General features: G+C 37.5%; 90 protein-coding genes, 4 pseudogenes and 1 riboswitch. Of the genes and pseudogenes, 71 read left to right on the forward strand and 23 right to left on the reverse strand.

Annotated elements, in window-relative coordinates; translation table 11 throughout:
- Window positions 1–22: 22 nt before the first annotated feature.
- Window positions 23–757 (reverse strand): polyphosphate kinase 2 family protein, encoded by a 735-nt coding sequence (locus JCM9140_RS06185; RefSeq protein WP_034743830.1) that lies wholly within the window; start codon window positions 755–757, stop codon window positions 23–25.
- Between the two features lie 257 nt (window positions 758–1,014).
- Between JCM9140_RS06185 and asnB the strand changes: the two genes are divergently transcribed.
- The 8 genes from asnB (at window position 1,015) to JCM9140_RS06225 (ending at window position 11,391) form a co-directional block, all read left to right on the forward strand.
- Window positions 1,015–2,862, forward strand: a complete 1,848-nt coding sequence (asnB, locus tag JCM9140_RS06190) for an asparagine synthase (glutamine-hydrolyzing) (RefSeq protein WP_034743833.1) — start codon at window positions 1,015–1,017, stop codon at window positions 2,860–2,862.
- Window positions 2,863–3,053: 191 nt separating this feature from the next.
- On the forward strand, window positions 3,054–4,055 hold the full coding sequence (locus tag JCM9140_RS06195; RefSeq protein WP_034743837.1) for a DUF3231 family protein: 1,002 nt from the start codon (window positions 3,054–3,056) through the stop codon (window positions 4,053–4,055).
- 250 nt (window positions 4,056–4,305) lie between these two features.
- Complete coding sequence (locus JCM9140_RS22370) at window positions 4,306–5,913, forward strand: GGDEF domain-containing response regulator (RefSeq protein WP_052002097.1); 1,608 nt, start codon at window positions 4,306–4,308, stop codon at window positions 5,911–5,913.
- A 12-nt stretch (window positions 5,914–5,925) separates the two neighbouring features.
- Window positions 5,926–6,963 (forward strand): HEAT repeat domain-containing protein, encoded by a 1,038-nt coding sequence (locus JCM9140_RS06205; RefSeq protein WP_034743840.1) that lies wholly within the window; start codon window positions 5,926–5,928, stop codon window positions 6,961–6,963.
- The gene (locus tag JCM9140_RS06210; RefSeq protein WP_034743843.1) at window positions 6,960–8,357 is read left to right on the forward strand and encodes a glycosyltransferase family 2 protein; all 1,398 of its coding nucleotides are present in this window, start codon (window positions 6,960–6,962) and stop codon (window positions 8,355–8,357) included. The genes JCM9140_RS06205 and JCM9140_RS06210 overlap by 4 nt, the downstream gene beginning before the upstream one ends.
- A gap of 15 nt (window positions 8,358–8,372) precedes the next feature.
- The gene (locus tag JCM9140_RS06215; RefSeq protein WP_034743846.1) at window positions 8,373–8,741 is read left to right on the forward strand and encodes a response regulator transcription factor; all 369 of its coding nucleotides are present in this window, start codon (window positions 8,373–8,375) and stop codon (window positions 8,739–8,741) included.
- Between the two features lie 185 nt (window positions 8,742–8,926).
- A complete protein-coding gene (locus JCM9140_RS06220; RefSeq protein WP_034743849.1) occupies window positions 8,927–10,411 on the forward strand; it encodes a methyl-accepting chemotaxis protein in 1,485 nt (494 codons plus the stop codon).
- A gap of 239 nt (window positions 10,412–10,650) precedes the next feature.
- Complete coding sequence (locus JCM9140_RS06225; RefSeq protein WP_034743854.1) at window positions 10,651–11,391, forward strand: SDR family NAD(P)-dependent oxidoreductase; 741 nt, start codon at window positions 10,651–10,653, stop codon at window positions 11,389–11,391.
- A 61-nt stretch (window positions 11,392–11,452) separates the two neighbouring features.
- Here JCM9140_RS06225 and JCM9140_RS06230 read toward each other — a convergent pair whose 3' ends face one another.
- The 3 genes from JCM9140_RS06230 to sda all read right to left on the reverse strand — a co-directional run bounded on the left by JCM9140_RS06230 (window position 11,453) and on the right by sda (window position 14,281).
- The gene (locus tag JCM9140_RS06230) at window positions 11,453–12,973 is read right to left on the reverse strand and encodes a SulP family inorganic anion transporter (RefSeq protein WP_034743858.1); all 1,521 of its coding nucleotides are present in this window, start codon (window positions 12,971–12,973) and stop codon (window positions 11,453–11,455) included.
- 20 nt (window positions 12,974–12,993) lie between these two features.
- Complete coding sequence (locus JCM9140_RS06235) at window positions 12,994–13,590, reverse strand: xanthine phosphoribosyltransferase (RefSeq protein WP_034743861.1); 597 nt, start codon at window positions 13,588–13,590, stop codon at window positions 12,994–12,996.
- Window positions 13,591–13,671: 81 nt separating this feature from the next.
- A riboswitch (purine riboswitch) is annotated at window positions 13,672–13,773 on the reverse strand.
- Window positions 13,774–14,131: 358 nt separating this feature from the next.
- The gene (gene sda, locus JCM9140_RS25150) at window positions 14,132–14,281 is read right to left on the reverse strand and encodes a sporulation histidine kinase inhibitor Sda (RefSeq protein WP_081727589.1); all 150 of its coding nucleotides are present in this window, start codon (window positions 14,279–14,281) and stop codon (window positions 14,132–14,134) included.
- 510 nt (window positions 14,282–14,791) lie between these two features.
- Between sda and JCM9140_RS06240 the strand changes: the two genes are divergently transcribed.
- The 5 genes from JCM9140_RS06240 (at window position 14,792) to JCM9140_RS06260 (ending at window position 19,569) form a co-directional block, all read left to right on the forward strand.
- Window positions 14,792–15,301, forward strand: a complete 510-nt coding sequence (locus tag JCM9140_RS06240; RefSeq protein ID WP_034743864.1) for a PTS sugar transporter subunit IIA — start codon at window positions 14,792–14,794, stop codon at window positions 15,299–15,301.
- 15 nt (window positions 15,302–15,316) lie between these two features.
- Window positions 15,317–16,162 (forward strand): PRD domain-containing protein, encoded by an 846-nt coding sequence (locus JCM9140_RS06245; protein ID WP_034743867.1) that lies wholly within the window; start codon window positions 15,317–15,319, stop codon window positions 16,160–16,162.
- 4 nt (window positions 16,163–16,166) lie between these two features.
- A complete protein-coding gene (locus JCM9140_RS06250) occupies window positions 16,167–17,108 on the forward strand; it encodes a carbohydrate kinase family protein (protein ID WP_156314812.1) in 942 nt (313 codons plus the stop codon).
- A gap of 319 nt (window positions 17,109–17,427) precedes the next feature.
- Window positions 17,428–17,949, forward strand: coding sequence for a DUF8052 family protein (locus JCM9140_RS06255; RefSeq protein ID WP_034743873.1), 522 nt, complete (start codon window positions 17,428–17,430; stop codon window positions 17,947–17,949).
- 3 nt (window positions 17,950–17,952) lie between these two features.
- The gene (locus JCM9140_RS06260) at window positions 17,953–19,569 is read left to right on the forward strand and encodes a carbon starvation CstA family protein (protein WP_034743876.1); all 1,617 of its coding nucleotides are present in this window, start codon (window positions 17,953–17,955) and stop codon (window positions 19,567–19,569) included.
- A gap of 47 nt (window positions 19,570–19,616) precedes the next feature.
- On the opposite strand, the gene JCM9140_RS06265 is transcribed toward JCM9140_RS06260, so the two are convergent.
- Together JCM9140_RS06265 and JCM9140_RS06270 are read right to left on the reverse strand one after the other, a co-directional pair.
- On the reverse strand, window positions 19,617–20,567 hold the full coding sequence (locus tag JCM9140_RS06265; protein ID WP_034743879.1) for a TIGR03943 family putative permease subunit: 951 nt from the start codon (window positions 20,565–20,567) through the stop codon (window positions 19,617–19,619).
- 18 nt (window positions 20,568–20,585) lie between these two features.
- On the reverse strand, window positions 20,586–21,626 hold the full coding sequence (locus tag JCM9140_RS06270; protein WP_034743882.1) for a permease: 1,041 nt from the start codon (window positions 21,624–21,626) through the stop codon (window positions 20,586–20,588).
- Between the two features lie 202 nt (window positions 21,627–21,828).
- Between JCM9140_RS06270 and JCM9140_RS06275 the strand changes: the two genes are divergently transcribed.
- The 4 genes from JCM9140_RS06275 (at window position 21,829) to JCM9140_RS06290 (ending at window position 25,762) form a co-directional block, all read left to right on the forward strand.
- A complete protein-coding gene (locus tag JCM9140_RS06275; RefSeq protein WP_034743885.1) occupies window positions 21,829–22,395 on the forward strand; it encodes a DUF2179 domain-containing protein in 567 nt (188 codons plus the stop codon).
- Window positions 22,396–22,683: 288 nt separating this feature from the next.
- The gene (locus JCM9140_RS06280) at window positions 22,684–23,634 is read left to right on the forward strand and encodes a CobW family GTP-binding protein (protein ID WP_034743888.1); all 951 of its coding nucleotides are present in this window, start codon (window positions 22,684–22,686) and stop codon (window positions 23,632–23,634) included.
- 280 nt (window positions 23,635–23,914) lie between these two features.
- Window positions 23,915–24,784, forward strand: coding sequence for a DUF1028 domain-containing protein (locus tag JCM9140_RS06285; protein WP_034743891.1), 870 nt, complete (start codon window positions 23,915–23,917; stop codon window positions 24,782–24,784).
- Window positions 24,785–24,826: 42 nt separating this feature from the next.
- On the forward strand, window positions 24,827–25,762 hold the full coding sequence (locus tag JCM9140_RS06290; protein ID WP_034743894.1) for an AEC family transporter: 936 nt from the start codon (window positions 24,827–24,829) through the stop codon (window positions 25,760–25,762).
- Window positions 25,763–25,802: 40 nt separating this feature from the next.
- Here JCM9140_RS06290 and uppP read toward each other — a convergent pair whose 3' ends face one another.
- On the reverse strand, window positions 25,803–26,636 hold the full coding sequence (gene uppP, locus JCM9140_RS06295) for an undecaprenyl-diphosphatase UppP (RefSeq protein WP_034743897.1): 834 nt from the start codon (window positions 26,634–26,636) through the stop codon (window positions 25,803–25,805).
- Between the two features lie 182 nt (window positions 26,637–26,818).
- On the opposite strand from uppP, the gene JCM9140_RS06300 reads away from it, so the two are divergent.
- Together JCM9140_RS06300 and JCM9140_RS06305 are read left to right on the forward strand one after the other, a co-directional pair.
- Complete coding sequence (locus JCM9140_RS06300; protein ID WP_034743900.1) at window positions 26,819–27,334, forward strand: TlpA disulfide reductase family protein; 516 nt, start codon at window positions 26,819–26,821, stop codon at window positions 27,332–27,334.
- Between the two features lie 110 nt (window positions 27,335–27,444).
- Window positions 27,445–28,527 (forward strand): DUF3866 family protein, encoded by a 1,083-nt coding sequence (locus tag JCM9140_RS06305; RefSeq protein WP_034743903.1) that lies wholly within the window; start codon window positions 27,445–27,447, stop codon window positions 28,525–28,527.
- Here the strand turns inward: JCM9140_RS06305 and mciZ are convergent.
- The gene (mciZ, locus tag JCM9140_RS24835; RefSeq protein ID WP_081727590.1) at window positions 28,437–28,646 is read right to left on the reverse strand and encodes a Z-ring formation inhibitor MciZ; all 210 of its coding nucleotides are present in this window, start codon (window positions 28,644–28,646) and stop codon (window positions 28,437–28,439) included. The two genes, JCM9140_RS06305 and mciZ, sit on opposite strands and share 91 nt — an antisense overlap.
- Window positions 28,647–28,758: 112 nt before the next feature.
- Between mciZ and JCM9140_RS06310 the strand changes: the two genes are divergently transcribed.
- The 9 genes and pseudogenes from JCM9140_RS06310 (at window position 28,759) to JCM9140_RS06350 (ending at window position 36,573) form a co-directional block, all read left to right on the forward strand.
- Complete coding sequence (locus tag JCM9140_RS06310) at window positions 28,759–29,304, forward strand: NUDIX hydrolase (protein WP_034743906.1); 546 nt, start codon at window positions 28,759–28,761, stop codon at window positions 29,302–29,304.
- Complete coding sequence (locus tag JCM9140_RS06315) at window positions 29,301–30,476, forward strand: endonuclease Q family protein (protein WP_034743908.1); 1,176 nt, start codon at window positions 29,301–29,303, stop codon at window positions 30,474–30,476. The genes JCM9140_RS06310 and JCM9140_RS06315 overlap by 4 nt, the downstream gene beginning before the upstream one ends.
- A 101-nt stretch (window positions 30,477–30,577) precedes the next feature.
- Window positions 30,578–31,219 (forward strand): stage II sporulation protein M, encoded by a 642-nt coding sequence (spoIIM, locus tag JCM9140_RS06320; protein WP_034743911.1) that lies wholly within the window; start codon window positions 30,578–30,580, stop codon window positions 31,217–31,219.
- A gap of 115 nt (window positions 31,220–31,334) precedes the next feature.
- The gene (gene fur, locus JCM9140_RS06325; RefSeq protein WP_034743914.1) at window positions 31,335–31,799 is read left to right on the forward strand and encodes a ferric iron uptake transcriptional regulator; all 465 of its coding nucleotides are present in this window, start codon (window positions 31,335–31,337) and stop codon (window positions 31,797–31,799) included.
- Between the two features lie 158 nt (window positions 31,800–31,957).
- The gene (locus JCM9140_RS06330) at window positions 31,958–32,191 is read left to right on the forward strand and encodes a YqzK family protein (RefSeq protein WP_034743917.1); all 234 of its coding nucleotides are present in this window, start codon (window positions 31,958–31,960) and stop codon (window positions 32,189–32,191) included.
- Between the two features lie 26 nt (window positions 32,192–32,217).
- A complete protein-coding gene (gene xerD, locus JCM9140_RS06335) occupies window positions 32,218–33,108 on the forward strand; it encodes a site-specific tyrosine recombinase XerD (RefSeq protein ID WP_034743920.1) in 891 nt (296 codons plus the stop codon).
- Between the two features lie 98 nt (window positions 33,109–33,206).
- Window positions 33,207–34,391 (forward strand): phosphopentomutase, encoded by a 1,185-nt coding sequence (gene deoB, locus JCM9140_RS06340; protein WP_034743923.1) that lies wholly within the window; start codon window positions 33,207–33,209, stop codon window positions 34,389–34,391.
- Between the two features lie 14 nt (window positions 34,392–34,405).
- Window positions 34,406–35,214, forward strand: a pseudogene (locus JCM9140_RS06345) (purine-nucleoside phosphorylase).
- 57 nt (window positions 35,215–35,271) lie between these two features.
- Window positions 35,272–36,573: a pyrimidine-nucleoside phosphorylase gene (locus tag JCM9140_RS06350; RefSeq protein WP_034743925.1), complete on the forward strand. Its 1,302-nt coding sequence runs from the start codon at window positions 35,272–35,274 to the stop codon at window positions 36,571–36,573.
- Between the two features lie 59 nt (window positions 36,574–36,632).
- Here JCM9140_RS06350 and deoD read toward each other — a convergent pair whose 3' ends face one another.
- The 4 genes and pseudogenes from deoD to JCM9140_RS06370 form a co-directional block, all read right to left on the reverse strand.
- Window positions 36,633–37,337: a purine-nucleoside phosphorylase gene (deoD, locus tag JCM9140_RS06355; RefSeq protein WP_034743927.1), complete on the reverse strand. Its 705-nt coding sequence runs from the start codon at window positions 37,335–37,337 to the stop codon at window positions 36,633–36,635.
- Window positions 37,338–37,469: 132 nt separating this feature from the next.
- Window positions 37,470–37,988, reverse strand: a complete 519-nt coding sequence (locus JCM9140_RS06360; RefSeq protein WP_034743931.1) for a carbonic anhydrase — start codon at window positions 37,986–37,988, stop codon at window positions 37,470–37,472.
- Window positions 37,989–38,001: 13 nt separating this feature from the next.
- Window positions 38,002–39,017 (reverse strand): annotated as a pseudogene (locus JCM9140_RS06365) (sodium-dependent bicarbonate transport family permease).
- A gap of 152 nt (window positions 39,018–39,169) precedes the next feature.
- Complete coding sequence (locus JCM9140_RS06370; protein WP_034743933.1) at window positions 39,170–39,535, reverse strand: Na-translocating system protein MpsC family protein; 366 nt, start codon at window positions 39,533–39,535, stop codon at window positions 39,170–39,172.
- A 417-nt stretch (window positions 39,536–39,952) separates the two neighbouring features.
- Between JCM9140_RS06370 and JCM9140_RS24840 the strand changes: the two genes are divergently transcribed.
- The 8 genes from JCM9140_RS24840 (at window position 39,953) to JCM9140_RS06405 (ending at window position 48,164) form a co-directional block, all read left to right on the forward strand.
- On the forward strand, window positions 39,953–40,510 hold the full coding sequence (locus tag JCM9140_RS24840) for an iron-containing alcohol dehydrogenase (protein WP_052002098.1): 558 nt from the start codon (window positions 39,953–39,955) through the stop codon (window positions 40,508–40,510).
- 5 nt (window positions 40,511–40,515) lie between these two features.
- A complete protein-coding gene (locus tag JCM9140_RS24845) occupies window positions 40,516–41,034 on the forward strand; it encodes a dehydroquinate synthase/iron-containing alcohol dehydrogenase family protein (protein ID WP_052002099.1) in 519 nt (172 codons plus the stop codon).
- Window positions 41,035–41,064: 30 nt separating this feature from the next.
- Window positions 41,065–41,880: a MetQ/NlpA family ABC transporter substrate-binding protein gene (locus JCM9140_RS06380; RefSeq protein WP_034743936.1), complete on the forward strand. Its 816-nt coding sequence runs from the start codon at window positions 41,065–41,067 to the stop codon at window positions 41,878–41,880.
- A gap of 61 nt (window positions 41,881–41,941) precedes the next feature.
- Window positions 41,942–42,955 (forward strand): methionine ABC transporter ATP-binding protein, encoded by a 1,014-nt coding sequence (locus JCM9140_RS06385; RefSeq protein WP_034743939.1) that lies wholly within the window; start codon window positions 41,942–41,944, stop codon window positions 42,953–42,955.
- A 1-nt stretch (window position 42,956) separates the two neighbouring features.
- Window positions 42,957–43,628 (forward strand): methionine ABC transporter permease, encoded by a 672-nt coding sequence (locus tag JCM9140_RS06390; RefSeq protein ID WP_034743942.1) that lies wholly within the window; start codon window positions 42,957–42,959, stop codon window positions 43,626–43,628.
- Between the two features lie 16 nt (window positions 43,629–43,644).
- Window positions 43,645–44,748, forward strand: coding sequence for an alpha-hydroxy-acid oxidizing protein (locus JCM9140_RS06395; RefSeq protein WP_034743945.1), 1,104 nt, complete (start codon window positions 43,645–43,647; stop codon window positions 44,746–44,748).
- A 187-nt stretch (window positions 44,749–44,935) separates the two neighbouring features.
- A complete protein-coding gene (locus tag JCM9140_RS06400; protein WP_034743948.1) occupies window positions 44,936–45,298 on the forward strand; it encodes a response regulator transcription factor in 363 nt (120 codons plus the stop codon).
- On the forward strand, window positions 45,291–48,164 hold the full coding sequence (locus JCM9140_RS06405) for an ATP-binding protein (protein ID WP_034743951.1): 2,874 nt from the start codon (window positions 45,291–45,293) through the stop codon (window positions 48,162–48,164). The genes JCM9140_RS06400 and JCM9140_RS06405 overlap by 8 nt, the downstream gene beginning before the upstream one ends.
- Window positions 48,165–48,204: 40 nt before the next feature.
- Here JCM9140_RS06405 and JCM9140_RS06410 read toward each other — a convergent pair whose 3' ends face one another.
- On the reverse strand, window positions 48,205–51,465 hold the full coding sequence (locus JCM9140_RS06410; RefSeq protein ID WP_369384401.1) for a hypothetical protein: 3,261 nt from the start codon (window positions 51,463–51,465) through the stop codon (window positions 48,205–48,207).
- 171 nt (window positions 51,466–51,636) lie between these two features.
- Complete coding sequence (locus JCM9140_RS06415) at window positions 51,637–52,788, reverse strand: acyl-CoA dehydrogenase family protein (RefSeq protein WP_034743957.1); 1,152 nt, start codon at window positions 52,786–52,788, stop codon at window positions 51,637–51,639.
- 146 nt (window positions 52,789–52,934) lie between these two features.
- Between JCM9140_RS06415 and JCM9140_RS23035 the strand changes: the two genes are divergently transcribed.
- The gene (locus JCM9140_RS23035) at window positions 52,935–53,081 is read left to right on the forward strand and encodes a YycC family protein (protein ID WP_081727591.1); all 147 of its coding nucleotides are present in this window, start codon (window positions 52,935–52,937) and stop codon (window positions 53,079–53,081) included.
- 210 nt (window positions 53,082–53,291) lie between these two features.
- On the opposite strand, the gene JCM9140_RS06420 is transcribed toward JCM9140_RS23035, so the two are convergent.
- Window positions 53,292–54,254 carry a D-2-hydroxyacid dehydrogenase gene (locus tag JCM9140_RS06420; RefSeq protein WP_034743960.1) on the reverse strand — a complete coding sequence of 321 codons (963 nt, stop codon included), beginning with the start codon at window positions 54,252–54,254 and terminating at the stop codon, window positions 53,292–53,294.
- 315 nt (window positions 54,255–54,569) lie between these two features.
- On the opposite strand from JCM9140_RS06420, the gene JCM9140_RS24850 reads away from it, so the two are divergent.
- From JCM9140_RS24850 to JCM9140_RS06430, 4 genes are all read left to right on the forward strand, one after another.
- Window positions 54,570–54,866: an efflux RND transporter permease subunit gene (locus JCM9140_RS24850; RefSeq protein ID WP_052002101.1), complete on the forward strand. Its 297-nt coding sequence runs from the start codon at window positions 54,570–54,572 to the stop codon at window positions 54,864–54,866.
- Window positions 54,832–56,202 carry an efflux RND transporter permease subunit gene (locus JCM9140_RS22390; protein WP_081727592.1) on the forward strand — a complete coding sequence of 457 codons (1,371 nt, stop codon included), beginning with the start codon at window positions 54,832–54,834 and terminating at the stop codon, window positions 56,200–56,202. The genes JCM9140_RS24850 and JCM9140_RS22390 overlap by 35 nt, the downstream gene beginning before the upstream one ends.
- Complete coding sequence (locus JCM9140_RS22395) at window positions 56,190–56,531, forward strand: hypothetical protein (protein WP_052002103.1); 342 nt, start codon at window positions 56,190–56,192, stop codon at window positions 56,529–56,531. Before JCM9140_RS22390 ends, JCM9140_RS22395 begins: the two co-directional genes overlap by 13 nt.
- 141 nt (window positions 56,532–56,672) lie before the next feature.
- Entirely contained in the window at window positions 56,673–56,921 is a 249-nt protein-coding gene (locus JCM9140_RS06430) for an efflux RND transporter permease subunit (protein ID WP_235715296.1), read from the forward strand.
- A 66-nt stretch (window positions 56,922–56,987) separates the two neighbouring features.
- On the opposite strand, the gene JCM9140_RS06435 is transcribed toward JCM9140_RS06430, so the two are convergent.
- Entirely contained in the window at window positions 56,988–57,848 is an 861-nt protein-coding gene (locus JCM9140_RS06435; RefSeq protein ID WP_034743966.1) for an MBL fold metallo-hydrolase, read from the reverse strand.
- Window positions 57,849–57,940: 92 nt separating this feature from the next.
- Between JCM9140_RS06435 and gloA2 the strand changes: the two genes are divergently transcribed.
- Both gloA2 and JCM9140_RS06445 read left to right on the forward strand, forming a co-directional pair.
- Window positions 57,941–58,396 carry an SMU1112c/YaeR family gloxylase I-like metalloprotein gene (gene gloA2 / locus JCM9140_RS06440; RefSeq protein ID WP_052002104.1) on the forward strand — a complete coding sequence of 152 codons (456 nt, stop codon included), beginning with the start codon at window positions 57,941–57,943 and terminating at the stop codon, window positions 58,394–58,396.
- Between the two features lie 57 nt (window positions 58,397–58,453).
- Window positions 58,454–58,657 (forward strand): alpha/beta-type small acid-soluble spore protein, encoded by a 204-nt coding sequence (locus JCM9140_RS06445; RefSeq protein WP_034743969.1) that lies wholly within the window; start codon window positions 58,454–58,456, stop codon window positions 58,655–58,657.
- A 69-nt stretch (window positions 58,658–58,726) separates the two neighbouring features.
- Here JCM9140_RS06445 and JCM9140_RS06450 read toward each other — a convergent pair whose 3' ends face one another.
- The 3 genes from JCM9140_RS06450 to JCM9140_RS06460 all read right to left on the reverse strand — a co-directional run bounded on the left by JCM9140_RS06450 (window position 58,727) and on the right by JCM9140_RS06460 (window position 60,902).
- Complete coding sequence (locus JCM9140_RS06450) at window positions 58,727–59,503, reverse strand: alpha/beta hydrolase family protein (protein ID WP_052002105.1); 777 nt, start codon at window positions 59,501–59,503, stop codon at window positions 58,727–58,729.
- Between the two features lie 150 nt (window positions 59,504–59,653).
- Window positions 59,654–60,340: a hypothetical protein gene (locus JCM9140_RS06455; RefSeq protein ID WP_034743972.1), complete on the reverse strand. Its 687-nt coding sequence runs from the start codon at window positions 60,338–60,340 to the stop codon at window positions 59,654–59,656.
- A 319-nt stretch (window positions 60,341–60,659) separates the two neighbouring features.
- A complete protein-coding gene (locus tag JCM9140_RS06460) occupies window positions 60,660–60,902 on the reverse strand; it encodes a hypothetical protein (protein WP_034743974.1) in 243 nt (80 codons plus the stop codon).
- Between the two features lie 212 nt (window positions 60,903–61,114).
- Here JCM9140_RS06460 and JCM9140_RS06465 point away from each other — a divergent pair, with 212 nt between their 5' ends.
- From JCM9140_RS06465 to JCM9140_RS06530, 14 genes are all read left to right on the forward strand, one after another.
- Complete coding sequence (locus JCM9140_RS06465; protein WP_034743976.1) at window positions 61,115–62,278, forward strand: D-alanyl-D-alanine carboxypeptidase family protein; 1,164 nt, start codon at window positions 61,115–61,117, stop codon at window positions 62,276–62,278.
- A 164-nt stretch (window positions 62,279–62,442) separates the two neighbouring features.
- Complete coding sequence (gene spoIIAA, locus JCM9140_RS06470; RefSeq protein ID WP_034743978.1) at window positions 62,443–62,793, forward strand: anti-sigma F factor antagonist; 351 nt, start codon at window positions 62,443–62,445, stop codon at window positions 62,791–62,793.
- A gap of 3 nt (window positions 62,794–62,796) precedes the next feature.
- Window positions 62,797–63,237, forward strand: coding sequence for an anti-sigma F factor (spoIIAB, locus tag JCM9140_RS06475; protein WP_034743980.1), 441 nt, complete (start codon window positions 62,797–62,799; stop codon window positions 63,235–63,237).
- Between the two features lie 12 nt (window positions 63,238–63,249).
- Window positions 63,250–64,014, forward strand: coding sequence for an RNA polymerase sporulation sigma factor SigF (gene sigF, locus JCM9140_RS06480; RefSeq protein ID WP_034743981.1), 765 nt, complete (start codon window positions 63,250–63,252; stop codon window positions 64,012–64,014).
- Between the two features lie 324 nt (window positions 64,015–64,338).
- The gene (gene spoVAC / locus JCM9140_RS06485) at window positions 64,339–64,761 is read left to right on the forward strand and encodes a stage V sporulation protein AC (RefSeq protein WP_156314814.1); all 423 of its coding nucleotides are present in this window, start codon (window positions 64,339–64,341) and stop codon (window positions 64,759–64,761) included.
- Between the two features lie 15 nt (window positions 64,762–64,776).
- Window positions 64,777–65,781 (forward strand): stage V sporulation protein AD, encoded by a 1,005-nt coding sequence (gene spoVAD / locus JCM9140_RS06490; RefSeq protein ID WP_034743983.1) that lies wholly within the window; start codon window positions 64,777–64,779, stop codon window positions 65,779–65,781.
- A gap of 3 nt (window positions 65,782–65,784) precedes the next feature.
- Entirely contained in the window at window positions 65,785–66,138 is a 354-nt protein-coding gene (gene spoVAE, locus JCM9140_RS06495; protein ID WP_034743985.1) for a stage V sporulation protein AE, read from the forward strand.
- Between the two features lie 5 nt (window positions 66,139–66,143).
- A complete protein-coding gene (gene spoVAEA, locus JCM9140_RS06500; RefSeq protein WP_034743987.1) occupies window positions 66,144–66,719 on the forward strand; it encodes a stage V sporulation protein SpoVABEA in 576 nt (191 codons plus the stop codon).
- A complete protein-coding gene (locus JCM9140_RS06505; protein WP_034743989.1) occupies window positions 66,703–68,190 on the forward strand; it encodes a spore germination protein in 1,488 nt (495 codons plus the stop codon). The genes spoVAEA and JCM9140_RS06505 overlap by 17 nt, the downstream gene beginning before the upstream one ends.
- Window positions 68,191–68,459: 269 nt before the next feature.
- The gene (gene lysA / locus JCM9140_RS06510) at window positions 68,460–69,779 is read left to right on the forward strand and encodes a diaminopimelate decarboxylase (protein ID WP_034743991.1); all 1,320 of its coding nucleotides are present in this window, start codon (window positions 68,460–68,462) and stop codon (window positions 69,777–69,779) included.
- Between the two features lie 121 nt (window positions 69,780–69,900).
- A complete protein-coding gene (locus JCM9140_RS06515) occupies window positions 69,901–70,338 on the forward strand; it encodes a peptidylprolyl isomerase (RefSeq protein WP_034743994.1) in 438 nt (145 codons plus the stop codon).
- Window positions 70,339–70,411: 73 nt separating this feature from the next.
- A complete protein-coding gene (locus JCM9140_RS06520; RefSeq protein WP_034744044.1) occupies window positions 70,412–71,332 on the forward strand; it encodes an NAD(P)/FAD-dependent oxidoreductase in 921 nt (306 codons plus the stop codon).
- A 342-nt stretch (window positions 71,333–71,674) separates the two neighbouring features.
- Complete coding sequence (locus tag JCM9140_RS06525) at window positions 71,675–72,322, forward strand: hypothetical protein (RefSeq protein ID WP_034743996.1); 648 nt, start codon at window positions 71,675–71,677, stop codon at window positions 72,320–72,322.
- 102 nt (window positions 72,323–72,424) lie between these two features.
- On the forward strand, window positions 72,425–72,850 hold the full coding sequence (locus JCM9140_RS06530) for a hypothetical protein (RefSeq protein ID WP_034743999.1): 426 nt from the start codon (window positions 72,425–72,427) through the stop codon (window positions 72,848–72,850).
- 92 nt (window positions 72,851–72,942) lie between these two features.
- Here the strand turns inward: JCM9140_RS06530 and JCM9140_RS06535 are convergent, their stop codons facing one another.
- A complete protein-coding gene (locus JCM9140_RS06535; RefSeq protein ID WP_034744001.1) occupies window positions 72,943–73,560 on the reverse strand; it encodes a GDSL-type esterase/lipase family protein in 618 nt (205 codons plus the stop codon).
- 258 nt (window positions 73,561–73,818) lie between these two features.
- Between JCM9140_RS06535 and JCM9140_RS23040 the strand changes: the two genes are divergently transcribed.
- The 6 genes from JCM9140_RS23040 (at window position 73,819) to JCM9140_RS06560 (ending at window position 80,129) form a co-directional block, all read left to right on the forward strand.
- Window positions 73,819–73,911, forward strand: coding sequence for a YjcZ family sporulation protein (locus tag JCM9140_RS23040; RefSeq protein ID WP_156314816.1), 93 nt, complete (start codon window positions 73,819–73,821; stop codon window positions 73,909–73,911).
- Between the two features lie 94 nt (window positions 73,912–74,005).
- Window positions 74,006–74,266 carry a stage VI sporulation protein F gene (locus tag JCM9140_RS06540; RefSeq protein WP_268870553.1) on the forward strand — a complete coding sequence of 87 codons (261 nt, stop codon included), beginning with the start codon at window positions 74,006–74,008 and terminating at the stop codon, window positions 74,264–74,266.
- Between the two features lie 272 nt (window positions 74,267–74,538).
- Window positions 74,539–75,771 (forward strand): Zn-dependent hydrolase, encoded by a 1,233-nt coding sequence (locus JCM9140_RS06545; protein WP_034744007.1) that lies wholly within the window; start codon window positions 74,539–74,541, stop codon window positions 75,769–75,771.
- Window positions 75,772–76,042: 271 nt separating this feature from the next.
- Window positions 76,043–77,776 (forward strand): sensor histidine kinase, encoded by a 1,734-nt coding sequence (locus JCM9140_RS06550; RefSeq protein ID WP_034744010.1) that lies wholly within the window; start codon window positions 76,043–76,045, stop codon window positions 77,774–77,776.
- Between the two features lie 17 nt (window positions 77,777–77,793).
- Window positions 77,794–78,525 carry a LytR/AlgR family response regulator transcription factor gene (locus JCM9140_RS06555; RefSeq protein WP_034744011.1) on the forward strand — a complete coding sequence of 244 codons (732 nt, stop codon included), beginning with the start codon at window positions 77,794–77,796 and terminating at the stop codon, window positions 78,523–78,525.
- 161 nt (window positions 78,526–78,686) lie between these two features.
- Window positions 78,687–80,129 (forward strand): carbon starvation CstA family protein, encoded by a 1,443-nt coding sequence (locus tag JCM9140_RS06560; protein WP_034744014.1) that lies wholly within the window; start codon window positions 78,687–78,689, stop codon window positions 80,127–80,129.
- Between the two features lie 180 nt (window positions 80,130–80,309).
- Here the strand turns inward: JCM9140_RS06560 and JCM9140_RS06565 are convergent, their stop codons facing one another.
- A complete protein-coding gene (locus tag JCM9140_RS06565; protein ID WP_156314817.1) occupies window positions 80,310–80,633 on the reverse strand; it encodes a hypothetical protein in 324 nt (107 codons plus the stop codon).
- Between the two features lie 203 nt (window positions 80,634–80,836).
- On the opposite strand from JCM9140_RS06565, the gene JCM9140_RS06570 reads away from it, so the two are divergent.
- Window positions 80,837–81,064 carry a hypothetical protein gene (locus JCM9140_RS06570; RefSeq protein WP_034744016.1) on the forward strand — a complete coding sequence of 76 codons (228 nt, stop codon included), beginning with the start codon at window positions 80,837–80,839 and terminating at the stop codon, window positions 81,062–81,064.
- A gap of 65 nt (window positions 81,065–81,129) precedes the next feature.
- Window positions 81,130–82,953 (forward strand): annotated as a pseudogene (locus tag JCM9140_RS23045) (aldehyde dehydrogenase family protein); the annotation flags it as partial.
- 50 nt (window positions 82,954–83,003) lie between these two features.
- Here JCM9140_RS23045 and JCM9140_RS06580 read toward each other — a convergent pair.
- Complete coding sequence (locus tag JCM9140_RS06580) at window positions 83,004–83,249, reverse strand: HPr family phosphocarrier protein (RefSeq protein ID WP_034744019.1); 246 nt, start codon at window positions 83,247–83,249, stop codon at window positions 83,004–83,006.
- Between the two features lie 195 nt (window positions 83,250–83,444).
- Here JCM9140_RS06580 and JCM9140_RS06585 point away from each other — a divergent pair, with 195 nt between their 5' ends.
- Window positions 83,445–84,179, forward strand: coding sequence for a Cof-type HAD-IIB family hydrolase (locus tag JCM9140_RS06585; RefSeq protein WP_034744021.1), 735 nt, complete (start codon window positions 83,445–83,447; stop codon window positions 84,177–84,179).
- Between the two features lie 193 nt (window positions 84,180–84,372).
- Here JCM9140_RS06585 and JCM9140_RS06590 read toward each other — a convergent pair.
- Window positions 84,373–85,118, reverse strand: a pseudogene (locus tag JCM9140_RS06590) (3D domain-containing protein).
- 228 nt (window positions 85,119–85,346) lie between these two features.
- On the opposite strand from JCM9140_RS06590, the gene JCM9140_RS06600 reads away from it, so the two are divergent.
- The 5 genes from JCM9140_RS06600 to JCM9140_RS06620 all read left to right on the forward strand — a co-directional run bounded on the left by JCM9140_RS06600 (window position 85,347) and on the right by JCM9140_RS06620 (window position 89,268).
- Complete coding sequence (locus JCM9140_RS06600; RefSeq protein WP_034744025.1) at window positions 85,347–86,039, forward strand: response regulator transcription factor; 693 nt, start codon at window positions 85,347–85,349, stop codon at window positions 86,037–86,039.
- Between the two features lies 1 nt (window position 86,040).
- Window positions 86,041–87,426, forward strand: a complete 1,386-nt coding sequence (locus JCM9140_RS06605; RefSeq protein ID WP_034744028.1) for a sensor histidine kinase — start codon at window positions 86,041–86,043, stop codon at window positions 87,424–87,426.
- Window positions 87,419–88,162 carry a PepSY domain-containing protein gene (locus JCM9140_RS06610; RefSeq protein ID WP_034744029.1) on the forward strand — a complete coding sequence of 248 codons (744 nt, stop codon included), beginning with the start codon at window positions 87,419–87,421 and terminating at the stop codon, window positions 88,160–88,162. Before JCM9140_RS06605 ends, JCM9140_RS06610 begins: the two co-directional genes overlap by 8 nt.
- A 131-nt stretch (window positions 88,163–88,293) precedes the next feature.
- Window positions 88,294–88,875, forward strand: coding sequence for a PepSY domain-containing protein (locus tag JCM9140_RS06615; protein ID WP_052002110.1), 582 nt, complete (start codon window positions 88,294–88,296; stop codon window positions 88,873–88,875).
- Between the two features lie 204 nt (window positions 88,876–89,079).
- Window positions 89,080–89,268, forward strand: a complete 189-nt coding sequence (locus tag JCM9140_RS06620) for a hypothetical protein (protein ID WP_034744032.1) — start codon at window positions 89,080–89,082, stop codon at window positions 89,266–89,268.
- The last annotated feature ends 368 nt before the right edge of the window (window positions 89,269–89,636 follow it).

The raw sequence follows: 89,636 nt of genomic DNA on the forward strand, positions 1-89,636 counted from the left end.
AAAGCTCCCTTTCAAGTCGACCTTATCGCCCTTTTGTTGGTTTATTTTCTTTTACATGCTGTTTCCATTCAGCTGCGATTGTTTCGATTACTGTAACTCTTGCAGACTTTTTATCGTTGCTATTAATGATATGCCATTTTGCATGATTTGTATTTGTTTTTTCCATCATCTCTTTAACGGCTTCCTCATATTCGTCCCATTTTTCTCGGTTTCGCCAATCTTCGTCTGTTAATTTCCACTTTTTAAAAGGATCTTCAGCTCTAGCTTGAAAGCGAGAAAGCTGTTCATCTTTTGATATGTCCAACCAAAACTTCATAATAATATGGCCATCATCAGCAAGCATTTTTTCGGTGTGATTAATCTCTTCATAGGCTCTTTTCCATTCAGCCTTAGTTGCAAAAGATTCAACACGTTCAACTAGTACCCGACCATACCATGAGCGATCAAAAATCGTCATGGCTCCTTTTTTCGGGAGGTTTTTCCAAAAGCGCCTCATATAATGATAGTGTAATTCATGTTCATCAGGAGCTGAAATTCCATGTACCGAATATCCGCGTGGGTCCAGGCGTTCGGTTACTCGTTTAATGGTGCCCCCTTTTCCTGCAGCATCCCATCCTTCAAAAATAAGAATAATAGGCAGTTGAAGTTCATAAAGTTCATGTTGTAACTGTAAAAGCTCTAACTGACTTTTCTTTAATGCCTTTTTGTACTGTTTTTTGGTTTCAAACCTTTGGGTGGAATGATTTGATTGTCGCAACTAAACGAAACCCCTTTCGAGTCTTAATGAGTATAGTCTGCTTATTGAGTGAGAATATATTTTTTTTTTCATTCGTATGAATGAAGGATACAAAAACATGACGCTATATAGAAAAAGAAAAATTAAGCACATCTGCCTAAGTTGTTGAATAAGATAGCTTATGGGTATAAGCCTGAAGTGGGCCACGAGAAGAGAAAAAGAACTCACCTGCAGAAAAAGAGTCTGTAGAAAACTTCCCAAAAGGGGCTGATGTATACATGTGTGGAATTACAGGGTGGATTGATTGGAGACAAGATTTACGAAAAGAATCAAAACAAATCCATACGATGGCCGAGACGTTAAATCGTCGCGGACCTGATGATTTAAATGTGTGGACTTCACCACATGCAGCTTTCGGGCATGCACGTTTAGTAGTCGTTGACCCAGAGAATGGCGTTCAACCGATGAGTCGTACTTATAAAAACAAAACGTACACGATGGTTTACAACGGTGAGTTATACAATACCGAGGACATACGCAAGGAACTACTTGCACGTGGGCATGATTTTAAAGGTCATTCTGATACAGAAGTACTGTTGAAATCCTATATAGAATGGGGACATCAATGCTTAGAGAAATTAAATGGGATCTTTGCATTTGCGATTTGGAATGACAAAGACGAAAGCCTTTTTATGGCAAGAGACCGTTTAGGGGTTAAACCATTATTTTATACGGTTCGAAATGGATGCTTGCTTTTTGGATCTGAGTTAAAAGCATTGCTTGCGCATCGAGATATTGAACCTGTTGTAAAGACAGAAGGGCTTGCTGAAATTATGGGTCTTGCCCCTTCAAGAACACCTGGGCATGGTGTGTATGATAACATAAATGAGCTTCGTCCTGCGCATATGCTTATTTATGATCGAAATGGAGCAAAGGTTAGTCGCTATTGGACATTGAAGAGCAAAAAGCATGAACATAATGTCGAAGAAACGGCTGAACATGTTCGATATTTATTGGAAGATACGGTTGAACGTCAACTATTTGCGGATGTTCCAGTAGGAATGTTTCTTTCAGGTGGAGTTGATTCAAGTGCATTAACAGCTCTTGCTGCTAAAGTATACGAGAAGCAAGGAAAAGGACCGATAAAGAGCTATTCCATTGATTATGATGAGAATGACAAATATTTCAAAGCCAATGATTTTCAACCTAACTCAGATGCTCCGTGGGTAAAAGTCGTTTCCGATGCCTTAGGGACGGAACATCACAACAAAGTGATTTCAATAGATGAGTTAGCCAACCGTTTGAAAGAAGCGGTCGATGTACGTGATTTACCTGGTATGGCGGATATTGATTCATCCTTGATTTGGTTCTGTCATGAAATCAAACAGGATGTGACGGTTGGTTTGTCAGGTGAGTGTGCCGATGAGATCTTCGGAGGATATCCATGGTTTCATAAACCGGAAGTGATGAATATCGATGGTTTCCCATGGATGCGTTCAATTGAAGAACGAGAAAATTTACTAAACGATAATTGGAAACAAAAGTTAGACTTGAAACAATATGTTTATAATCGCTATAAAGAAACGATTCAAGAAACACCTCGCTTTGATGGAGATACACCTGAGGAAGCCAGACGTCGGGAAATTTCCTATCTTAATATTATCTGGTTTATGACCAATCTCCTTGATCGTAAAGATCGAATGAGTATGGGAGCAAGTTTAGAAGTGCGAGTTCCTTTTTCAGATCACAGACTTATTGAATATGTCTGGAATATCCCTTGGGAGATGAAGCGACTAGATGGTCGGGAAAAAGGGATCCTTCGAAAAGCTTTAGAAGGGACACTTCCTCATGATGTCCTATATCGAAAGAAGAGTCCCTATCCCAAAACACACCATCCAAAATATACGGCAGCTGTACAGAAGGGGATGCAAGACATCTTAGCTCAAAAGGATGCACCTATCTTTGAGTTCATCAATAAGGATGCTTTAAAAGAAATTGCTGACTCTGGCGGTTTCCCAACAGGTCAGCCATATTTTGGTCAGTTAATGGCAGGACCTCAACTGCTTGCTCATTTTATTCAAATGGATTATTGGTTGAACAAATATAATGTAAAGATTAAAGAATAAAGAATAAAGAATAAAAAATAAAGAATAAAGAATAACGACTAGTAAAAGGGGCTTGGATTTTCCAAGCTCCTTTTTCTTGGGGGAAAATTAAATAGATAAACGAAACGAACTAATGAAAAAAGCTTAGTAAATGGGATGATTATCTTCTAGAAAGGGCAAAGTAACAACAGCAAATTTATGGAGGGTAGATAATGACATTAGAACCGAAAATAACATCATCTGAGTTAGGAACGCTCTGGATGACATATCAACAAAAAACGATGCTATATTCCATGCTGCAATATTTTATTGCAAAAGCAGAAAATCCAGAATCAAAAGAAATTATGTCGAACTTAGCAAATGGAATGGACACATACATCAAGAGGATGAAGGCGATCTTTCAGGAAGAAGGAGCTGTTGTTCCAGAAGGATATAGTGAAAAAGATGTTCACATTGATGCTCCAACACTATATGAGAATTATTTTGATATTCATTTCACAAGAGTCATGAAAGCTGTAAGCATGGGGATGCATACGCTACATCTTGGAATGGTATATAGGAAAGATCTTTTGACCTTAACTCAAGAATTAACCTCAATAACTCAGCAATATTTTATTAAGTGCACTAACTACTTGATAGAGAAAGGTGTATTAGTAAGGCCGCCACACGTAACCATGCCAACTGAAATTGAATTTGCAACGAAGCAAGATTATTTGAAAGGCATTAAATTTGGAGAAAAGCGTTCTCTTACAACAGTTGAAGTCGCTCATCTTTATCATGCGATCGAAAACAATGTAATTGGGCTGAACTTGATGAAAGGCTTTGCGCAAACCGCACAAAACGATGATATAAAAAAATATTTTACGAGAGGAATAAAGTTGTCAAAGCAGCTTATTGAGAATTTCAGCAAGGTGTTAACGAAAGGAGACATTCAAGTTCCATCGATTGAAGGTGGAACTGTGACGACTTCTGTTGTTCCACCCTTTTCCGATAAAATGATGATGTATTGTACAAGCTTATTATGCAGTTTTTCGTTAGGTAGTAATGCATTTGGGACGTCATTTAGTTTAAGAAACGATATTCCGCCTGTTGTCATGCTAGGTGCGAAGGATATATTTGATTTTGCGACAGATGGGGCTAAATTATTAGTTAAGCATGGTTGGATGGAAGAGGCGCCCAAAATGGAAGATAGAAAGAACTTGATAAACAAGTAACAAAACGAGGTGTCTCGAGTACATTTTTTAATGAATTGTTCGAGACATCTTATTTCTCTAATAAACGTAGCATTTCCTCAATAGGTGGTCCTTTTCTTCTCTATTCTCTTTAAATATGAATTTAATCAATTTGGAAAAAAATTGTCACCTGTTTTCTTATTTATTTTTATAAAATTCGTCGAAAAATCTGATTTATGAACTATAATGGTCATAACGTATATGTCAAAGCAATTGGTTAAAGGAGACTGTAATGGAACGGTATCAATCTAAATTTCTTGAACGAATGAATGAAACGATTACGAAGTGGAAAGAAGAAGGTGTTGTTTCACAAACGGCAGTAATACGCTTTTTTCATTCAGTAGTTGGAACAGGTGCTACAATTGGTTTGCAGGAATTTGCTGATTCTGCAAAAGAACATCTTCAATACGTAAAGAATCAAGAAAGAGATCATTGGACATTTAAAGAATTAGAACCTATGCTTGCTCAATTTCACAATGATGTGGATCACCAAGAGGCTAAAATGAATGAGGCGATTGATAGTGAAGAGGAAGAAAATGAATTTAAACCTCTTATCTTACTCATTGATGATGACCATGATTTTGTCGATTTTACAAAAAGAATGTTAGAAGAAGACGGATATGTCGTGCTAGCAGCCCTAACAGCTGAAAAAGGGATGCAATTATATATGAACCAACGCCCGGACTGTGTCATAGTTGATTATATTATTCCTGGTGTTGAATCTTTTCACTTATTAGACCAATTGCTTGGACGTGCAAGAAATAAATTTATACCAGTTGTGATGGTAAGTGCTGAAGCGGACCGAGCAATAGAAAAAGAAGCTTATCGAAAAGGGGTAACGGACTATTTTACGAAGCCACTTGAAAAAGAAGATTTTCTTATCCGCTTAAAAAATCGTCTGGACTATCGGAGTCTTATTCAAAGATCAGTTATGATTGATGAATTAACCGGTGCGTTTTCTAGGCGTTTTCTAGAAATTGAAGCAAAGCGTTTAATTGAGACGTTCAATCGTTATGATGAAATGTTCTCCGTTGCAATGGTAGATTTGGATCATTTTAAACAAGTAAACGATCGTTATGGACATCAAGTTGGAGACAAAGTGTTACAATCATTTGTTTCATTTTTAAACAAGTCGAAAAGAAAGTTAGATATGGTTTTTCGTTTAGGTGGAGAAGAATTTCTCATTTTGTTCCCACACACTTCAAAAGATCAAGCTCTTCTTACGATAAACCGGTTTTTAGAAGAGTTTCATAAGCTTGTCTTCAAAGAAGGAAATGATTCTTTTCAAATGTCCTTTTCTGCAGGATTAACGGAAATGAAAAGAACTGTCCAAACAATACAACCCTTAATGGAAGAGGCCGATCAAGCATTATATGAAGCCAAAGGAAATGGGCGTAATCAAGTGGCGATCTATGATTCACATTCTGTTAAGAAGTTTCATAGTCAAGTTCACGTTTATGTTGTGGATGATGATCCTATTATTCGTCAAGTGTTAACGGATAATATTCAGACGATAAAGGTTGATGGGATAAGAATCAATACGACGAGTTACCGCGAAGGGGAATCATTTCTACAATCTGATTGGTATAAACCTCGTGAAAGACATATCATTATACTTGATCGAATTATGCCAAGAATAGACGGGCTTGAATTGGTTGGTAAAATTCGTGAAAAATATCCAGAAGGTAAAGTCGTTATCTTAATGTTAACAGGGAGAAACAACGAGAAAGAAATCATTAGAGCACTTGATATGGGTGCAGATGATTACGTAACAAAACCGTTTAAGTTAGATGAATTGCTGGCAAGAATCAAAAGGTTGATTCATCGAACTTTCACTTAAGGAGTCAAAAAAATGGCGTATGTTTTTTTATTAATTGTCGGATTGTTAGTTATCAATCTCGTACTGCTCCTTTACTTGCTATTTCAGAAACAAATTGCTCAACAACATGCAAGAAAAAAAGAAGCCCTTACAGTAGAACTGATAAAGGTAGTTGAAGATGTTGCGAGGGGACGAATAGAGGATATTCCTCTAAAATACAAACGAACTTCCCTGTTTTATAGTGTTCTTGAAGAAACGATCAGTCACTATTTACAAATATTTAATGATGAACAAGCGAAAAAGCATCTTAAAGTGTTATGTCAGAGTGAATTTACTTCGATCTATAGAAAAAGACTAAAAAGTGGTGTATGGAGTGAAAGGATGAATGCTCTTTACTATACTGAAGAATTTGAGATGACGTCATTAAAGAACGAAATATGGAACTATTTTCAAACAAACCGTGCGTCAATCGAAGAGAAGTATCAAATGATTCGCACATTAGCAAAACTAAATGATAAAAGAATTGTTGAGCAAGTTAAGAAATCACCGAATTGGCCTACCTTTCTATTGAAGGAATGTTTTCGAAGATTTGAAATTTCGATGCTTATGTATTTGATGAAAAACCACTTGGAAGAATTAAATGAGAATGTTCAATTGGCTCTTCTTGATATTGCCATGGAGACAAAAGAACAGTCATTTTTGCCTTTCTTTGATCAGCTTCTTTTTTCTGAATTTCAGGAAGTGAGAGTTCGAGCATTAAAGGCAATTTCAGAGTACGAACATACATCAAAAGAGGAAGAACTAACCATCTTTCATCAGTCAGAATTTTGGGTTGAAAGAATGATGTTTGCTAGAGTGGCAGGGCAATTAAAAAGAAAACGATATAGTTCCGCTCTTGTCACCTTATTATCAGATGAAAGTTGGTGGGTACGCCAAGCAGCTGCAGAAGCGCTTGCTAATTATGAAGATGGGTTGCTCATTTTAGAGTATGTTTATGAGACGAGTGATGATCCATTTGCTCGGGATACTGCTTATCAATGGTTAGGAGAGGCGGTAGGAGAGATAAAATGAATGTAATTGATTTTTTTGGCTGGCTTATTTTTCTTTATATGATAGGTGCTTCGGTCTTTTACTTTGTCTTGTTTTTACTTTCGGCCATTACGTTACGAAGAGAGCGTGGACTAAATCAAAAAGTGCCGTATGATGATTTATTAGTAAGTAGAGATACGAAACCAATTTCCATTCTTGTTCCAGCTTTCAATGAAGAAGCCGGCGTTGTTAGTAGTGTTAGATCGTTACTGAGTATGAATTATCCTGAATACGAAATCATTGTAATTAATGATGGCTCAACGGATGAGACTCTTACAAAGATGATTAACGCTTATAAGATGGAACCAGTTACAATGACGGTGCGAAAACAAGTTCTTTCTAAAGAGATAATTGGGATTTATCGTTCGACTTTATTTGAGAACCTTGTCGTTGTCGATAAGCTTAATGGAGGAAAAGCAGACGCGTTAAATGCAGGAATTAACACATCTCGCTTCCCATATGTATGTTCACTTGATGGAGATTCAATGCTTGAACCAGATGCGTTGTTGAAAGCAATGAAACCTATCATTGACTCAAATGAACAAGTCATTGCTACTGGTGGAAGTGTAAGAATCGCAAACGGATGCAGAATTGAAAAAGGAGAAGTGATGAATGTAAACTTGCCTCGTAATCCAATTGTAACGCTACAAATTATTGAATACTTACGCGCGTTCTTAATTGGAAGAGTAAGTTTAAGCAAACATAATTTACTTTTAATCATATCCGGTGCCTTTGGTGTATTCAATAAGGGATGGGTCGTAAAGGCTGGAGGGTATAAGCAGGACACCGTCGGAGAAGACATGGAGTTAGTCGTGAGGCTCCACAAAGTCCTAGCTGAAGAAAAGTCTAATAAGCAAATACGTTATATTCCAGATCCGGTTTGTTGGACGGAAGCGCCTGATTCATTAGCGATTTTGAGAAGGCAACGTACTCGCTGGCAACGAGGCCTTTTTGAGACACTACGAACACATTACAAGATGCTTTTAAACCCAAAGTATAAAAAAGTTGGATTTATTTCCATGCCGTATTTTGTTCTTATAGAGTTACTAGGGGCTGTAATCGAAGGGTTGGCCTACCTTTATATTATTTTAGGGTTATTATTTTCTTTTATTCCTATTGAATTAAGTGTCATGCTACTTGTCGTGACATGGTTTTATGGAAGCTACATTTCAATGTGTGGTGTACTTTTAGAAGAGTGGAGCCTAAAAAGATATCCAAAAAAGAGACATCTGTTAACTCTCTTTTTTTATGCTAGTACAGAGATGTTTTGGTATCGCCCTCTCAACATTTGGTGGAGAATCCAAGGGTTATGGCAAGGAATTAGAAAACGTTCGGATTGGGGCGTTATGACAAGAAAAGGAATATCAAAGGAGTAGTTTGGGGGAGTATGTGTGAAAAGAATACTTGTTACGGACGATGAAGATGTTTTACGGATGTTAATTGTCGATACGTTAGAAGATGAGGGTTATGAAATTGATGAAGCTGGAGATGGGGAAGAGGCAATGGAAATGTATAATCAAAAGCAATACGATTTGCTTATTCTTGATTATATGATGCCAAATATGACAGGTTTAGAAGTTTTAAAAAAAATTAGAGAATCTGCTACTACAGCAACACACCAAAAAATTCTAATGCTAACAGCAAAAGGCCAGGCACAAGACAAGCAGGAGATGTTAGATAGTGGTGCAGATTCTATTTTAATTAAACCGTTTAGCCCAATTGAACTTATTGATCTTGTAAATGATCTAGTAAAAAAATAACAAAATTATGCCCCTTCTTTACTTAGATGTGAGGGCATTGAAAAAGGTGAAATTCGACCTTTTTCAGTACCCTCCTTAGATGTACTAGAAGGGGCATAATTTTACTAGTTTTCGAGAAGCTTCGGTTATGTTATAGTAAAGAGAAAAAATATGAGTGAATAATCATTCATAAAGGGGTTGAGGCGATGCCGAGCAATGCGGAAATTTTCGTTGAGCGAAATAAATTACTTTCGAAACTAATTTGGTTTATGTTTTTTCTTGGGCTTGTTAGTAATTTTATTAGTGGGGTGTCTTTAGCGGGAATTCTTGCTTATAGTTTTACAGGGGTAACATTAGCTTTCATCATCACAATTATAAGCTTCAAAAAATGGATTCCATTATTTGTACCATATATCGTAGCGATCTCTTTTGGAATATTGACTTTTGTCATGGGAATGACTTCTCCAAAGTTATCAAATTATTTGATGGTTTACATAAGTTTAGCCATTATAAGTTTATATCATCATTATTTAGTCATTGCGTTATCTGGAGCTATTGGCCTTTTCCTTACCAATTATTTCTTTATTTTTTTAAATGAAACCATGTTTTCAGGTTTAGGAAACGATGTACTTGTTTCCTTAAATTTATTTGTTCTTCTATTAAGCAGCATCTTAATTTCGCAAGCTCGTATTGGTGAAAAGATGAAACAGTCTATAGCTGAACAGGCTGAACGAGCTATGAGTGGGAAGCAGCAAATTGAGCAACTATTATTAAAGGTTAAAAATACATCATCAGTTATTCAAAATGTTAGCAAGCACGTTCAACAAGATGTCGAGTCGACAAGCTCTGTTTCAATGCAACTCGTCCAAACGTTTCAAGAGGTGTCAAAAGGAGTAGAGCATCAAGCTGCAAGTATAACGGATATGAATGGACAAATGACGGAACAAGATTTAGCTGTAAGAGACGTGTCTCAACATGCAACTAGTATGAATCTATTTGCTTCTGAAAGTTTACTGGAAACGACAGAAAGCTATAATGGAATAAAGCAAGTATCGATAGAAATCACCCATTTACAAAAAATGGTTGAGGGCACGCATCGAGCCATGCAGGATTTAAAGGACCGTACGAACCAAATTGGAACAATCTTAACTTCGGTTGACACTATTTCCGAGCAAACAAACTTATTAGCTTTGAATGCGGCTATTGAAGCAGCAAGAGCAGGGGAGCATGGAAAAGGCTTTGCTGTTGTGGCAAGTGAAGTTCGGAAATTAGCTGTTGATTCGCAACAATCAACGAAAGAAATTGCAATTATTTTAAATCAAATAACAAAACGTACGGAAAACGTTGCAAATGAAATCTCAAAGAGTGATCATTCAATTAAAATAAGTAAAGTTAAAACCGAACAAACAGAAACGCAATTAGCTAATGTTCTTACAAAAGTAAATAGTGTTGTCACGTCTTCAACAGCCCTTGAGAAATTGGTTAAAAAATTAGAATCGTCATCACATACGATTACTTCTGAATTATCTTCTGTAGCTCACGTTACTGAGGAGTCAAGCGCAATGGTTGAAGAGGTGTTCGCTTCAGTCGAAGAACAAAATGATTACATTGTTGCCATGAGTCAACGATTTGCAGAGTTGGATAAGCTTAACACTGAGTTGTCAAAAATGATTGAAACAATGGAAACGTAATTTGCTAGTTTAGTGGGAAGTGAACGAATCTTTATTTATAGCATAGTGTATAGAGAAAGGTTAGATGTGGCCGAATCTATCCTTTCCCCCTAGGGTGAGAAAAACGACTTATGAGAGGATTTTCCTTTTAAAGTCGTTTTTTTTGTAATGAACAGAATGGCATTTTGTATGAACTAAAGGAATTTTAAGGTAGACTGTAGACATCTTATTCAAATTTTATGAAGAAAGAGGCGTTAGGAATGGACAAGCGAGTTGTCATCGTTACAGGAGCTGGACAAGGGATTGGCGCTGCGATAGCAAGAGCGTATGGAGCAAATGGAGATGTCGTAATAGTAACAGATATTGACGAAATGAAAGCAAAGGATGTTGCATCATTCATTTCAAATGAGGGAGGGGAGGCGTACCCAATCTTATGTGATGTAAGGAAAGAAGAACATATTATGGAGACGGTAAAACAGGTAGAGAAGGAATATGCAAAAATTGATGTGTTAATAAATAACGCTGGGTTATCTAAGTTTACGTCACCATTTGAACTAACAGTAGATCAGTGGGATGATATACAGCAAACAAATGTAAGAAGTGTTTTCTTATTTTCAAGAGAAGTAGCAAAGGTCATGAAAAAACAAAAAAAAGGATCTATCATCAACTTGGCTTCAACAAGAGCGGTGATGTCTGAACCTAATTCAGAAGCATATGCCGCTTCAAAAGGAGCGGTTGTGTCGTTAACTCACGCACTGGCTGCTTCTTTTCAAGAATACGGAATCCAAGTGAATGCCATTAGCCCGGGGTGGATTCATACAGGAAGTCAAAACGAACTAAGGCCGATTGATCATGAACAGCACTTTTCAAAACGTGTTGGAAATCCAGACGATATAGCGCAGGCATGTCTTTTTTTATCAGCTGAATCCAATAGTTTTATTAATGGAGAAAACATAACCATTGATGGAGGGATGACACGAAAAATGATCTATGAACATTAAAAAAGATTCCCTAGAAGGTTTATTGAACCTTTTGGGGAATCTCTAAAATAATAGCCTTACTTTAAGCTGATTTTTTCATTGTTGTTTCCTGTTTTGTTTCTTGTAATCTCGATCGTTGTGTCATTGCAGCATAACCGAAGAATACAGCAACTAAAAGATATCCGATAGCGAAATCAGGAGCTGCATTAATCGCTAAAGCAGGAGCATGCATGAAACCAACAAACGATAAGAAAGCAGCAATGCAAGAGAAGACTATTGCTTGTTTAAAGTTATGATCAATAATGGCAACTGTTATTGCGCCTAATAAGATGGCAGTGAACATGGCCCCTTGGCCAAGTGGAACAATTCCAGTCGAAATATTCGCGACTACTTCTCCCGCTGCATTATTAAAACGTGTCATGACATAATTAGCTAAATAAGGTAACATTGCAATCGCAACAGCAGGATAATACTTTCTATCATTTGATAAGAACGCTGTGCCGACCATTGACATCCCAACGAAAACTAAAATCGGGGCCACGGCAGCTAGTGGAATAATAGCGGATAATGCTGCAATAACTCCAGTCATTGCAGCTATTCCAAATACAATAGCATTTAAAATGCTATAACCTCTACCAGCACCCATTTGTTTTGAACCAACTGTCGCAATATAAACGGTTGTCGGGAATAAACCTCCGAAAAAGGCACCGATCATCGTACCAACTCCATCAACTGCTTGACATTCGCGAATGTCGTATGAATCTCCAGCAGCCGCCATCGCGTCAACATTGTTCATGGTTTCAATTGCATTATATAAAGTGATCGGAATAAGAACAGCTAAAATACCAATTAATGCCCCAAATAAATAGGTCATTCCTTCAAAAGCAGCAAACGTTGGTAAGATTGGGTAAAACCCAATGTTGGCTAGGCCTTCTGCAATTTGAGTAGGGGATTGGTAACCTAATGCAAAAGCTAGTATAGTTCCAGCCAATACAGCAAATAAAGAAGCGGGAATGCGAAAAGGCATGGCAATTTTAGCGACAATCCCAACTAATATAATTGCAAGGGAAACAAGTCCAACAACAGGGATTGAAAATGTGTTAAATAACATTTCACCAGCAACGAAAGTTAACGCAACCCCTGCAATTGCTCCAAGCATGGCAGCACGAGGTAAGCGGTCACGGACCCACTTTCCACTAAAGCTGACAAGCACTTCTACAAGACCACTTAACAACGCAGCAGCGACACCAATTTTCCAAGCAAGTTCAGGATCTCCTGTTAACGCATTCGCAGGAGCAAGAACACCAAATAGGAAGACAAACATTACAGGTGTGCTAATTCCATAAGAAAGAGCTGTTACATCGGTTCGGCCTTCTTTTTCTGCTAAGCGTTTTGCCATATAAGCGTAATACAAATTTCCTACCATTACAGCGACAGCTGCTCCAGGAATGACTTTACCGAAAACGATACTTGCTGGAAAGCCCAATCCTAACATTGTGACAGCAATGATAACAAAATTGGCTAAATTATTTTGAAATAAAGCAAAGAATGCATCCGTATCTTCTTTTTTATATAGGGGATAGTGAATGGTTTTCGTCCTCATGATGTTCTCTCCTCAAATTGTTAGTTGTTGTTTGTTGTTACTAATTCATCGACAAATGTTACATGTCCGTTTTCTAAAGAATGAATTCTGGCTAAAGATTCAATTCGATAACCTTTTTCTTCTATTAGTTTTCGTCCGTCCTGGAAAGACTTTTCAATAACAATGCCAAGTCCAGCTACAGTTGCACCTGCTTGTTCAACGATATCGATGAGTCCTAGTGCGGCTTGACCATTTGCTAAAAAGTCATCAATAATTAACACACGGTCTTCAGAAGTAAGAAAATCTTTAGAGACGGTAATGTCATTCGTTTCTCTTTTTGTAAAGGAATAGACTTTACTAACAAATACATTGTCATTCATCGTGAGAGATTTCTTTTTTCTTGCAAAAATTAGTGGAGCAGCAAGACGTGCTGAGGCCATGAAGCTAGGTGCAATACCTGAAGATTCAATGGTAAGTATTTTTGTAATCTCACTATCCTTAAATAAACGAGCGAATTCCTCTCCAACTGCACCCATCAACTCTACGTCCACTTGATGGTTTAAGAACGTATCCACTTTCAACACTTCATTAGATAGAACGTTCCCTTTTGTTCGAATCGCCTGTTTTAATCGTTCCATTTCTTTCACTCCTAATTTGTTCAAATAAAAAACCGGATATCTAGGTACTTTTCTACGAGTGACCTAGATATCCGGCAACAAAGCGGTAATCCGTGCACTCGTAGTCAAGCCATTTACGGTAGCCTGGTAGAGACTTTTGGGCCATATTCCCAATTTTATACGAGTTTCATATTTGATTGTTTGTGTACACGGGTAAGTATAGTAGAAAAAGTGAAAGAAAGGAAGAGTTTTTTTAAAAAAAGCGAATAAATAAACCGCATAATAAAAAATTCGTTCGTTTTTAAAGGAGGGGGTAAAAAAATAAAAGAGGAAGAGAAGTGAGAGAAAAAGTACTATTTCAATTTGGTGAAAGCTCGTCGCTCAGCGTATTCAAGACACTTTTCACATACAGATATGATCTCCTGACGATCATTTTTATACTTTTGCATAAATGGTGTAGTTGACCGGCAAAAAGCGCAAGGGGTTCTTTTAATAAGACTCAATATTTTCCTAAACAAAATAAATCACCTGACCTTAAATGTCTATGAGCTGAAAGTCAAAGTTAAACAATAAAATCCGTTTGGGTCTCATCAAATATGCCTCTCCTTATCAATTCTGTTTTTAAGAGAGAAATGAATTCAGTATCTAAGTTTAGTTTTACCGATTGTTCATAAGCCTCAAGAATGAATAAATTGTCTAATTGACTGAGCATTTTGACCTTCCTTTACGACATATTTTTTACCAATTACTAAAAAAGATCATACCTTATAATCATTCTTTTGCATAGTCATTATGTCTGAATTTATAACAATCATAATCAGCTTTTGACAAATTTCAAACGGTTTCACCAATTTGATGTAGAACTTTGTACTTATTGAAAAACAAAGGGGAATGGGAAATTGCTTTCTTTATATTAAAATCCATTCCATCCTTTATTCTGCTAACTCCATTTTAGAGTATGAGTTAACAAGTAAGAAGGTGAAAATGGACTCTTTTAGAACCTCTAATGCAAACTTCTTACTATCATATATTGAGCTTTATTCTTTGTTTAGTCTAATACAATTGACAGCGTTTTATAGTCATATTAAAATTGAACTAAGTTAATAGGCAAGCTTGTTACTGTTCTATTCAGGCAAGACTTAAAATTGTAGAGGTGGAGAATCCCCCTCTGTGTTTTTAGGTCTTTTTTTTATGTATAAATGTAGTGAAAAAGGAGAATTTTATGTTAAAGAAATTGTTCGGTTTAGGAAAAAAAGAAGAAAAGAATGGACAAACACAAGAAGTGATTTTCGCTCCTATTTCAGGTGAACTGGTACCTCTTGAAAATGTTCCAGATCCAATGTTTGCACAAAAGATGATGGGAGATGGTTTTGCAATTGAACCATCCGAAGGGGTAGCATTAGCGCCTGTTAGTGGGCGTGTAATTCAAGTATTCCCAACAAAGCATGCGATTGGATTAAAAACGGATAGTGGAATTGAAATTTTGTTACATATTGGCCTTGATACAGTTAATATGAAAGGAGACGGATTTACTTCACATGTAAAGGAAGGCGATTACGTTCAAGTTGGTGATCTCTTAGTTGAGTTTGACCTTGAATTGGTTAAGGCTAATGCAACAAGCACCATTACCCCTATTGTTATTACAAATATGGATGCAGTAAAGGATCTACATAAAGAGACTGGACTAGAAACAGTTGCTGGACAGACTCTTCTCTTAACCTTAAAACTGTAACAGGGAGTTACAAACATGAAAATTAACAGGTTGTTAAATAACAATGTCGTTGTTGTGAAAGAAGGAGAAGAAGAAATTATTGTTATGGGTTCGGGTATTGCTTTTGGGAAACGGAAAAACGATATTATCTCTCCAGACAAAATTGAAAAAGTTTTTGTGATGAAAGATAAAGTGGAATATGAAAAATTCACACAAATTATTGATCAACTTCCAGAGGAACATATTGCACTGGCCGAAGAAATTATTACATATGCTGAAAAAGTATTGAAAACAAAATTGCATGAGCATGTCCATGTTGCGTTAACCGACCATGTATCATTCGCTATCGAACGGAAAAAGCAGGGTTTTCAATTAAAGAACAAATTGTTAAATGAGATTCGCGTTCTTTATTCTGCTGAATATGAAATCGGGTTATGGGCGCTCCAATTTATCAATGACAAGTTAGAGGTTCAATTACCAGAAGATGAAGCGGGACATATCGCTTTGCATCTTCATACGGCAAAATTGAATACGTACACAATGGATGAAACCGTTAGTACAACCGTATTGGTCAATGAATTAATTCAGAAAATCGAATCTAAGCTCGGTGTAAAAGTAGAAGAAGATTCAATCTCATATCAGCGTTTAATGACCCATTTAAACTTTGCTTTAAGACGAGTATCAGAAGGAAAACCTTTTGACGATGTTGATCATGATATGAATGAACTCGTTAAAGAAAAGCACAAGTCGGCTTACAATACGGCAGTAGAGTTAGGACATTACTTATTAGAATCATACGAGTATGTTCTTCCTCCATCTGAATTAGTTTATTTAACATTACACATACAACGCATTCAACGAAATAATGGAGAAGAGGTATAAGGATATGAATGGGATTATTTGTTTAGGTGAAGCGTTAATTGATTTTATTCCTCTTGATGCAGAGAACACGACATACCAAAAAAGCCCGGGAGGAGCACCTGCTAATGTAGCTGTAGCAGTTGCAAAACTAGGAGCCAAGTCAAGTTTCTTAGGGAAAGTCGGTAATGATGTATTAGGGAAGTTCATGAAAGAAACATTACAAAGTCATGAAGTTGATACAACTCAAATGACGTTAACTGACGAAGCGCGTACGGGAGTCGTTTTTGTTACGTTAGATAAAACAGGTGAGCGCAATTTTAGTTTTTATATCGATCCTAGTGCAGATCGCTTTTTAACGAGTGAGGATATTGATGAGCCTTGGCTTAAACAGTACAAAGTTCTACATTTTGGATCAATCTCGATGATTAGTGAACCAAGTAAATCAGCTACAGTACATGCTGTACAAAAAGCAAAAGAAAATGGGTTAATTATTTCCTATGATCCGAACTTACGTTTAAGCTTATGGCCTTCTGATGATCAAGCGAGAGAGACCATTTTTTCTATGATGAACAAGGCTGATGTTGTGAAAATTTCGGATGAGGAATTGGAATTCTTAACAGGTGAAACAGAATTAGAGGCTGGTATTTCTACGTTAGCTAAATACGACATTCCTGTACTTCTTATTACGTATGGTGCAAAAGGAAGTTATGTACATATAAATGGTGAAACGGCTTATGTACCTGCTATGAAAGTAGAAACAGTCGATACAACGGGAGCTGGAGATGCTTTTGTGTCCGGGATTCTTTATAATATCAATGAAGAAAAAACGATTGATTTGACAATGGCACGCTGGAAAGAGATTCTAACATTTGCATCGGTATCAGGAGCACTTGCTGCATCGAAAAGGGGAGCAATGACCGCTCTCCCGACGTTGAAAGATGTAAAAAACAAACTAGAACATTTGTAATTCGAGTGAAAAGCTACAGTTGGTGAATCCTCCTTCTGTAGCTTTTTGATGTATAACAAAAGAAATAGGACCTATTTAATGATTTTTTTGGAAAATCAAGCAAAAATAGTTGTATCTTGCTTGTATTTATGTATAATGAGATTAGTTTAAAGAATTATGTGAATATTTCTACTAAAGTGCTTGACAGTAGAGAGCATATAAGGAGGAATGCGAGTGGAAGGAAGAGATGATTTATTAACGCATCAGGATTTAGAGATTTTTTAAGTTTAGATATCAGAATTTTCAAACTCAAATAAGAACTTGACTAGGTGGGATCGCGATGACTGAAACACATGTAGAAACGTTCATTAATGAAATGGCAAATCAATATACGGTTCAATTTAATGTATATCGTGATGAACGTATTGACGACATTCCGTTGGATTTCTATGCGGAGTTTCAGCGACGTGATGAAAAGTATTTAATGTCTAAATCAGTTAAAGTTTGGAGCGTAGAAACACAACAATATGCTTTTATAAAGCGAGTAGACAATTTGACAAAAGAAACAATTCAACAATTTGCACAAGCAATAGATCGCAATATTCCAAACTTTGTACCTGGAAAACAAGAGCATATGTCTACCTATTTTATTGGAGTGCTTGTGACGACTAATTCTGTCAATGAAGAGCTTCAAAATTACGTGAAGAAAGCAAGAAAAATTCAGTTTTTGAAATATGGCTGGCATGGCTGGGCTGATCGTTATATAGCAATTGTAAGTCTTAATGATAAAAAAGCCTATGTAAACAAAAAAGGCAAAGAATTTGTGACAGCGTTTGAGGACGCTCTTAAGAAGGGGGAATAGATTATGAATTTTGTAACTTTAATGATGATTTGTGGTGTCGTTTTGTTATTAGCGTACCGATTTTATGGAAGGTTTCTTGAAAAGGAAATGAAGGTAGATCCTAATAGAGTAACACCCGCTGTCGAAGTAAATGATGGAGTAGAATACGTGCCAGCTAAGAAGCCTGTGCTACTAGGACATCATTTCGCAACCATTGCTGGTGGAGGTCCTATTACAGGTCCCATTGCCGCTGTTGTATTTGGGTGGCTACCTGCTGTCATTTGGATTATTATCGGTAGTATTTTTGTAGGGGGCGTACATGATTATACATCGTTACAAGCTTCCATTCGTCACAAAGCTCAATCAATTGGAACCGTTATCAAAGAGTATATGGGGGGACGTGGCCAAATTTTATTTCTCTCCTTTTCGATTGCTACTCTCATATTAGTTGTTGGGGTATTCATGATTTTAGTAGCAAACACATTTGTTTCTGTACCCGAAGCGGCAACAGCTTCAATCTTATTTTTAGGAATTGCAATTATTTTTGGATTTTTAGTGAATCAATTACGTATGAATCTAGTTGTAGCTAGTATACTAGGTGTTGCAGCAATGCTTCTCTCAATTTGGGTAGGAATTCAATTTCCAATTCATTTAAGCGCACCAACATGGTCATTAATTTTACTTGGTTACGCATATGCCGCTTCTGTTATGCCAGTATGGTTGCTCTTGCAGCCTCGAGATTATTTAAATTCATTTCTATTATATGGGTTAATCTTTGGAGCTGTAATCGGGATTTTGATTGCATCTCCTACGATGCAACTTCCAGCTTATACTGGGTTTAGACATGAATCAATGGGCTTCTTATTCCCGATTTTATTTATCACCATTGCTTGTGGAGCGATCTCTGGATTTCACTCGCTTGTATCATCAGGAACAACTGCTAAGCAGTTGGACAACGAGAAAAACGGAAAATTTATTGCCTATGGAGCTATGCTATTAGAGGCTTTTATGGCGATCATTACGATTGGATCGGTAGCTTATTTAACACAGGCAGACTTTGCAGCAAGGCTTGCTGAACTAGGTGGACCGATTGGAACATTTGCAGCAGGAATAGGGTACTTTATGTCATTCTGGGGTATCCCAGAGGCAACAGCTGTTACGTTCGCCGCATTAACAGCCTCTGCATTTTTATTGACAACACTGGATTCTGCTACTCGATTAATGCGCTATGCTGTTCAAGAAATTACAGAAAATCGTGCACCAAAAATGTTCCAAAACTCTCATGTAGCCACAGTAACAGGGTTAATAGGAGCTGCCGCTTTAGCCTTTACAGGTACGTGGGAACAAGTTTGGCCATTATTCGGTTCTGCAAACCAAATGCTTGGCGCTCTTGCATTATTAGCTGTATTTGTTTGGTTGAAAAAGTCAGGAGCAAGGACGTTTTATGTGGCTATTCCAATGGTATTTATGTTTATCGTAACTGTGTCAGCGCTTGGTGTCCTAATGTATAACAACTTTACTGCCGGTAATTACTTCTTATTTGGATCAGCCTTTGTCTTGTTTATCCTATGTGTGTTTTTAGCTATTGAAGGATGGAAGTCCATGGTAGATGATAAATCAGATCGAACGGTCAAAATGTAACGAAAAAGAACACAGGCCCATATGAAAGGGCTTGTGTTCTTTCTGCGTTAAAAGCTAAATCGTGGGAAAACATAAGGACTTTCCGGTTGGTCAATGACTTCAATTTCACGTAACTGGATCAGCGGAATTCTAAATTCGTTGTATTGTGTCTGGTCTAGAATGCCTGTAACTCTGACCCATGTATCATTTTCAAATTGGCTAGCCTCACTAGCTTCGACCATTGTTCCAAAGACGGAAGCATCTGCGACACAGCAAGTCATACCAAATCTTGCAACAACTAATTGGTCGTCTTCAAACTCAGGTTCACGGTAAACAAATCCAGTGATTTCAATTGGTTTTCCAATGAACTGTTCGAGTTGAAGATCAAGCATGGTCATCATGTCTAAATAATTTTCCTCTGTAACAACAATGTGGCCTTGTTCTAATATTTCTTCTGTTAACTCATCATAATACTGATTAAAGCCCTCTTGAGTAAAATACTCATCTACAGTAATGTGTTCCTCTACTGATTCGTCCCCACCAGATTCAAGTTGATCAAAATAGGCATCTGGATCATCTAGAAAAGCTTCAGCGCGTGATGTGGCTTCTTGTTCTGCAGATGCTTGATCAGCTAAAATACCAGAACCAAATTGGATCCCCCGATTGGCTGCGACTGAACTGTCTAGAAGTTTGTCAGGAAGAACAAATCCTAGAACAATTGGAGCGACAAAAATAGAGTAGATAAGCAGTTTCGTTACGGGTGAACCAGAGACATTATGATCCGTTCCACAATCACAAAGCTCTTCTTCTTCTTGTCCTTTATTGGTACTCCGAATGATTTGGATGACCCCGAGTAATAAGAATACACCAGTAGCAAAGTAAATAAACGGCATCATCGTTGGTGCGATGTAATAAATGATGTTTCCTGTAATAATGAAGGCTAGCATAAGTAATGCAAAACCAATAAGGATAATCCCGCGAATGTAGGCATGGAATCCTAAATCTGATTTCTTTTCCATAAAAGCAGCTCCTCTCCTTTAGAAAATAGCTAATAATTGCAGAGCAACAACTGCTATAAAAACAATAGCTGTAACAACTGCTATGAATACAAGAACAAATTTTGCTTTAAAGAAAGCAAATAACATGATCGTATTTTTTAAATCAAGCATAGGGCCATACACTAAGAAAGCAATAATTGAACCTGTGGTAAATGTACTTCCAAATGACGCAGCAACGAATGCATCTGCTTCAGAACATAAGGATAGTAAAAAGGCAAAGGCCATCATTACCGCTGTTGAGCTAAATTCATTACTGCCGATTGCTTGTAATAAACTCCGATCAAGAAAAGTTTGAAATAGTGCTGCGATGAATGCACCTAAAATCAGAAATTTACCCATTAAGAAAAATTCATCAGCTGCATGATAAAGTGTTTGTTTAAAACGATTCATCTTTCTTGGTGCTGTTGCACTTGTTTCTAAAACAACTTGTCGTCCAACGAACTCTTCTTTTGTCCATTTTAATTGATCACGGTTTTTAAAGACAAGGTACAATATTCCTCCAATAATAATTGAAAGAACAAATGCTAGTCCCATTCGAGCATAAAGAACGGTCAAGTCTGTTCGGAATGCAAAGAATGTAGATGCTGCAACGACCGGATTCAAAATAGGTGCAGCAACTAAAAAGACGACACCAACATGCAACGGCATTCCCTTTTTGATTAAACGACGCACAATCGGGACAATTGCACATTCACAAATAGGAAAGATCGCTCCAAGTATGGCAGCGGGCAATAAAGCAGCATAGGCATTTTTGGGCAAGTACTTGTGAATGATGTCTTCTTTTACATAGATTTGAATAAGAGCTGAGACAAAAACACCAAGCAATATAAAAGGAACGGCTTCAATGACAATACCTAGAAAAATGGTATTTACATTTAGCCACGCATCAGGAACGGTGAAGCCATAGCGTTCACTTTTAAACGATTCGATGTTAAAAAATAATATAAGAAACAATAAAAGCAATACAAAACCTAAGAAATCTTTTCCGAATGAAAGGAAAAATTGTTTAAATTTGTTCATTCAAATTCTCCTTATTATACTCTATGAAAGTTCTTTCGCTATTTTAACATAGATTTAGTGAAGGAAGTATGAATTATCCGTATGTAAAAGAAATGAAATCTTTGGAAGAAATACAAAAAATCTTTTATAAAATCATCTAGATAAAGAGGATAATTCCTGTTACACTACGGTAGTTATCTTAGATTAAAGGTAGGTGTTAACAATGCTTCAAGCGTTAATTATTTTTGTCGCTCAATTAATTTATGTCCCGGTATTAACATTACGTACCATTACGATGGTTAAAGGAATGAAAGGGAAAGCTTCTGCATTAGGAACTCTTGAAGGGGTTATATATGTTGTTGCAATTGCAATTGTCTTTAGTGATTTATCTAATTATTTAAATATGGCTGCTTATGCAATTGGATTTGGAGTAGGGTTATACATCGGTCAAATTATCGAACAGAAACTGGCGATTGGATATGTTTCAATAGAAGTAAATTTAATGAGTAAGAATGAAGCCTTAACGAACAGACTGCGCGAAGTTGGATTTAGTGTATCAACAGCTGAAGTAGAAGGAATGAATGAAGCAAAGCGTTTCCGCTTAGACTGTACAGCTAGAAGAGATCGTGAACAAGAGTTCATAAAAATTGTGAGTTCATATGAACCGAGTGCTTTTATAGTTTCTTATGAACCTCGTAACTTTAAAGGTGGTTACATCACAAAGGCAATGAAAAAACGCAAAGAAAAATTTATGAAAAGTAAACAAAAAGAAAAAAACGTTACAATGTAACTGGTGAGGTTGTCTCTAGTAGAGATTCTGACTCTAAAGAAGGAACGTTCGTTTTACGACCTATCTTCGGGGCAGAACACTTAGGAGGCAGCTTTTTTTATTTTAATTTAAAGAAGTTGTGGCAAAGAAAGATTGCTTTTTCTGGAAGTGCAATGGAGCATAGGGGCACGAAAACGGTTCTACTTAACCAAATAAACAAAGAAAACGAAATTAGTCTTTAAATAAGAATTCTTCCTATTTGTAACGTTGGATATAGTATGCTACTTTTATAGAAAGGAGTGAATTGTAATGAAAATTCCTGTATATATCGTAACAGGCTTTCTTGGTAGTGGGAAAACAACTGTCTTAAAGAAAATGCTACGGTCGTTAAAAGAACAAGGAAAACGACCTGCATTAATCATGAACGAGTTAGGATCTGAAAACGTTGAAAAAGAAATGTTTGAAGATGAGGCAATGATTGAACTTTTAAATGGTTGTATTTGCTGTACAATTCAAGAAGATATGAGAAATGAACTTCAACTTTTTCTATCCCAAACAACGAATGTTGATGTGATTATAATAGAAGGCACGGGGATCGCCAACCCGGCAGAAATTGTGGAAGCCTTGACACATCCTGAATTAATTGATCTGGTGAAAATCGTATCCATTATTGGAATGGTAGATGCTAGTCGTTATCTTGAATATCAGAGTCTTTTTCAAAGCTCTAAAGAGATAAGAACGATGTTAAAACAACAAATAGAGTCGAGTGCGCTGCTAATTATGAACAAAATGGATCTAATCGATCAAAAAAAGGAAAAGAAAGTACGTGCTAAAATAGAGGAAATTAAAAGGCGGGAAGTCCCAATTGTTTATTCAACATATGGAGATGTTTCTGAGGAGACGTTACTTGAAACTCGCTTTTTGACAGATGTCATTTCTACGGAAAAGTCGACGCACCATCATCATCATGATCATCACCATCATACTTTTCAAGCAATAAAAATAGAGGGGATTAACTCATTTACTCAAAAGGATTTTGAGAAATGGCTTAAAAGTCATGGCCCCACCTTATTAAGAGCAAAAGGGTATATTACTTTTTTAGGGGAAGATAAGGTGAATTCATTTCAATATGCTGCAAATCGTCTTGAAATCGAATCAATTGATATACCGAAACAAACGTGCATCATTTTAATTGGGACAAACCTTAACAAAGATGTGTTGGACCAATCGTTATCCGAATTCGTTCAGCAAAACATTTAACATTTTGGGGTGTGTTAAAGGTCGAAAACAGGCTTTTGACACACCCCTCTACTTTTCGGTCGTTGTGAGCTTGGGGTGAGACAGTTATACTAAGCTTTGTATTGCAACGGATTCGAACACTGCTTAAGGGTAATGAAAAAACGTTTTTCAATGCCTCAGCAGGAAGACTAAACGGCAATGGAAGTGTTGTGAGGAAAAAAATAAAAGAACAACGAACACGAAAATAACCTTTTTAAAATGATATAATTTCCATATACTTCAATTTGAAAGGAAGATCTTTATGAAAAACGATTTAATACATACATTTTCTATTGTTGGATTTGATCCAGAAACTGGTGAGCTAGGTGTAGCTGTGGCTTCAAAGTTTTTAGGGGTTGGAGCGATTGTTCCTTGGGCAAGAGCTGGGGCTGGTGCAGTGGCGACTCAATCATGGGCTAATAAGGAATACGGGCAAAAAGGATTGGAGCTATTAGAACAAGGAAAGTCAGCAGAGGAGGTCATTCAACACTTAACTCAAGCTGACGAAGGAATTGATTTACGACAAGTTGGAATCGTTAGTGCAAGAGGGGATAGTGCAACTTTTACTGGGAGAGAATGTTACCAATGGGCGGGAGGGCTATCTGGTCCTCACTTTGCTTGTCAAGGGAATATACTTGTAGATGAAAAAACGGTAAAGGTAATGGCTGATACTTTTACGACAATGGAGGGCTCGTTAGCAGAGAGGCTGTTAGAAGCTCTTTATCAAGGTCAAGAAGCAGGAGGAGACAGTCGTGGAAAGCAGTCAGCTTGTTTGCTTGTTGTCAAAGAAGGTGCCGGTTACGGCGGAACGGATGATCAATACATAGATTTGCGAGTTGATGATCACCAAGAGCCTATAGTGGAATTGAAACGTTTATTTGATTTACATCAACTATATTTCAATAAACCTAACCCAGAAGATATGATCAATATTGAAGGCGGTGTAAGAGATCGTCTTATTACGAATTTAACAATCCTAGAATATCTAGCTGAGGATCCAACTATGGAGGAGCTTACCGAGGCAATTCAATCGTTCCATTTAATTGAAAACTTTGATGAACGTGTTCTAGAGCCAGGATTAATTGATAAAAAAGTTATAGAATACATGGAAAAGTTGGCAGCTCAGAAATAAACAAGGAACAGGTTTGGTTTTCTTTGTTTAAGGGGGAATAACATGAATGCCGTTTTGGCACTAGCACAAGAGATGTTTGTCTTGTTAGCAATTGGTTTGATTGGGTTTGTTATGAGGAAAGCAAATATTTTACCGAAAGAATCAAATTATGTGTTAACACAAGTAGTTCTTTACATTACTCTCCCATGCTTAATCATCTACTCAATGGATATTACTATGTCATTGGAGATTATGGTAGAAATCACTTGGCTATTAAGCTTATCTTTGTTTGCTTTGTTTTGTGCAACGATTACTGGTTATGTTATGAGAAAAACAGCGAAGATGCCAGAAAATCAAGAAGGCGTGTATGAAGCTGCTATTATTTTTGGGAATCAAGGCTTTTTAGGATACGCAATTGCCTTTTTATTGTTTGGTGAAATAGGTGTATTGTACACAGCCTTCTTTATGATCTTTTTTCTCTTCTACGTATGGACGTATGTTATTTATGTTGTGGCAAGGGCGGGACAGACCATTTCTTGGCGCCAAATTTTACTCAATCCAGGAGTAATCGCAACTTCTATCGGATTTCTTGTCTTACTTGCACCGTTTCGTTTGCCACTATTAATAGGAGGAGTACTTGCTGATATTGGAACAATGACATTGCCTTTATCTATGATTTTAATTGGTAGTTTGCTAGCTGGACTTACTTTGGATTCTTTCAAACAGTTAATAAAAAATCGTTATATTTGGTATGCAACAGGAGCAAAACTTCTGTTGCTGCCCATGTATCTTATTCCTTTTTTGTGGTTACCCGTTTCAACAACGGTTATGGGAGTTGCCATCTTAGTGACCGCTACCCCCACAGCGCCAACAGTTCCGATGTTTGCTCAAAAGTATAATGGTGATGTCTCGTTTGCTACTGTTACGGTTGCAACTACAACCATTTTATGTGTAATTACGATTCCACTTTTATATGCATTTATTTTGTTTGTAAGATAAGAAAAAAACAGCCGTTATGGCTGTTTTTTATTGTTTTGAATTATAAATCAATAATCATGCTGTTATCTAAAAAGAAGAAAACAAAGATCGCAGCGATAAAGCAGTAGATGGCAAAATAAACAAGTTTGCTTTTCTTTAAGAATTCAATCAACCAGACAATCCCAAGCCATGAAAAGATAAAGGTTGCAATAAAGGAAACAACTAAAGCTGGTATACCAACTTGTGAAACGAGTGTACCGTCTGTGAAGTCTCCAATTGCTAATACACTTGAACCTAGAATAACTGGAATCGATAATAAAAAGGAGTAGCGAACAGCAGTGTCTCTACTTAGACCAGCAAATAATGCCGTAACAAGTGTTGCGCCAGATCTCGAAATTCCAGGGAAAACAGCTAATGTTTGTCCGAGACCAACAATGATGGAATCTTTAAAAGTCATTTCTTCTTCCGTACGGTTTCCGTATTGAACAAAGCGTTCTATTATAATAAGGAAGAGTCCTGTCACTGCTAAAGCAATGGCGATAAAAGGAGGTGTTTTCATTGAAGCTCCAATGAAATCTTCAAGTAATATCCCTAGAACTCCTGTAATCATAGTAGCAACAATAATGTAAACTCCAAAGAAAAATTGAGTGCGATTGTGTTTTGAACGGTTTGATAAATAACCGATAAACCCAAAAATAACAACGAGTAAATCTTTTCTAAAATAAATAACAACGGCCAAAATGGAAGCGAAATGTAGATATATTTCAAAGCCAAATCCAGGGAATTGATACCCTAATAAGATTTGTGTTATAACGATGTGGGCTGTACTAGAAATTGGCAAAAACTCTGTAATGCCTTGAACAATTCCAAATATTAAAGCTTCTATTATTGACATAAAAACAAACCCTTCCTTTCTATGTAGGGAAACACTGACTTTGTTATTCTATCAAAATTATGCATGCAGGGAAAGACAGTTTTTGGTATTAACCTAATTTGTTTTTCGCGAAACTTGCGTTACAAAGAATCCCCTCTCTATAATAAGTGAGAGACAGAACAATGTTGCAGGGGAGATAATAGATGAAACGCAAAATAACCATTTTAGTATTAAGTGTTGTGGCCATTGTTATCATTGGGCTTGTGTTTTTCCAAGACCGGCAAGAAATTGGCAACGAACGTGGAATGATTGCTGAAAACTTTACATTGCCTATGTATACACAAGAATCAGGAGAACTATGGGATTACCGAGGTGATGTCATCATTTTAAATATGTGGGCTTCTTGGTGTGAACCATGTCGAGATGAAATGCCTGATCTTATGGACCTTCAAGCTGACTACGGTGAGTCGGGGTTATCTGTTGTAACAGTTAATATGCAAAAAACAGAACGTACGTTACAAGATGCGCCTAATTTTATTGAAGAAATAGAAATCACCCTTCCTGTCTTTTTTGATGTCGATGGTGATGTGGCTGATCGGTATAAAATATTTGGTATGCCTATGACCTATATTATTAACAGAGATGGTGTAATTGAGCATGTCATTCGAGGGGAAGTAGATTATAAGGGCCTCGAGACTTTAATTAAACCAATTTTGTAATAAGTACTTGATTTCTCGATCTTTCTATATATGTCCTATTTTTTGGTCATACTAGTATAGCTAGAATTTAACGACTTCTATTTAATAAGCCCGTAGTTAGGCGTGAGAGAATGTATAAAGAAGTAAAAGCTAAAATCGTTGATATCAGTTTTGAAGATCAATCGATACAAAAGGTAGTTACAAACAATGGAAGTAAAAAGGCAATATTATATAAACGCTTTACTCCAAGAGTTGAAATTGGAGATTGGACACTCGTTAATACGACAGCTACTGAACTGCAATTAGGAACCGGTGGATGGGATATTGTTAAGTCGGTTTTAGGGAAGACAGACTGGCAATCAGAAGACTCAACTGGCCATATTATAAAAGCCCGTTATACACCGATTCAGCATAGTATTTTAGCAGTAGAAGCACAAGAAAGCCACTATCATCAATTCTTTAAAAAATCGTTTTCTTTATTAGGTACTCCTGTATGGCTGGCGGAGTTGCATAGCATGGTTCCACTGTTTTTCTATGTTTCTCAGCAAGTTTCTAGAGAAAGTACTTGCTGTGTGATATTTGACGATCAAGCATCGCTGCCACTCATGATGAGTGACCAGCTAAGAAGCTTGCAAACGAATAAGCAGTTTTTTTCAATTAGTGTTGGACAAGCGTTTGGTGCTCAGTATGAAGCGGTGACAGTTGCTTCTGCTCTTCAATTTGCCAAGGAGATGTTAAAGGCAGATATGATCTTGATTTCTGTTGGGCCCGGAGTGGTTGGAACAGGAACGAAGTACGGTTTTACCGGAATGGCCCTTTCTCATTGGTCGCATACAGTCAGTGCTCTTGGTGGAGTCCCGATTTGGATACCAAGGTTGTCATTTGTTGAAAAAAGAGCACGACATAATGGAATTAGTCACCATACACTGACGCCATTATGCGAATTTACGTTTAAACCAGCTATTCTGCCTTTTCCTTATTTAGATGAAGATGAAAGGAAAATTGTGAAGAAACAATTAGATCCCTATTATCCGTTTCATGCTGAACATGAAATCGTATTTGCCGAACAGGACTTAGTTTCTAAACAAGTCGAAAAAGCAATAAAGGAAGCCAAATTACCTATTCAAACAATGGGGCGCAAATACGAAGATGACCCTATTTTTTTCTGTGCTGTTGGCGAAGCCATTCGCGTTGGATTGGAATTGGTTCGATGAACTGAATCAACCCATTGTTCCATCGTGTCAAAGGAATGTTGCATTTTTTTTAACTTCGCTTGGATTTCCCATGCTTTTCCAGACATTATGATTCCATTTTCATGTACGTAAACTTTCATGAATTAGCTCGTCCCTTCATAATCGATTTATGTTACACATGTATGAAGGGGGGAGAAGGAAAAGAACAGAAATTTGCAGGTAAGCACACTACTAAATTAAAAGGAGGAGAACATGGAACATTTAATAGAAAGAACATTGAAAACAAACGAAATATTTAAGGGGAAAGTGATAGATTTAGAAGTTCAAGAGGTTGAACTTCCTAATGGAAAAACAAGTTCAAGGGAAATTGTGAAACACCCAGGAGCTGTTGCCATTTTACCAATTACAAATGAAGGAAAGATTATCCTTGTACGTCAGTACCGGAAAGCACTTGGGAAAACGATTGTGGAAATTCCTGCAGGGAAGCTTGAAAAAGGGGAGGATCCTCTTGATTCAGCTAGGAGGGAATTAGAGGAAGAAACAGGTTATAAAACGAGTAAGTTAGATTTCCTTTTATCGTTTTACACGTCACCAGGCTTTGCTGATGAACTTATTCATTTGTATATAACAGATAAGCTTGAAAAAGGAAAAACGAATATGGATGATGATGAATTTTTAGATATTTTAGAGGTTAGTTTAGAAGAAGCAGAGCAAATGGTAAAAGATCAAACGATTCATGATGCAAAGACAGCTTATGCCATTTTATACTTACGGATGAAAGCGAGTCAATCACTGTGATAAAATTACAACATTTTGTTACGGATTTACATGTACATATTGGAAGAACCAGGTTGGGGGCGGCAGTGAAAATTACTGCTGCTCCTTCTTTAACGTTACCTACTATTATAAAGTATGCAGCAGACATTAAAGGAATTAACATGATTGGCATTATTGACTGTCATGTACCGGAAGTATTGAATGAATTAGAGAGTATGATCGGAAATGGAGAAGCGTATCAACTAACAGAGGGTGGTGTGCGGTTTTCAGGGATAACATTGCTATTAGGAACAGAACTTGAAATTTATGATGAAAACTGTAATGGACCAATACACGTCCTATGTTATCTTCCTTCGATTGACTCTATGAGAGTATTTGGTGAATGGCTTGCTCATAGGATGAAAAATCGTCATTTAAGTTCGCAGCGCATCTATGAACATGCACAAGCCATCCAAGCTAAGGTTCGTCGCTTAAATGGCTTGTTTATTCCAGCTCATGTGTTTACTCCTTTTAAAAGCTTGTATGGAAAAGGTGTGAAAAAGAGCTTAACAGAAGTGTTCAACCCAGATTTAATTGACGGGATTGAACTTGGACTTAGTAGTGATACGGCAATGGCTGAGCAACTTGAAGAACTTGGGCGTTATCCTTTTTTATCAAATTCAGATGCTCATTCACTTGAGAAAATGGCTAGAGAATACCAAATCGTTCAAATGAAACAACCATCTTTTATGGAGTTTAAATGGGCATTACAAGAGCGTGAAGGAAGAAAAATCGTGGCTAATTACGGGTTAAATCCACTGCTAGGGAAGTATCACCAAACGATTTGTGCGATTTGTTCCAAAAAGGTAGATGGAGAATCATGTACGAACTGTCAAATTAATAAAGTAATTAAAGGAGTTTCCGAACGAATTAAAGAACTAGCGAGTAGGAAAACGAAGAAAATACAACGACCACCCTATATTCATCAAGTACCACTTGAATTTTTGCCAAAGGTAGGAAAACAAACGTTAAGGAAATTAAGAGATCACTTTGGAACGGATATGAATATTATCCATTCAGTCCCATATGAAGAGTTACAAAAAGTCGTCTCGATGCAAGTGGTGAATGGAATTAGAATGGCAAGAACAGGAACTCTGCCGATTGAAGCGGGCGGAGGAGGTAAATATGGAAAAATAGATATAAAAAATTACTAGAAAATGTATAAGAGAAAATCCAAAACTATCGAAACATTCCTTGTCATAGATTTGTACCTCAACTCATAGAGTTAAGTATGAGCATAAGAGGAGGTCTTGGCATGAGGCAGTTTGGTGTACGAGAAAGAATCACATACCATTTAGAAGAAAACCGAACGATCTATGTATTTACAACCGTTCTTTTTTTAATAGGAATCGTATTTGGGGCTATTGTTGTTAACAGCTTGAGCTTAACGCAAAAGCATGATCTATACACATATTTGAATCAATTTTTTGGACATGTTCAACAAGGAGAAATAGCTAATCCTTCAGCAATATTCAGTCAAAGTTTTGCTCATTATGCTAAGTATTTTGGACTTATGTGGATTTTAGGATTATCAATTATAGGGCTCCCTGTCATACTAGTACTTCTATTTTTAAAAGGGGTTGTTGTTGGATTTACAGTTGGGTTTCTTGTGAATCAAATGGGAATGTCAGGGTTTTTCTTAGCATTCGTATCCATTATGCCACAAAACTTTATTTTAGTTCCTGCTTTTATTATTATTGGCACAGCCAGTATTTCATTTTGTTTGAAAATGATAAGACAACAATTTATAAAGCGTACAAGCATCCCAATTTTCCCTCAGTTTTTAAAATATTCATTTCTTGTATTGTGTATTGGATCAGCTGTCGTAGTTGCATCAGCCTTTGAGGCCTATGTCTCTCCTGTCATGATGAAATGGGTCATCGAGTCAATGGTTTAATTTGTTATTACTTAATAATAATTATTGATTAAAACGTAATAATCACTACGATTGACACTCTTTTTTTGAATGATTATAATAAGAGGAGGGAAAATGCTTGAGGGGAGGCATATAAATGGAGAAAAGACTTGAACGTATAAAAAAGCACCTGCACTCGCAAAGCTACAAGCTTACGCCACAAAGAGAAGCGACTGTACGCGTTCTACTTGAACATGAAGAGGACCATTTAAGTGCAGAAGATGTTTACCTCCTCGTTAAAGAAAAATCACCTGAGATTGGACTAGCTACAGTATATCGAACGTTAGAGTTACTGGCTGAGTTAAAAATAGTCGATAAAATAAACTTTGGAGATGGTGTATCTCGATTTGATTTGCGCCAAGAGGGAGCAGCTCATTTTCATCACCATCTTGTTTGTATTGAATGTGGGGCAGTGGATGAGATACAAGAAGATTTATTAGGTGATGTAGAAGAGGTTGTGGAACGAGATTGGAATTTTAAAATTAAAGATCATCGCTTAACATTTCATGGGATATGTCATCGTTGCCATGATAAAGAGAAGTTGGAAGAAGAAGCTGATTAAGCCTTTCTGCATAAGTAGGAGGGCTTTTTTTATTTTTTTGCTTCCTTTCTGTTAACAATTTTTTGGACTACCTCCTTTTTATAGGTATATTACATAGGGTTTTTGGCATAGCTTGTAAAAAGGGATCGTGCAAGAAGTCATAAGCGGAGGTATGTCCCATGAAATCTTGGTTTCAAATCGTCATCCAAACAATCAAAGTGTTTCTCCTATTTATGGGATGCACACTTCTCTTTTATTATGGTATTCTATGGGTAAGTCAAGAATATGAGAGTTACCATCGGTATGATGAGCCTCAAGGGAAAGCAGTGAAAGTTTTTCATATGGAGCAAGAACAGGGTACGTCTGTGTCATGGATTGAACGTCTTTTTTTGTTCTATCGAGAAGGGGAATAAAATTTTAGTTCGTAAGGTGATATAAGATGGAACAAGAAAGAAATGAATTTTTGTACTACATATCAAATGAACGTAAGCTCGCCCAAAATACGATTCAATCTTATGAACGAGATTTAAAACAGTACGAGCTTTTTTTAAAAAATGTTGAAGAGATAAAAAAGATAGAAGAGATTGAAAGAGGAACTTTAGAGAGGTATGTATCCTATTTAAAAGAACAAGGACGGGCGGAGACGACAATAGCTAGAATGATTGCATCTTTAAGAGCCTATCATCAATTTCTTTTAAGGGAGAAATTAGCCGATCAAGATCCATCCGTTCTTATCGAAATTCCCAAAAAGAAGAATCGACCAGTTCATACGTTGACGTTGAAGGAAGTGGAAGCATTGCTTGAAGCCCCTTCAGGGAACGATTCGATCTCCATTCGAAATCGAGCGATGCTAGAAATGCTTTATGCCACAGGGATGCGTGTTACTGAATTGATTCATGTAACGGTTTCAAATACGCATCTTACAATGGGTTTCGTACGCTGTGTAGGGAAAGAACAGAAGGAAAGAATTATTCCTTTAGGAGGTGCAGCGTTAAAAGCTCTTCAACTTTATCTCGATCATAGTCGACGAACACTGATGAAAGGGCAGAATCATGATCTACTATTTGTAAACCGTTTAGGGAAACCTCTTTCTAGGCAAGGTTTTTGGAAAATCGTAAAGCAGCTTGCCCAAAAAGCTTCCATTAATAAACCTTTAACACCTCACACATTAAGACACTCATTTGCTACACATTTACTTGAAAATGGAGCAGATATTAGAGCTGTTCAAGAAATGTTAGGACATGTAAACATTTCCACTACTCAAATTTATACACAAGTTACTAAAGCAAGAATGAAAGATGTCTATGCTCAATCACACCCGCGAGCATAGTATTTTTGTGATACTAGAGGTCAGACTTCTGACAACGTTTGTCATTTCAAGTTACAATGAAAATCGGGCATAGTATCAAATAAAGGAGGAATACATCAGTGGAAAAACAGCATTTTAATCGCATATTTTTAATTGTTATGGATTCAGTTGGAATCGGGGAAGCACCTGATGCTGCGGAATTTGGAGATGAAGGATCAAATACGCTTGGACATATAGCGGAAAAAATGAATGGCTTGACGATGCCAACAATGGCGTCACTTGGGTTAAGTCATATTCGAGACATACAAGGAATTGAGAAAGTCGAAAACCCCCTTGCTCATTATGGGATTATGCAAGAAGCTTCAAAAGGAAAAGATACAATGACAGGTCATTGGGAGTTAATGGGCTTACGTGTTGAAGAACCATTTCGAGTATTTCCTGAAGGGTTTCCAAAAGAATTGGTTGAGAGATTAGAAAAAGCATGGGGACGTGAAATGATTGGGAATAAAGTCGCATCAGGAACAGAAATTCTAGATGAGCTCGGAACAGAACATGTTCAAACAGGGAAGCTCATTGTTTATACGTCAGCTGACTCTGTCTTGCAAATCGCTGCCCATGAAGACGTTGTCCCAATTGAAGAATTATATGAGATATGTGAAAAAGCGCGAAAGATAACCCTAGACCCGAAATACATGATCGGTCGAATTATTGCACGACCATTTATCGGAACAGATGGAGATTGGAAGAGAACGTCAAACCGTCATGATTATGCGCTTAAGCCATTTGATCGTACGGTTATGAATGAGCTTGCTGATAACGGGATAGACTCGATTGCACTTGGGAAAATCTCAGATATTTATGACGGAGAAGGGGTCACCGAAGCAATTAGAACAATCTCAAACGATGATGGAATGGCTAAATTGCTAGAGACGATTCGAAAGCCTTTTAACGGTCTTAGCTTTTTGAATTTGGTTGATTTTGACGCGGTTTATGGACACCGAAGAGATCCAATCGGATATGGAAAAGCTTTGGAACAATTTGATCGACAGTTAAAGCAGGTAATTGATGAACTAGAAGAGAATGATTTATTAATCGTTACCGCTGATCATGGAAATGATCCAACTCATAAAGGAACGGACCATACGAGAGAATACGTCCCATTAATTGTTTATAACAAAAAGCAAAAAGCTGCAAAGAATCTAGGGGTTCGTTCTACATTCGCAGATGTGGGAGCAACAATCGCAGACAACTTTGCTGTGCCTCTTCCGAAACATGGCACCAGTTTTTTGAAAGAGATTTACTAAAGGAGGATATTAGAATGAAGGGAATTAATGAAACAGCTACATATTTACAAGGGAAAATGAAGGAAACCCCGACAATTGGTTTGATTTTAGGGTCTGGGTTAGGTGTGTTGGCGGACGAAATTGAAGACCCGATTAAAGTACCTTATGGAGACATCCCGAATTTTCCTGAGTCAACCGTTGCAGGTCATGCAGGTCAGCTTGTATTTGGCGTACTAGAAGGGAAACAGGTCGTTGCTATGCAAGGCCGCTTTCACTTTTATGAAGGTTATTCAATGGATGTTGTCACATTTCCAGTTCGTGTCATGAAGCACTTGGTGTGGAGCAAATCATAGTAACCAATGCCGCTGGTGGTGTGAATGAATCTTTTGAACCAGGAAATTTAATGATTATTAAAGATCACATTAATAATATGGGACAAAATCCGTTAATTGGACCAAATGATGAGTCATTTGGCGTTCGTTTTCCAGATATGTCCACGGCCTATTCAGAACGACTACGTACGTTAACACGTGGGCAAGCCAAGCAGCTTGGTTTGACCATTCAAGAAGGAGTCTATGTTGGCAATACAGGTCCAACCTATGAAACACCTGCTGAGATTCGGATGTTACGTACGTTAGGGGCAGATGCAGTTGGGATGTCAACAGTTCCAGAAGTCATTGTTGCTCGGCATGCAGGCATTGAAGTACTAGGAATTTCTTGTATTTCCAATATGGCAGCAGGAATACTGCCACAACCTCTAACACATGATGAGGTAATGGAAACAACAGAAAAAGTAAAATCTGACTTCCTTGCACTCGTAAAGGCTGTTGTAAAAGAAATGTGATGGAGTTGAAATGGTCAGGTCAGTTCTTGTCATTGAATCTAAAAGGATGTGTAACGAATGCGAATGGTTGACGTTATTGAGAAAAAAAGAGATGGTCTTAAGTTAACGAAAGAGGAGATTCGCTTTGCAGTAGAAGGTTATACAAACGGAAAAGTTCCAGACTATCAAATGTCAGCACTAGCGATGGCTATTTTCTTCCAAGATATGACAACAGATGAGCGAGCGGAGTTAACGCTTGCTATGGTGGAATCTGGTGATCAAATTGATTTATCTGCTATTGAGGGGATAAAAGTAGATAAACACTCTACAGGAGGAGTGGGGGATAAAACAACTATTGCGTTAGCTCCGCTTGTTGCAGCAGTTGGTGTTCCTGTTGCTAAAATGTCCGGTCGAGGTTTGGGTCATACCGGAGGAACCATTGATAAACTAGAATCTATACCAGGATTTAGTGTTGAAATGGACACGGCTACATTCCAAGAATTGGTTAATCATAATAAATTGGCTGTTGTCGGGCAGACAGGAAACTTAACACCGGCTGATAAAAAGTTGTATTCGTTAAGAGATGTCACAGCAACAGTAAACTCTATTCCTCTTATTGCAAGCTCTATTATGAGCAAGAAAATTGCTTCTGGTGCTGATGCCATTGTCTTAGATGTAAAAACAGGCTCAGGAGCTTTTATGAAGGAATTAGACCAATCGAAGGAATTAGCTGAAGCTATGGTCGCGATCGGAAAGAGTTTAGGTCGGGATACAATGGCAATTATTTCGGATATGAACCAACCATTAGGGCTTACGATTGGAAATGCACTAGAGGTAAAAGAAGCTATTGAAGTGTTAAAGGGAGAAGGACCAGATGATGTCCGTGAACTTTGTTTAACATTAGGAAGTCAAATGGTCTATCTTGCAAAAAAAGCTGCCTCGATCGAAGAAGCTCGTCAGCAACTTGAAGAGGTTATCGCAAATGGAGAAGCTCTTAATGTATTAAAGACCTTTATTAAAGCTCAACATGGTGATCCATCCATTGTTGACTCTCCTGAAAAACTTCCAGAGGCAACGTATAAAATAGCCGTACATGCAAAACAAAGTGGAACAGTTTCTGAAATTGTTGCCAATAAAATTGGTACGGCAGCTATGGTACTAGGAGCGGGGAGAGCAACAAAGGATGCGCAAATTGACTTGGCAGTAGGAATTGTTTTACATAAGAAGATTGGTGATTATGTTGAAGCAGGAGAGCCGATTGCAACATTACATGCCAATAAAGAAAATGTTGAACATGTAAGTAAAATGGTACAAGAAGCGTATTCATTCACCGAGCAAAAAGTAGAGAAACTTCCTCTTATTTATGATGTTATACAATGAGTTTGTTTAATGGTGTACGTACGAAAAAAGACATGTAGGAGTTCCTACATGTCTTTTTATCATGATTTAGTTACAGCTTCAAGAGCTACTTCCATCATATCACTGAAGGTTGTTTGGCGTTCTTCGGAGGTTGTTTCTTCTCCTGTTAAGATATGGTCACTTACTGTAAGAACAGATAGTGCCTTTCTACCAAATTTAGCAGCTATGGTATAAAGGGCTGCTGTTTCCATTTCAACAGCTAAAATACCGTACTTTGCCCACTTTTCTAATTCAGCATTGTCGTTATAGAACATGTCCGCTGTAAAGACATTTCCTACTTTGAGATTTAATCCTTTTTCTAGGCCGGCATCATACGCTGACTTAAGTAAATCAAAGTCTGCAGTAGGAGCAAAATCAACGCCGCCGAATGTAAGGCGGTTCATTTGAGAATCCGTTGATGCACTCATGGCTAAGATTACATCGCGCACCTTCACATCCTTTTGAATGGCCCCACATGTTCCGACACGAATTAAGTTTTGAACATTATATTCTTGCATTAATTCATTAATATAAATGGAGATTGATGGAACTCCCATCCCAGTTCCTTGAACCGAAATCCGTTCACCTTTATATGTACCTGTAAATCCTAACATGCCTCGTACTTCGTTATAGCAGACTGCATTTTCTAGAAAAGTTTCAGCAATGTATTTTGCTCGTAGTGGGTCTCCTGGTAAAAGGATTGTTTCAGCAATCTCACCTTGTTTTGCACCAATATGTACGCTCATTTTTTTCCTCCATTCTTACTTATCATTCTCCTCACTACTATAACACAAACCATACGGATCTCAAATCAGTCGGCGAGCAAACGAAAAGGTGACCTCCCTTTAGCATGCTTACGGAGATCACCTTTCTTTGAATTACCCAATGTCCTCTTTTAAATCCAAACGAGAGACAGGAGATAAAGTACTGTTAGTAGTGTTTAATGTATATGCTGAAATCTGCACACGTTCCGGGATAAGAGGGTGTTTTTCTAAAAGTTCCTTACTCTCAAGCAATGTATGTTCGACTCCACCTTTTCCTTCACCTAGCCAAGACATTACACCTTTATTTGTAACTCGGACGTAATCCAGCGTATCAATTAATGAGGGATCAATGCCATCTTTTTTAAAACGATGTAACAGGGTGGTTTCATCGATGTCTACAGTTATTTGATCTTTAGGAGCAATTAGGTATATGTGTTCGACCCCTTGTTGGTAAATAGCTAATATAATGTTTCGAATTAAACAGCCATAAGGTTGTGTGATAGCTGCTCCTTGGCTAGAAAGAATGAAAACACCTGTCTCCCCTAAAATGGTTCCTAGCTTTTGCTGAAATTCATAAGTCACATCGGTGACAATGAGTACAGGTGATTTCCCTTCACGTCTATCATTTACCATAATAAATGCCTCCTTATAACAGGATAAACCATTGTGCCAATTGATAGTAAAGTGGTATTCCAATGATTAAATTAAATGGAAATGTAATTCCAAGCGCAAGTCCTAGGTAAACAGATGGATTTGCTTCAGGGACTGATGTCCGTAGGGCAGCAGGAGCAGCGATATAAGAAGCACTTCCTGCTAATACACCCATTAACGTCATGCCTCCGAGTGATAAACCTATCATTCCTGCAACAAGAACACCTATTGTACCTCCAACGATGGGCATCAAGATCCCGAATAGAAATAACTGTATCCCATGCTTTCTGACTTCTGGTAATCTTTCTCCAGCGGTTAAACCCATGCTAAGAAGAAATAGAATGAGGACACTGTTATACATATCCATAAATAGTGGCTGAACTGCTGGTAATGCGCTCTCACCAGCAACAAGGCCAATAATAAGAGCGCCAAGCAATAGAAGGATACTTTTTCCAAATAATGCTTCCTTTAATACATCCTTATCAATCCAAGCTGTAGCAGGTGATGAAAAAGCGATATTCTTTGATGAATAAGCAACAGAGTCAGATTGTTTTTGATCCATCACTTTTAAAAGAATTAAAGATATGATGATGGCTGGACTTTCCATAAGGACAACCATTGCATTCATGAAACCTTCATAAGACGTACCAATTTGTTCAAGAAATGAGATAGCTGCACCATACGTCACGATGCTAACAGATCCATACGTAGCTGCTAATGCAATTGCATTTTTTTATCTATCTTTATGATTTTTAGAAGGAGCAACGTAATAATGGGTAAGATGGACCCTAAAAACAATGTAGCAACAACCGGACTAATTACTTCTGCAAATGAGTATTTAGAGAGTTCAATGCCCCCTTTTAAACCAATCGCTATAAGTAAGAAAATACTCAATGTTTCACTTAAAGCACTTGGAAATTTTAAATCGGATTTCACTAGAGCTGCTAAGATTCCTAAAACAAAGAATAAGACAACAGGGGATAATAGGTTTTGTATCATAATGTCATACACACAAACAACCTCCTTAAAAAATAACATGTTTAAACAAAAGAAAAAGCCACCAACGAAAAGCTGTCTCATCTTATATAAAAGATGCTTCAGCTTGTTCAATTGGTGGCTTATCTTTAACGAGCTTTTAAAGCTATTTAAAGATCTTCCAATAACTACGTTAACGTTTTCTCTAAGTCTTCCGCTAATTTAAAGACCATTAATCGTTCACCTGTTTTCGTGCTAATATCGGTGTGAAGTGTTATCACTTCAATACCCACAATTTCTTGGATCAGTTCTCCTAACGTTTCTCTACCAGATTCTACAAGTTCACATCGTATTTTCTTAATAGATAAACGTCCTTCGTCTTTTTGACATACAGCATATTCAGCAGGTGTTAACACGCCTTTGAGGGTAACGATAATCATGTCTCGTAGGATGTCTGTTTTAACAGAAACAGATCCTCGTCCTAGGAAATCTTTTTCCCATTGCGTTAAGGACTTAGAGATCGTTGCTTCCAATGAGCCTTTAGTTTGTATCATTATGAGATACCTCCTATAATGATAGACGAGACAGTATAAAAAAAGGCATATTTCTTCATGGGTATGGAGAAATATGCCGATTTATCATAGTCTAAGTGAGAAGGTGGAAATCTTTTTCACCTTATCGATCATCATCAACAAAGTGCTAAAAATAACTTGACTTCTCTCTTTTCCATTTGATCTCTCGGAATCTAATTACTTAAATAATAGCGAAAGATGTAAAAATTGTCAATGGGTTCTTTCTGAATAGTTCAATAAGTGATCATCCATAAAATTCCTTTAATTTTCTAGTATATTTTTTGAAAAAAACAATTGTCTAAATAGTACTTATTCTTTATAATGATGAACAATGAGTTAAAACCAACTCAACTTCTTGGTTTTTCCTGCTAAAGAAAAAAGATTGGAGGGAAAAATACGATGAAGCCCATAAGAGTTCAAGCTTCGCCTAGTTACTATGCTTGTGAATTACATGCATATGACCGGTTAGAAGGGATTTTGCTTGAAGGGAAAGTCGAAAGAGCTTTATTGATTCATGGGACAAAGTCACTAGAAGCGGCTCAATCGTTTTTGTCTTCATTTACCCAAGTTAAAGTTCAGTTTGAGCTATATCACGGTGAATGTTCAGCAAATGAAATAGCGAGAATGAAACATATTGGAGATAGGGAAAAGGTAAATGTTGTGATAGGGCTTGGTGGTGGAAAAGTAATGGATTTAGCAAAATCTGTTGCAAATGAGCTAAATATTCCTGTAGTGTTGCTACCGACACTTGCATCTCAATGCGCAGCGTGGACACCACTTAGCGTTATTTATACGGACTCGGGTGACTATGTGAAGTACACTCCTTTTGTGAAAAACCCTTGGGTTGTGTTAGTAGAACCTACTATTATTGCTCGTTCCCCAATAGCTTATTTACGAGCCGGAATTGGTGACACGCTAGCAAAGTGGTATGAGGCAAAGGCGCTAACAAAAGGTTAAGTCATATGCGCGTACCTGTGCTGTTATCGATGCAAACAGCTAATCTCTGTAAACAGCTTCTTCTTCAAGAAAGTGAACAAGCATTAGCTGCTCTTTCTCAGAAAGATGTAACGGACTCACTGATCTCAATTATTGAGACGAATATAATGGCCGGTGGACTTGTTGGTGGACTTGGGGACGATTATGGAAGAATTGCTGCTGCTCATTCAATTCATAATGCCCTAACGCAGTTTGAGGAGACCCATCATTTTCTTCATGGGGAGAAAGTGGCATACGGAATTCTCGTTCAGCTTGCTCTTGAACAAGAGTGGGAAGAGTTGGAAAGGTTGTTACCTTTTTATAAACAAATAGGTTTACCTTTATCGCTTGAGCATCTCGGTCTTGAATCAAGCGAAGAAGTGCTTAAAGCAATTGCTGATAAAGCTTTACTACCAAGTGAGTCGATTCATTTCATGAATGAATCATTCACACCAAACGAGGTTGTTAACGGAATGAAATCCGTTGAAACATATATTAAAAAATAGAGAGAAAAAGAAAGAGTAGGAGAGAAGAAAATGAAAAAAGTTTTTGTTTCTGCATTAACAGCTTTATCTATGATTGGTCTTGCAGCTTGTGGTGGCGGTGGAGACACTGGTACGGGAGAACTATCTGAAGATCTACTAAAAGTAGGAGTAACAGCTGGTCCTCATGAACAAATCATGGAAAAAGTAATTGAACTAGCAGCTGAAGAAGGTCTTGAAATTGACATGACGGTTTTCACTGAATATGTAATGCCAAACGTGGCACTTGATGAAGGTGAATTAGATCTAAACAGCTTCCAACATAAGCCGTACTTAGATAACTTTAAAGAAGAGCGTAATCTTGATTTAGTAGATGTTGCCACAACGGTTAACTTCCCAATGGGAATTTACTCTGTTGAAGTAGCAGATGTAGCTGAATTGCAAGAAGGAGACAAAGTTGGATTACCAAACGACCCAACAAACGGTGCTCGTGCGTTAATTTTATTTGAACAAGCTGGGTTAATTACGCTTGATCCTGATGCTGGAGTGACAGCAACAGTAAATGATATTACAGATAACCCGCATAACTTAGACTTTATTGAATTAGAGGCATCGCAAATTCCTAGACAACTAGATGAGTTAGCGGCTGCTGCGATTAACACAAACTTTGCTATTGAGCATGGGTATGTACCGACAGAAGACTCTATTTTTATCGAGCCAAATGACTCACCTTGGGTGAACGTACTGGCTGTTCGTACTGAAAATGAAAATGATGCAGTCATTCAAAAGTTTATTGAAATTTACCAATCTGAAGAAGTAAAACAATTTATCGAGGAAGAATTTGCTGGTTCAGTAGTAGCTTCTTGGTAAGGTGTAACTATCGAGTGGGTGACAATTGTCACCCTTTTTTTCTATTAAGGAGTTGATGAATATGATCGAATTAAAGAATGTTTCAAAAACATTTGTGTCCAAAAAGTCTACGGTCACAGCGCTAGATGATGTTTCAATTCACGTACAAAAAGGTGAAATATATGGAGTCATTGGTTATAGTGGCGCTGGAAAAAGTACACTCATCCGTTGCGTTAATATGCTAGAGAAGCCAAGCGGTGGAGAAATCATCGTAAACGGAGTAACGATGACGGGGTTATCTAGTAATAAATTAAGAGAGGCTCGTCAAAATATCGGGATGATTTTTCAAGGGTTTAATTTATTAAAAACGGCAACCGTCTATGATAACATTGCAATCCCTCTTAAATTAACGGGAATCCCAAAAGCGGAAATTGATGAGCGAGTGAATAAATACTTAGCTGTTGTGGGATTGGAAGCCAAAGCAGACTCCTATCCAAGTCAGTTATCAGGGGGGCAAAAGCAACGGGTTGCGATTGCACGTGCCTTGTCTCACGAACCTGATGTTCTGCTAAGTGATGAAGCAACAAGTGCACTAGACCCAGAGACGACAGAGTCCATTCTTTCTTTGTTGCTCAAAATTAACAAGGAATTCGGAATTACAATCTTATTGATTACGCATGAAATGCATGTCGTTCAAAAAATTTGTGATCGTGTAGCCGTAATGGAGAATGGAAAAGTGATCGAAGAAGGAAAAGTGATTGATATTTTCTCTCAAGCAAAAACGGATACGACGAAGAAGTTTATTAACAGTCTATTCCCTGAAGATATTCCATCGGAAGTCATTAATTCATTAAAAGAACAAGGGCCGATTATTCGTTTATCTTTTGTTGGTCAATCGACTGGAAAACCAGCTCTCGCTGAAGTATCGAAAAAATTCAATGTGTACACAAATATATTATCTGGTAACATTGTTCAATTAAAAAATGAACCGTACGGACGGATGGTTATTCATTTAGAAGGAGCAAATGAAGAGACAGAAGCAGCCGTAAGGTATTTAGAAGAAGTTGGAGTACAAGTAGAAAGGGTGAACTTATAACATGTTTCAAATTACAGAATTTTTGGATCGTTGGGGAGATCCAATTTGGAAAGCGACGATTGAAACGTTTCAAATGGTGTCGATCGCATTAGCTATTTCGATTATTATTGCCCTTCCTTTAGGGACGCTACTTGTTTTAACTAGGCCGAATAAAAGTTTAGAAAATAAATATGTGTATCAGTTTTTAAATATCATTATTAACATTACTCGCTCTATTCCATTTATTATTCTATTATTCTTTATTTTGCCTTTTACAAAGTTTATTGTAGGTACATCAATGGGAGTTAAAGGGGTTATTGTGCCACTAGTTGTTTATACAGCTCCTTACATTGCCAGATTGATGGAATCAGCTTTATTGGAGGTTGATAAAGGAGTCCTTGAAGCCTATGAAGCAATGGGAATCAAAACACAGCATATTATTTGGCATGTAATGGTTCGAGAAGCACGACCTTCTTTAATCCTTGGTCTAACGATTGCGACAATTGGTTTAATTGGAGCAACGGCTATGGCTGGATTAGTAGGAGCTGGTGGTTTAGGAGACTTAGCTTATCGTTTTGGGCATTTACGTTATGAACCCGAAGTTATGTATGCAACGGTTATCATCCTGATTATCTTGGTACAAGGGATTCAATCAATTGGAAATCGTGTTGCAACCAAACTGAAGAAAGACTAGGATGGGGGAAGAAAGAATGTCTAGCAACGTTGGTTTTCGCTCACCGGAAGAGTGGGAGCGCCTTGCAAAAGAGCGGTTAGAACAAGGTCCATTTGAATACATCCAAAGTGGGTCGGGTGCTGAAGAAACATTAGAAGCTAATTTAGCAGGTTTGAGGAATTGGAAAATTGTCCCTCGTGTTCTGCGAGATGTGTCTACACTTGATGTACAGTCGACAATTATTGGAGTCCAATCTAATCTACCTGTTGCGCTTGCCCCTGTTGGTTTTCAGACAATTATTCATCCAGAAGGTGAACTAGCAGCTGCAAGAGCTGCTGCAGCGAAGGGGATCCCGTATACAGTCAGTACTGTTTCATCATACTCCATGGAGCAGATTGCAGAAGTCATGGGGAAGGGAGCGAGGTTTTTCCAGCTTTACTGGCCAAATGATGATGAAATAGCGTTGAGTTTTGTAAAAAGAGCTGAAAAGAGTGGATATTCAGCTATCTTGATTACAGTCGATACTCCATTGCTAGGATTACGAGAGCAAGATAAACAAAACCAATACTTTCCATTAAAAAATGGTCACGGTTTAGGCAATTATGAATCGGATCCAGTATTTAGAACGAAAGCAAATCTGGAAACGAAAGAGAAAAGTGAAGTTATTTCTGAAGTAGCTTCACGTCTATTTAATCCAACTCTAACGTGGGAAAAGGTAAGATGGCTTCGGACACAAACCAAACTTCCAATCGTGATTAAAGGCATTGTTCATCCAGATGATGCTAGATTAGCAGTAGAGAACGGGATAGATGGAGTAGTCGTCTCCAATCACGGTGGAAGACAATTAGATGGGTCTATTAGCAGCATGGATGCTCTAGAAGATATGGTTAAAGCTGTCAAAGGGGACATTCCAATTATATTCGACGGTGGTATTCGAAGAGGGGTTGACATAGTTAAAGCACTAGCTCTAGGTGCAGATAGTGTTTTAATTGGGCGTTTGTATGCTTACGCTCTTATCGATGGCCAAGTAGGTGTTGAAAAAGCTATTACGCAATTAAAAGATGAATTTCAGACAGCATTAGCTTTAACGGGAGAAACAAAGCTTATAGATTTAAAGAAAACCATGTTACTCAAAAGATAATGTTGAACAAGTGCTTACTTTCACATCATGTTAACGATGAATTCGGCAAACATGGTATGGGAGTAAGCACTTTTTTAGTTGGTGCATTTTGTTAGTATTCTCTGGTAGATCGTGGACTTCAATGAAGGTATAATGAAGATAATGTCGAATTTTGTATAATTCACAAACAAGATGAGGTGTTAATGGAATGAAACGAGTTCTTGTTGCAGACGATGAGGAAGTATTACGTATGCTGATAAGTGATACATTAGAAGATCTTGGACTTCACATTGAAGAGGCGGAAGATGGAGAAGAGGCTTTAAAGAAAATGAGTACGAATGACTATGATTTACTCATTTTAGATTACATGATGCCTAAACTAACAGGTCCAGAGGTACTAGATCAACTTTCTCCACAAATCAAAAGGGAGGTTCCCATTCTTATGCTAACAGCAAAAGCGCAAAAAAGCGAAGAAATGGAAGTATACGAAGCTGGTGCCACTTTTTTTATGGCAAAACCATTTAGTCCAAGTGATTTAGCAACTATAGTGGAGGATATTATGAATGGTTAATGTCAAATCGTTCTTTAATCAAAGTATTCGCAGGAAATACCTTGCGATTATTGCTATTACGCTTATTAGCGTCATAGTCATTTCGGTCGGTTTTATTTATTATATGTTAACAAGCCAAAGTCAGTTAGATACTGAACGTGAACTTTTACAGGAGAAAGTGGTTGTTATTGATAACTTAGCAGATGATTTGAATCAAATCATCTTAAATGCTAGGGCGTATTATTTGGTACATGAGTCCATATTTGAGGAAAACGTAAATAGGCACTTAGATAATCTAAAAGAAGCGATTGATTATTACGAAAGTTATCCAATGGATTCTGATGAATTTCAACTTAGGAGCCAACTTCACAATTTTTATATGGTCTATAAGTTTCATACGTATCCAACCATTAAGAAAATGGCATTAGCATCAGACTATGAAGCCATTCGAATCTTTAATGATCAACGTGGCACTGCGAATGAAATAAGTGCTTTCTTAGACACAATTGATTCCATTAAACATGAAAGATCGGAGGAATTAGAAGCTGTTATTGATAAATCTATAGCACAGCTGAAGTTCTTTACTATTGCTGGAATTATTTTTAGTACGCTTGTATTAATTCTATTTATCTTGCTAATCGGCCGAATTTTAAGAGATGTCATTGTTCCTATTGAAGAATTAGAAGAAGCAACAGGTGCCGTTGCAAAAGGGGAATCCTTTAAATTAACAAAGTTCAATCGAAATGATGAGATCGGTTCGTTATCCAATGCGTTTATTAAAATGGCCAAGACGATTCAAGAAAAAGAAGAGGAATTAACTGCACAAAATGAGGAACTTATTGCGCAACAAGATGAACTACACTATCAACAAGATCAACTTGAGTCTTCACTAACGGATTCGAAAAATACGAGAGAAAAACTAGAACGGTATTATAAACTTAGCCAATCGCTCACATTCACGTTAGACAAGCAAGAATTCGTGAATGACATTCTTTACCACTTAAACAAATTGTACTCGTTTGATGCAAGCATTATTGTGTTAACTTCAGAAGATGCATATGCTTCTAAAGGTTTACCGAAAGAGACAGTTGACCGCTTCAGAAATCAAGTCGCTAGCCAACAATATGTCAGACTTCAGCAGGAAGAGTATTATGTCGTGAAAAGAGAAGCAGAACAATCGGAACTTGGTATATCTACAGATACGATGTATTGTTACGATTTTTATACGGCGTTTTTGGATGGGAATCATGAACAAGTAGGTGTGCTAGCAGCAACAAGAATTGGTAGAACTTTTTCAGAGGAAGAAATGAATGAGATTCATGGTTTAATGAATCAAGTTTCCCTTTCGCTTGAGCGAATTAAAATGTATGAAGAAGCAGAATCTTCAAGAAAATTGAATCAAGACATAATTGATAACGTCAATGAAGGAATTCAATTCGTATCTGCTACAGGTAAGATGATTCAAAATAATGATATTTTATGTAAGTTTGCAACAGGTTCTAAATGGATGGAAATCAATCAAGAAAAAGATGATTGGATTCGTGAATTCATTGATCAAGTCAATGAGCCAAAGAAATTACAAGTGTTCTTTACGAATGCCATTGAGATGAGCTTTACTGATACGAGAAACATGACCTACTCGATTAATAGAGAAGGCACTCGCTTTATTGATGTGTATGCAACATCGGTTTTCCAGAGGGATGAAAAAATAGGAACGATTTTTGTCCATCGTGATATTACAAAAGAATATGAAGTTGATCAAATGAAGTCAGAATTAGTCAGTACTGTCAGTCATGAGCTGAGGACGCCACTTTCAAGTGTTCTTGGTTTTACAGAGTTGTTAATAACGAAGGATTTACAGAAAGAACGTCAACAAAAGTATTTAACAACCATTCATAAAGAAGCAAAAAGGTTGACGAACTTAATTAATGATTTTCTTGATTTACAACGAATGGAATCTGGTAATCAAAGCTATGAAATGGAATTGTGTAAAGTAGATGAAGTGGCAATGGATGTTGTTCGGCACTTTAAGCATGAAAAGAAACATGATGTTTTCTTAATTGATGAAGCGCAACATGTAACGGTGAGAGCCGATCGGGAAAGGCTAATTCAAGTGTTTACGAATGTAATGAGCAATGCGATTAAGTTTTCTCCAAATGGTGGCGATGTGAAAATCCGACTAAAGAATGAAAAAGATCAGCTACTAATCAGCATTCAGGATCAAGGACTTGGCATACCTGAGAATGAAGTGCCAATGTTATTTAAAAAATTCCACCGAATTGACAATAGTGAAAGAAGAAAAATTGGTGGAACCGGCCTTGGTTTAGCAATTTGTAAAGAAATAATTGAAAGTCACCAAGGGTCAATTTGGATTGAATCAACTGAGGGGAAAGGATCAACGATTTATATCACCTTACCTATCTACTCACAGAAGAACATAGAAACCATTAACGATGATTTCATTCATGATCATACTGGTAACAATGTGATGATCGTTGAGGATGATACGAGTTTAGCGTTGTTATTGTCAGAAGAGTTAAAAGGAAAAGGGTTCAAGGTCGTTCATCATAGTGAACCAACTAGAGCATTAAAAGATGCAAAGAAAATACCATTTGTTGGGATTGTTGTCGATCTTATGTTAGGAGAAGAAATGAGTGGATGGGATTTGATTCAACTGTTAAAAGAAGACGAGCGAACAAAGAACATTCCAATTGTGATTTCTTCGGCCTTAGATAAGTCAGAAGAACAAGTGGAAAAATACAAAATTGAAAAATATTTAACGAAACCTTTTCCTCCTAACGAGTTGTCAACTGCCGTATCAAAATTTCTCATTCAATCTGAAACTGGTGAAGTGCTTTTTCCAGATTGTGATGAAAAAAATAAGTAAACAAAATCCCCCAACCTCGTGGATGGGGGATTTTGTTTACTCACTCTATTGAGTCAAATAGTTGTTGAACAATAAAATAAGATTGTTTTAAACGTTCTTCGTATTTAGGCTCATTTCCCCAGGCTTCCCATTCAAATAGGTGCATGTTTTGTCCTGCTTCAGGGTAGGAGTAGAGCAATTCATCCTGATCATCTAATAACAAAAAGGCAATATTGATTCCATCGATTATCAGACTACTAGATTGAAAAAGGTCCTGTATATTTTGGTTTTGATTTTCTTGATAAACATCACCGATAATCTCTCGAATACTCGGGTCTTTTATATTAAGAAGAGCCCAAGGGATACGAAGTTCCAAAATACCAGTTTCATCGGAATAGTAAAAGTCTGCTAGTGAATCATATTCATTGGAAGTAGGATTGCCATTTCCAAAACGAAATTTACCAGCTTCGTACGAAACAAAAGGTAACAATTCACCTGTATCAGGTCTTTCCATTTCTAGACTAATTGCAAGTTCAATAGGATTGAAATTCCCACTGTTTTTCGTTGGTGGTGTATGGTCATCTAACATTTGATGATACACCCCATAATGGAAATAAAACGTATCATAATAAGCATCTACAAGTAAACGTGATTCATCTTTATTTTTAAGGTCTAAAACAAAATCAATATTAGAGAAAGGAGGTTTAACAGTAGGCAAAAAGTCAATCTCATCATTTCCTTGTTCTGGATGAGAATCTAATAAAATAATTGGACGATGATTAGACCAGCTCACATTTTCAGAAAAGTCAACTCTCATGTACATATATCGCTCATCTGAATCAACAAAAATTTTACTTATTGGTTCGCCTGTTTTTTCAAAAATGGGGTTAGTTCCTTCCCAATCGTCATCTTCTCCGTCGACTTTTATTTTCAATCGGTCAAAACTTAAAAAACCAAATTGTTGCTCATTGGTTTGTGCATTAGACCAATATTGGCGCCTGTTTGGATCATCATAGTACATGGTATTCCATGTTCGTTTAAACCATTCATCTTGCCATGTGAAAACAAGTCCTCCAAGCAACCCTTCTTGAATAATGTCTTCATATAAATGAGAAACAATCTCTCCTTGTTCCTTTTCGGTTAAGAAGCCTTGATTCCAACCAAATGGATTTTCATGAGTAAGTCCACGTGAGGATGGAACCCCGAATTCTGCCACTAATATAGGCAGGTCATGATGATCATGTAAATCTCGCAAATACCCTGCATAGTTATTTGGTTCGCCACGATGGTCAATAAATTCCGTATAATTTTCTTCTAGATTTAAGAAATCTGGGTAATACGGATAGATGTGATAAGAAGCGAACATGCCAACTTCTGCAGCTTCTCCTTTTAAAGCTAATAGGTTTGGATCTACAGTCGCTAGGTCTTCAAAATATTGAGGTTCGGCTGGATGTTCCAAAAGATCAGTTGTCACCCAATTGGTGAAACTAACTGGGCGCATCCACTGATAATTTTCTTGCTCATACGTCATTAGTTCATCAAGCTGCCATGCCAACCATTGCTCCATAGGCTCGCCATTTATTGTCTTAATATACTGACCGTCATAATCATCATGGTCGTGATAGTCGATGCTCATATTGCTTACCATTTCAGGATCCCACTCAATCCCGTTGATCCAACCAATCACATATGGTGAAATATCTGCATAATAAGCTCCATGTGCATGGCCACGGACATGTTGTATGTTGGCCTGCCCATGAATTGCATTAACAATGTTTTTCCACTCGGTTTCGAATTGTTCGAGTAGCTCTGAATTATAGGCATCTCCGCCATTTTCGTGAAGCAATTCTTCATCAAACCAAACACCATGAAATAAGTAAAGTGGATTATCATGTTCTTCATTGTACCGTTTAAGGGCACGATAAAAACCAGGTGGGTGTAAGGTATAGACACGAATCGTATTGGCATTCATTTCACCAATCATCTCAAACCACCGATAATATTCGGACTCTGAAATAGCTGCTTCTCCTGGGAAATGTCCAGGTTTCCCCATGCCCATGTTCACCCCTTTTATAGGTAAAGACTTCCACTCGTTATCTTTATATACTTCGAACATCGACTGTTCGATTCGAGCTGAATAAGAAGCGGCACCAGTTTTGGGGTAGCTTTGTTCAGGCATGGAGTTAGGGTCTAGTTTTTCGATTGCTAATATTTCTTTCATCATCGGAACGTAGGTTTTCCAGAAAAAGCTCGTATCTGGAAAAAGAGCTTCAAACGATGTCCATGATTTCCATTTTGCAAAGCCAGCATATCTTGTGAACAAAGGTTTTTCATCTACATCAACAAAATCACCAGCAAAGTAGAAAATATTAGAATCATTTTTCTCATGATGTAAAACAGCAGCAAATTCGGAAGGAATCTGCTTTTGCAGAAGCACGTCTATCCCTTCATTCGTTACATCCCAATTGTAATAAGCTAACACTTCTTGTTCATTAAAAGGCACAACAATGTCAAACCAATAACGATAAGAGGGGCTAGTTGAAAGATTCAATAATGATTGACCCGTTTCTGTAAACGAAAGATTGATCCCACCAGAACCAAGGTGACCTAATTGTTCGGATAATACAACAATGTCTTCGCTCCAATCATGGACTAAAACAAAGCCACTTCCTTCATGTTGCCAAGGTTCACCAGCAAGGTTTTCATGTCTTTCAATAATCCAAATAGGAATCTCTTCATTGTCTCGACTTAAATTTTCAAAATACCGTCCGGTCCATCCAGTCCAATCTAAATGGAAGAAATCTGTCACATCTTCTCTGACCATTTGTTCAGTTGGAGACGCAAACGTATTAAACTCAGCTATTAATGTTGTTGGATTTGATAAGGCATAATCCTTAATTGTTTGCCATTCTTCCATTTCAAGTCCACCATAGATAAGTGAAGAATGCTCCCCCCTTGTATCTTCTGTCCATGGCAGGTCATCATGATATACCCCGTATGTATCTGCGATATAAATGACATCTGTCCCTTCTAAGGAAGTAGGAAGAGGGGAGATCTCATAATCTTGCTCGTGTTCAATAGGTTTAAAACCATAATAATCTTCGCCAGCAACATAAAAGTCTCCGTTATCTTTATGGTAACGGTAGTGATTAAGTAACCAGACTAATCCAGAGTGTTCTCGCATTGATTCAGTTGGTACCGTTTTATCAAGAATAACCACATTCAGTTTTTCACTAGAGCTTATACTCCATATCAAAAAAGGCGTAAATAATAGCAAAAGAAAGATACCCATAACGATCAAAAGTTTTTTCAATATGTTCACCTCTCATCCATTTTAGATTTGTCGAGAATGATAGTAAATTGATATTTTCTGGAGGTTTGTGAAAAAGAAAGAAGGGAGATCAAGCCATTAAGATCTCCCTCATATGTGATAAATCAATATTGGATTGTGAATATGTGGGTAAGGCGTCGATGCGCTTTGTCTATCTCTTGCTTATTTAATACGGTCAAATGCTTCGGTTGCTAATAAGATTAAAGTTCGATCATCCATTGGTGGATTGTGAAGCCCTGCTCGGACATCACGGTAATAGCGTTGAATTGAATGATCTTTGAATAGACTCTGAGCACCTACGACTCTCATCGCTCGATCTACGATGTGAATAGCGCTATTGACAACTTGGTATTTTACTGACCCTAGCTCGTTTTGCATGTTTTGTCTTTCTTCTTTGGATGAGGAATCCCATTTTTGTGCGACTCCGTATAAAAAGTAACGAGCTTGAAGCAAGTCAGCTTCATTTTCGCCAATTTTTGTTTGAACATTTGGAAGATCTTTTATAGCCCCAGGTAAACTATTGGGGGAATAAGTTGAAGCAAACTCAATAGCAAAGTTTTGCGCTGCTTGCGCAATCCCCAAATAGCAAGCGGGGATATGCAACAACCAACCAGCAGGGTTTTTCTTTCCAGGCTGAACCAACTCTAGAAAATGATTAAACGGAATACGAACATTTTTTAAATGCAAATCATGACTCGCCGTTCCTCTCATCGCAATGGAATTCCATGTTTCTTCAATTTTTACCCCTTGAGCAGAGTGATTAATTAGAAAATTTCCGACCTGTCCATCCTCCATTGTAGCTGATACGATAAAATAATCGAGAGCAGGAGACATGGAAGTAAAGCTTTTCCTGCCATTAATGATCCAATTATTATGATCCCTTGTTGCTGTAGTAGTTGGTTTTCCTCCACGGGTGGGACTCCCGGTTTCAGGTTCACTCGCTGCAGCGTTGAGCAATTTTCCCTCGTGTAACACTTCATAAAGGACTTGCTCGTATATATCTTCAGGCCAAGCTTTGCTCTCAGATATATTCGTAATAAGTCCCATATGCCAACCAATCGATAAAGAAGTGGAACCATCATAGGTTGCAATAACTTCTTGGAGAGCAAGCCATTCTGCTAAAGGAAGTCCTTTTCCTCCAAACGTTTTTGGGACAGTGAGAGAGGTATAGCCAATCTCTTTTAATTCTTGTATATTTTCCATTGGGAACGTATTCTGTTCATCATGGATTTTTGCTCGTTCAGAAAAGGCTTGTGCAGTTTGGTGGACAATTTGTTTACGTTCTTCCAAATTCAAAGCGTTATGTAGCTTCATGAATCCTCCTCCAATTCTCTTTTTCAACAGTTTATCATAAAGAAGGTAAATGACAGAAAATATTGCCTGTTTCATACATCATTGTAACTGTCAGAAAAGATATGGTTTAATGAAGGAAAGAAAAAGCAAGAAAGGAGATGTTATGGATGAGACCATTACAAATTTCTGCTGAAACAGCTCAGAAACTTTCGAAGTCTTTAAATGTACCAATTGAGCAAATTATGCATATGCCACAGCATATTTTATTAGCTAAACTTGCTGAATTGCAAGAAAGTGAAAAGAAAGATCATTAGATTCAAGTAGAGTGCCAAAAACGTATCCTTTGGCACATCTTTTTTCTGAGAAAATAGAAATTACGGCTTTGCGCAATCTTCACATGTAAAAATAAATACATTTAAAGATAAAAAGTAACCAGTCGCAGGGGAGTGTCAATCCCCTGTGGCTGGTTACCCATTGACTAGTGTAAGAGAATTCCTGTTTTCGCAAGGCTAGATTCTAATTCTCTAATATCCTTTTTTAAAATCAACGACATTCAAAGGCAAAGGACTGTTGGTTAAATAACTTTTTAAATTAGGTATGAAAATGTCTTCAATGACACGTTTATCATAATGCTCCGTTGAACCAGCTGTATGAGGGGTAATAATGACATTGTCGAAATTCCATAATGGACTTTCTTCTGATAATGGTTCCTTCTCAAATACATCTAGACCAGCCCCAGCAATTTCTTGCTTTTGTAAAGCTGATATTAAGTCTGATTCAACGACAATTTCTCCTCGGCCAATATTAATCAAAATGGCAGAACGTTTCATTAATTGAAATTGCTTTTCACCAAACATTTGCTTTGTCTCGCTAGTTAGTGGCAGTGTAATGACAACATAATCACACTTAGGAAGAATGTCGTCTAATTGATTAGGTAAATACATTTCATCAACAAACGGATCGGGCTTTCCGGAGTGGCGAGTTCCGAGAACTTTCATGCCAAATGCTTTTGCAATCTTAGCAGTCTCCTGACCAATAGATCCGACCCCTATGATGCCAATTGTCTTCTCATGTATTTCAAGTTTCATATTTTCATGATTCCACATTTTTGTTTGTTGGTTTCTGACATATGCATGAATCTTTCTCGTTAAACCTAGCATAAGTGCGAAGATTGTTTCAGAAATAGGATACGTATGAACGCCATTTGCACTTGTTACGTGTACACCTTTTTCTTGTAGTGTATGTAAAGGCAGTTGATTCACACCAGCAGTCCACGTTTGAATCCATTTTAAGGCTCCCTTATTTTGTAAAAGAAGGTCGGTCATTTCTTTTTTCCATCCCGCAATTACCTCAGCATCTGAAATATGGTCATTCCAAATAGAACGGTCCCGTCCGAAAACGATTTCCCAATCAGGCAAGATGGAGTGTAACCTCTCTTTGAATGGGCTTTCAAGATTTTGTGTGATAACAAGTTTTCGTTGGTTCATCATTGTCGCCTCCCATATTTTTCTACTTCCTACTCCCTATATTATCAGAAAAGGAAAGAAAAAAAAGAGATTCTCCGCCTGAAGATGGAGATAAGTTCCATCCTGCAATTGAATATTTTTACCATTTTTTCTTGTGTATTCATATGTAGAAAGAATAAATTGAAAGTGGTTTTAGGAGGTAAAAATTTACTGATTGGTGGGAAAAGAATGGGATTACTTACGTTTTTATTGAAGCGAAAATGGATCGTAGGTTTGTTGGCCGTTTTCATTGTGATTATTGGATTATTTGCAACTACGAGATTAGATCAAGAATGAATGCCACCTATTACATTTGATGGAGCGGTTATTCAAGTGGATGCTGTTCAGATGACGACACTTGATGTTGAACAAAGAGTAACAGAACCAGTTGAACAAGTTTTACTTGGCATGGATGGAGTGGAATCCTTTCATTCAACATCAACGCTTGGCAACAGCTCCCTTACGATAGAAATTGAAGAAGGCCGCGGGAGGAAGTTTCAAAGGAAGTCGATCAGCTTTGCTTGCTTTAAAACCTCAGCTTGTTGGAGTTCAAGATATAATGGTTACTCCCTATTCAATGAACGGAACGTATGAATTTTATATGGATCTTTCAAATGGGAATAAAGAAACGATGTCGGCTTTTGCGAGGGATGTGCTAGAACCTAGGCTAAAAGCGTTGCCCGAAGTTCGAGATGTTGACTTAATTGGATTACTAGAAAAAGAAATTGTCATAGAGCTAAAAAAAGAAAAATTAGATGAATTAAATATTGATGCTGCTCAAGTTGTACAAACCATTCAACAGTCTAACGCAGAATCAACAATTGGTACGTTAACAGGAGAACAAAATGAGCCGAAGTTGAGGTGGAACACAACAGTTGAAACAATGGAAGACCTTGAAAACATTACAATCCAAACGATGGATGGACTTATACACCTAAAAGAGGTTGCAGAAGTGAATGAACAACCGAGTGAACAAACAGCAGGTGTTTGGAAAAATGGAACTGATGACTTTATAGTCGTGCAAATAGCCCGTACAGCAGATGTTACGCAGGTGGAAATGGCTTCAGCTGTTCGTGAGGAAGTTGAACAAATTCGTACAGATGGCCTTATCCAGGACTTTGAATTAGAAGAGATTGTTGCTCAAGTAGATTATGTTAGTGATTCAATAAATGGAGTTTCAGAAAATGTACTTATTGGTGGAGTGTTAGCACTTATCATCCTTTTGCTTTTTTTGAGGAATTTTCGTGCAACGATTATTATCGGATTATCCATTCCCATATCCATTCTATTAACGTTTTCTGCGATGTGGTATTTTGACTACAGTTTTAATATGTTAAGTTTAGTTGCTTTAGGACTTGGAATTGGGATGATGGTTGATGCATCTATTGTTATATTAGAGTCGATCTTCCGAAAGAAGGAGCAAAGTGTAGCCAATCAAGAGGCAGTTGTTCAAGGAATAAAAGAAGTGGCAACAGCTGTTATCGCTTCGATGTTAACGACCGTTGTTGTGTTTTTGCCAATCGGGCTTCTAGGAGGAGAAGCTGGAAAGTTTATGATCATTTTAGCTGTCGTGATCATTATTACACTAGTGAGCTCGGTACTTGTCTCGTTTACGCTCATTCCTACTCTAGCTGAAAACTTCTTACGAGTAAGTGAAAAGGCAAAGCAGAAAAAAGAAGGAGTGGTCGTTAGCAAATACGGACGTGTATTAAAGTGGATGACAAAAAAGAAACGCAACCGTTATAGTATGATCATTTTGTTTTTCCTCGTATTCGCCGGATCATTATCGTTAATCACAAAAGTTCCAATGACCATTATGCCGGATGTATTTAATCGATATGCAGAAATTGCTGTGCAACTTGAAAGTGGGGTCACTCCTTCTGAACGAGAAAGATTGCCATTGCGATTAGTGAGCAAATGGATGAGGTAGCGGATGTTACAAATACGATCATTATGGATAATGTCAATATGTTATATGCAATCATAAACATGACGAAAGCGGAGGAAGCCACAATTGATCAAAAGGTAGTCAATGAACAAATCCTAGCTTCATTACGGGAATTAGAAGATCAGTTTCCAATTGTCACTGTCGGTTCAGCTATGACAATGGAAGGAGGCTATCCGATCTCACTCATGATCCAAAGCGATCAGTTTGATGAGTTAGAATTGATATCAAGTAACTTGATGAATGAGTTGAAGGCATCGTCGGCTTGTCCTCTTCAAATGAGAAATTACTTGAAGAAAAGCAAATTTTGCTAAACGAGAGTACCATGGAATAGGATGACCTTTCTTCACATGAACTAGTTAGTTTGTTAAGAAGTTTGGACGAACCAACTAAAAGGATATGGGTGCTCCGTCTCACTGGCAGTTGAAGAAGCTGGAAAGTCTCGAATTCGTCCTATTTTTATGACAACATTAACGACTGTAGGAGGAATGCTCCCACTTGCTTTAGCAACTGGGGCAGCAAGCAACTACCAAGCCCCACTTGCAACGGTTGTCATATCAGGATTGTTGTTTTCGACATTGATTACACTAATATTAATTCCCGCTGTATATTTATTATTTAACGATATAACAAACGGATTGACTAAGGTCTTGAGAAAAGTACGTTTGAAAAAAGAGAATGATTCAGTATCTGAGAAAATGTAAATGAAGGTGATCACAATAGATGAAGGGCCTCACTATTTTATAAGGCCCTTCATGTGGTCACCTTTCTTAATGAGTGTTAGGGTCTACATAGCGCCCGTAATCTGGTATGGCCAATTTGTCAAAATCCCTAGCAAGTTTATCTAAGCTTTCTGTGAGTTCATCTCCGTACATGGGAACACCGTGACCTGTAATCGCAACAGTAGGTTCTAAGTGCTTTAAAATTCCTACAGATTCCCACGCGGCTTCCCAATCCGTTGTTAAATAACGAGGGGGTCCATTGATTTCTTTTTCTTGTGTTAACACTTTATAAAGGGAATCTTGCTTGACCGTAACAAAAGCATCACCGGCAATTAGTGCATTGTCATCAATGCGAATAAAGGAGCAATGCCCTGGTGTATGGCCTGGCGTATGAATCCAGCGCCAACCTGGTAATTCTGGAATGCGATGGTCTTTAGGTAACTCTTTTAAACGCTCTCCAAGCTGTGTTGGGCCATTTGGAAACAAGCCTGACATTTTTGCGATTAACCCACCTTCTACACTTGTATCAGGTTCTGGATAACTCTTTTCTCCCGTTAAGTAAGGAAATTCAGCTGAATGGGCATAGATTGGACAATCCCATTTTTCTGCTAACTCAACAATTGCCCCGACGTGGTCAAAATGTCCATGAGTTAATAAAATGGCTTTAGGCTGCTGTACGGAACCAAATTTCTCTGCTAAAGATTCTAGTATGTTATCAGCAGATTTTGGCATGCCTGTATCAACAAGAACCCAATCATTCTTTTTAGCTGGATTTCCTATAATACAAACATTCACGACTTGAATCGGCAAACAATAAATGTCACGTGCTACTTCTTGAATTTCCCCATTTGCTATAGAGGTAATGGGTATAAATTTATTATCCTCACTGTAATGCATTTCTTTATCCAAAAAAATCCCTCCTTTTATCAGTTGATCACATCTAGTTTTTGATGGATTGAAGGTTTTATGTAAGAAGACGAAAAGTAATCAGCAGGTGTATAATGTATGGTATCTATTTAGTAGGAGTGGTTGAATTGTTAAAGCAAATTCATCATGCAGCCATCATATGTTCAAATTATGAAAAATCAAAATCATTTTATGTGGATTTATTAGGTCTTAAGGTCATTCGAGAAACATTTCGTTCAGAGCGCCAGTCCTATAAATTAGATCTTCAGATTGGAACAAGCCAAATTGAGCTCTTTTCATTTTCAGAATCACCTAGCAGATTAAGTTACCCGGAAGCCAGGGGATTAAGACATTTAGCTTTTGAAGTGGATAATGTGGAATTAAGCAAGAAGTGGCTTGAGGATAAAGGAGTAACAGTTGAAGCTGTTCGAATGGATGAGCTAACAGGAAAGAAGTTCACCTTTTTTTGCGATCCAGATGGACTTCCTTTAGAGCTCTATGAAGCCAAAAATCCGGATAAAGAAAACTTTTCCAACAAAAAAGTTGAATAACTTGATTGTATTCTCACACAATAGTTACTGAAAACGAACAAAGCGAGGTGAACTAAAATGGCAAGCAACAACAGTAGTAACCAACTATTAGTACCAGGAGTTGAGCAAGCTCTTGACCAAATGAAGTATGAAATTGCTTCTGAATTTGGTGTACAACTTGGTGCAGATGCAACTGCACGTGCAAACGGTTCTGTTGGCGGCGAGATCACTAAGCGTCTAGTTCAACAAGCCGAGCAACAACTTGGTGGAACACAATTTTAATTAAATACCCTGGCCCACAAATGTTAATCATTTTGGAACCCCGTTCTGTGTAACGGGGTTCTTTTCTTTTTACATTACTTTTTGAATCCACTGGTAAGACCTTTTAAACAGTTCTTGCTCCCAAGATGTATTTGAGAATGTATGACCGGCCCCGTTGATTAAGCTATATTCTCTTTCTTGATCGTACCCGGATTCAGAAAGGGATTGTATGTAGGCTTTTGAGCTGTGAGAGGGAATATCCTGATCATTTGCCCCGTGAACAAGGTAGACGGTACCAGGAAATCGTTGAATTGATTTCAAAGGATGATGTTTTTTTAAATCCTCAAAAAAAGAATGACTTAATAAAAAGCCTCTATAATCATAATAACCATGTTTATGAGCTATCTGTTCGGCCTCCATTCCCGTGATGGAAGTAATATCTTGATAAGGATTAGCTACAGGAGCCCACAAAATAACATGTTTGATAAATGGAAACTGATAAGCCGTTAATGCAGTTAGTGCGCCGCCTAGGCTATGTCCAATGATTATAATATTGTTACGGTCTACTTCTTGTAATTGTGATACATACTCGATAGCTGATTTCAATTCATTGATTTGATTAGAAATCGTTACGTCTTTGTAATCCCCTTCACTTTCCCCACAACCACTAAAGTCAAAGCGAAAACATACAAATCCTTTATTTGAAAAATAATTGGCTGCTTTCACAAACATACGATGTTCCCCAACTTTGCTTCCAACAAATCCATGCACAAAAATAATAGTTGGAGAAGGCTGTTGATGATCTTCTGGTTTATGCAGAACAGCTGCTAATGTATTGGAATGAAAACGAATCTCTTGAGTCGGCATCTTTTGCACCTCGTAACTGTTTTTATATTAAGTAGTATAAAGGAAGAGATGGTGGATCTCAATTAAAATATACTAAAAAGATCGGATTAATGTGTATTTACCTTTTAAAAAAAGTTTGCCTCAGAAGTGTTGAGGCAAACTTTTATCATTTTAGTCTTCCATTTGAACGTTCCCATCAATTGTGTACGTGATTTCTTTATACCTTGCTTCTAATGTGTTAGGAGTATATTCTATTTCATCTTTTAGCAAAAAGTAATTCGACGACTGCCCGACTAGTAGCAATACATCTTTAAAGATAAAATGGGCTTGTAACTTATACGGTGCCGCATAAACCGTTTCTTCTAACAAAATGGAATAATGGTTGCCATCTTGACACATCGTTACTTCATTTTCTTCGACACACTCTCCGTCTTCTAACATCGTGAAATGAGAGTGAAGCATATCAGCATCATATAATACGTGTAAAGCTTTCTCAAGATGCTCAGTGTGTTCGGTTTCAATTTGCTGCTGTAGTTTTGTAAATTCATCAAGTTCCTCAACACTTGGCAAAATGTCAGCACGAAACAGGCGATCAAAGTAACTTTCTTCAGTATAAAAAAGCAACATTTCAGTTTCGAGTGTTGAGTACGCATGGTCCCACGTTGAGTACCATGATAAATCATCTGTTTCTGTTTCTGGAATGTTAGCAGCTGCCTCTGTATATGCATCATAAGCGATTTTGATATCATCAAGAGAACGGACGATAGGGTCGGGCTCTAATGAAATCGTCATATAAATGAGAGCGAGACCAATGAAAAGACCGCTCACATATTTTAATCGTTTTTCCTTTTCGATCATGAAAAAGATACCTATGTAGGCGATAAAGGAAATAAGCAAACTAATTAGAAACAAAGAGTAAGTGAGATAGGATTCAAAAAACAAACCTAATCCGCCAAGGGTTATCATCGCCAAAAAGATAGCAAATTTCCATTGCCTTTTTGAAATTGTAACATACCAGAAATAAAGTAAGGCAATGATGATCAAACCAATTTGTAAATAATGTAAAATAATGAATCAGTCCTTTAGTGTAATGGTGGAGTTCTAATCGAAGAACCATCTTCTATTATAAAGGTATCACCTTCGTATTCCCACGATAAAAAATCCGAGCTATACCGTATTATGTCATAAGGTGCATAATACGTACTTTCTCCATCATGTATAAAAGATATAGAGATAATAAAGGAGAACTGCTAAGAGATTGACTATTGGCATACGCATCCTCATCTAATGCAACGTCGTATTGATTCTTTTCTTTACAGACAGTTACATCTTTTCTTTCATATGTTTTCTTTTCTCCAAATGGTGATGAGACCAATAACAAAAATAATGACAGGAATATAAAAATCAAACATTTTTCCAAATCACTCCCTTTTTCTAGAAGTTCCTCTTATCCTATCATACGTTTTTACAGCCTGCTAGCTTTTAGAAAAGGTGAAAAAAATCTCTAGAATATGTATAAAACCAATAAGATCGGGAAAAATGGGGGGTAGCCAACTTGGGTGGATTTTCCTCTTTAGGAAAGGACTATCCACCTAAGGACGACTACGAAAATGAGATGGAGGTCGGATGGAGATGAGGAAAGTTCTATCCAGTATGTTAATCGTTTGCCTTATTTTAAGTGTGATAACACCAATGGCAAGCGCGGAAGAAAAGAAAGCTAAATTAGCTGAGAAGGCATCTTCTGCAATCGTAATTGAGCGTGATACAGGAGAAGTGATTTTCGACAAGAACAGTCATGAAAAATTACCTCCAGCTAGCATGACAAAGATCATGACGATGCTTCTAATTATGGAAGCGATTGACAAAGAAGCCATTAAGTATGAGGATATGGTACGAACAAGTGAGTATGCAGCCTCTATGGGTGGATCGCAAATCTTCTTAGAACCAGGTGAAGAAATGAGTGTGGAAGATATGCTTAAAGCAATCGCAGTTGCGTCTGCTAACGATGCATCTGTTGCAATGGCTGAGCATATTGCAGGTACAGAGGAAGAGTTTGTTGTCATGATGAATGATAAGGCGAAGGAACTAGGCCTTGATAATACGAACTTCATTAATACGAATGGTCTACCAGCAGAAAATCATTATACAACAGCGTATGATTTAGCAATGATCTCAAAAGAATTGCTGAAATACGAAGACATTACAAAGTTTACTGGAATATATGAAGATTACTTACGTGCGGACTCAGAAGAAGATAAATTTTGGCTTGTAAATACAAACAAATTGGTCAAATTTTATCCGGGAGTAGATGGACTGAAAACAGGTTATACCCGTGAGGCCATGTACTGCTTAACAGCAACAGCACAGAAAAACGATATGCGAGTCATTACTGTCATTATGGGGGCTCCATCTCCAAAAGAGAGGAATGCTCAGATTACGTCCATGCTTGATTACGCGTTTAGTCAGTTCCAAGCTCACAAACTCTATGACCGCGACCAAGTATTAGCTGATGTGAATGTTAGTAAAGGCGACAAAGATCAAATTCCTGTTGTTACATCTGAATCTGTTTCAATCCTTACAAAAAAAGGAGTGAAAATTGATGATGTGACAGAACGTTTAGAGCTAGACAATAACTTACGTGCACCGATTAAAAAAGGTGACGTTGTCGGAACGTTGTTTATTGAAAAAGAAGATGAAATTTTAAGTGAGACGCCGCTTGTAGCTGGTGATGATGTTCAAGATGCTTCTTGGTGGAAATTATTTAAACGCACTTTAGCGAAATTTGGAGCTGCGTAACGCCTTTTGGCAACTTTCTTCGAATAAGGACTAGTTTTGTCACCTTGCAGGAAGCAGGAAGAGAAAAGGCGAAATTCTCTCTAGCAAAGATGCAGTAGTAAGGATCTTTAAAAAGATTCATTTATACTATAACTATGCAGACGAACTAGAGGGAGTGATTAGAAGTGAGTTTACGAATTGACTTAGAGCAAAAAGGAAGTGTGTTACTCGTTAGGTTGGAAGGTGAACTTGATCACCATACAGCTGAAGAATTAAGAGGTCAGGTGGAAAAAGTGCTAGCTGATGGCCAAGTAAAGCATATTGTCTTAAACTTAGAATTACTGTCATTTATGGATAGTTCTGGTTTAGGTGTTATATTAGGTAGATATAAACAAGTCAAGGCAAGTGGAGGAGAGATGGTGGTATGTGCCATTTCTCCATCAGTCAAACGTTTGTTTGAAATGTCTGGATTGTTTAAAATAATCCGCTTAGAAGACAGTGAACAATTTGCTTTACAAACTTTGGGGGTGGCTTAAGCGATGCAAAATGTAATGGATTTAAAATTTTCAGCCCAGAGCCAAAACGAATCGTTTGCACGAGTAACAGTTGGTGCATTTATTGCGCAGCTTGATCCAACGATGGACGAAATGACAGAAATAAAAACAGTTGTTTCTGAAGCGGTGACAAATGCAATTATTCATGGGTATCACAATAAGCCTGATGGAATGGTATATATTCACTGTACACTCGATAATGGAACAATTGAGTTAACCATTCGAGATGAGGGTATGGGAATTCAAGATATTGAAGAGGCCCGTCAGCCACTCTTTACAACAAAACCGGAACTAGAGCGCTCGGGTATGGGGTTTACCATTATGGAAAATTTCATGGACGAACTTCAAGTTGTTTCTGAACCAATGATTGGGACAACTGTCTATGTAAAAAAAACACTTACAAATAGCAAAGCTATGTGTAATTAAGGAGTTTTGCCTATGGATGTCGAGGTAAAACAACAGAAGAAGAAGCAGGCACATTTTTCAGATTCAGAAGTAAAAGAACTGATTGCACGAAGCCAAGAGGGTGACCAGGACGCAAGAGATTTAATTGTTAACCGGAATACAAGACTCGTTTGGTCCGTTGTTCAACGTTTTATGAATCGTGGGTATGAAGCGGATGACTTGTTTCAAATTGGTTGTATTGGGCTAATCAAGTCAGTTGATAAATTTGATTTATCATATGATGTGAAATTTTCAACGTATGCAGTACCAATGATTATAGGGGAGATTCAACGATTTCTTCGTGACGATGGTACGGTTAAAGTAAGTCGATCCATTAAGGAACTTGGCAATAAAATTAGAAAAATGAAAGATGAAATGACCAAATCGCTAGGACGAACACCGACAGTGAACGAAATTGCAGAAGCTTTAGAAATCACGCCAGAAGAAGTTGTTTTTGCAGGCGAAGCAAGTCGGTCATTATCGTCTATTCATGAGACTGTTTATGAGAATGATGGAGATCCAATTACATTGCTTGATCAAATTGCAGACCAAACGGAAACAAAATGGTTTGATAAAATTGCGTTAAAAGAAGCAATCCGAGACCTTGATGAACGGGAGCGACTGATCGTTTATCTCCGGTATTACAAAGACCAAACGCAATCAGAGGTTGCATCAAGACTTGGAATATCCCAAGTTCAAGTTTCGAGGTTAGAAAAGAAAATTCTAGAACAAATGAAGCTTGAAATGGGAGATGTGTAAATAAGCAAACATCCCGCTCAAATGAGAGGGGTGTTTGCTTATTTTTTACTGGTTTGATTTGGTGAAAGAAAACTTTTCAAAGAAACACAAAGGGAAATAATAATGGATTAGAAAACGGACTGCCTATAAAAGATCATTATCGATCTTTTGGGGCGGGCCGTTTTTTAGGTTGTCTGAAAAGATAAACTCATGTGGATAGAAAATCAATCCTTCAGTCATACTAACATTACCATTCTGTTTCATTTATCCAAGTTAGAGGAAGTAAGGAAAGGTTGGGTAATATGGGAGTCGATGAAAATCAGAAAAAATTGATATCAAAAAAACATAAAATTATATCAACCGAAAAGCCACATATTGAAAAATGGATTGAAAGCTTTTTTAGTAGGTGGTTTCATTTGTGCGTTTGGACAAGGGATCAGTCGGTTGTACATGACATTCTTGCCTATTACGCAAGAAGAGGCGATGAGTCCGACCTTGGCAACATTAATTTTACTAGCTGCATTAGCGACTGGATTTGGTATATATGATAAACTCGGACAATTTGCTGGAGCTGGCTCATTGGTCCCAGTAACAGGTTTTTCAAATGCCATGACGAGTGCTGCGCTTGAACATAAAAGTGAAGGTCTTGTTTTTGGTATCGGCGCGAACATGTTTAAACTTACCGGTGCAGTTATTGCCTTTGGTGTATTGTCTGCTTACTTAGTTGGATTAACAAGAATGCTTGTTGAAATGTTGATTAATTCGTAAAAGGACGTGTTTAAGTTGCAGAGACGAGGGAAACAAACATGGCATTTTGATCAACCTGTCTATATACAAGGGACGGGGACGGCAGTTGGTCCGGAAGAATTAAAAGGTCCCCTCGGCAGTTATTTTGATGTTACTTATAACAATTTATATGCAGACCAAGATAACTGGGAGTTAGCAGAGCGAAAGTTAATGCAGGATGCAGTCGAAACGGCATTGAAGAACGCCGAGAAAAAAAGCGAGGAAATGGATTATTTTTTTGCTGGTGATTTGCTAAATCAAATCGTGACATCTAATTATTATGCTCGTGAGCTTGACGTACCTTACTTTGGTCTTTTTTCAGCCTGCGCCACTGTAATGGAGGGGCTAGCACTTTCATCTTTGTTTGTTGATTCAGGTGTCGCTAATTATACATTAACAGCAGTGAGTAGTCATAATGCGACAGCAGAGCGCCAATTTCGTTATCCTACTGAATTCGCGGGGCAACGTCCTGATTCTTCCACTTTTACGGTAACCGGTGCTGGAGCCGTTGTAGTTGGGAAAAAGCAATCATCTATAAAAGTAACAGATGCTACGATCGGAAAAGTTAAAGACTACGGAATTAAACAGCCTTTTGATATGGGTTCAGCGATGGCTCCTGCTGCGGCTGATACCATTGTGACTCATCTGAGGGAAACAGGACGTGATCAATCTTATTATGATGTCATCGTGACAGGAGATTTGTCTCGTGTAGGAAGTGGAATTTTGCGTAAGCTAGTACAAGATAGAGGAATCACACTAGAACGTTATGAAGATTGTGGAATCATGATCTACCATCAAGAACAGCCTGTTTTCTCAGGAGGAAGCGGAGCAGCCTGCCCGGCCGTTGTCACGTTTGGTCATTTATTTAAAGAAATGAAACGAGGAAACATTAACCGAATGCTTGTAGTCGCAACAGGAGCATTATTAAGTCCATTAATGATTCAACAAAAAGAGTCGATTCCTAGTATTGCTCATGCTGTTGCTTTTGAACGGGAGGAGTAAAACATGTTTGAATATGTTGCAGCTTTTGTTGTAGGGGGAATCATTTGTTTCTTTGGGCAAATGTTAATGGATATTGGCAAGTTGTCTCCTACTCATACACTTTGTACTCTTGTTGTAGCGGGTGCTCTCCTTGATGGGTTTCATTTGTATGATCGACTCATTGATTTTGCAGGGGCCGGTGCAACGGTTCCGATTACAAGCTTTGGTCATTCTCTTGTACACGGGGCTATGTCAGAAGGCGATCGATATGGATTTTTTGGTATTGGTATGGGGGTTTTTGAAGTAACGTCAGTCGGAATTTCTTCGACCATTTTATTTAGTTTTTTAGTAGCGATGTTTTTTAAACCAAAGGGGTGAACAAAATGGAGAGACGAAAAGTTATCCTCATAACAGATGGCGATGAACATGCAAAACAAGTTGTCGAATTTGTTGCGAAAGAAATAGGTGGAAGATGTATTAGTTACTCATATGGGAATCCAACTCCGATTAGTGGAGAGGAAATTGTCTCTCTCATTTTGACAACCCCATATGATCCGGTTTTAGTCATGTTTGATGATTGTGGACAGCGTGATGAAGGGATTGGCGAAAAGGCCATGCATTATGTTGCGACTCATCCGAAAATTGACGTATTAGGTGCGATTGCAGTCGCTTCCTCGACTCATTCTAGTGAATGGACGCATGTTGATGTAAGCGTCGATCGCTATGGACATTTAACAGAATATGGAGTAGATAAAGAAGGTATACCAGATTTGGAAATTGGCAGAATAAATGGCGATACAGTTTATATATTGGATGAGCTTAATATTCCTGTTGTAGTAGGTGTTGGTGACATAGGAAAAATGGCTGGATTTGATACGTTAAAAAAAGGAGCGCCAATAACGAAACAAGCAGTTGAAATTATTTTGGAACGGAGCGGATATCATGAGTCAAGTACATGAAAAAAAAGAGACCCCGATATCACGTAAGATTGTTGAAAATGAAGCAGAGATAAAGAAACGACTCGGTTTTGGTACGTCATTTGACGTTGGGATACGAACATTTACGATATTGGATAAGCATATCCAGATGTATTTTGTAAATGGTTTATGTGATATTCAATACATTATCGAATTGCTCAAAGAGTTAATGGAGTTAGATGCCAGAGATCGGAAAAATGAGACAACAAATGTGAAAATGGCTATTCGAAACCATTTGCCACATGTGCAAGTCGAGTATTCGGATACACTTGAAGATTCCATTACTAAAATGCTTTCGGGACTTGTTTTTATTCTAATTGAAGGGGAAGACCAAGCTCTTGTTATTGATGTTCGTAGCTATCCTGGACGTGGTCCTGAAGAACCCGATACAGAGAGGGTCGTTCGGGGTTCGCGCGATGGTTACACAGAAAATATAATCTTAAACACGGCTCTTACACGCAGACGGATTCGGGATGAAAATTTACGGAATGAAATTATGCAAGTAGGAGAACGTTCAAAAACGGATATTTGTATTTCCTATGTTGATGGGGTTGCAGATCCGAAGATGGTAGAGATTTTGAAGAAAGAGTTAGAAGCCATTAATATTGATGGTATTTCGATGGCTGATAAAATAGTTGAAGAGTACTTAGTAAAGCAAGGATTTAATCCTTTCCCTTTAGTAAGGTATACAGAACGACCTGACGTAGCGGCTAATCATTTACTTGAAGGACATGTATTAATCATGGTTGATACGTCACCAAGTGTTATTATTACACCAACGACGTTTTTTCATCATGTCCAACATGCGGAGGAATATAGACAGGCTCCTATGATTGGAACGTTCTTAAGATGGACACGATTTATTGGCATCATCTTTTCATTATTAGTTTTACCTTTTTGGTTATTGATGGTCATGCAACCATCGCTATTACCAGCTGGCCTGGATTTTATAGGTCTAAATGAACCGAATAACATACCTGTTTTCCTGCAAATTGTGTTTGCCGAACTAGGAATAGAGTTGCTCCGAATGGCAGCCATTCATACACCATCCCCACTTGCAACTGCATTAGGGTTAGTAGCTGCTCTCTTAATTGGGGAGATTGCGATACAAGTCGGATATTTTACTCCGGAAGTCATATTGTATGTGGCAATAGGAGCAATTGGAATGTTTGCAACACCAAGTTATGAACTAGGCGTTGCTTTAAGAGCAACAAGAATGTTTTTAATTATAATTGTAGCAATCTTTAAGGCGCCTGGTTTTATAGTAGGGACTACGTTGTTTATATTAGGATTGGCTGTAATTAAAACATTTGCCAAGCCTTATTTATGGCCATTTCTTCCATTCGATCCACCAGCAGCTTGGCATATTCTTATTCGATCTTCTGTACCATCAATGAGGTTCCGTCCAAGAATAGTTCATCCACAAGATCCAATTAAGCAAAAAACAGAATAGAGAAAGGGGGCCGAACCTACTTAGTTTATTAAAGTAGGTTTTGCCCGTACTCTTGATCAAACATTGCTATTATGATAAAGTATATTCATTCATTTTTATTTTTAAATTTAGCTGTCTAATTTCACTTAAATTAGATAATTGCTATGAAACTAACTTTTGTCATTGCATATCGTAATGGGGAAGCAGTACGCATGTTTAAGCAGCTGGTGTAGTACATTGGCTGCTTTTTTATAGGAAATGTTTTTGCTAAGAAGAAGGAGAGACCATAGATGTATACACATGGAACTAGTCAAATAAATGAACAAGGTCATCTAGAAATTGGTGGCGTTAATACAGTAGAGTTAGCGAATCAATTTGGTACACCTCTATTCGTGTATGATATTGCCTTAATCCGCGAGCGTGCTGAGCAATTTCAACAAGCGTTTAAAAAAGAGAATGTGCCATATCAAGTAGCGTATGCAAGTAAGGCTTTCAGCTGTGTAGCGATGTTTCAGCTTGCAGAGGAATTAGGTTTGAGTTTGGATGTTGTCTCTGGTGGGGAACTATATACAGCATTAAAAGCTGGATTTCCGATGGAGCGCGTTCATTTTCATGGAAATAACAAAAGCATGGCTGAACTGCAAATGGCGGTTGATGCTAAAATTGGTTGTGTTGTTGTTGATAATTTCTATGAGTTACAAGAGTTAAGTCGTATTTGTAAAGAAAACAAATTTACGATGAACATTCTGTTAAGAATTACTCCGGGGGTAGAAGCTCATACACATGATTATATCTCAACAGGACAAGAAGATTCGAAGTTTGGATTTGATCTTGTAAGTGGTCAAGTTCATGATGCTGTTAAGCTTGCAAAGGAAGATGAATGGGTAAATCTATTAGGCATTCATAGTCATATTGGCTCGCAAATCTTTGAAACTACTGGCTTTGTTATGGCTGTTGAGAAGATGTTTGAACTAATTGTCGAATGGAAAGATCGTTTTAATTTTATCCCTTCTGTGTTAAATCTTGGTGGTGGTTTTGGAATTCGTTATATTGAGGGAGATACACCACTTCCAGCTGGTGAGTATGTAACGAAAATGATTGAAGTTGTAAAGAAGAAGGCTTTAGAATCCGGTTTAACGATGCCTGAAATTTGGATTGAACCAGGTCGCTCACTTGTTGGGGATGCTGGAACAACTCTTTATTCAATCGGTTCCAAAAAACATATTCCGAACGTCCGCGACTATCTGGCCGTTGATGGTGGAATGAGTGACAACTTACGCCCGGCATTATACCAAGCTGAATATGAAGGAGTTCTCGCTAACCGTGCGAATGAGGAAGCAACAGAAACCTTCTCTATTGCGGGTAAATGTTGTGAAAGTGGAGATATGCTCATTTGGGATTTGCCTTTACCTAAAGCAAACCACGAAGATATATTAGCCGTTTTTTGCACAGGTGCTTATGGATATGCGATGGCAAATAACTATAATCGAATTCCACGTCCGGCTGTTGTGTTTGTTGAGGATGGAGAAGCATATGAAGTCATTAAGCGTGAACGTTATGAGGATTTAATTCGCTTAGATTTGCCAATGGTTAAAAAAATTACAAAATAACAACGAGAAGGGCTGGTTTCTAAAAATGAAATCAGTCTTTATTGTTTTGGTCATTCAATTTCACATTCCAATCTGAATCGTGTACAATAAGGTGAATCTAATCAAATTGGAGGCTATACATATGAAAAAAGGTTCTATTTCGTTTGAAAATGGAGAAAAGTTAGTAATTGAATTTTATCCAGAAGCAGCACCAGGACATGTTGAAAACTTTGAAAAACTAGCGAATGAAGGTTTTTATAATGGATTAACATTCCACCGTGTTATTCCAGGCTTTGTTGCGCAAGGTGGATGCCCAGTTGGCAATGGTACAGGTGGTCCGGGTTACACAATCAAATGTGAAACAGCAGGAAACCCGCATAAGCATGTAGCTGGATCTCTTTCAATGGCACATGCAGGAAAAGATACAGGTGGAAGTCAATTTTTCATCGTACATGAGCCACAACCACATTTAGATGGTGTTCATACGGTTTTTGGACAAGTTGTAGAAGGTCTTGATTCAGTGTATCGTATTAAACAAGGTGACACAATGAAAGAAGTAAAAGTTTGGGATGAAGAGTAATAAGGGAAAGAAGAGGGCAGACTAGGTCTGCCTTTTTTATTTGGAAATTTTAGCAGAGGAAGGAGCAGATACAATGGAACATCGAACAGTGGATGTCGCAATTGTCGGAGGAGGACCAGGCGGATTAAGTGCAGCTTTGGTCCTTGGCAGATCATGTAGAAGTGTTGTTTTAGTTGATTCTGGTCATCCCAGAAACGAAGTTACGTATGAATCACATGGTTTTTTGACACGAGATGGGATTAAGCCGTTTGAGCTTCGTGCTATTGCTCATGAGCAAATGCAAAAGTATGAAAACGTTACGATGATCAACGATCTCGTTCAAAGTGTCGAAAAGGATCAAAACCGGTTTAAAACAACTACTACAAGCGGTGTAGTTATTTCTAGCCGAAAGCTAATTTTTGCAACAGGACTAAAAGAACATTTGCCAACTATTCCAGGGCTTAAAGAAACGTATGGCAAATCCATTTTTTCATGTCCATATTGTGATGGCTGGGAACACCGAGATCAGCCTCTTGCGATTATCGGTAACCAGAAGGATCTCATTCACTCCATTCGTTTAATTTATAACTGGAGTAGAGATCTAGTTGTGATGACTCATGGACCAGCTGCTTTAACGGAAAAAGAGAAAAAAGAGGTAATGAATCGTGACGTTCGGATTATTGAGACTGAGATCAAAGAAATTTCTTCTGATGAAGGTTTATTAAAAGAAGTGGCTTTTGTTGACGGCGAAACCATACAAAGAAAGGCTGCTTTTCTTGTAAATACCGGTGCAGAACAAGCAACCTTCCTACCTGAAAAATTGGGTGTACCATTAACTAAAAATGGGTCATTCGAAACGAAAGAACATGGCAAAACCAAAATCGCTGGACTATATATTATCGGAGATGCAGCTAAACGCTTTACGGGTTTAATAGGTGCAGCAAGTGAAGGATATGAGACGGGTGTTCATATGAATCGGGAATTTGTAGAGGAAGATTGGATGAGAGATGCGTAAGATGATAAAAGACTTACTTTACTCAAAAAGAGGTTACTTGCCTAGTTGCAGCTCTTTTTGAGTATTTATTTTTATTAGAAGCAACAAAAAATTACTTGTTGTCGAATAAAAGATCTGTTTGCTATAATGAAAAAATATTATGAAAATTATTTGTTGCTACACTCCTCGTTTTCTACCTTTGTAAGGCCTCTATGTATCTATTTTTCCTAATTATGTTTAAAATTTTGAAAATTGGTTAATAAATAAAGATGGTCTATATACATGAACTTTGACATCATTGAGTAGTCCTAACAGCTAAGAAAGGACTGCCTTTTTGTCATATCATTAGGAAGTAGGTGCACAATGAGCAAATACAGATATGCTGAATATTGGAAGGCAAAAGCGAAAAGTGGAGAACAATGGCTTTCGCCAGCAACCCAAATTTACAAACAAAATGATTTAATATTTGTAGGACAAATTTTAAATATACACTCCGGCCAACAAGAATCCTTACGTTTACTTTTTCCAGATATAAAAGCAGTAGCTGGCTTTTTACAATATATTTTTCTCCCAACTGCATTTATTGGCTATTTTATGATTGATGAAATGGATCCGAAAACGATCATGTTAGGTGATGGTGCTTTTTCTAATCTACTTGATCAGCTGCCATTAAGAGAACAGTTTGATATGACAACAAAAGAGACGATGCAAGAGATATTAGACACAATAGAAGCCACTTGGATAATAGAAGAACAGGCTGCTTTTCTAGAAATAGAAAAAGCATTAAGATTACTAGAATCTATTAATGTTGAACATGTTATTACTTCATTTAATATTTTACGTTCACCAAGCGGTCTTGCGACTTGGCTTGTTAGTGAGTATGAAAATCAACCTATATTAGGCATAAATTCACTTGAAGAAGAAGTAAACATGAAAGTTCAAGATTTTATACAATTAAGTAAAGAGGCGGAATACCAACTTTTCAATCAAAGCGGTTTTTCCATACATTAGATAGCATTATGATTTTATAAAAAAATACTCATATACCCAATCATTCTCTGTCTTTTCTCCATAATGTAGTACCATAACGAAAAAACTTTGGAGGAGATTTGAATGACAGAAAAGAAAAAGTCGTTAAGCCAATTGCAACCGCTAGCTGATCGAACGGAGCCAATGCCTCTGCAAGAACTAAAAGATACGAAAGAGCCAAAGCCTACAAAACCGATTAAAGATGTGAAAAAGCCCGTTGATAAGAAACCAGAAGACAAAAAACCAGAAGACAAAAAACCAATTGAAGATAAAAAGCCAATTGAAGATAAAAAACCAGAGGATAAGAAAAAGCCTATCCCGGAGAAAAAGAAGCCAGTAGAGGAAGATAAAAAGCCTGAAAAACCAGTTGATGATAAAAAAGGGCCTGAAAAAAAGCCGGTTGTTGACCCTTGGACTCAATTATTATTTGGAATGCCAAGAAAGGCTGAACCTGTTGAGGATAAAAAAGATGAGCATCCACCAAGACCAAGAGGACTATTTTGGTTTTAATGGGAGGTGGAACCGGATTTAGCTATTTAAGCTAGTATCCAAATTTACACAAAAGATAGCTGAGGAACTTATCATCCTCAGCTATCTTTTTTTTATTTTTTAGGCTGCATAAAATCCCAAAAAGCCCGGTTGGCAATAATTTGATATCCTCTGTTATTTGGATGAAAGTCCCCTGCAAGTAACTTTGTACCATTCGATTGAAATGGATCATAAACATCTACATAGCTAACGGGTCCAGAAGAAAAGCGTCTTAAAACGTGATTAAATTTCTGAACAAAATAAGCACTATAAGGATGAAAGGGAATGGGATTATATAAACCAATTAATTGAACTTTGTATGGCCTTGGAGAAAAGGATTTGATCAACGCGATTTTTTGTAAAATTTGGCTGAGATTATAAACAAACAAATGAACACTTTGTTCGAGTGCATGTGGTTGGTTCTTGTTTCGATAGGCCTGAAGTAAATCATTTCCCCCAATTGTAATTGTGATTAGATCCGCTTGTGCAATGGCTTTTTTTATGTGGCTCGATGAAAGAGTTTGTAACAATTGACTCGAATTCATTCCTGGTTTTGCTTTAATACGTAAAGATACGGGAATTTGATATGTCGTCTCAATCATTTTTGCATAACGTTTCACAAAACCAGAAGACAATAAAGCACCGACTCCAACAGTCAAGGAATCTCCCAATGCTGTATAAGTGAAGTGCATTCAACTCCCTCCTAACAATATCTTGAAGCCACTGAAAAAAGTACAAACGAACCTTTTTCAGTGCCCTCCAATATCTTCTTATAGTAGTCTATGATGAAACCCATATAGTGAAAGGGCTAGTAACAGAGATGAGATAAAATTTTTAAATTCAATAAAAACAATACATTCACCCAAACACGTTAAAAATCATTTGCATATAGTAACCAAGAATAGCAGTTAAGAATTGCTATTTGAGTTGACGCGAAGGAGGTGTTAAGCATGGCAGGATTTGCACACGGAGGTGGCTTTGCGTTAATCGTTGTATTGTTCATCTTGTTAGTAATTATCGGAGCGTCATATGTAGGTTACTAATATGACGTTGTAGATGAAGGATGTGACCCCAATCGTTTCATACGATTGGGGCAGTTATTTATAAAAAAAATTTGGTGATGGGGAGGAAATGAATGTGCTAGGTAATCTTCTTTTTCAAAAAATTGAGAAGAAGACAGGAGTAAAAATGAGTGAAGTTCTAAGAATCGCTAATTCAGTTCAGAATGCTAATTTTCGTGATGAAACAACAGTACGGAATTTAATAAAAGATGTAGCAAAAGCGGCAAATAAAAACGTAAGCAAAGCACAAGAAGATCAAATTGTTGAGGCAATAACGAAGGACCCAAGTGCTCTAAATTACGATACGATTGGAAAAATGATGAATGAAAACAAATAAATATCCATATTTCGAAACCGATTGATGAGACGCTTCTCTTTAATCGGCTTTTTTCTGTTTGACAACCTTAATATTACATAAGAATAGGAATCTCTTAACCAGTCATGGATAAAAGAGCCATTATGGTTTTCTATGTTCAGTGGAAAAGAAAAAAGCGTGTAACAAATCTTTACGAAGTACATGTTTGTTTGAAAAGGAATCGATAGAATGAAAGGGAAGTTTAAAGTAGTTAGAAAAAGTGATATGGAAATTCTATAAGAAGGAGCGATTGAATGCAAACGCAAAAGCTATTAGTAAATGGAGGCAGGCTAAAAAAAGAATTAGAAACATTTGCTGATTTCGGCCGAACCCAAAACAATGGGGTAACACGTTTAGCTCTTTCTGAGGAAGACCGACTGGCACGAGATTACTTTTGTACTTGTTGTGAAGAGCTTGGCATGAACGTTAAGGTGGATGACATGGGATCCATCTATGCAACTCTTCCAGGAATAGAAGACAAACCACCAATTGTCATAGGCTCTCATTTAGATTCTGTAAAAAAAGGAGGACGTTTTGACGGAGTATTAGGTGTATTAGCAGGATTAGAAGTGGTTAGAACACTTGTTGATCATAACATTACTCCGAGAATCCCGATTACGATTATAAATGTGACAAATGAGGAAGGAGCAAGATTTGAACCATCTATGATGGCATCTGGTGTGCTTTCGGGGAAATTTGATAAACAAGAAATGCTGAAGAAAAAAGATTCTAATGGGATCACGTTTGAGGAAGCGTTGCAGGCGAGCGGGTATGCTGGTGATATTCGAAACCGGCTGGAAGAAGCAACGGCATTTTTAGAACTTCATATTGAACAAGGACCTGTTTTAGAAAGTGAAGGATTAGCGATTGGGGTCGTTGAAGCTGTAATGGGAATGGTTTGTTATGAGATTGAGATAACAGGGGAATCAGACCATGCTGGTACGACACCAATGCCGATGAGAAAAGATGCTCTATTTGCAATGAATGATTTTATTCAAAACATTCGTACTGAGTTAAATAAACTTGAGCAAGATCTTGTGTACACAGTTGGTCGAGTAAATGTGAAGCCAAATATTCATACAGTCATTCCAAATAAAGTTGTCTTTTCTTTAGAGGCACGTCATAAGGATGCTGAGGTGATAGACGACGTAGAAGAGCTTATAAGAAAACAAGCTGAAGCGATAATGAATGAAGGAGATTGCCAAGTGCAATTAACCAAAATGTGGTCACGTGACACGGTTTGGTTTGATGAAAAGTTAGTCACACTTCTTGAGAATTCTGCAAGTGCATTAGGGTATTCTTATAAAAGGATGATTAGCGGAGCAGGACATGACGCGCAGTTTATTAATAAAATTGCCCCATCTGTTATGCTGTTTGCTCCGAGCAAAAATGGAAAAAGTCATTGCGAAGAAGAGGAAACGTCATGGGAAGAATGCGAACAAGGAGCAAATGTATTATTAGAAACCGTTATGACGCTGTTGAAATAATATGTAAGAAAGAAGAGTTCCCCTTATCTATTACAAATAAGGGGAACTCTTCTACTTTAAGATTAACTAGTCAGAAGGACGACCGCCGTTTATTCTTAGAATGAAACACGTTTAAAGAGAGTTGTCCTAAGAGCAGTGATGTTCAATATTGTTATTGAATCCGTCTTTCCTGTAAACTAAATGTACAACTCTCATTTGCCTATTCCTATGGAACTGTTATGAGGGATTGTTTGCGATTTGTATATCCATTACCGATTTAGGAGAAAAGCCTATGTGGGAACTAATTTTAGTTATGCTGGAAAGACTAGGAATTATCGTAACTGTAGCCTTTGTGATGACACGTTTTAAATTTATTCGGCATTTAATTGAACGACGCCAAATGTCCACTAAGTCAAAGGTTAGTGTCATTATTATTTTTGGGCTATTTGGAATTATTGGTACATATACAGGTGTAAAAGTGAATCCTGAACAGGCCACCTATTTTCGGTGGATCATTGATTTAGGTGAAGGCGAAGCCATTGCCAATTCTCGAGTAATTGGAGTTGTAGTAGCCGGCTTGTTAGGAGGGTGGAAAGTAGGAGTAGGTGCAGGAATAATTGCAGGAACACATCGCTATTTATTAGGTGGTTTTACAGGTTTTGCCTGTGGACTATCGACAATTATTGCCGGGGCAATCGCTGGCTATTTTTATAAACAAAATAAAAACAACCGGATTATTTCTTTACAAACCGCTTTGATTGTTGGCATGCTTGCCGAAGCAGTCCAAATGGGGATTATTCTGCTGATCGCTCGTCCGTTTCATCAATCGATGCTTTTAGTTCAAGATATTGGTATCCCGATGATCATAGCAAATGGAATAGGTGCTGCTATCTTTATTTTGATTATTAGAAACGTTGTACAAGAAGAAGAAAAAATGGGGTCAATCCAAGCACAAAAGGCATTGAAATTAGCTGATTTAACATTGAAATATTTACGAAAAGGACTTTCGAAACAATCCGCTTTGCCTACATGCCAAATACTTTTAAATGAATTACGTGTTGATGCTGTTTCAATTACAGATAATGAAAAAATTCTTGCTTTTGTGGGCGTAGGCGAGGATCATCACGCACCTAATCAAAAAGTGCAGACAAGCGCAACATTAAGGGTCTTGTCAGAAGGGAAATTGGTGATTGCGAGCAAGGAAGAAATTGCCTGTCCGATGGAAAAATGCTCCCTGCAGGCTGCTATTATTGCACCGCTAAAAATCAAAGACCAAACAATAGGAACATTAAAATTTTACTATAGATCAGAAAAGGGTTTGTCGCCAACAACCATTGAATTAAGTAAAGGTCTGTCAACATTGCTCAGTCATCAGCTTGAACTGTCGGAAGTGGATCGACATTTAGAACTTGCAAAGCAGGCAGAAATAAAAGCACTGCAAGCTCAAGTCAGCCCTCATTTTTTATTTAATGCTTTAAATACAATTGTTGCTCTTGTTCGGACTGATCCAATGAAAGCTAGAAAGTTATTAATTTCACTCTCACATTATTTTAGACAAAATTTAGCAGGAACAACAGCTATCGAAACTACGTTAGACGAAGAACTCAAACATGTAAAAGCATATTTAGAAATTGAACAAACTCGTTTTTCTGATAAATTGTCTGTTCGTTACAAGATTGACCCAGAGGCTTTATCAGCTAAGATACCACCAATGACGTTACAACCAATTGTTGAAAATGCCATTAAACATGGCTTAAAGCAGTTACAACATGATAGTTATATCTTAATTGAAATAAGCAGAGCCGAGAAAGTCGTTACGTTACGAATTCATGATAATGGCAAAGGAATCAAACCTGAACGATTAAAAATAGTAGGCAAGGAGAATGTTCACTCAGAAAATGGAACAGGGATTGGTTTATACAATATTAATCGTCGGCTAGAAATGATGTATGGAACCGAGTCTTCCTTAGTGATAAAAAGTGAGGAAGAAAAAGGAACGACGATCTCGTTTGTAATACCAATTTAAGGATAGGAGAGAGTTTTATGAAAGCGAATATTAAAGTCATTATTATTGATGATGAACCGTACAGTCGCGATGAATTGCATTACTTGTTACAACTTTATAAAGATATTGATATTATTGGGGAAGCGGACTCAGGTGAAAAAGGATTAGAGATCATTATGAGAAAAGAGCCTGACGTTGTGTTTGTTGATATTGAGATGCCACAAATGTCAGGGCTCGAAATGGCCAAGGCATTACAAAACATGAAACGTCCCCCTCTTATTATTTTTGCTACGGCTTATTCAAATTATGCTGTAAATGCATTCCGTGTTCAAGCATTAGACTATTTAGTAAAGCCATTTGATGAACTTCAAATAGCGGAATTGATCGAACGTATTCGATCTCGTTTGGATGTTACCCGACAAAAAGAGGGGCCTATTGGAAAAGGAAAATTAGCTGTGGAAGAGAACGGTCGAATTGTATACCTCTCTCCGGAATCGATTACCTATATATTCAGGGAAGAACGAGAATCAGTGATTTGTACAGTAGACAAAAAATATAGTTTGAAATTGCCTATTAAAGATTTAGAAGAAAAGTTGAAGGGGTATCCATTCTTTCGTATCCATAAAAGTTATTTAGTGAATTTAGATATGGTTGAAGAACTGATTCCGTGGTTTAATGGGGCTTTTCAATTAAAAGTGTTTGGACAGAAAGATGAAATACCTGTAAGTCGTAATTATGTAAAAGCACTAAGGCAACGGCTTGAATTGTAAATGTGTCAGCTTAGTGAAATGAACAAAGGTCCCAATCATGCATTTGAGTCAAAAAAATGAACATGATAAGGAGATATTTATACACGTTGTCACAAAATAAACACAAAAAATAATAAATTAGCTATAATGAAAGCGTATTCAAAAAGGAAAGAGGTGTTTTTATGATTACATTTTTAGTATCCATTGCCCTTTTAATTATAGCTTATTTCACTTATGGGAAAGTCATTGAAAAGATGTTTGGTGTTAAAGAAGCGAGACCTACTCCAGCTTATAGCATGAAAGACGGGGTTGATTATATCCCAATGGGGACAAATCGAAACTCGTTAATTCAACTACTAAATATTGCGGGTGTAGGTCCGATCTTCGGTCCAATTATGGGAGCGCTTTACGGTCCAGTAGCGTTTATCTGGATAGTTGTTGGTTGTATTTTTGCAGGTGCCGTTCATGACTATCTAACAGGTATGATTTCTATTCGGAACAAGGGAGCGCATTTGCCTCAGTTAGCCGGTAAGTTTTTAGGAAAACCAATGAAACATATTGTGAATGCGATTGCTGTTCTTTTATTACTTCTTGTTGGAACCGTTTTCGTAACAGCTCCAGCGGGATTATTGTTCAACTTAATGGATGGAGTCATTGCATTAGGAATTATTACGGCCGTCATTTTTGCTTATTATATTTTAGCAACGATGCTTCCTGTTGATAAAATTATTGGTAAAGTTTATCCGATATTAGGAGCGCTATTAGTAATTAGTGCTGTTGGAATTGGCGGAATGCTAATCTTCACTGGTGCACCAATTCCAGAATTAACTCTTGAGAATATGCATCCAGCTGGAACAGCAATCTTTCCAATTCTTATGATTACAATTGCTTGTGGAGCGATTTCTGGGTTTCATGCAACACAATCACCGATTATTTCAAGAACACTTCAAAATGAACAAAATGGACGTAAAGTATTTTATGGAATGATGATTGTTGAAGGGATTATTGCCATGATCTGGGCTGCTGCTGCGATGAGTCTTTTCTACGGAACTGATTTAGCTGCCCTTATTGACCAAGGTGGTGCAGGTCTAGTTGTTAGTGAAGTTGCCTTCACGTTACTTGGTGCCATTGGTGGAACGTTAGCGGTACTAGGTGTTATTGTTCTTCCTATTACATCTGGAGACACAGCTTTCCGTTCGGCTCGAATGATTATAGCTGATTATATTAAAGTTCCACAGTTGAAAATCACAAGTCGTTTATGGATTGCCTTGCCGTTATTCGTAATCTCATTTATTCTTACGACAATGGACTTTACATTGTTATGGAGATACTTTGGTGTCACGAATGCTGCAATAAGTGGAATTGCGTTATTTGTTGGTGCTATGTATTTAGCGATTCAATATAAATTTCATTGGGTAGCAACGATTCCAGCAATATTTATGACAATGGTCTCTTTAACATTTATTTTTAGTGCCCCTATCGGTTTTGGATTACCGATGTCAACAGCGTATGTGGCTGCTACTGTTGGAACAATTATTATCCTTGCGTTATTTGCTTATAAATTGAAATTGAACCGAGCAGAAGCAAACTTTGAAATTGATGAAGATGTAAACAAAGTAGCATAATGCAAATCACCAGCATCCATTCTTAGGATGCTGGTGATTTTTCTGTTTATTCCATTGCGCTTTTGCCACTCATTTTCCGCTAAGGAGGTGCCTCTGCGACTGCGACTGTGGGGTCCCCTCTGCCTCTTTGTGAAGGCCATAGAAAAAGGTGAAAATCGCCTTTTTTCAATGCCTCGGTTATTAAAAACCATCCTCCATTGCTTGATATGGAATCTCAAGTGTTGACTCAACATTTCGTAAGCGTTGATTTAACCTTGTCATTCGTTCAAATTGACGTTCGTCATTTTGGTTTAACCGAGTAATTTCTTCATTGATTCGTTGAATTTCTGTATTTAGTCGTTGAATTTCTTGGTTTTGTCGAGTTAGTTCAGCTATTTGTTGTTGAATTTGATTTTCCAATTGAGTAACCCTTGCTTCTAATGCTGGTTGTCTATATAAGTTAGTAGGATAAGATCGAGTGTCATATGGTTGTTTAAAATGGCTAAAATTATATGGATTCATCATGTAGCGCTCCTCTTTTTGTTCATTTGTCTAAATAAATACACTACATACTCTATGTGTATGTGAGTCAAACGACAGGGCCTTTGCCTACAAAAAAATTTTTTAGATGATTTAATTTTTTGTGCGTAATGTCACATTTTTTTTAGAAGCTGCAGTAAGATACATGTAGAAAGGTAAATATAGAAAGAGCGATAGGAGGTTAAGAGATGATTTTATGCAAATGGATAGATTTTCAAACAGATACCGAGACCTACACACAAGCTGATTTCGAAGAGCTAGTGAATGATGAATTTCAAGCAATGATGTTTGAAGGTGATGAACAAATTCCAGCATACGTCTGGACGGTTAACTATGTGTGTATGATCAAAAAAGGCACACGAATGATTGCAGATATCTCCGTTACGAAAATTCCACGAAATCCAGTGTGTGCGTAACTTTTTTTAAAGTAAAACATGTGAAATGTTTCACAATAGAATAGGAGGGTTTTAAAGATGGTTGTATTGAAATTGCAGAGCCAGTTGGTGTCATAGCAGGAGTAACACCAGTTACGAATCCAACGTCCACAACGATGTTTAAAGCTCTAATTTCGATTAAAACAAGAAACCCAATCGTTTTTGCTTTTCATCCATCTGCTCAAAAATGCAGCAGCGAAGCAGCTCGTATTTTGAGAGATGCAGCGATTTTGGCTGGAGCACCTGAACATTGTATTCAATGGATTGAAACTCCATCTGTAGAAGCAACGAAAGCACTGAGAATCATGAAAAAACAGCATTGGTGTTAGCGACGGGTGGGGCTGGAATGGTGAAGTCTGCTTACAGTACAGGGAAACCTGCGTTAGGAGTCGGACCTGGAAACGTTCCTTGTTACATTGAGAAAACAGCTAATGTGAAACGTGCAGTAAACGACCTAATTTTATCAAAAACGTTTGATAATGGTATGATTTGTGCATCTGAACAAGCTGTCATTATCGATCATGACATTTATGAAGAAGCAAAACGAGAACTGATAGCAAATAAGTGTTATTTCTTAAATGACAAAGAACGAGCAAAAGTAGAGAGCTGGTTATCAATGAAACAACGTGTGCGGTAAATGCGGATATTGTTGGTAAATCTGCTGCTTTTATTGCTAATCTCGCTGGTGTTACGGTACCAGAGGATACAAAAATATTACTAGCTGAATTAAAAGGTGTTGGACCACAATATCCGTTATCTAGAGAAAAACTTAGTCCTGTACTGGCGTGCTACCGTGTGCGGACAACCGAAGAAGGTATGAAAAGAGCAGAAGAGATGCTTGAATTCGGCGGACTGGGTCATTCAGCTGTCATTCATACGAATGATGAAGACCTTATTCGTCAGTATGGATTGAGAATGAAAGCATGCCGAATCATTGTTAATGCTCCATCTTCTCAAGGTGCCATTGGTGATATTTATAATGCCTTCTTGCCATCACTCACATTAGGCTGTGGTTCTTACGGGAAGAACTCAGTTTCTTCTAATGTGAAAAAGCACAGTTTGTTGCGATTCCAACTACTTCTGGAACAGGATCTGAAGTAACATCTTTCTATGTTATTACAGACAAAAATCAGAACATTAAATATCCCCTAGCAGATTATGAATTAACACCAGATGTTGCCATCATTGATCCGCAATTTGTCATGACTGTTCCCAAACATGTCACAGCGGATACGGGAATGGATGTTTTAACCCATGCGATTGAAGCATATGTGTCTGTTATGGCAAATGATTACACAGATGGACTGGCGATTAAAGTAATTCAACTTGTTTTTGAATATTTACCTCGTGCATACGAAAAAGGGAATGATGAGGTGGCAAGGGAAAAAATGCATAATGCCTCAACGATAGCGGGTATGGCTTTTGCTAATGCGTTTCTTGGAATCAACCATAGTTTGGCACACAAACTAGGGGCGGAGTTTCATATAGCCCATGGGCGTTCAAATACCATTTTAATGCCGCATGTTATTCGTTATAATGCGAAAAAGCCGACTAAGTTTGCTACATTCCCTAAATACGAGCATTTTGTTGCGGATAAACGCTATGCTGAAATTGCGAGAATCCATGGGTTGCCGGCGAATACGACAGAAGAAGGGGTAGAGAGTCTCGTTCAAGCGATTGTTAAGCTTGCAAAAGAGATGGATATTCCGATGAGCATTAAAGAAAACGGTGTTGATGAGAAAGTCTTTGAGAGTAAGGTTGAATATCTCGCAGAACGTGCTTTTGAAGATCAATGTACTACAGCAAATCCAAAGCTCCCATTGGTAAGTGAATTTACGGAAGTGTATAAATTAGCTTTTAAAGGTATTTAAGTAAGTAGTAGAAGAACCAATTCCGTTTGAAATGGAATTGGTTCTTCTTTTTATATTTTTTCAAAATAACCAGTGGAAAGCAATGCTTCAATTCCCGCTGTACTGTGACTATCACTAACTGTTAACTCAATTTCTTGATTAGGTTTTAGGGAAATAGCTATTAAACCTAACAAACTTTTAGCATCAATTTCCCAATGTCCTTTTTTAATTAAGATTGTTTCAGAAAACTCACTTGCTTTGTTCACTAAAACACTTGCACTCTCTGCATAAATAGGCTCCAATACCTTTACACGCATGGTATTCCCACTCCCTTTCATTTTTAAAGAAAAATGAAATCTTACTGTTACTACTATATAAAGTAATGGAGGGAAAAATGACTTCCCGCAAAAAAGAAAGCTGTGAGAAACAATAACAAAAGTTAAAGTTGACATCTATTTAACAGAAATTTTTTTCATGGTACACTATATCCAATAATAGGTAAGGGGTGTAATATGGAAAAGCAAATAAAATTAGTTGCCATTGATATGGACGGAACCCTTCTTAATAACCGTCATGAAATCTCTTTAGCCAACCGTAAGGCAATCAAAGAAGCGGAAGCAAAAGGTGTTCATGTTGTCATTAGTACAGGAAGAACAAGGATGACTTGTGATGAGCTTGTGAATTCTTTAGAGCTTAGTTCCTATTTAATCACCGTAAACGGTAGTGAAATCTGGAATCATGAAAGAGAACTTTTGGAAAGAAGTTTGTTACATACAAAGCACATTGAAAATATGTGGAAGTTGAAAGAAACTCATCAAACATTTTGCTGGGCAGCTTCTGTTGACCAAGTTTGGAGAGAAGAGTTTCCGGAAGACTTAACGAAGCATGAATGGATGAAATTCGGTTTTGACATTAAAGATGATGAAATAAGGAAGTTAATTTTAGAAGAACTATCGAAAAATAAGGAACTTGAAATCACAAATTCTAGTCCAACGAATCTTGAGATTAATGCAGTAGGTGTAAACAAAGCTAATGCCATTCAAAAAGTGTGTGCTCGGATTGGAATTACGATGGATCAAGTTCTAGCAATTGGTGATAGTTTAAATGATTTAGCTATGATTAAAGAGGCTGGAATCGGAGTAGCGATGGGAAATGCTCAACCTTTCGTCAAAGAATCAGCTGATTGGGTTACAACAACGAATAACGAAGATGGGGTTGCCAAAGCGATCGAAAAATGGGTTATCTAATGTAAGGGAACTGAAAAGTCGTTTTTTACTTTTCAGTTCCCTTAAAGCAATGCGCGGAGCCACTGCCTCTTTTAAAAGCCTGCTATGAGCGGGTTTCTCGTAGCAGGCGAGCAGTGTGCGGAGCCATTGCAGCTTAATCGAACACTGAAAAGTCGTTTTTTACTTTTCAGTTCCCTTTTTTGTTATACAAAAATTAATTATAGACTTTAACCTTCACTTCTTGAACGCCCCAATTCAGAGCATCTTGTCTATCAGGGATAAATAAATCAATTTTATTCCCTTGAATAGCACCTCCAGTGTCTCCTGCTACGGCATGGACATACCCTTCCACGTACACGTTAGACCCTAAAGGAATAACATCACAGGATCAACAGAAATCACTTTTTTGTCTGGATTGTCTATTAAATTCAAACCTGTAGCGGTAATTCCTGTACAACCATTACAAGAGGCTGTATAGGCCGTAGCTGTCATCGTTAACTCTTTAGCCACCTCTTCATTGCTTGATTGACTTTTTTCTGTTGTTGAAGTGTTTTCCTGCTTCTGTTCCTTTGTCCCGTTAATCGTTAAAGTTGTCCCAGCAACGATTACATGTGGATTAGCAATTTCATTCCAATCTTGAAGGTTTGCAACCGTTATACCATCAAATTTTCTAGAAATGGATGAAAGTGTATCCCCAGGCTGAATGGTGTATTGTTCGGTTGGATTGACATCCTCTATTTCCTCTTCGGTCACTTGTAAACGATCACCAGGATGAATCAAATTACTTGAAAGATTGTTCCAAGACTTTAACTGATTCACTTCTACTTGATGTTTATTTGCAATAGACCATAATGTATCTCCTTTAGTTACGGTTACTTCTTCTGCAGCTACATTTACTCCAAAACCTAAAGTGCCAACTAATGTAGCAATTGTAGCGATTGATACGATGTTCTTTTTCATAAATTGAACCTCCAAATCTATTACTTTCTGAGGTGATTCTATCATGAAATGTTGGAATCCAAAGAACAGGCTAATTACAGTTTTATTGCAGATGTATGGGAAAGTTTGTACAAATTTGGAGAAGATTGAACTTCAGCATGGAGATTGGGTTATTCTTTTAACAGGATGTGTTACAATAAATTTGATTTTTCGCCGTTATTATTCTGTTCTATTTGAAAGGAAATGCTTATGGCACAACAAAAAATTTTAATTGTTGAAGATGAAGCCAATATTGCTCGAGTCATTCAACTTGAACTTGAGCATGAAGGTTATACGACATGCATTGCTGAAGATGGATCAAAGGCAATAGAAAAAATAACAACAGATTCATGGTCACTTGTATTACTTGATGTGATGCTACCTTCATTAAGTGGCATCGAAGTGTTGCGACGTATGCGCTCTTTAGAGGACCAAACCCCTGTTATTTTGTTAACTGCTCGAGATACGGTTGTTGATAAGGTGACAGGTTTAGATCAGGGTGCAAATGATTATATAACAAAACCATTTGAGATTGAGGAATTGCTTGCGAGAATACGAGCATGTTTACGCGTGCATTCGAATGTAGAAGACCGTCAAATGTCGTCTCTGATAACATTGGGTAATTTAACAGTCAGTGAACAAACACGTGAAGTGAAAAGAGGCGAGGTCGAGATTAACTTAACCCCACGTGAGTTTGATCTACTTGTCTATCTTTTAACACATCAAAAGCAAGTTCTAAACAGAGAACAAATCCTTGAGAAAGTCTGGGGGTTTGATTACTTCGGTGATACAAACGTAGTCGATGTGTATGTTCGATATTTGCGACAGAAAATTGATAAGCCCTTTACAGAGCCACTTATTCATACAGTGCGTGGAGTTGGTTATGTGATGAAGGAAACGTGATATGAGTATTTCTCGAAGAATTGCGTGGTTTTCTACAGTTTGGTTATTTGTTTTATTACTAGTTATCAATGGAGGAGTTTACTTTTTATTTAAGTATTATACTTCTGAGGCTGAGTTGCAGCGTGTGACGGCACAAGCGCAATCAATTTCGGAAGCAATCCGACCAGATCGAGGCTTATCTACAGGGCAAACAGAATTGCTCACTGCCTATGTGCCGGGTGATGGAATGATTCGTATTATTCGAAATGACAATAGCGAGGCAATCACGATTACGAAGGATCCATCTTTTCGGTCGATACCTCGAAACTATACGACAGCACAGCAGACAGAACAAATGCTTCACGATAACCAAACATTTGCAATTGCTTGGTTTCCCGTTATTTGGAATGATGGTTCTATTGTGACATTACAATATGTTGAACGAATGGATACGTATGAATCAACTTTATCTATATTAAGAATTGTGTTACTAATTTCTTCTCTTCTTATTATGGTACCTGCTTTTTTGGCAGGTCGAACGTTGAGTCAGTTGTTAGTAAAACCAATACAATCATTAACAGAGACAATGGAATCCATAAGAAAAAGCGGTAGTTTCCAACGAATTCACATAGAAAATAAATCAAATGACGAGCTGGACCAAATGGGACATACGTTTAATAAAATGATCGAAATGCTTGAGAATAACTACGAAAAACAACAGCAATTTGTGTCAGATGCTTCACATGAATTACGAACACCGTTAACCGTAATCGAGAGTTATTCACGCATGTTAAAACGTTGGGGGATGTCTGATCCAGACAGGTTAAAAGAAGCTGTTGATGCGATCTATGATGAATCACAACGAATGAAAGGACTTACCATACAAATGCTTTCCTTAGCTTCTGGAGAGCTTGATCAATCATTAGAGTTAAAAGAAATAGATCTTAGCTTGCTAACAAAAGAAACGTCCAAAAAGCTAAAACAAGTGTATGAGCGAGAAATCACGGTAGAAGCATGTGAGCCAACCATCATACTGGCGGATGATGCTAAGATGAAACAACTCTTAGTGATTTTATTAGAAAATGGTTTGAAATATAGTAGCGATGAACTGAGAATTATCCTGTCAAGAGTAGAAGGCTACGTAAAGGTTGAAGTGTCTGACCGTGGGATTGGCATCCCTAATCAAGACATTCCACACATTTTCGAACGTTTTTTTCGTGTGGATCAAGCAAGAAGTCGAAAAACTGGAGGCAGTGGCCTTGGGTTAGCCATTGCGAAGACGATTGTCGATGCTCATGGTGGAAAAATTACTGTAAAAAGTCAAGAACAGGTTGGGACAACATTTACGATCTTACTTCCAGATTTACAACGTAAGGTGATCAGAGATGAGGGAAAAGATAATGAGTAAATGGAAAAATATTGCATTGATTGTGGTTGCTTTGGGTATTTTCTCCGTAGTTGTCATGTCTGTTCTCCTTCCTACTCAAGAAACGATGAATGAAGATGAAGTAAAAGAGTGGATACTGGAACAGTATGGGGGAACAATTCTTTCTATTCAAGAGTCCGAACAGTTTGGACAACTCCAATATCATCTTCACTTATTGTCTGAAGATCGTTATTATGAAATTAAAGTCGATCCATTTAATCAATTGATTTTATCTTTAGAGCCTAGCTCAGGACTTGGTGAAGGCAATGAGCCAATCGTTGGTGGTGCTCCGGAACAAATACTTCTAAGCCAACAGGAATTGAGAAACATTGTCCAACAAGAGTTCGGCGATAAAGTAACCATCTTTGAAGTGGAGCTTATGGAACAAGAAGGAAATCCTGTTTATCGATTGTCATTTCAACAAGGTGAAGGGACAGGTGAAATTCTTCTTGATGCCCAAACAGGAGAAGTCCTTTTCTATTCCTTACAAGAAAATTCAATGGTACATGAAAAAGAACAAGTTCTTATAGGTGAAGCAGAAGCTGAAAGAATAGCACTTCTTCATGTTGAAGGAGTAGTAGATGATGTTGATCTCGATGAAGAAAATGGGCGACTTGTTTATGAGGTTGAGGTGGAGATAGAAGCAGAAGATCTTGAAGCTGATGTTATTATAGATGCGATAACTGGAGAAGTAATTGCGATCAGATGGGAAGATTAGAAGCAACTAGGTAGACTGGTTGCTTTTTGATTTCTCTTCTATTCCTTCTCATGAAATTCTCATTTTCCTCTCCAACTGTTATCAGAAAGAGTAGGTATGATGAATTTGAATGAGATAAGGAGGAATGAATTATGAAAAAATGGATCGTGCTCGGTACAAGTTTACTAATAGCAGGTGGAACAGCAATAGGAGTTGCGTCTGCAGAAAAAAGCAGCCCAATCATTGCTTATGAATCAGCTATTGTTCTTGAAAAGGGTGTGGAAGAATCTGAAGGTAAATGGCTAAATAATCACGAAGTAACATCTCAAATAACAGAAGACCAAGCAGTTGCGATTGCATTGGACCTTTTACCAGGAAGAGTAAAAGAGGTGGAACTTGATTCAGATGATGGTCGTTTACTTTATGAGATTGAAATCAAGTTTGAAGGAAATGATTATGATCTTGAGATTGATGCATTTACAGGGGAGATTGTAGAAATAGATGATAATTTATTGCAGACACCGATCGCAAAAGATGTAAAAGTCAATATAGAAGAAGCTAGAAACATCGCCCTAACATATATTGGTTCGGGAAGCATAGATGATATTGAACTTGAAGTTAAAAAGGGAAGGTACGTTTATGAAGTTGAAATTGAAGATGCAACCGGAGATGATGATGTCGACGTTTATATTGATGCGAATACAGGAGAGGTTATTGGTGTAGATTGGGATTAAGGCTAAAATGAGACTACTGAAAAAGGAATGCTTTCAGTAGTCTTTTTTATGGATTGGGAAGTGAATAGTAGTAACGTAAATCGTTAATCATTTTTTTTGTTTTTTTACACATAAACCCATACATCTATGAATAAATTGAATATAATTAATGTAAGTGCAAAAGTTGTATGTCAATCAACTTACATGTGCTAAGGAGGGTAAGCAATGGATTATCTTATGTTTTGTGATCATTGTGGAATGCCCAAGCCAATTGTAGAGCACATCATGAGGGAGTACTTTTGGATTGCAAATCATGTTTACTGCAGTAATTGTGAAAAGCCGAATCAAATTCCAACGTATTTACAGGAGCTATCATTAGAAATGCACAGAGATCGTTATAGAGATAGCGAATGATTGAAAAACGATTCATTATAGCCACATTTCCTCATGTAGGACAAGCGCCTACAGTGGCGTGGGTCAAAGAAGCATGTCGCTTTAAAGAGACATGTTTCTTTTTTTTGTTAAAAGGATACAGGAGGAACTTTCTTGTTCAAGCATGAAAAGCTTAATTTTGTCATATGTATCAAGACAAGCTTCAATAGAAAGGAGCAGGAAAGTGACTTATATTCATGAAAACGGCTGGATTTTATTTGTCGTGTCAGAGGGCCTTACGTGGGTTCTTGTCGCTTTATTTTTACTTAGCCGATATTGGCTTTGTTTTGATCGTTTAAGTCAACTGTGGCTTATGCTCATTGTTGGCATAAATATGTTTCAAATTTTTT

Origin of the sequence: Halalkalibacter wakoensis JCM 9140 (assembly GCF_000513095.1) — a bacterium.
Taxonomy (GTDB): Bacteria; Bacillota; Bacilli; order Bacillales; family Bacillaceae_D; genus Halalkalibacter; species Halalkalibacter wakoensis.

What these genes read in the sequence shown, in the direction of transcription:
- asnB (WP_034743833.1), top strand. Translation starts at nt 1,015, where the DNA reads ATGTGTGGAATTACAGGGTGGATTGATTGGAGACAAGATTTACGAAAA.
- JCM9140_RS06195 (WP_034743837.1), top strand. Translation starts at nt 3,054, where the DNA reads ATGACATTAGAACCGAAAATAACATCATCTGAGTTAGGAACGCTCTGG.
- JCM9140_RS22370 (WP_052002097.1), top strand. Translation starts at nt 4,306, where the DNA reads ATGGAACGGTATCAATCTAAATTTCTTGAACGAATGAATGAAACGATT.
- JCM9140_RS06205 (WP_034743840.1), top strand. Translation starts at nt 5,926, where the DNA reads ATGGCGTATGTTTTTTTATTAATTGTCGGATTGTTAGTTATCAATCTC.
- JCM9140_RS06210 (WP_034743843.1), top strand. Translation starts at nt 6,960, where the DNA reads ATGAATGTAATTGATTTTTTTGGCTGGCTTATTTTTCTTTATATGATA.
- JCM9140_RS06220 (WP_034743849.1), top strand. Translation starts at nt 8,927, where the DNA reads ATGCCGAGCAATGCGGAAATTTTCGTTGAGCGAAATAAATTACTTTCG.
- JCM9140_RS06225 (WP_034743854.1), top strand. Translation starts at nt 10,651, where the DNA reads ATGGACAAGCGAGTTGTCATCGTTACAGGAGCTGGACAAGGGATTGGC.
- JCM9140_RS06230 (WP_034743858.1), bottom strand. Translation starts at nt 12,973, where the DNA reads ATGAGGACGAAAACCATTCACTATCCCCTATATAAAAAAGAAGATACG.
- JCM9140_RS06235 (WP_034743861.1), bottom strand. Translation starts at nt 13,590, where the DNA reads ATGGAACGATTAAAACAGGCGATTCGAACAAAAGGGAACGTTCTATCT.
- sda (WP_081727589.1), bottom strand. Translation starts at nt 14,281, where the DNA reads ATGCTCAGTCAATTAGACAATTTATTCATTCTTGAGGCTTATGAACAA.
- JCM9140_RS06240 (WP_034743864.1), top strand. Translation starts at nt 14,792, where the DNA reads ATGTTAAAGAAATTGTTCGGTTTAGGAAAAAAAGAAGAAAAGAATGGA.
- JCM9140_RS06245 (WP_034743867.1), top strand. Translation starts at nt 15,317, where the DNA reads ATGAAAATTAACAGGTTGTTAAATAACAATGTCGTTGTTGTGAAAGAA.
- JCM9140_RS06250 (WP_156314812.1), top strand. Translation starts at nt 16,167, where the DNA reads ATGAATGGGATTATTTGTTTAGGTGAAGCGTTAATTGATTTTATTCCT.
- JCM9140_RS06255 (WP_034743873.1), top strand. Translation starts at nt 17,428, where the DNA reads ATGACTGAAACACATGTAGAAACGTTCATTAATGAAATGGCAAATCAA.
- JCM9140_RS06260 (WP_034743876.1), top strand. Translation starts at nt 17,953, where the DNA reads ATGAATTTTGTAACTTTAATGATGATTTGTGGTGTCGTTTTGTTATTA.
- JCM9140_RS06265 (WP_034743879.1), bottom strand. Translation starts at nt 20,567, where the DNA reads ATGGAAAAGAAATCAGATTTAGGATTCCATGCCTACATTCGCGGGATT.
- JCM9140_RS06270 (WP_034743882.1), bottom strand. Translation starts at nt 21,626, where the DNA reads ATGAACAAATTTAAACAATTTTTCCTTTCATTCGGAAAAGATTTCTTA.
- JCM9140_RS06275 (WP_034743885.1), top strand. Translation starts at nt 21,829, where the DNA reads ATGCTTCAAGCGTTAATTATTTTTGTCGCTCAATTAATTTATGTCCCG.
- JCM9140_RS06280 (WP_034743888.1), top strand. Translation starts at nt 22,684, where the DNA reads ATGAAAATTCCTGTATATATCGTAACAGGCTTTCTTGGTAGTGGGAAA.
- JCM9140_RS06285 (WP_034743891.1), top strand. Translation starts at nt 23,915, where the DNA reads ATGAAAAACGATTTAATACATACATTTTCTATTGTTGGATTTGATCCA.
- JCM9140_RS06290 (WP_034743894.1), top strand. Translation starts at nt 24,827, where the DNA reads ATGAATGCCGTTTTGGCACTAGCACAAGAGATGTTTGTCTTGTTAGCA.
- uppP (WP_034743897.1), bottom strand. Translation starts at nt 26,636, where the DNA reads ATGTCAATAATAGAAGCTTTAATATTTGGAATTGTTCAAGGCATTACA.
- JCM9140_RS06300 (WP_034743900.1), top strand. Translation starts at nt 26,819, where the DNA reads ATGAAACGCAAAATAACCATTTTAGTATTAAGTGTTGTGGCCATTGTT.
- JCM9140_RS06305 (WP_034743903.1), top strand. Translation starts at nt 27,445, where the DNA reads ATGTATAAAGAAGTAAAAGCTAAAATCGTTGATATCAGTTTTGAAGAT.
- mciZ (WP_081727590.1), bottom strand. Translation starts at nt 28,646, where the DNA reads ATGAAAGTTTACGTACATGAAAATGGAATCATAATGTCTGGAAAAGCA.
- JCM9140_RS06310 (WP_034743906.1), top strand. Translation starts at nt 28,759, where the DNA reads ATGGAACATTTAATAGAAAGAACATTGAAAACAAACGAAATATTTAAG.
- spoIIM (WP_034743911.1), top strand. Translation starts at nt 30,578, where the DNA reads ATGAGGCAGTTTGGTGTACGAGAAAGAATCACATACCATTTAGAAGAA.
- fur (WP_034743914.1), top strand. Translation starts at nt 31,335, where the DNA reads ATGGAGAAAAGACTTGAACGTATAAAAAAGCACCTGCACTCGCAAAGC.
- JCM9140_RS06330 (WP_034743917.1), top strand. Translation starts at nt 31,958, where the DNA reads ATGAAATCTTGGTTTCAAATCGTCATCCAAACAATCAAAGTGTTTCTC.
- xerD (WP_034743920.1), top strand. Translation starts at nt 32,218, where the DNA reads ATGGAACAAGAAAGAAATGAATTTTTGTACTACATATCAAATGAACGT.
- JCM9140_RS06350 (WP_034743925.1), top strand. Translation starts at nt 35,272, where the DNA reads ATGCGAATGGTTGACGTTATTGAGAAAAAAAGAGATGGTCTTAAGTTA.
- deoD (WP_034743927.1), bottom strand. Translation starts at nt 37,337, where the DNA reads ATGAGCGTACATATTGGTGCAAAACAAGGTGAGATTGCTGAAACAATC.
- JCM9140_RS06360 (WP_034743931.1), bottom strand. Translation starts at nt 37,988, where the DNA reads ATGGTAAATGATAGACGTGAAGGGAAATCACCTGTACTCATTGTCACC.
- JCM9140_RS06370 (WP_034743933.1), bottom strand. Translation starts at nt 39,535, where the DNA reads ATGATACAAACTAAAGGCTCATTGGAAGCAACGATCTCTAAGTCCTTA.
- JCM9140_RS24840 (WP_052002098.1), top strand. Translation starts at nt 39,953, where the DNA reads ATGAAGCCCATAAGAGTTCAAGCTTCGCCTAGTTACTATGCTTGTGAA.
- JCM9140_RS24845 (WP_052002099.1), top strand. Translation starts at nt 40,516, where the DNA reads ATGCGCGTACCTGTGCTGTTATCGATGCAAACAGCTAATCTCTGTAAA.
- JCM9140_RS06380 (WP_034743936.1), top strand. Translation starts at nt 41,065, where the DNA reads ATGAAAAAAGTTTTTGTTTCTGCATTAACAGCTTTATCTATGATTGGT.
- JCM9140_RS06385 (WP_034743939.1), top strand. Translation starts at nt 41,942, where the DNA reads ATGATCGAATTAAAGAATGTTTCAAAAACATTTGTGTCCAAAAAGTCT.
- JCM9140_RS06390 (WP_034743942.1), top strand. Translation starts at nt 42,957, where the DNA reads ATGTTTCAAATTACAGAATTTTTGGATCGTTGGGGAGATCCAATTTGG.
- JCM9140_RS06395 (WP_034743945.1), top strand. Translation starts at nt 43,645, where the DNA reads ATGTCTAGCAACGTTGGTTTTCGCTCACCGGAAGAGTGGGAGCGCCTT.
- JCM9140_RS06400 (WP_034743948.1), top strand. Translation starts at nt 44,936, where the DNA reads ATGAAACGAGTTCTTGTTGCAGACGATGAGGAAGTATTACGTATGCTG.
- JCM9140_RS06405 (WP_034743951.1), top strand. Translation starts at nt 45,291, where the DNA reads ATGGTTAATGTCAAATCGTTCTTTAATCAAAGTATTCGCAGGAAATAC.
- JCM9140_RS06415 (WP_034743957.1), bottom strand. Translation starts at nt 52,788, where the DNA reads ATGAAGCTACATAACGCTTTGAATTTGGAAGAACGTAAACAAATTGTC.
- JCM9140_RS23035 (WP_081727591.1), top strand. Translation starts at nt 52,935, where the DNA reads ATGAGACCATTACAAATTTCTGCTGAAACAGCTCAGAAACTTTCGAAG.
- JCM9140_RS06420 (WP_034743960.1), bottom strand. Translation starts at nt 54,254, where the DNA reads ATGAACCAACGAAAACTTGTTATCACACAAAATCTTGAAAGCCCATTC.
- JCM9140_RS24850 (WP_052002101.1), top strand. Translation starts at nt 54,570, where the DNA reads ATGCCACCTATTACATTTGATGGAGCGGTTATTCAAGTGGATGCTGTT.
- JCM9140_RS22390 (WP_081727592.1), top strand. Translation starts at nt 54,832, where the DNA reads ATGGTTACTCCCTATTCAATGAACGGAACGTATGAATTTTATATGGAT.
- JCM9140_RS22395 (WP_052002103.1), top strand. Translation starts at nt 56,190, where the DNA reads ATGGATGAGGTAGCGGATGTTACAAATACGATCATTATGGATAATGTC.
- gloA2 (WP_052002104.1), top strand. Translation starts at nt 57,941, where the DNA reads ATGTATGGTATCTATTTAGTAGGAGTGGTTGAATTGTTAAAGCAAATT.
- JCM9140_RS06445 (WP_034743969.1), top strand. Translation starts at nt 58,454, where the DNA reads ATGGCAAGCAACAACAGTAGTAACCAACTATTAGTACCAGGAGTTGAG.
- JCM9140_RS06450 (WP_052002105.1), bottom strand. Translation starts at nt 59,503, where the DNA reads ATGCCGACTCAAGAGATTCGTTTTCATTCCAATACATTAGCAGCTGTT.
- JCM9140_RS06455 (WP_034743972.1), bottom strand. Translation starts at nt 60,340, where the DNA reads ATGATCGAAAAGGAAAAACGATTAAAATATGTGAGCGGTCTTTTCATT.
- JCM9140_RS06465 (WP_034743976.1), top strand. Translation starts at nt 61,115, where the DNA reads ATGAGGAAAGTTCTATCCAGTATGTTAATCGTTTGCCTTATTTTAAGT.
- spoIIAB (WP_034743980.1), top strand. Translation starts at nt 62,797, where the DNA reads ATGCAAAATGTAATGGATTTAAAATTTTCAGCCCAGAGCCAAAACGAA.
- sigF (WP_034743981.1), top strand. Translation starts at nt 63,250, where the DNA reads ATGGATGTCGAGGTAAAACAACAGAAGAAGAAGCAGGCACATTTTTCA.
- spoVAE (WP_034743985.1), top strand. Translation starts at nt 65,785, where the DNA reads ATGTTTGAATATGTTGCAGCTTTTGTTGTAGGGGGAATCATTTGTTTC.
- spoVAEA (WP_034743987.1), top strand. Translation starts at nt 66,144, where the DNA reads ATGGAGAGACGAAAAGTTATCCTCATAACAGATGGCGATGAACATGCA.
- JCM9140_RS06505 (WP_034743989.1), top strand. Translation starts at nt 66,703, where the DNA reads ATGAGTCAAGTACATGAAAAAAAAGAGACCCCGATATCACGTAAGATT.
- lysA (WP_034743991.1), top strand. Translation starts at nt 68,460, where the DNA reads ATGTATACACATGGAACTAGTCAAATAAATGAACAAGGTCATCTAGAA.
- JCM9140_RS06515 (WP_034743994.1), top strand. Translation starts at nt 69,901, where the DNA reads ATGAAAAAAGGTTCTATTTCGTTTGAAAATGGAGAAAAGTTAGTAATT.
- JCM9140_RS06520 (WP_034744044.1), top strand. Translation starts at nt 70,412, where the DNA reads ATGGAACATCGAACAGTGGATGTCGCAATTGTCGGAGGAGGACCAGGC.
- JCM9140_RS06525 (WP_034743996.1), top strand. Translation starts at nt 71,675, where the DNA reads ATGAGCAAATACAGATATGCTGAATATTGGAAGGCAAAAGCGAAAAGT.
- JCM9140_RS06530 (WP_034743999.1), top strand. Translation starts at nt 72,425, where the DNA reads ATGACAGAAAAGAAAAAGTCGTTAAGCCAATTGCAACCGCTAGCTGAT.
- JCM9140_RS06535 (WP_034744001.1), bottom strand. Translation starts at nt 73,560, where the DNA reads ATGCACTTCACTTATACAGCATTGGGAGATTCCTTGACTGTTGGAGTC.
- JCM9140_RS23040 (WP_156314816.1), top strand. Translation starts at nt 73,819, where the DNA reads ATGGCAGGATTTGCACACGGAGGTGGCTTTGCGTTAATCGTTGTATTG.
- JCM9140_RS06545 (WP_034744007.1), top strand. Translation starts at nt 74,539, where the DNA reads ATGCAAACGCAAAAGCTATTAGTAAATGGAGGCAGGCTAAAAAAAGAA.
- JCM9140_RS06550 (WP_034744010.1), top strand. Translation starts at nt 76,043, where the DNA reads ATGTGGGAACTAATTTTAGTTATGCTGGAAAGACTAGGAATTATCGTA.
- JCM9140_RS06555 (WP_034744011.1), top strand. Translation starts at nt 77,794, where the DNA reads ATGAAAGCGAATATTAAAGTCATTATTATTGATGATGAACCGTACAGT.
- JCM9140_RS06560 (WP_034744014.1), top strand. Translation starts at nt 78,687, where the DNA reads ATGATTACATTTTTAGTATCCATTGCCCTTTTAATTATAGCTTATTTC.
- JCM9140_RS06565 (WP_156314817.1), bottom strand. Translation starts at nt 80,633, where the DNA reads ATGATGAATCCATATAATTTTAGCCATTTTAAACAACCATATGACACT.
- JCM9140_RS06570 (WP_034744016.1), top strand. Translation starts at nt 80,837, where the DNA reads ATGATTTTATGCAAATGGATAGATTTTCAAACAGATACCGAGACCTAC.
- JCM9140_RS06580 (WP_034744019.1), bottom strand. Translation starts at nt 83,249, where the DNA reads ATGCGTGTAAAGGTATTGGAGCCTATTTATGCAGAGAGTGCAAGTGTT.
- JCM9140_RS06585 (WP_034744021.1), top strand. Translation starts at nt 83,445, where the DNA reads ATGGAAAAGCAAATAAAATTAGTTGCCATTGATATGGACGGAACCCTT.
- JCM9140_RS06600 (WP_034744025.1), top strand. Translation starts at nt 85,347, where the DNA reads ATGGCACAACAAAAAATTTTAATTGTTGAAGATGAAGCCAATATTGCT.
- JCM9140_RS06605 (WP_034744028.1), top strand. Translation starts at nt 86,041, where the DNA reads ATGAGTATTTCTCGAAGAATTGCGTGGTTTTCTACAGTTTGGTTATTT.
- JCM9140_RS06610 (WP_034744029.1), top strand. Translation starts at nt 87,419, where the DNA reads ATGAGTAAATGGAAAAATATTGCATTGATTGTGGTTGCTTTGGGTATT.
- JCM9140_RS06615 (WP_052002110.1), top strand. Translation starts at nt 88,294, where the DNA reads ATGAAAAAATGGATCGTGCTCGGTACAAGTTTACTAATAGCAGGTGGA.
- JCM9140_RS06620 (WP_034744032.1), top strand. Translation starts at nt 89,080, where the DNA reads ATGGATTATCTTATGTTTTGTGATCATTGTGGAATGCCCAAGCCAATT.